This is a genomic window from Streptomyces sp. NPDC002698, assembly GCF_042888945.1.
GTDB lineage: Bacteria > Actinomycetota > Actinomycetes > Streptomycetales > Streptomycetaceae > Streptomyces.
In genome coordinates this window covers 1-115,343 of record NZ_JBIAQM010000009.1, presented here as the reverse complement: position 1 = coordinate 115,343, position 115,343 = coordinate 1, and the positions used below count along the sequence as shown (strand labels likewise).

General features: G+C 71.1%; 90 protein-coding genes, 1 tRNA gene, 1 rRNA gene and 1 pseudogene (1 of these 93 running past the window's edge). 31 read left to right on the top strand and 62 right to left on the bottom strand.

Annotated elements, in window-relative coordinates; genetic code table 11:
* On the top strand, positions 1–4 hold the final stretch of the coding sequence (locus tag ACFYW9_RS15750) for a hypothetical protein (protein WP_351868247.1). The gene continues 236 nt to the left of window position 1, outside the view; the window shows 4 of its 240 coding nt (coding positions 237–240); the start codon falls outside the window, past its left edge; its stop codon occupies positions 2–4.
* 162 nt (positions 5–166) lie between these two features.
* Complete coding sequence (locus ACFYW9_RS15745; protein WP_351868245.1) at positions 167–406, top strand: hypothetical protein; 240 nt, start codon at positions 167–169, stop codon at positions 404–406.
* A gap of 88 nt (positions 407–494) precedes the next feature.
* On the opposite strand, the gene ACFYW9_RS15740 is transcribed toward ACFYW9_RS15745, so the two are convergent.
* Complete coding sequence (locus ACFYW9_RS15740) at positions 495–1,673, bottom strand: citrate synthase (RefSeq protein WP_389149860.1); 1,179 nt, start codon at positions 1,671–1,673, stop codon at positions 495–497.
* A 97-nt stretch (positions 1,674–1,770) separates the two neighbouring features.
* Here ACFYW9_RS15740 and ACFYW9_RS15735 point away from each other — a divergent pair, with 97 nt between their 5' ends.
* The 4 genes from ACFYW9_RS15735 to ACFYW9_RS15720 all read left to right on the top strand — a co-directional run bounded on the left by ACFYW9_RS15735 (position 1,771) and on the right by ACFYW9_RS15720 (position 6,739).
* On the top strand, positions 1,771–3,036 hold the full coding sequence (locus ACFYW9_RS15735; RefSeq protein ID WP_389149857.1) for a citrate synthase: 1,266 nt from the start codon (positions 1,771–1,773) through the stop codon (positions 3,034–3,036).
* A 163-nt stretch (positions 3,037–3,199) separates the two neighbouring features.
* Positions 3,200–4,144 carry a sucrase ferredoxin gene (locus tag ACFYW9_RS15730; protein ID WP_389149854.1) on the top strand — a complete coding sequence of 315 codons (945 nt, stop codon included), beginning with the start codon at positions 3,200–3,202 and terminating at the stop codon, positions 4,142–4,144.
* Positions 4,145–4,328: 184 nt separating this feature from the next.
* Positions 4,329–6,059 carry an ATP-binding protein gene (locus tag ACFYW9_RS15725; RefSeq protein WP_389149851.1) on the top strand — a complete coding sequence of 577 codons (1,731 nt, stop codon included), beginning with the start codon at positions 4,329–4,331 and terminating at the stop codon, positions 6,057–6,059.
* The gene (locus ACFYW9_RS15720; RefSeq protein ID WP_389149848.1) at positions 6,059–6,739 is read left to right on the top strand and encodes a response regulator; all 681 of its coding nucleotides are present in this window, start codon (positions 6,059–6,061) and stop codon (positions 6,737–6,739) included. Before ACFYW9_RS15725 ends, ACFYW9_RS15720 begins: the two co-directional genes overlap by 1 nt.
* 111 nt (positions 6,740–6,850) lie before the next feature.
* On the opposite strand, the gene ACFYW9_RS15715 is transcribed toward ACFYW9_RS15720, so the two are convergent.
* The 3 genes from ACFYW9_RS15715 to ACFYW9_RS15705 all read right to left on the bottom strand — a co-directional run bounded on the left by ACFYW9_RS15715 (position 6,851) and on the right by ACFYW9_RS15705 (position 9,704).
* Positions 6,851–7,912 carry an ABC transporter substrate-binding protein gene (locus ACFYW9_RS15715; RefSeq protein ID WP_389149845.1) on the bottom strand — a complete coding sequence of 354 codons (1,062 nt, stop codon included), beginning with the start codon at positions 7,910–7,912 and terminating at the stop codon, positions 6,851–6,853.
* A gap of 123 nt (positions 7,913–8,035) precedes the next feature.
* Positions 8,036–8,899, bottom strand: a complete 864-nt coding sequence (locus ACFYW9_RS15710; protein ID WP_389149842.1) for an ABC transporter permease — start codon at positions 8,897–8,899, stop codon at positions 8,036–8,038.
* The gene (locus ACFYW9_RS15705; protein WP_389149839.1) at positions 8,889–9,704 is read right to left on the bottom strand and encodes an ABC transporter ATP-binding protein; all 816 of its coding nucleotides are present in this window, start codon (positions 9,702–9,704) and stop codon (positions 8,889–8,891) included. The genes ACFYW9_RS15710 and ACFYW9_RS15705 overlap by 11 nt, the downstream gene beginning before the upstream one ends.
* Before the next feature lie 162 nt (positions 9,705–9,866).
* Here ACFYW9_RS15705 and ACFYW9_RS15700 point away from each other — a divergent pair, with 162 nt between their 5' ends.
* The gene (locus tag ACFYW9_RS15700) at positions 9,867–10,559 is read left to right on the top strand and encodes a response regulator (protein ID WP_389149835.1); all 693 of its coding nucleotides are present in this window, start codon (positions 9,867–9,869) and stop codon (positions 10,557–10,559) included.
* Between the two features lie 67 nt (positions 10,560–10,626).
* Here the strand turns inward: ACFYW9_RS15700 and ACFYW9_RS15695 are convergent, their stop codons facing one another.
* The 6 genes from ACFYW9_RS15695 to ACFYW9_RS15670 form a co-directional block, all read right to left on the bottom strand.
* Positions 10,627–12,219 carry a cation acetate symporter gene (locus ACFYW9_RS15695; protein ID WP_389149832.1) on the bottom strand — a complete coding sequence of 531 codons (1,593 nt, stop codon included), beginning with the start codon at positions 12,217–12,219 and terminating at the stop codon, positions 10,627–10,629.
* The gene (locus ACFYW9_RS15690) at positions 12,216–12,704 is read right to left on the bottom strand and encodes a DUF485 domain-containing protein (protein ID WP_351868218.1); all 489 of its coding nucleotides are present in this window, start codon (positions 12,702–12,704) and stop codon (positions 12,216–12,218) included. Before ACFYW9_RS15690 ends, ACFYW9_RS15695 begins: the two co-directional genes overlap by 4 nt.
* Before the next feature lie 105 nt (positions 12,705–12,809).
* The gene (locus ACFYW9_RS15685) at positions 12,810–13,496 is read right to left on the bottom strand and encodes a response regulator (RefSeq protein WP_389149828.1); all 687 of its coding nucleotides are present in this window, start codon (positions 13,494–13,496) and stop codon (positions 12,810–12,812) included.
* On the bottom strand, positions 13,493–14,644 hold the full coding sequence (locus ACFYW9_RS15680; RefSeq protein WP_389149824.1) for a sensor histidine kinase: 1,152 nt from the start codon (positions 14,642–14,644) through the stop codon (positions 13,493–13,495). Before ACFYW9_RS15680 ends, ACFYW9_RS15685 begins: the two co-directional genes overlap by 4 nt.
* Positions 14,641–15,168: a DUF1453 domain-containing protein gene (locus ACFYW9_RS15675; RefSeq protein WP_389149821.1), complete on the bottom strand. Its 528-nt coding sequence runs from the start codon at positions 15,166–15,168 to the stop codon at positions 14,641–14,643. Before ACFYW9_RS15675 ends, ACFYW9_RS15680 begins: the two co-directional genes overlap by 4 nt.
* 514 nt (positions 15,169–15,682) lie before the next feature.
* Positions 15,683–17,806: a type IIA DNA topoisomerase subunit B gene (locus ACFYW9_RS15670; RefSeq protein ID WP_389149818.1), complete on the bottom strand. Its 2,124-nt coding sequence runs from the start codon at positions 17,804–17,806 to the stop codon at positions 15,683–15,685.
* 441 nt (positions 17,807–18,247) lie between these two features.
* Here ACFYW9_RS15670 and ACFYW9_RS15665 point away from each other — a divergent pair, with 441 nt between their 5' ends.
* Entirely contained in the window at positions 18,248–18,478 is a 231-nt protein-coding gene (locus tag ACFYW9_RS15665; RefSeq protein WP_103549626.1) for a hypothetical protein, read from the top strand.
* Between the two features lie 109 nt (positions 18,479–18,587).
* Here ACFYW9_RS15665 and ACFYW9_RS15660 read toward each other — a convergent pair whose 3' ends face one another.
* The 7 genes from ACFYW9_RS15660 to ACFYW9_RS15630 all read right to left on the bottom strand — a co-directional run bounded on the left by ACFYW9_RS15660 (position 18,588) and on the right by ACFYW9_RS15630 (position 29,469).
* Positions 18,588–19,406, bottom strand: a complete 819-nt coding sequence (locus ACFYW9_RS15660) for a S1 family serine peptidase (RefSeq protein WP_389149815.1) — start codon at positions 19,404–19,406, stop codon at positions 18,588–18,590.
* 132 nt (positions 19,407–19,538) lie between these two features.
* Entirely contained in the window at positions 19,539–21,074 is a 1,536-nt protein-coding gene (locus tag ACFYW9_RS15655) for an RNA polymerase sigma factor (RefSeq protein ID WP_351868201.1), read from the bottom strand.
* A 408-nt stretch (positions 21,075–21,482) separates the two neighbouring features.
* On the bottom strand, positions 21,483–22,370 hold the full coding sequence (locus tag ACFYW9_RS15650) for a FadR/GntR family transcriptional regulator (RefSeq protein WP_389149810.1): 888 nt from the start codon (positions 22,368–22,370) through the stop codon (positions 21,483–21,485).
* 162 nt (positions 22,371–22,532) lie between these two features.
* Positions 22,533–24,332, bottom strand: coding sequence for an ATP-binding cassette domain-containing protein (locus ACFYW9_RS15645; protein ID WP_389149806.1), 1,800 nt, complete (start codon positions 24,330–24,332; stop codon positions 22,533–22,535).
* Between the two features lie 122 nt (positions 24,333–24,454).
* Positions 24,455–25,213, bottom strand: coding sequence for an NUDIX hydrolase (locus tag ACFYW9_RS15640; RefSeq protein WP_261707644.1), 759 nt, complete (start codon positions 25,211–25,213; stop codon positions 24,455–24,457).
* A gap of 129 nt (positions 25,214–25,342) precedes the next feature.
* A complete protein-coding gene (locus ACFYW9_RS15635) occupies positions 25,343–27,472 on the bottom strand; it encodes a glycogen debranching N-terminal domain-containing protein (protein ID WP_389150117.1) in 2,130 nt (709 codons plus the stop codon).
* Positions 27,473–27,861: 389 nt separating this feature from the next.
* Complete coding sequence (locus ACFYW9_RS15630) at positions 27,862–29,469, bottom strand: DUF4192 domain-containing protein (protein ID WP_389149803.1); 1,608 nt, start codon at positions 29,467–29,469, stop codon at positions 27,862–27,864.
* A gap of 132 nt (positions 29,470–29,601) precedes the next feature.
* On the opposite strand from ACFYW9_RS15630, the gene ACFYW9_RS15625 reads away from it, so the two are divergent.
* The gene (locus ACFYW9_RS15625) at positions 29,602–31,809 is read left to right on the top strand and encodes a RecQ family ATP-dependent DNA helicase (RefSeq protein ID WP_389149800.1); all 2,208 of its coding nucleotides are present in this window, start codon (positions 29,602–29,604) and stop codon (positions 31,807–31,809) included.
* Positions 31,810–32,032: 223 nt separating this feature from the next.
* A complete protein-coding gene (locus ACFYW9_RS15620) occupies positions 32,033–32,665 on the top strand; it encodes a hypothetical protein (RefSeq protein WP_326785087.1) in 633 nt (210 codons plus the stop codon).
* Between the two features lie 565 nt (positions 32,666–33,230).
* On the opposite strand, the gene ACFYW9_RS15615 is transcribed toward ACFYW9_RS15620, so the two are convergent.
* The 3 genes from ACFYW9_RS15615 to ACFYW9_RS15605 all read right to left on the bottom strand — a co-directional run bounded on the left by ACFYW9_RS15615 (position 33,231) and on the right by ACFYW9_RS15605 (position 35,534).
* Positions 33,231–33,857: a hypothetical protein gene (locus ACFYW9_RS15615; RefSeq protein ID WP_389149796.1), complete on the bottom strand. Its 627-nt coding sequence runs from the start codon at positions 33,855–33,857 to the stop codon at positions 33,231–33,233.
* 68 nt (positions 33,858–33,925) lie between these two features.
* Complete coding sequence (locus tag ACFYW9_RS15610) at positions 33,926–34,627, bottom strand: ribonuclease HII (RefSeq protein ID WP_351868182.1); 702 nt, start codon at positions 34,625–34,627, stop codon at positions 33,926–33,928.
* A gap of 283 nt (positions 34,628–34,910) precedes the next feature.
* A complete protein-coding gene (locus tag ACFYW9_RS15605) occupies positions 34,911–35,534 on the bottom strand; it encodes a TetR/AcrR family transcriptional regulator (RefSeq protein WP_351868179.1) in 624 nt (207 codons plus the stop codon).
* Between the two features lie 185 nt (positions 35,535–35,719).
* Between ACFYW9_RS15605 and ACFYW9_RS15600 the strand changes: the two genes are divergently transcribed.
* Positions 35,720–37,267 carry an MFS transporter gene (locus ACFYW9_RS15600; protein ID WP_389149791.1) on the top strand — a complete coding sequence of 516 codons (1,548 nt, stop codon included), beginning with the start codon at positions 35,720–35,722 and terminating at the stop codon, positions 37,265–37,267.
* Between the two features lie 252 nt (positions 37,268–37,519).
* On the opposite strand, the gene ACFYW9_RS15595 is transcribed toward ACFYW9_RS15600, so the two are convergent.
* From ACFYW9_RS15595 to ACFYW9_RS15580, 4 genes and pseudogenes are all read right to left on the bottom strand, one after another.
* On the bottom strand, positions 37,520–38,959 hold the full coding sequence (locus ACFYW9_RS15595) for a DUF4153 domain-containing protein (RefSeq protein WP_389149788.1): 1,440 nt from the start codon (positions 38,957–38,959) through the stop codon (positions 37,520–37,522).
* An 867-nt stretch (positions 38,960–39,826) separates the two neighbouring features.
* Positions 39,827–40,756 carry an ADP-ribosylglycohydrolase family protein gene (locus tag ACFYW9_RS15590; RefSeq protein WP_351868173.1) on the bottom strand — a complete coding sequence of 310 codons (930 nt, stop codon included), beginning with the start codon at positions 40,754–40,756 and terminating at the stop codon, positions 39,827–39,829.
* Positions 40,757–40,768: 12 nt separating this feature from the next.
* A pseudogene (locus tag ACFYW9_RS15585) lies at positions 40,769–41,429 on the bottom strand (histidine phosphatase family protein).
* 106 nt (positions 41,430–41,535) lie between these two features.
* Positions 41,536–42,141 carry a YdbC family protein gene (locus ACFYW9_RS15580; RefSeq protein WP_326785093.1) on the bottom strand — a complete coding sequence of 202 codons (606 nt, stop codon included), beginning with the start codon at positions 42,139–42,141 and terminating at the stop codon, positions 41,536–41,538.
* Between the two features lie 154 nt (positions 42,142–42,295).
* Here ACFYW9_RS15580 and ACFYW9_RS15575 point away from each other — a divergent pair, with 154 nt between their 5' ends.
* Positions 42,296–42,829, top strand: a complete 534-nt coding sequence (locus ACFYW9_RS15575; protein ID WP_351868171.1) for a TerD family protein — start codon at positions 42,296–42,298, stop codon at positions 42,827–42,829.
* Positions 42,830–42,911: 82 nt separating this feature from the next.
* On the opposite strand, the gene ACFYW9_RS15570 is transcribed toward ACFYW9_RS15575, so the two are convergent.
* From ACFYW9_RS15570 to nrdR, 3 genes are all read right to left on the bottom strand, one after another.
* Positions 42,912–43,592, bottom strand: a complete 681-nt coding sequence (locus ACFYW9_RS15570; protein WP_389149782.1) for a DUF6215 domain-containing protein — start codon at positions 43,590–43,592, stop codon at positions 42,912–42,914.
* A gap of 319 nt (positions 43,593–43,911) precedes the next feature.
* Positions 43,912–46,809, bottom strand: a complete 2,898-nt coding sequence (locus ACFYW9_RS15565) for a vitamin B12-dependent ribonucleotide reductase (protein WP_389149779.1) — start codon at positions 46,807–46,809, stop codon at positions 43,912–43,914.
* 162 nt (positions 46,810–46,971) lie between these two features.
* Positions 46,972–47,523, bottom strand: coding sequence for a transcriptional regulator NrdR (nrdR, locus tag ACFYW9_RS15560; protein WP_389149776.1), 552 nt, complete (start codon positions 47,521–47,523; stop codon positions 46,972–46,974).
* A 520-nt stretch (positions 47,524–48,043) separates the two neighbouring features.
* Here nrdR and lexA point away from each other — a divergent pair.
* Positions 48,044–48,820 (top strand): transcriptional repressor LexA, encoded by a 777-nt coding sequence (gene lexA, locus ACFYW9_RS15555; RefSeq protein WP_103549644.1) that lies wholly within the window; start codon positions 48,044–48,046, stop codon positions 48,818–48,820.
* Between the two features lie 133 nt (positions 48,821–48,953).
* On the opposite strand, the gene ACFYW9_RS15550 is transcribed toward lexA, so the two are convergent.
* The 4 genes from ACFYW9_RS15550 to ACFYW9_RS15535 form a co-directional block, all read right to left on the bottom strand.
* The gene (locus tag ACFYW9_RS15550; protein ID WP_389149771.1) at positions 48,954–50,996 is read right to left on the bottom strand and encodes an ATP-dependent DNA helicase; all 2,043 of its coding nucleotides are present in this window, start codon (positions 50,994–50,996) and stop codon (positions 48,954–48,956) included.
* 265 nt (positions 50,997–51,261) lie between these two features.
* Positions 51,262–52,032, bottom strand: coding sequence for a GNAT family N-acetyltransferase (locus ACFYW9_RS15545; RefSeq protein ID WP_389149768.1), 771 nt, complete (start codon positions 52,030–52,032; stop codon positions 51,262–51,264).
* A gap of 39 nt (positions 52,033–52,071) precedes the next feature.
* The gene (locus ACFYW9_RS15540) at positions 52,072–54,018 is read right to left on the bottom strand and encodes an IucA/IucC family protein (RefSeq protein ID WP_389150114.1); all 1,947 of its coding nucleotides are present in this window, start codon (positions 54,016–54,018) and stop codon (positions 52,072–52,074) included.
* A gap of 320 nt (positions 54,019–54,338) precedes the next feature.
* Positions 54,339–55,796 carry a diaminobutyrate--2-oxoglutarate transaminase family protein gene (locus ACFYW9_RS15535; protein ID WP_389150111.1) on the bottom strand — a complete coding sequence of 486 codons (1,458 nt, stop codon included), beginning with the start codon at positions 55,794–55,796 and terminating at the stop codon, positions 54,339–54,341.
* Positions 55,797–56,182: 386 nt separating this feature from the next.
* Here ACFYW9_RS15535 and ACFYW9_RS15530 point away from each other — a divergent pair, with 386 nt between their 5' ends.
* On the top strand, positions 56,183–57,412 hold the full coding sequence (locus ACFYW9_RS15530) for a hypothetical protein (RefSeq protein ID WP_351868155.1): 1,230 nt from the start codon (positions 56,183–56,185) through the stop codon (positions 57,410–57,412).
* Between the two features lie 105 nt (positions 57,413–57,517).
* On the opposite strand, the gene hflX is transcribed toward ACFYW9_RS15530, so the two are convergent.
* The 6 genes from hflX to miaA form a co-directional block, all read right to left on the bottom strand.
* A complete protein-coding gene (gene hflX, locus ACFYW9_RS15525) occupies positions 57,518–59,014 on the bottom strand; it encodes a GTPase HflX (RefSeq protein WP_326785101.1) in 1,497 nt (498 codons plus the stop codon).
* 285 nt (positions 59,015–59,299) lie between these two features.
* Positions 59,300–60,796 carry a M1 family metallopeptidase gene (locus ACFYW9_RS15520; protein WP_389149763.1) on the bottom strand — a complete coding sequence of 499 codons (1,497 nt, stop codon included), beginning with the start codon at positions 60,794–60,796 and terminating at the stop codon, positions 59,300–59,302.
* Between the two features lie 178 nt (positions 60,797–60,974).
* Complete coding sequence (locus tag ACFYW9_RS15515; RefSeq protein ID WP_351868148.1) at positions 60,975–63,170, bottom strand: HD domain-containing protein; 2,196 nt, start codon at positions 63,168–63,170, stop codon at positions 60,975–60,977.
* 236 nt (positions 63,171–63,406) lie between these two features.
* Positions 63,407–64,276 (bottom strand): diaminopimelate epimerase, encoded by an 870-nt coding sequence (gene dapF, locus ACFYW9_RS15510; protein ID WP_389149759.1) that lies wholly within the window; start codon positions 64,274–64,276, stop codon positions 63,407–63,409.
* A 111-nt stretch (positions 64,277–64,387) separates the two neighbouring features.
* Positions 64,388–64,927: a hypothetical protein gene (locus ACFYW9_RS15505; protein WP_389150108.1), complete on the bottom strand. Its 540-nt coding sequence runs from the start codon at positions 64,925–64,927 to the stop codon at positions 64,388–64,390.
* Between the two features lie 107 nt (positions 64,928–65,034).
* Positions 65,035–65,973, bottom strand: coding sequence for a tRNA (adenosine(37)-N6)-dimethylallyltransferase MiaA (miaA, locus tag ACFYW9_RS15500; protein ID WP_351868143.1), 939 nt, complete (start codon positions 65,971–65,973; stop codon positions 65,035–65,037).
* A gap of 182 nt (positions 65,974–66,155) precedes the next feature.
* Here miaA and ACFYW9_RS15495 point away from each other — a divergent pair, with 182 nt between their 5' ends.
* Together ACFYW9_RS15495 and ACFYW9_RS15490 are read left to right on the top strand one after the other, a co-directional pair.
* Positions 66,156–66,407, top strand: coding sequence for a hypothetical protein (locus tag ACFYW9_RS15495; protein WP_389149755.1), 252 nt, complete (start codon positions 66,156–66,158; stop codon positions 66,405–66,407).
* A 24-nt stretch (positions 66,408–66,431) separates the two neighbouring features.
* A complete protein-coding gene (locus tag ACFYW9_RS15490) occupies positions 66,432–66,695 on the top strand; it encodes an antitoxin (protein WP_389149752.1) in 264 nt (87 codons plus the stop codon).
* 162 nt (positions 66,696–66,857) lie between these two features.
* On the opposite strand, the gene ACFYW9_RS15485 is transcribed toward ACFYW9_RS15490, so the two are convergent.
* The 4 genes from ACFYW9_RS15485 to ACFYW9_RS15470 form a co-directional block, all read right to left on the bottom strand.
* Positions 66,858–67,607: a class III extradiol dioxygenase subunit B-like domain-containing protein gene (locus tag ACFYW9_RS15485; protein ID WP_389149749.1), complete on the bottom strand. Its 750-nt coding sequence runs from the start codon at positions 67,605–67,607 to the stop codon at positions 66,858–66,860.
* Between the two features lie 50 nt (positions 67,608–67,657).
* The gene (miaB, locus tag ACFYW9_RS15480) at positions 67,658–69,184 is read right to left on the bottom strand and encodes a tRNA (N6-isopentenyl adenosine(37)-C2)-methylthiotransferase MiaB (protein ID WP_389149746.1); all 1,527 of its coding nucleotides are present in this window, start codon (positions 69,182–69,184) and stop codon (positions 67,658–67,660) included.
* Positions 69,185–69,360: 176 nt separating this feature from the next.
* The gene (locus tag ACFYW9_RS15475; RefSeq protein ID WP_389149743.1) at positions 69,361–70,239 is read right to left on the bottom strand and encodes an alpha/beta hydrolase; all 879 of its coding nucleotides are present in this window, start codon (positions 70,237–70,239) and stop codon (positions 69,361–69,363) included.
* A 100-nt stretch (positions 70,240–70,339) separates the two neighbouring features.
* Positions 70,340–70,759: a MazG nucleotide pyrophosphohydrolase domain-containing protein gene (locus ACFYW9_RS15470; protein WP_389149740.1), complete on the bottom strand. Its 420-nt coding sequence runs from the start codon at positions 70,757–70,759 to the stop codon at positions 70,340–70,342.
* Between the two features lie 183 nt (positions 70,760–70,942).
* On the opposite strand from ACFYW9_RS15470, the gene ACFYW9_RS15465 reads away from it, so the two are divergent.
* Positions 70,943–71,938, top strand: a complete 996-nt coding sequence (locus ACFYW9_RS15465) for a TAXI family TRAP transporter solute-binding subunit (RefSeq protein ID WP_389149737.1) — start codon at positions 70,943–70,945, stop codon at positions 71,936–71,938.
* 37 nt (positions 71,939–71,975) lie between these two features.
* Here ACFYW9_RS15465 and ACFYW9_RS15460 read toward each other — a convergent pair whose 3' ends face one another.
* Together ACFYW9_RS15460 and ACFYW9_RS15455 are read right to left on the bottom strand one after the other, a co-directional pair.
* The gene (locus ACFYW9_RS15460) at positions 71,976–73,382 is read right to left on the bottom strand and encodes a sensor histidine kinase (protein ID WP_389149734.1); all 1,407 of its coding nucleotides are present in this window, start codon (positions 73,380–73,382) and stop codon (positions 71,976–71,978) included.
* Positions 73,383–73,390: 8 nt separating this feature from the next.
* Entirely contained in the window at positions 73,391–74,077 is a 687-nt protein-coding gene (locus ACFYW9_RS15455; RefSeq protein WP_326785114.1) for a response regulator transcription factor, read from the bottom strand.
* Between the two features lie 323 nt (positions 74,078–74,400).
* On the opposite strand from ACFYW9_RS15455, the gene ACFYW9_RS15450 reads away from it, so the two are divergent.
* The 8 genes from ACFYW9_RS15450 to ACFYW9_RS15415 all read left to right on the top strand — a co-directional run bounded on the left by ACFYW9_RS15450 (position 74,401) and on the right by ACFYW9_RS15415 (position 81,096).
* Positions 74,401–75,177 carry an amino acid ABC transporter ATP-binding protein gene (locus tag ACFYW9_RS15450; RefSeq protein ID WP_351868119.1) on the top strand — a complete coding sequence of 259 codons (777 nt, stop codon included), beginning with the start codon at positions 74,401–74,403 and terminating at the stop codon, positions 75,175–75,177.
* A 110-nt stretch (positions 75,178–75,287) separates the two neighbouring features.
* On the top strand, positions 75,288–76,130 hold the full coding sequence (locus tag ACFYW9_RS15445; RefSeq protein WP_389149729.1) for a glutamate ABC transporter substrate-binding protein: 843 nt from the start codon (positions 75,288–75,290) through the stop codon (positions 76,128–76,130).
* 178 nt (positions 76,131–76,308) lie between these two features.
* Positions 76,309–76,977 (top strand): amino acid ABC transporter permease, encoded by a 669-nt coding sequence (locus tag ACFYW9_RS15440; protein ID WP_389149726.1) that lies wholly within the window; start codon positions 76,309–76,311, stop codon positions 76,975–76,977.
* Complete coding sequence (locus ACFYW9_RS15435; protein WP_389149723.1) at positions 76,974–77,861, top strand: amino acid ABC transporter permease; 888 nt, start codon at positions 76,974–76,976, stop codon at positions 77,859–77,861. The genes ACFYW9_RS15440 and ACFYW9_RS15435 overlap by 4 nt, the downstream gene beginning before the upstream one ends.
* 233 nt (positions 77,862–78,094) lie before the next feature.
* Positions 78,095–79,846: an FAD-dependent monooxygenase gene (locus tag ACFYW9_RS15430; RefSeq protein ID WP_389149720.1), complete on the top strand. Its 1,752-nt coding sequence runs from the start codon at positions 78,095–78,097 to the stop codon at positions 79,844–79,846.
* A gap of 107 nt (positions 79,847–79,953) precedes the next feature.
* On the top strand, positions 79,954–80,040 hold the full coding sequence (locus ACFYW9_RS15425; RefSeq protein ID WP_318722129.1) for a putative leader peptide: 87 nt from the start codon (positions 79,954–79,956) through the stop codon (positions 80,038–80,040).
* Between the two features lie 124 nt (positions 80,041–80,164).
* Entirely contained in the window at positions 80,165–80,686 is a 522-nt protein-coding gene (locus ACFYW9_RS15420) for a cysteine dioxygenase (protein WP_389150103.1), read from the top strand.
* Positions 80,683–81,096 (top strand): rhodanese-like domain-containing protein, encoded by a 414-nt coding sequence (locus ACFYW9_RS15415; RefSeq protein ID WP_389149717.1) that lies wholly within the window; start codon positions 80,683–80,685, stop codon positions 81,094–81,096. The genes ACFYW9_RS15420 and ACFYW9_RS15415 overlap by 4 nt, the downstream gene beginning before the upstream one ends.
* A 43-nt stretch (positions 81,097–81,139) precedes the next feature.
* On the opposite strand, the gene recX is transcribed toward ACFYW9_RS15415, so the two are convergent.
* Together recX and recA are read right to left on the bottom strand one after the other, a co-directional pair.
* Positions 81,140–82,066, bottom strand: coding sequence for a recombination regulator RecX (recX, locus tag ACFYW9_RS15410; protein WP_389149714.1), 927 nt, complete (start codon positions 82,064–82,066; stop codon positions 81,140–81,142).
* A 3-nt stretch (positions 82,067–82,069) separates the two neighbouring features.
* Positions 82,070–83,191, bottom strand: a complete 1,122-nt coding sequence (gene recA, locus ACFYW9_RS15405; RefSeq protein WP_389149710.1) for a recombinase RecA — start codon at positions 83,189–83,191, stop codon at positions 82,070–82,072.
* Positions 83,192–83,581: 390 nt separating this feature from the next.
* Between recA and ACFYW9_RS15400 the strand changes: the two genes are divergently transcribed.
* Entirely contained in the window at positions 83,582–84,358 is a 777-nt protein-coding gene (locus ACFYW9_RS15400) for a hypothetical protein (protein WP_389149707.1), read from the top strand.
* A gap of 30 nt (positions 84,359–84,388) precedes the next feature.
* On the opposite strand, the gene ACFYW9_RS15395 is transcribed toward ACFYW9_RS15400, so the two are convergent.
* Positions 84,389–85,600, bottom strand: a complete 1,212-nt coding sequence (locus tag ACFYW9_RS15395) for an AI-2E family transporter (RefSeq protein ID WP_389149704.1) — start codon at positions 85,598–85,600, stop codon at positions 84,389–84,391.
* 71 nt (positions 85,601–85,671) lie between these two features.
* Positions 85,672–85,866 (bottom strand): DUF3046 domain-containing protein, encoded by a 195-nt coding sequence (locus tag ACFYW9_RS15390; RefSeq protein WP_389149701.1) that lies wholly within the window; start codon positions 85,864–85,866, stop codon positions 85,672–85,674.
* Between the two features lie 80 nt (positions 85,867–85,946).
* Here ACFYW9_RS15390 and ACFYW9_RS15385 point away from each other — a divergent pair, with 80 nt between their 5' ends.
* The gene (locus ACFYW9_RS15385; RefSeq protein ID WP_389149698.1) at positions 85,947–86,891 is read left to right on the top strand and encodes a hypothetical protein; all 945 of its coding nucleotides are present in this window, start codon (positions 85,947–85,949) and stop codon (positions 86,889–86,891) included.
* Between the two features lie 128 nt (positions 86,892–87,019).
* Here ACFYW9_RS15385 and ACFYW9_RS15380 read toward each other — a convergent pair whose 3' ends face one another.
* The 3 genes from ACFYW9_RS15380 to ACFYW9_RS15370 are packed head-to-tail and all read right to left on the bottom strand — an operon-like array spanning position 87,020 to position 89,066.
* Positions 87,020–87,328: an AzlD domain-containing protein gene (locus tag ACFYW9_RS15380; protein WP_351868090.1), complete on the bottom strand. Its 309-nt coding sequence runs from the start codon at positions 87,326–87,328 to the stop codon at positions 87,020–87,022.
* Positions 87,325–88,173: an AzlC family ABC transporter permease gene (locus ACFYW9_RS15375; RefSeq protein WP_389150100.1), complete on the bottom strand. Its 849-nt coding sequence runs from the start codon at positions 88,171–88,173 to the stop codon at positions 87,325–87,327. Before ACFYW9_RS15375 ends, ACFYW9_RS15380 begins: the two co-directional genes overlap by 4 nt.
* The gene (locus ACFYW9_RS15370) at positions 88,074–89,066 is read right to left on the bottom strand and encodes an AraC family transcriptional regulator (protein WP_389149694.1); all 993 of its coding nucleotides are present in this window, start codon (positions 89,064–89,066) and stop codon (positions 88,074–88,076) included. Before ACFYW9_RS15370 ends, ACFYW9_RS15375 begins: the two co-directional genes overlap by 100 nt.
* A 159-nt stretch (positions 89,067–89,225) precedes the next feature.
* On the opposite strand from ACFYW9_RS15370, the gene ACFYW9_RS15365 reads away from it, so the two are divergent.
* The 3 genes from ACFYW9_RS15365 to ACFYW9_RS15355 are packed head-to-tail and all read left to right on the top strand — an operon-like array spanning position 89,226 to position 95,946.
* Positions 89,226–94,286, top strand: coding sequence for an ATP-dependent helicase (locus ACFYW9_RS15365; RefSeq protein WP_389149691.1), 5,061 nt, complete (start codon positions 89,226–89,228; stop codon positions 94,284–94,286).
* Between the two features lie 32 nt (positions 94,287–94,318).
* Positions 94,319–95,152 (top strand): Fpg/Nei family DNA glycosylase, encoded by an 834-nt coding sequence (locus ACFYW9_RS15360; RefSeq protein ID WP_389149688.1) that lies wholly within the window; start codon positions 94,319–94,321, stop codon positions 95,150–95,152.
* A gap of 32 nt (positions 95,153–95,184) precedes the next feature.
* Positions 95,185–95,946 (top strand): SDR family NAD(P)-dependent oxidoreductase, encoded by a 762-nt coding sequence (locus ACFYW9_RS15355; RefSeq protein WP_389149685.1) that lies wholly within the window; start codon positions 95,185–95,187, stop codon positions 95,944–95,946.
* Positions 95,947–96,299: 353 nt separating this feature from the next.
* On the opposite strand, the gene ACFYW9_RS15350 is transcribed toward ACFYW9_RS15355, so the two are convergent.
* The 9 genes from ACFYW9_RS15350 to ACFYW9_RS15310 form a co-directional block, all read right to left on the bottom strand.
* Positions 96,300–96,770, bottom strand: coding sequence for a Dps family protein (locus tag ACFYW9_RS15350; protein ID WP_389149682.1), 471 nt, complete (start codon positions 96,768–96,770; stop codon positions 96,300–96,302).
* A gap of 246 nt (positions 96,771–97,016) precedes the next feature.
* Complete coding sequence (locus tag ACFYW9_RS15345) at positions 97,017–97,394, bottom strand: helix-turn-helix transcriptional regulator (protein ID WP_326785134.1); 378 nt, start codon at positions 97,392–97,394, stop codon at positions 97,017–97,019.
* Between the two features lie 109 nt (positions 97,395–97,503).
* A complete protein-coding gene (locus ACFYW9_RS15340; RefSeq protein ID WP_389149678.1) occupies positions 97,504–98,049 on the bottom strand; it encodes a CinA family protein in 546 nt (181 codons plus the stop codon).
* On the bottom strand, positions 98,046–98,840 hold the full coding sequence (gene pgsA / locus ACFYW9_RS15335; protein ID WP_389149675.1) for a CDP-diacylglycerol--glycerol-3-phosphate 3-phosphatidyltransferase: 795 nt from the start codon (positions 98,838–98,840) through the stop codon (positions 98,046–98,048). The genes ACFYW9_RS15340 and pgsA overlap by 4 nt, the downstream gene beginning before the upstream one ends.
* The gene (gene rimO / locus ACFYW9_RS15330; protein ID WP_389149672.1) at positions 98,837–100,315 is read right to left on the bottom strand and encodes a 30S ribosomal protein S12 methylthiotransferase RimO; all 1,479 of its coding nucleotides are present in this window, start codon (positions 100,313–100,315) and stop codon (positions 98,837–98,839) included. The genes pgsA and rimO overlap by 4 nt, the downstream gene beginning before the upstream one ends.
* Before the next feature lie 92 nt (positions 100,316–100,407).
* Positions 100,408–101,265 carry a RodZ domain-containing protein gene (locus tag ACFYW9_RS15325; protein WP_328671875.1) on the bottom strand — a complete coding sequence of 286 codons (858 nt, stop codon included), beginning with the start codon at positions 101,263–101,265 and terminating at the stop codon, positions 100,408–100,410.
* Between the two features lie 371 nt (positions 101,266–101,636).
* The gene (locus tag ACFYW9_RS15320; RefSeq protein WP_389149667.1) at positions 101,637–104,390 is read right to left on the bottom strand and encodes a DNA translocase FtsK; all 2,754 of its coding nucleotides are present in this window, start codon (positions 104,388–104,390) and stop codon (positions 101,637–101,639) included.
* Positions 104,391–104,563: 173 nt separating this feature from the next.
* Positions 104,564–105,247, bottom strand: a complete 684-nt coding sequence (locus tag ACFYW9_RS15315; RefSeq protein ID WP_151468805.1) for a two-component system response regulator — start codon at positions 105,245–105,247, stop codon at positions 104,564–104,566.
* Between the two features lie 332 nt (positions 105,248–105,579).
* Positions 105,580–111,060 carry a HAMP domain-containing protein gene (locus ACFYW9_RS15310; protein ID WP_389149663.1) on the bottom strand — a complete coding sequence of 1,827 codons (5,481 nt, stop codon included), beginning with the start codon at positions 111,058–111,060 and terminating at the stop codon, positions 105,580–105,582.
* A gap of 400 nt (positions 111,061–111,460) precedes the next feature.
* Here ACFYW9_RS15310 and ACFYW9_RS15305 point away from each other — a divergent pair, with 400 nt between their 5' ends.
* Positions 111,461–114,208, top strand: a complete 2,748-nt coding sequence (locus ACFYW9_RS15305; RefSeq protein WP_389149660.1) for a SpoIIE family protein phosphatase — start codon at positions 111,461–111,463, stop codon at positions 114,206–114,208.
* A gap of 115 nt (positions 114,209–114,323) precedes the next feature.
* Here the strand turns inward: ACFYW9_RS15305 and ACFYW9_RS15300 are convergent.
* From ACFYW9_RS15300 to rrf, 3 genes are all read right to left on the bottom strand, one after another.
* A tRNA-Thr gene (locus ACFYW9_RS15300) sits at positions 114,324–114,396 on the bottom strand.
* A gap of 83 nt (positions 114,397–114,479) precedes the next feature.
* On the bottom strand, positions 114,480–115,142 hold the full coding sequence (locus tag ACFYW9_RS15295) for a DegT/DnrJ/EryC1/StrS family aminotransferase (RefSeq protein WP_389150097.1): 663 nt from the start codon (positions 115,140–115,142) through the stop codon (positions 114,480–114,482).
* 113 nt (positions 115,143–115,255) lie between these two features.
* Positions 115,256–115,343: ribosomal RNA gene (gene rrf / locus ACFYW9_RS15290) — 5S ribosomal RNA — on the bottom strand; the annotation flags it as partial.

Genomic DNA, 115,343 nt, shown 5'->3' with positions numbered 1-115,343 from the left:
ATAGGCCGAACGACGCATTCATCACGCGGTACCGGTGCGCGGCCCCCTCGCCATGCGTTTCGCTTTGCCCTCGGTAGCCCCGTTCCGTGAACCGCCCCGACCCTGACGGGCGGCCACGGGACGATCCACATCTGACCTCAGGGTCACCGCACGAAAGGCCGAGACAATGACGACCGTCCTCCGTCGCATCGGTGCCTCACCCCGTGCACGAGGCAGCGCAACTGGCCAGTCCTGTCCCGACATCTTCGAGCTCAGCGACGGCAGCTTCGCCGTCATCGGGCGCGAGGCCACCAGCGAGCTCGAGCGAGAGCTCCCGCCCGACGCCGCCCGAGCCGACGACGAGCGGATCGTGGTCATCACACGCGAGACTCTCGTCCGGGCCAAGGACGACATTCCTCCCGTGTAGCGGCCGCGGTTCCGCTGCGGAAGCCGCCCCGGCCCGGCACCGACCCGGTGCCGGGCCCGGTTCGTCCAAGGCGGCCGAACCGGGCGGGTCAGCGGCGAGCGGGGACCTTCACCGGCGGAACCGGACCCACATAGCGAGCCGCCGGGCGGATGATCTTCGAGTCTTCCGACTGCTCCATGATGTTCGCGCTCCAGCCGACCACGCGGGCGGCGGCGAAGGTGGGTGTGAACATCTCTCGGGGCAGCCCGCAGAGTTCCATGACCACACCGGCGTAGAACTCCACGTTGGTGTGCAGCTCGCGGCCCGGCTTGAGTTCGGCCAGGATCGCCTCCACCTGTCGCTCCACCTCGACCGCGAACTCCACGAGCGGGCCACCGAACTCCTGAGCCATCCCTCGGAGCATCTGCGAGCGCGGGTCCTCCGTACGGTAGACGGGGTGCCCGAAGCCCATGATGCGCTCGCCGGCGAGGACGCGTTCGCGGATCCAGGGGTCGATGCGGTCGGGCGTCCCGATCGCGTCGAGGGTGTCCAGCGCACGGCTGGGAGCGCCTCCGTGGAGAGGACCGGAGAGAGCCCCGACCGCGCCCACGAGGCAGGCCGCCACATCCGCGCCGGTGGAAGCGATCACCCGTGCCGTGAACGTTGATGCATTGAATCCATGGTCAATGGTTGAGATGAGGTATTGCTCGACCGCTCGAGCGCGGGCGGCGTCCGGCTCCGAACCCGTCAACATGTACAGGTAGTTGGCGGCGTACCCCAGGTCCTCGCGCGGCTCCACCGGGTCCAGCCCCCGCCCGATCCGGTACAGCGCGGTGAGCAGTGTGGGCACGGCCGCCGTCGCCGCGAGGCCGTCGTCGCGGCGTCGCCCGGCGTCGATGTCGTACACCGGCCGGAACCCCAGGGAGGCCCCGAGCAGCGACAACGCGGTACGCAGCCCGGCGAGGGGGCCCGACGGTCCGGTCGCCGCCGCGATCGCGGGCAGCGCGTCGCGCACGTCGTCCGGCAGCCTGCGCAGCCGCGCGGTCCGCGCGGTGAAGGCGGCACGGCGGGCCTCGTCGGGCAGCTCGCCGTGGGCCAACAGGTGCCAGACCTCCTCGAAGCCGCACGCCTGCGCGAGGTCGACGGCCGAGTACTGGCGGTAGTGGTAGAAGCCCTCCAACCCCCTCACGTCACCCAGTTCGGTGTCGGTGACGACGACGCCGGCGAGACCTCGCGGAACGTCGGCAGGTACGACGGCAGAGGTGGACGCGGCTTGGTTGATCGGCATGTTTCCTCCCTGGACTTGATTCGACTGTCCATGCTTGACTCTATAACTGTCAATATTGATCCAATCAATATACCGATCCACAGATACGGTGGCGCTCATGAGGGATCGAGAAGCGGCAGCACCTGCGCACGAAGGCCGGCGGCTCAGCACCAAGGAGACCGCCGAGCTGCTCGGCGTGAAGCCGGAGACCGTGTACGCGTATGTGAGCCGGGGTCAGCTCAGCAGCAGGCGGGAGCCGGGAGGGCGCGGGAGCACGTTCGACGCCAAGGAGGTCGAGGCCCTCGCGCGGCGCAACAGACGGGAGGGCGGCGGCATTTCGAGCGGTGGCGGCGAGCTCTCCGTCCGCACCCGCATCACGTTGATCGACAAGGACCGGTACTACTTCCGGGGTGTCGACGCGACGGAACTGGCCGCACGGTACTCCTACGAGGAGATCGCCGAATGGCTGTGGACCGGTGAGCTGCGCCCCGGCGTCACGTTCACGGCTCCGGAGGCAGCCGTGACCGCCGCCCGGCGCGGCGTCGAAGCGCTGCCCGAGCACAGCGGCCCGACCGACTGGCTGCGCGTCGCGGCGATCGCCGCGGCGGCCGCCGACCCGCTGCGCTTCGACCTCTCCGAGAACGCCGTGCTCGGCACCGGACGCACCCTCATTCCCACCCTCGTCGCCGCGCTTCCGACCGTGCGGCACGACCACCGCGACGAAGGTCCGCTGGCCCGTCGGCTGTGGGCACGGCTCAGCGGGCGCGAACCCGACGACGCGTCAGTGCGGGTGCTGGACACGGCACTCGGGCTGCTCGTCGACCACGACCTGGCGGCCTCGACGCTGGCGGTCCGGGTCGCGGCATCGGCCCGCGCCCACGCGTACGCGGCCGTGTCGGCGGGCCTCGGCGTCCTCGAAGGGCCCCTCCACGGGGCGGCCAGCGGGCTCGCGCACCGACTGCTGCTGGACGTCCTGGACCAGGGCACCGCGGCTCCCGTGGTCGCCGACGAACTGCGCGCAGGGCGCCGTGTCCCCGGGCTCGGCCATCGGCTCTACCCCGGCGAAGACCCACGCGCGCGTGCCCTGTTCGCCCTCCTGGAAGAGATGCCCGGCGCGGCACCCGCACTCGAGGCGGCCCATGACGTGGTGACCACCACGGCCCGGCACGCCCCTCTGCACGCCAATGTCGATCTGGCGCTGGCCGTCCTCACCGTCTCGTCCGGGATGCCGGCCTCCGCGGGAGAGACGATCTTCGCTGTCGCCCGGACGGCCGGCTGGATCGCCCACACCCTGGAGGAGTACGCGGAGCGCCCGTTGCGCATGCGGCCGAGCGGCCACTACGTGGGCGAGCGGCCGCCTCAGCCACTCCCCCGCCGGAGCTAGACGGCGCGCGCCCGGCGCGCGGAGAGGACCTGTGCGCGCTCTCCAAGCGCTGCATCCCGCCCCGCGCTTCCGTACGCCCCACCATGCGCCCGGACCACCCCTGGCGCGCCCCCTGTGGACGGCGGGAAGTCACCCCGGGCGAAGTCAGGTTAGGCTCACCTCTGTGAGTACGTGCACGACCGCGTCGCGGCAGTTCGACGAGCCCATTTCCGGGACCGCGGCCACTGCGAGGACATGGCTGCTCATCGAGCAGCCCGGCCCCTGGGGTGCCAAGGCGCTCACTTCGAGCCACCTGGATCCCGCGGTCGGCCGCGCCCTCGAAGCGGCCGCACAGGGCACGGGGGTACGGATCGCCCTGATCCGGCGTCCCGGGCGCCATGCCGACTGCGGCTCTCCCGCCGAACGGCATGTGTACGTGGCCCACACCACCCCGGGAAACGCGTGGCTGCACAGCGCCACGACGCACGACCCCGGACACTTGCTCGGCCTCGACTTCGCCGCGCTCGGCGCGGGCGATCCGCGCTCCTTCGAAGAGGTTCTCCAAGGACGGCCCCACACCGGCGATCCGCTGGCCCTCGTCTGCACCAACGGCAAGCGCGACCGCTGCTGCGCCCTGCTCGGACGCCCGCTGGCGGCGGAACTGGCCGCTTCCGGCGTCGGCGGCACCTGGGAGGTGACTCATCTGGGAGGTCATCGCTTCTCCCCCACCGTGCTGATCCTGCCGTACGGGTACGCGTACGGCCGTGTTGAGGCCCATGCCGTCAAGGAGATCCTCCAGGGCGTCCGGGAGGGCCGGGTCGTCACCGAGGGGTGTCGCGGGAACTCCGCCTGGGAACGCCCCGGCCAGGCGGCCGAGCTGGCCGTACGGACGGCGTCGGGGGAGCACGCCGCCGATGTCCTGACGGTGATCCGCACGGACGGCACCGCGCCGCGCTGGGAGGTGACCGTCGCCCACTCCGACGGCCGCCTGTGGCGGGTCGTGGTCGCGCGGGGCGCCTCTCTGCCGCCGCGCCCGGAGAGCTGCGGCTCGGCACTCGGTTCACCGGCGCGGATGGACGTGGTGGCTGTGCGGCAGCTGGAGGAGACGGCTGTCGCCGTGGCCTGCTGACGGCCCGGGCCCGCGAGATCGACGGGGCCGGGGTACGACGCACGGACCGACCAGAGGTCGTATCAGGCCCCCACCGCCCGACCCGCTGCGCTGCGCCGGACCGACAGCCGCATCATCCATTGATCAAGAGATCCACACCACACCCCCTTCGGAGGGGTGCGCACTCCCCCGTACCGTCGTGGCCATGAGCCCCACTCCCCTCGCACGACGACTGCGCCTCGGTCTGCCGCGGCGGGTGTTCGCCCAGGTGCTGCTGATGCAGATCGCGATCGCGGTGGGGGTCGCGGTACTCGCCACCGGGCTGTTCCTGGCCCCGCTGAGCGCACAGCTGGACGACGAGGCCATGCGGCGCGCTCTCGCGATCGCGCAGACCACGGCCGCCCAGCCGCAGATCGCCGTGGACCTCCAGCGGACGGCCCCCTCCAGGACCGGCCCCGTGCAGGCCGAGGCCGAGCGGATACGGAAGGCGAGCGGTGCCGAGTACGTCGTCGTGATGGACATGCGAGGCATCCGCTGGTCGCACAGGTCCCCCGCCCAGATCGGCAGACCGGTCTCGACGAGCCCGCAGCAGGCCCTGGCCGGCAGGGATGTCATGGAGATCGACACCGGAACCCTGGGGCGGTCCGCACGGGGCAAGGTGCCGCTGCGCGACGCCGGCGACCGGATCGTCGGCGCGGTGTCGGTGGGTATCAAGTACGACAGTGTGCGGGCCCGGCTGATCGACGCGATCCCGGGACTGTTCGCGTACGCGGGCGGAGCCATGGCCGTCGGCGCGCTGGCCGCGTATCTGATCTCCCGCAGGGTCCAGAGACAGACCCGTGACCTGGCCTTCTCCGACATCGCGGCGCTGCTGGCGGAACGCGAGGCGATGCTGCACGGCATCCGGGAGGGCGTGGTCGCCCTGGACCGCGGCAGTCGTGTACGCCTTCTGAACGACGAGGCGCAGCGGCTCCTCGGGGTCGGCGCCGAGGCCATCGGCCGGCCGCTCGACGACGCGCTCGGTCCGGGCCGTACGACGGATGTGCTGGCGGGACGCGTCACCGGCACGGACCTGCTCACCGTCCGCGGCCAGCGCGTCCTGGTCGCCAACAGGATGCCCACCGAGGACGGCGGAGCTGTCGCCACCTTGCGCGACCGGACCGAACTGGAGCAACTCGGCCGTGAGCTCGACTCCACGCACGGCCTGATCGACGCTTTGCGCGCACAGGACCATGAGCACGCCAACCGAATGCACACGCTCCTGGGGCTGCTCGAACTGGAGATGTACGACGACGCCGTGGAGTTCATCGGGGAGGTGGTCGGCGACCACAGGGTCACCTCGGAACAGGTCACCGAGAAGATCCACGATCCGCTGCTCGCCGCCCTTCTGGTCGGCAAGGCGACCGTGGCGACCGAGCGCGGAGTGGCACTGTGGGTCTCGGACCGGACGCTGCTGCCGGACCGGCTGGTCGACCCGCGCGGGCTCGTCACCGTCGTCGGCAACCTGGTCGACAACGCGCTCGACGCCGTCGCGGGCACGCCGCACGCGCGCGTGGAGGTCGAATTGCGCGCCGAGGGACGGACCGCCGTGCTGCGGATACGGGACACCGGGCCCGGCATCCCTGAGGAGCGGCGGGAGCTGATCTTCACGGACGGCTGGAGCACCAAGCAGCCGCCCGCACACGGCAAGCGTGGAATCGGCCTCTCGCTGGTGCGGCGCCTCGCCGAGCGGCAGGGCGGCAGCGCGGAGGTGACCGACGCGGACGGCGGCGGCGCCGAGTTCATCGTCGTCCTGCCGGAGGCGCTGACCGACCCGTCGCTCACACAGAAGGACGCCACCGAAAACACCGGGAACACCGGGAACACCGGGAACACCTGGAGTGCCGGGAACACCGGGACCGACCGGAGCACCGGGTACCCCTACGGGGAGTCGTGATGATCCAGGTCCTGGTCGTGGACGACGACACGCGGGTCGCCCGCGTCAACGCCGCCTACGTGGAGAGGGTGCCGGGATTCCGTGTCGCGGGGCAGGCGTACAACGCGGCCGAGGCGCTGCGCCGCGTGGAGGAGCTTCCGCGCCCGGACCTGGTCCTCATGGACCATCACCTGCCGGACGAGACAGGTCTCGCGGTCGTCCAGGAGATGCGCCGACGCGGGCATCAGATCGATGTGATCATGGTGACCGCCGCGCGTGACCTCGTGACCGTCCGGGCGGCGTTGCGGCAGGGCGTACTCCAGTACCTGGTCAAGCCGTTCTCGTTCGCCGGGCTGCGCGCCAAACTGGAGACGTACGCGGATCTGCGACGCACGCTCGACCGCGGCGGTACGGCCGAGCAGTCCGATGTGGACCTGATCTTCGGGCCCCTCTCGGCAGGCTTCGTGCCCGACCTGCCCAAGGGTCACTCCCCGCCGACGGCCGAACTCGTACGGCGGGCCCTGTTGAACGCGGAGGGCTCGCTGTCGGCCCAGGAGGTCGCGGAGGAGACCGGACTGAGCCGGCAGACCGCACAGCGCTATCTGAAGCTCCTGGAGCGTACGGGGAAGGCTCGTCTGACCCTCCGATACGGCGACGCGGGCCGCCCGGAGCACCGCTACGCCTGGGCCACCCGCACCTGAGGACACCCCCGACGAAGCGGTCGTACGGCCGCCCCGCCGCCCGTACGACCGGCGGGGGAGCACGGTCGTACGGGCGACGGGGCGGCTCGGCGTGTCATCGACGGCGGGCGGTCAGCCGGTGGCCTTCTTCACGAACTCCGTGGTGTACGTCTTGCCCAGGTCCACGTCGGCGTTCCTGATGTTCGGGTTGAACGCCTTGAGGACCTTCTCGACGGTCTCGGGACCGTTCTCGGGCATCACCCCGTCCTCGGTGAACATCGGCAGCGTGCTCTCGATCGCCCCGGCGTACAGCGTCTGGTCGCCCTGCGAGTAGTCGGCGGGCATCTTGGCGGCGATCTCGGAGGCGCTGTGCCCGGCCATCCACCGGAGGGTCTTCACGAAGGCGTTCGCGAGCTTCTGGACCGTCTCCTTGTGACCGTTGACCCAGTCCGTCTGCATGTACAGACTTGACGACGGGTACGGCCCGCCGAGCGCCTTCTGGGAGCCCTCGGGCGTGCGCATGTCGATGAGTACCTTGCCGAGCTTCTTCTCCATGACCGTGGCGACGGTGGGATCCGTCGTCATGCCGCCGTCGATGGCGCCCTGCTGGAGAGCGGAGACGAACGTCGGGCCGGCACCGACGGCGACCGGCGTGAACTCGCTGACCGGCACACCGTTCTTGACCGCGAGGTACTTCGTGAGGAAGTCGGTCGAGGAACCGAGTCCGGTGACACCGAGCTTCCTGCCCTTGAAGTCCTTGGGTGAAGTGATGTCGCCCGCACGCTTGGCGGAGACGATCTCGACCTCACCGGGAGCGTGCGAGAACTGCACGACGGACTCCACCGCCTTGCCCTTGGTCTGCAGGTCGAGCGTGTGGTCGTAGAAGCCGACGGCTCCCTGCACCTGTCCTGACACGAGGGCGGTCTCGGCCTGGACACCGGCCGGCTCGCTGAGGAGCTCGACGTTCAGACCGGCGTCCTCGAAGTAGCCGAGCCTCTGAGTGAGCATCGCCGGCAGGTAGATGACCTTGTCCAGCCCACCGACCATGATCTTGACGTGCTCCCCCTTGCCACCACCCCCGCCGCTGCCGGAGTCGGCCGTCGTGCTCGCCGCGTCATTGGCGCAGGCGGTGAGCGAGGAGAGAGCGAGGAGACCGGCGGCTGCCAGCGCGGAGTATCTGGCGGTCTTGCGCATGGTGGTTCACGTCCTTGTGAGTGGAGGGCAGGCCGTGCGTGCGTACGGGTGAGGGCGGATCGTGCGTACGGGCGGCCTCGTACGTGTGCGAGGAATTGGTCGTACGCGCTTGCCGGGGTGAGGTCAGCGGTCGGATTCCGACGGCTTCCAGCGGAAGATGCGGCGTTCACCGAACGTCAGCAGTCCTTCGGCGAGCAGAGCGACGACGGCGAGGATGACCATCGCCGCGTACACCCCCGCCGCGTTGAAGGTGCCCTGCGACTGGGCGACGAGCAGGCCGATGCCCTTGGTGGCGCCGATGTACTCGCCGACGATCGCGCCGATGAGCGCGAAGCCGAAGCTGACATGGAGGCTGGTGAAGATCCACGAGGTGGCGGACGGTATGACGACCTGCAGCGTCACCCTGCGGTCGCTCGCTCCCAGGATCCGGGCGTTGGCCACCAGGTTCCGGTCGACCTCCCGGGCGCCCTGGAAGGCGTTGAAGAACACCGGGAAGAACACGAGCACCACGGCCGAGGCGACCTTGGAGGCGGGTCCGAGCCCGAACCAGATCACGAAGATGGGCGCGAGGACGATCCGAGGTATGGAGTTGAGCACCTTGATGTACGGACCAAGGATGTCTGCGAGCAAGGTGATACGCCCCAGGGCGATACCGAGGAGCACACCGGCGACCACACCGATGACCCAGCCGAGCAGCGCCTCGTGAAGCGTGTACCAGATCTGCTCGCCGAGAGAACCGAGCGCGGTCCCGTGCATCACCCAGGTCTGGATCTGTTCCCAGATCTTCGAGGGCATCGAGAAGTTGAACGGGTCGATGACCTCGGCCCGTGAGAGGACCTCCCACAGGCCGAGCACGGCCACCAGGAGCAGCACCCGGGCGGCGCCCACCACGATCCTGCGCCTGCGGGCGGCGCGGGCGCGGGTGTGCGCGCGGCCCGGAGTCCTGGCCGTTTCGACGGCCGGAGCGCTGAGAACGTCAGGCGACATCAGCGGCGCCCCTTTCACGGGTGATGCGGACCTCTTCGCCGAGGGACTCCCAGATCTCGCGGTAGATCTCGATGAACCGCGGCTCCAGGCGCACCGATTCGACCTTGCGCGGCCGCGGCAGATCGATGTCGAAGACCTGCTTCACGGTGGCCGGACCCGCGGTCATCACGACGACCTTGTCGGCGAGCGCGATGGACTCCTCCAGGTCGTGGGTGACGAAGACGACCGAGGCGCCCGTGCCTGCCCACAGCTCGAGCAGTTCGTCGGACATCAGCGCCCTGGTCTGCACGTCGAGCGCGGAGAACGGCTCGTCCATCAGCAGGATCTCGGGGTCGTTGACGAAGGTGGCGGCGAGGGCGACGCGCTTGCGCTGACCACCGGAGAGCTGGTGCGGATAGCGGTCCTCGAAGGCCGCGAGCCCGACCCTGGCGAGCCACTCCCTGGCGCGTTCCCTCGCCTCGACCTTGGGCACGCCACGGAACCGGGGCCCGGCCATCACGTTGGACAGGACCGTGCGCCAGGGAAAGGTCGCGTCCTGCTGGAAGACGAAACCGACCTTGTCCCCGACGCCTGCGACCGGCTCCCCGGCGACCAGGACCTCGCCCTCGGTGGGCTCCTCAAGACCGCTGACCAGGGTCAGCGTCGTGGACTTCCCGCAGCCGGTCGGTCCGACCACCGCGACGAACTCGCCACGGCCGACGGTCAGGTCAAGGTCCCTGACGGCTGTGTGCAAACCCCCCGACGGGGTCTTGAAGATCTTGCTCGCGCCCCGCAGCTCGATGGCGGGGCTGGTGTCTGTGCTCATGGCCCGGGACGGTAGATGTGGTGCGGGCCACAGCATCAGTCTTGTGGGCGCAAGGCGTTCTTCTGCTCGCAAGGGTCTGTTGTGCTCATTTTGCTCGCGCTACAACAGCGGAGCCGAAACACGGGCGCACCATACGCCCAGGCCTTGAGAGAAAGAGGCCCGATGATTGACGTCCTGGTCGTGGACGACGACTTCCGCGTCGCCGAGATCAACGCGAAGTACGTGAGCAAGGTTCCCGGGTTCCGGGTGGCCGCCCGCGCGCACAGTGCCGCCCAGGCTCTGGCCGCGATCGAGCGCGCTCCCGTCGATCTGGTGCTGCTCGACCACTATCTGCCGGACAGGACGGGACTCGAACTCGTCCACCGGATGCGGGAGAACGGTCACGGCACCGACGTCATCATGATCACCGCGGCCGGCGATGTGGCCACCGTACGGGCGGCGATGCGCCTGGGTGCCCTGCACTACCTGATCAAACCGTTCACGTTCACCGCCCTGCGCACACGCCTCGACTCCTACGCCGCCCTGCGCCGTACCGTCGACCGGGTGGGCGGCCGCGGTGTGACGGGTCAGGAGCAGGTCGACCGGATCTTCGGGGCCCTGCGCACCGCACCCGCGCCGTCCTCCCCCGGACTCCCCAGCGGCCACTCGGAGCCGACCACGGACCTGATCTGCGATGTGCTGCACCAGGCGAGCCAGCCGCTGTCGGCCCACGAGGTGGCCGCCGAGACCGGCCTGAGCCGATCCACCGCCCAGCGCTATCTGCGGCACCTGGAACAGGCGGGGCGGCTGCGGCTCTCCCTCAAATACGGCGACACAGGGCGCCCGGAACACCGCTACGCATGGGTGACGCCCTGAGCCGGCACTCCCCCGACAGCTGGATGCCGTCTGGATCATGCCGTCCCGGGGCGGTCGCTCTCGGCCCTCAGACGGCCCCGGCGCCCGTGAGCGCGCGGACCTCGATCTCGGCGTGCTTGGCCTCGTCCGGCGGCTCCGCCGAGGTGACGGTGCCGAGCCAGCCGGCGACGAAGCCCAGGGGGATCGAGACGAGGCCCGGATTCTGAAGCGGGAAGTACTGGAAGTCCACGCCCGGGAAGAGCGATTCGGGACTGCCCGACACCACCGGCGACAGCAGCACGAGCACCACCGCGGGCACCAGGCCGCCGTAGACGGCCCACACGGCGCCACGCGTCGTGAAGGACCGCCAGAACAAGGAGAACAGCAGCACCGGTAGGTTCGCGGACGCGGCGACGGCGAAGGCGAGCCCGACCAGGAAGGCCACGTTGAGGTCACGGGCGAGGAGGCTCAGGCCGATGGCGATCACGCCGATGCCGACCGACGCGGCACGCGCCACCGCGACCTCGCCGTGCGGCTTGGCGCGGCGGCGGCGCGACGAGGCGTACAAGTCGTGGGCCACGGCCGCCGAGGACGCGAGGGTGACTCCTGCGACGACCGCGAGAATGGTGGCGAAGGCGATGGCGGCGACGACCGCGAACAGGACTGTTCCTCCTGTGGAGTTGGCCCCACCGCCCAGATCCAGGGCCAGCAGCGGAACGGCGGTGTTCCCCGCGGCGTTCGATCCGCGCACCGCCTCGGGACCGACGACGGCAGCGGCAGCGAAGCCCAGCACGATCGACATCAGGTAGAAGCCGCCGATGAGCCCGATCGACCACAGCACCGAGCGCCGGGCGGCTCGCGCGGTGGGCACGGTGTAGAAGCGCGACAGGATGTGCGGCAACCCGGCGGTGCCGAGCACGAGTGCGAGCCCGAGGCTCATGAAGTCGAAGCGTGCCGTCCAGTCACCGCCGTATTTCAGCCCGGGTGCGAGAAAGGCCTGGCCATGGCCGCTGCGCCCCGCGGCCGTGCGCAGCAGTTCGTTGATGTTCCCGTGGAACCGCATCAGGACCAGCACGGTGAGAACGATGGCCCCGCCGATGAGCAGAACCGCCTTGACGATCTGGATCCAGGTCGTCGCCCGCATCCCTCCCATCGACACATAGATCACCATGAGCGCGCCGACACCGATCACCGTCCAGTTGCGCGCCGCGTCACTCGTGCCTCCCAGCAGCAGCGAGACCAGGCTGCCCGCGCCCACCATCTGCGCCACCAGATACAGAACGGACACCACCACCGAGGACGTTCCGGCCGCGACCCGCACCGGCCGTTCGTCCATCCGGGCCGCGACGACGTCGGCGAGCGTGAACCGGCCGCAGTTGCGCACCAGTTCGGCGACGAGGAAGAGAACGACCAGCCAGGCCACCAGGAATCCCACGGCGTACAGCAGACCGTCGTAGCCGTACAGGGAGATGAGTCCCGTGACACCGAGGAAGGAAGCAGCCGACATGTAGTCCCCGGAGAGGGCAAATCCATTTTCCATCGGCGAGAACAGCCGCCCGCCCGCGTAGAACTCTTCGGCCGAACCGTGCCGGTGGCGGCTCACCCATGTCGTGATCCCCAGTGTCACCGCGACGAACGCGCTGAACAGGAGCAGGGCCAGGGTCTGATGGTGGCCGCTCACCGCTCACCACTCCTGGCGTTCCGCGTCATCTCCTGGGTGTTCCAGCGCAGTTCCAGCGCGGCCCGGTCACGGCGCAGCCGCGCGTGCCGCGCGTACGCCCAGGCGAGCAGGAATGTCGTGAGGAACTGTCCGAGTCCCGCGAGCAGTGCCACGTTCACGACACCGACGACGGGCCGCGCCATGAACCCCGGCGCGGTGGTCGCGGTCACCACATAACCCACGTACCAGGGGAAGAAGACGGCGACGGCCGGAATCACGAACCTGCGGTACCGGCCGCGTACTTCCTGGAAGGCGGCACTGCGCTGCACCTCCAGGTAGACGAGGGCGGTCCCGCCCGGTCGTCCTTGGTGCTCCGAACGAGCGGCCGGCACGGCGGGAGCGAGCGCGCCCGTACCGTCCAACTCGCCCCAGCCGGAAGCGAGCGCGTCGTACCAGGGGTCGTCGAACCGGACCTCCCCCGTGTCGCCGCCGTCGTGCTTGTCCACCGAACTCTCCTTGTCCGCGACCTGTTGCTGCCGCGTACCCAAGGATGTGCAGATCGGAGGGCTCCCTGACTCCTGTCTCCGCGCTCTTCACCCCATCAGGTGACTTCATCCCGCGGGCGGCCGTACGAGACCTTTGCCATAGGCGTAACGGACTGCTTGAGCACGGTCTTTGAGACCTGCCTTGGCGAAGAGATTGTTGATGTGGGTCTTCACGGTGGCCGTGGACACATGGAGCCTGCGGGCGATCTCGTGGTTGCTGAGGCCCTCGGCGATGAGCAGGAGCACCTCCGTCTCGCGCGAGGTGAGCCCGTCCGGGGCCTCCGGAGGCGGGCCGGGCTCCGGTTCCGGGTCCGACAGCCGCTCCAGCAGCCGTCGTTGGATGCTCGGCGAAAGCCCCGCGTCCCCGGAGAGCACACTCTCCACGGCCCGCACGATCTCGTCGCCTCCCGCGTCCTTGGTCAGATAGCCGCGGGCTCCGGCGCGCAGCGCGGGGAACAGCGACTCGTCGTCCGCGAACGTCGTGAGCACGACGACCTGGGTCCCGGGATGCTCGGCACGGATGCGCCGGGTCGCCTCGACCCCGTCGCAGCGAGGCATGCGTAGATCCATCAGCACGACGTCCGGGGCGAGTTCGGCCACCAGATCCACCGCCTCGGCCCCGTCACGGGCCGCTCCGACGACCTCGATCCCGGGCAGCAGTCCCAGCAGCATCACGATGCCCTCGCGCACGACCGTCTGATCGTCCGCGACCACGACCCGCGCCGGTGCCCTGCCCTCCGCCCGCTCCGTCATACCGGCACCTTCAACGTCACCACGAACCCCTCCTCGCCCGGTCCCGCGTCCAGCGAGCCGCCGAGCAGCTCCGCGCGCTCCCGCATGCCCAGCAGACCGTACCCGGCCCCCGAACCGCTGAGTTCGCCCGGTTTTCCACCCGAATCCCTTACATCCAGCGTCACTTCGTGCTCGCCGTAGTCCAGCCGGATGTGGATTTCGGCTCCCGGAGCGTGTTTGCGTACGTTCGTCAGAGCCTCCTGGGCGACTCGGCGCACCGCCTGGGAGGCTTCCGCCGGCAGCGGCTGACGCTCCCCGGTCACCGTGACACCGGCGCGGTCGGCGGTCGCCACGAGTTCGCCGAGGAAGTCCTCCAGCGGAGACGTCTCACCCCGGAGTGCGGAGAGTGCCTGCCGGGTCTCCGAAAGCCCCTCACGGGCCATTCCCCGCGCCGCCACGACCCGTTCGAGGATGATCTCCCGGTCCGCTCCTCTCTCGATGAGCAGCCTCGCCGCCTCCAGATGCACGAGCTGCGCGGACAGGCTGTGGGCCAGGACGTCGTGGATCTCCCTGGCTATCCGCGCTCGCTCCGCGAGGGCCGCGGTCTCCGCCCCGGCCGCGCGCGCCACGCGTTCCTGGGCCAGCAGCCGCTGGGCACTCGCCCGTGCTTCCGCGTCGAGGCGCAGGACGTATCCCGCGAGCGCCAGGCCCACGGTGGTGGCCGCGGTGGTCAGCCAGGCGTCGTTGTCGAACGCCGCGTAAGCGCTCAGCGCCACCGCCATGGCCGGGAGGGCCGCCGCGAGGGGCAGCCGTTCGATGGCGGCGACAGCAATCCCGCACAGCAGGACGAGCGCCGGAGTCCGGAAGCCCGCGCTGTGTCCCGCGGCCGCGACCGCCAGGAGCAGAGCGAGCAGTACCAGGGACGGCAGCAGACGGTGTTCCAGTGTGGTCCGCCAGAAGCCCCAGGCGAGGAACCCGCACACCGCGATCCCCGTGATGCCTCCGGCGAGCGCCCAGCCGCCGAGCTCCGGGTTCGTGAGTGTCGTGGCGACGAGCATGCCGAGGACGATGGCGCGCGTGACCCGGGAGAACACACGGCGGGCCTTGTGCACGCCCACGCGGGACAGTGCCTCACGAGAGGGCCAGTGCGTCCAGGCGTTGTCCGTCACAGGCGCTCCTTCCTCAGGACGCGGCCGACCCCGTCACCGTACGCCGGGCCCTGCCCGGTCACCGTCGGCCGCAGGGACTGCGCCCGCCGGATCAGGAGCCCGGAGCGGACCAGCAGGGTGGCCGCCAGGCCGAGCATCAGGGCGGAGGAGTTCTGGTGCACACCGAGCCGGGCACCTATGCCGAACAGACCCAGCCGCAGACAGACGCCCACGCCCCAGACGGCTCCGGCGGCCCTGGTGCTCCTGCTCCACACGACGCCGTCCGGCTCGGTCCATATCCGCGTCGTCCACGCCCATCCTGCTCCGACGGCCAGCGCCGTCACCAGTTCCGTGCCGAGCAGGAGGGACGCCTCGATCTGGTGATGCGGGTCGATCACGCCGGGCTCGCACATCGCCATGACGGCGAGAACGGCGGGCACGACCCACCAGCGCCGGTCCGAGCTGATCCGGCGCGCGCTGAACTGGCGCGCGATCACCACCGCGGTGACAGCGAAGATCACCACGGCATTCATGAGCCCGGACATGCGCGGCCTCCGTGAGCGAGAAGCGGGTGTCCGCAGCGAGCGCTGCCGACCCCATCGACGCTACGGAGATCGAGCCCCCGGGAGATCGGCGCCCGGGTGGATCGTGGGTGGATCCCCCGCTCCCGCGTCTCTCCACCCACGGGTGGATCCCACCCGTACAGTGCCCCGACCGGCGGCCCGAGCCCGGACCCAGGGGACCTAAAAGCTTGGTTCGCCCCTCCGCCCCTACCCGTCCCGCACCTGGGGCTCAGCCCCGGATCCCGCTCCTCAAACGCCGGAGGGGCTGAAATCTTCCCCCGCGGCCGAAAGAGCGGCCGGGGTGCCTCGGAACCCACGATGCACCCGCGGCGGCGACGCGCGGGAGGGCCGTGCCGATACATCACATGCCCGTCGCCCACGTCCGGACCGAGCTGTGGCTCCCTGCGAAGCCCGCATCCGATCCGACGGCGACGGGCGGATGTACCGGCACGGCCCCCATCCACCCAGCGGACCCGCCCGGAATACGCCCGGAGGGCTACGCGTCGATACGCGACCGGTCCAGCGTCGCGGCAGAGCTGGAGATGAACTCCTTGCGCGGTGCCACGTCGTTCCCCATCAGCAGGTCGAACACCTGCTCGGACGCCTCCAGGTCGGAGATGTTGATCCGACGCAGCGTCCGGAACCGCGGGTCCATCGTCGTCTCGGCCAGCTGATCGGCGTCCATCTCACCGAGACCCTTGTACCGCTGGATCGAGTCCTTGTAGCGCACACCCTTGCGCTGTAGCTCCAGCACGGTCTCCCGCAGCTCACGGTCCGAGTACGTGTAGATGTACTTGTCCTGCCCCTTCTTGGGCTGGCTGAGCTCGATCCGGTGCAGCGGCGGAACCGCCGCGAACACCCGCCCCGCCTCGACCATGGGCCGCATGTAGCGCTGGAACAGCGTCAACAGCAGAATCCGGATGTGCGCGCCGTCGACATCGGCGTCGACGAGGAGAATGATCTTCCCGTAGCGCGCGGCGTCGATGTCGAAGGTCCGCCCGGAGCCGGCCCCTATGACCTGGATGATCGCACCGCACTCGGCGTTCTTCAGCATGTCCGTCACGGACGCCTTCTGAACGTTGAGGATCTTGCCCCGGATCGGCAGCAGTGCCTGGAACTCGGAGTTCCGGGCCAGCTTCGCCGTACCGAGCGCGGAGTCGCCCTCGACGATGAACAGCTCGCTGCGCTCGACGTCGTCACTGCGGCAGTCGGCGAGCTTGGCGGGCAGCGAGGAGGACTCCAGGGCCGTCTTGCGGCGCTGCGCGTCCTTGTGCTGCCGGGCCGCGATCCTCGTGCGGGCGGCGGCGACGGCCTTCTCCATGACGACCCGCGCCTGCGCGGCCTCGTCCCGCTTGGCGGAGGTCAGGAACGCCTTGAGTTCCTTGGTGACCACGTTCGTCACGATGCGGCGGGCGGCCGAGGTGCCGAGGACCTCCTTCGTCTGCCCCTCGAACTGGGGCTCGGCGAGACGCACGGTGACAACGGCCGTGAGGCCCTCCAGCGCGTCGTCCTTGACGATGTCGTCCTCGGCGACCCGCAGCATCTTCTTGGTCCGCAGGACCTCGTTCATCGTCTTGGCGACGGCCTGCTCGAAGCCGGCGACATGGGTGCCGCCCTTGGGCGTGGCGATGATGTTCACGAACGACTTCAGAGTCGTGTCGTATCCGGTGCCCCAGCGCATCGCGACATCGACGCCCAGCTCACGCGTGACCTCGGTGGGGGTCATCTGCCCGTGCTCGTCGAGGACCGGGACGGTCTCCTTGAAGGTCCCCTGCCCAGAGAAGCGGAGGACGTCGCAGACCGGCTTGTCGGCGGCCAGGAACTCGCAGAACTCGCTGATGCCTCCGTCGAAGCGGAACGACTCCTCGCCCTTGCTGCCGCCCTCGCCCAGCCCGAATTCGTCACGGACGACGATGGTCAGGCCCGGCACCAGGAAAGCCGTCTGGCGGGCGCGCTGATGGAGGTGCTCCAGGGAGAGCTTGGCGTCCTTGAGGAAGATCTGGCGGTCGGCCCAGTAGCGCACGCGCGTGCCGGTGCGGGTCTTCGGGATCCGCTTGAGCTTGCGCAGCCCGCTCGACGCGTCGAAGGCGGCGTCGGGACCGTCGGCCTTGAAGGCTCCCGGGGTGCCCCGGCGGAAGCTCACGGCGTGGGTGTTCCCGCTGCGGTCCACCTCGACGTCCAGACGGGCGGAGAGCGCGTTCACCACGGAGGCGCCCACGCCGTGCAGACCGCCGGAGGCCGCGTACGAGCCGCCGCCGAACTTTCCGCCGGCGTGCAGCTTGGTCATGACGACCTCGACGCCGGAGAGACCGGTCTTGGGCTCCACGTCGACGGGGATGCCGCGGCCGTTGTCCCGCACCTCGACGGAGCCGTCGTCGTGCAGGGTCACATCGATGTGGTCGCAGTAGCCTCCGAGGGCCTCGTCCACGGAGTTGTCGATGATCTCCCAGAGGCAGTGCATCAGGCCACGGCTGTCGGTCGACCCGATGTACATGCCCGGGCGCTTCCGCACTGCCTCGAGCCCCTCAAGGACGAGCAGGTGCCGCGCGGTGTAGTTGGAACCGTCACGCTCTGCTCCGGTCAGCAGCGCTGTGGACGGCACGGACGTATCGGCGGTCACGCGGTTCGCTCCTCGCTGAATTTCATGGGAGACCCTTTTGGGTAAGGGCCCGGCTTCGGTCGCCGTTCAGAGGGTACCGAGGCCTGGTAGAGCCGTTGTAGCACCACCCTCGCATGAACTCACCCTAGTCCAGGATCGCATGGGTGTTCGATCCCTCGATGGAGTGAAGTACATATCACGTTCCCTTCGAGGCATGAACCATTTAGGCTCCGGGCACGTCCTCATGAACAACCGGCAATCCAGCCGGGAGGACCGACCCCCGACAGACAGCGCGAACCCGTACAGACACAAAGACACGCAATACGGCTCATTCGCCGCCAACCGGCAGCAGACAGCTGGCTCGAAAGAAAATTTCGAGGAAAAGCCGCGAGCGGGAACGTTTTCGGCCTGGTTGGATGTTGACCCTGGTACGACAGCTCGTCGAGCTAGAGAAGAGGCGACGTGACTACTGTTCTGACCCCCGCGAGCCCGCTGACGGCCGCTGACCGCTGCGACCGTTGCGGCGCCCAGGCATATCTGCGCGTCGTCCTCCTGAGCGGCGGAGAACTGCTCTTCTGCGCCCACCACGGTCGCAAGTTCGAGCCGGAACTCAAGAAGATCGCCGCTGAGATACAGGACGAGACGGAGCGGCTCACGTCCGTTCCCGAGAGCGTCAACGACGAAGATCGCTGACCCTTCGCATCAACGACGAGCGGGTACCGGCGACAGGCCGGTGAGCGGGCGGTCACACCCTGGACACAGGGCGTGACCGCCCGCACTCGTATCGCATCGCCGAGAGCTCTCAGCGGCCCGCGTTCAACGCCTGGACAGCCTCTGACACCCGCGTGTAGACACCAGGGCTCTCCGCGCGCCCACAGCCGCTCCCCCAGGACACCAGACCGATGAGACGGCCCCGGGCGACCAGCGGCCCGCCACTGTCCCCCTGGCAGGCGTCACGGCCGCCCGCCGGCTCTCCCGCGCAGACCATGGACGCCGCGTCGTAGGTCCCGGACTCGTCGCCGGGGTAGGCCCGCTCGCACGCGGCGTCGGGAAGCACGTGCACGTCGGCGGCGCGCAGGCTGCTCGCGTAGTCGCCGCCGCCCGTCAGGTCGCCCCAGCCGTAGACGACGGCGGCGGTCCCCGGCTCGTACGCCCGGTCCCCCGAGGCGGCCATACGGATCACGGAGGAGGCCGGCAGCGGCTCGGCGAGCGTCAGTACGCCGAAGTCCCCGGCGTTCGTATCACTGTCGTAGTGCGGGTTGATCCAGACGTCTCGCACGGGGATCTCCCTGCCGTCCTCGGACATCAGGTCCCCGCGTCCGGCGATGACCTTCAGATCGCCCGCGTCGCGCGGTGGCGCCCCCAGCACATCCTCGCCGAGGCAGTGGGCCGCGGTCAGGACCGTGGTCGGGCCGATGACCACTCCCCCGCAGAACTGTCCCGCGCGCGTACCCCCGAACCGGTCACGGCTGGACAGTGCGACCGTCCAAGGGCTCTCGGAGATCTGGACCGGACGGCTTCCTATGACAACGCTGTCAGAGGACGCCAGGGCGGGGGTCGTCAGTGATATCACCGCTGTGGCGGCCCCAAGGGCCAGGGTCGGGGCGTAGGGACGGCGCATGCGCGCTCCTCACACTGGGAGGGTCTTGGAACACCCAGAGTGATCCAGCGGGCGAAGGCACGCACTCCGCGCATACGGCGAGGGCCCGACCCCCCAGAGGAGGTCGGGCCCTCGCCGACGTGCGGCCGAGGCCTAGTCGAGGTAGTCGCGCAGCACCTGGGAACGCGACGGGTGACGCAGCTTCGACATGGTCTTCGACTCGATCTGGCGGATCCGCTCACGGGTCACGCCGTACACCTTGCCGATCTCGTCGAGCGTCTTCGGCTGACCGTCGGTGAGACCGAAGCGCATCGAGACGACACCCGCCTCACGCTCGGACAGGGTGTCGAGTACGGAGTGCAGCTGCTCCTGGAGGAGCGTGAAGCTGACCGCGTCGGCCGGCACGACGGCCTCGGAGTCCTCGATGAGGTCACCGAACTCGCTGTCGCCGTCCTCGCCCAGCGGCGTGTGCAGCGAGATGGGCTCACGGCCGTACTTCTGGACCTCGATGACCTTCTCGGGGGTCATGTCGAGTTCCTTGGCCAGCTCCTCCGGGGTGGGCTCACGGCCCAGGTCCTGGAGCATCTGGCGCTGGACGCGCGCGAGCTTGTTGATGACCTCGACCATGTGCACCGGGATACGGATGGTGCGGGCCTGGTCGGCCATGGCGCGGGTGATCGCCTGACGGATCCACCAGGTGGCGTACGTGGAGAACTTGTAGCCCTTGGTGTAGTCGAACTTCTCGACCGCGCGGATCAGACCGAGGTTGCCCTCCTGGATGAGGTCCAGGAAGAGCATGCCGCGACCGGTGTAGCGCTTGGCCAGGGAGACCACCAGACGGAGGTTGGCCTCCAGAAGGTGGTTCTTGGCGCGGCGCCCGTCCTCGGCGATGATCTCGAGCTCACGCTTGAGCTTGGGAGCGAGCTTGTCGGCGTTGGCCAGCTTGTCCTCGGCGAACAGACCGGCCTCGATGCGCTTGGCGAGCTCGACCTCCTGCTCGGCGTTGAGCAGCGGAACCTTGCCGATCTGCTTGAGGTAGTCCTTGACCGGGTCGGCGGTGGCACCGGCGGCGGCGACCTGCTGCGCGGGCGCGTCGTCCTCGTCCTCGTCGGACAGGACGAAGCCCTGGGCGCCGTCCTCGGCGGGCTCCTCCGCACCGGGCTTGCCCGGAGTCTCCTCGGCCGTCTCGTCGTCGACGAGCTCGGCGTCGTCCTTCTTGGCGCTCGTCTTCTTGGCCGCCGTCTTCTTGGCGACCGTCTTCTTGGCGACGGCCTTCTTCGCCGTCGTCTTCTTGGCTGCGGCGGGCTTGCCTGCGGAGGCGTCCTCGGCCGAATCGTCGGCGAGGGCAGCCGGAGCCGCCGTGGCGGTGGCCTTCTTGGCAGTCACCGTCTTGGCCGCCACGGTCTTGGTGGCGGTGCGCTTGGCCGGACTCTTCGCTGCGACGCTCTTTCGGGTGCGCTTGGGCTCCGCGGCACTGACCATCAGCGTCACACCCTCTTCCTCGAGGATCTGGTTGAGGCTGCGCAGTACGTTCTTCCACTGAGTGGCCGGAATCTGGTCAGCTTCGAAGGCCCGACGCACGTCATCGCCGGCGATCTGCCCCTCAGCCTTTCCCCGCTCGATGAGCGCCATGACAGAGACGGACTCGGCGATCTCCGGCGGGAGCGTACGGGATGTGCTGGCCGACACGAACAACCTCTCGGAACGTTGGAAAACGGCTTCCGGCCCCGTCCACTGCGGACAGGAACCGACGACCGCCGACTGGGGATGGGCCGACGGCGCGGGCGGGGGCCGGGAAGATGCACAGCGCCACACACGGCGTCTGTATTCCTTCCTCGGCTATCACCTCTTAGGTCATCGCGCTGCTCCGAAGAGCGTTACGCCCAATCTGCGTGGCCCGAGTCACACCCCGTAAGTGCCCAAAAGATGACAGATCCTATCAAGCCAGGTTAGTTCATGATCCGCCGACCGGTCGCACCGTCGGGACCTCACCTCATCCACGAAGGATTTGGCGAGATCCCGACGGGTGATGACTCACGGGTCCGACGCCGCCACGGACGCACACGCGCCCCGGACCGCGTCACCCGCGCCGCGCGATCAGTGCTCGCGCGGCGCGGGCACGACACGCTCCACCTCGGGGTGGACGGTGAGGAGCTGCCGCATGGCCGTCTCGGACGCCGCGCCGTCGGCCGCCGCGAGGGCGTCGACGATGCGCGCGTGGTGACCCAGCGAGGCCTCGTTCGGCCGGTCGCAGCCGGTGACCGGGCCACCGGAGACCTGGAGCGCCGCCGACACGATCCCCGAGAGGTGTTCCAGCATCCGGTTGCCCGCGAGCTGGATGAGCAGGGAGTGGAACTCGGTGTCGGCACGGGCGAAGGTGAGGGAGTCACCCTGCGCCATGGCGTGGCCCATGATCTCGACCATGTCGCCGAGCCGCTGCTGGACCTCCTCACGTCCGTGTCCGGCCGCGAGGCGCGCGGCGAGCGGCTCGATGGTCCAGCGGAGCTCGCTCAGCTCGCGCCGCTGGTCGTCCCGCTGCGGCCCGAAAGCCCGCCATTCGATGATGTCCGGGTCGAGGAGGTTCCAATCGCTGACGGGACGCACGCGCGTGCCGACGTTCGGGCGGGCACTGACCAGCCCCTTGGCCTCCAGTACGCGGAGGGACTCACGGACGACGGTCCGGGAGACCTCGAACCGCTGGCCGATCTCCTCGGGCACGAGCGGACGGTCCGCGCCGAGGTCTCCGGAGACGATCATCTGGCCGAGCTGCTGGACGAGCTGGCCGTGCAGTCCGCGTCCGCGGCTGCCGGTGGCGCGTCGGCCGACACGGCCGAGCTCCGGTTCGGCGCTCTCCCACGCAGGAGGGCCGACGCGGTCGGCACCGGACGCGTCGGTATAGGGGTAACGGTCGAGTTCGCCCGGTCCGGCGAGGCCGGAGTCTGAGGAACGGGCGGCGGTCATCATGGTCTGCGCAAGGGTACTCACGGGTCTTTTGTCGGCGCCTACTCCAACTGCCTTGAGGTCTTTGGTGAAAAGCACACGAAAGGGTGATCGCTCACACCGTCGCAATTGACGCCTTATCGGAAAGAAATGGGCGTTCTTCGGGGAGTTGTGCGCACAGGGAGAACGGAAGGGTGCGGACGGTCGTCATCGGGCTCGACTCCGCAGGGTCGTGAGCAGATACGCGCAGAGCAGTGCGGTCAGCGACAACAGCAGTGCTCCGCCCACGGGTTGGGCCAGCACCCGCACACCGGCCGCCAGGTAGCGCTCCCCGCCGAACGGCCACTGCACGAGAACCAGTTCCCGAAGCCGCTCCGGGAATCCGGCCGCCGACCGCACAGACGGCCCCCGCAGGACCTTTTGTACGAGGGGTACGACGACGACCGGCACGGCGAGGACCGCCGCGAGCCCGGCGGCGGTGGACCGGAAGATGCCGGCCGCCAGCACGCCCGCCCACGCGCAGCCCATCACGAGGCCGAACCAACTCGCGCTCAGCGAGAGCCAGTCCGACGGAACTCCGGCGAGCTCCCGTCCGTAGACGAGGTAGAGCATTTCGAGGTCGCATCCCACCGTGAGGAACGCCAGCGTCAACGCGGTGGCCGAGGCGACGAGGAGCTTGGCGGTCAGCAGTCCCAGTCGGCGCGGGACGGTGCCGCGGTCCGCGGCCAGGGCGGGATGGCGGAACTCCTCACCGAAGGCGACGGCGCCCAGCAGCCCGGCGCCGAGCGCGGCGGGCGGAAGCGGCAGTTCGCGCGGCCACGCGGCCAGCAGGCGCGGCTGAGGCGTGTGACCGATCCTGGCCAGGAGGACGGACAGGAGGACCGAGGTGACGAGAACGGCGGCGGCGGTGAGGTAGCCGGTGCTGACACCGGCGGCCCTGCGCAGTTCGTAGCGCAGGGGGCGCAGCGGGCTCCGGGCCTGGCGTACGGCGATGGGGGGCGGAAGGGGGGACACGCCGTCCGTGGCCGGCGCATCGGCGGGGCCCGGCTCGTCGGCGGGGCCCAGCTCACCGGCGGGGCCCAGCTCACCGGCGGGGTGCTCGCCCTCGTCCGAGGACGCCGCGGCCGGAGCGGGACCCATGTCCCCTGTCTCATCGGCGAGTTGGTGTACGAGGATGCCGTGCCGGAAGGCCGTCTCACCGATGTCGGCGCAGGTACTGCCGTACACCGAGAGCCGGTTGCCCTCCTCGTGCACGACCTCCACGGAGCGCCGCGCCGTGCGGGCTTCCTTGGTCAGGAGGGAGCCGAGCCGGGCGGCGTGCGGACTGCGGACGGCCACGCGCGGCCGGAGCCGGGTACGGGCGAACTCCGCGGCCTCCTGATCGGCGACCAGGCGCCCCTGTTCCAGCGTGACGACCCGGTCGGCGGTTCGCGCGGCCTCCTTGGGGTCGTCCGTGGTGAAGAGCACCGTGCCGCCCCGGGTCGCGTGGGCGCGCAGAATCCCGTGCAGCCATCGGCCTTCCCTGGCGGACAGGCCGTCCGCGGGGCCGTCGAGCACGAGGGCGTGCGGGTCGGACAGGAGCGCGCAGGCCAGTCCGAGCCGACGGTCCATGCCGCGGGACAGCGTGCCCAGACTCTCGTCCCGCAGACCGACGAGCCCGACCACTTCGAGGACTTCGTCCGCGCGGCGCACGGGTACCCCGGCGGCGGCGCACAACATGCGGAGCTGGCCGCGGACCGTACGTGCCGGATGGCCCGGCACCTCGCCCAGGAGTACGCCGACCTCGCGCGAGGGGTGGGCGATCCGATGCAGCGGCCTGCCTCGGAAGTAGGTGATTCCGCGGCCCTGCTGGAGTTCGAGCATGAGCCTCAGCGCCGTCGTCTTGCCCGCGCCCGGGGCTCCGACGAGCGCTGTGACGTGGCCCGCGCGCACCTCGAAGGACACGTCGTCGACGGCGGGCGGACGCGCCTTGCGCATGTTGCTGGTCAGTCCGATGGCCTGGATCACTCACAGCAAGATAGCGCGACATTTCGGATTTTCCGGGCGCCATGCGGCTCGCTTCCGGCGGGCCTCACAGGTCGGCGCGCACCCCGAGACCCGTGGGCCCCGAACCGTGTCCGCCGCTTCCCTCAGACCTCGGGACGCAGCATCGGCGGATTGAGCAGCGTGGCGCCGCCCGCGCGGAACAACTGGGCGGGGCGGCCGCCCTGGCGTGTGGTCGTGCCCCCGGTGGGCACGAGGAAGCCCGGCGTACCGGTCACCTTGCGGTGGAAGTTGCGCGGGTCGAGCACCACACCCCACACGGCCTCGTAGACGCGGCGCAGCTCGCCGACGGTGAACTCGGTCGGGCAGAAGGCGGTCGCCAGCGACGAGTACTCGATCTTGGACCGGGCTCGCTCCACACCGTCCGAGAGGATCTGCGCGTGATCGAAGGCGAGTGGCGCCGCCTGTTCCCCGTCCCGCCCGTACCCGCCCTGCTGCAGCAGTTCCTCGACCGGTGCCCAGCGCGCGCTGTTCGCGTCACCGCCCGCGCGGGGAGCGGGGAGGTCGGGGGCGAGGGCGAGGTGCGCGACGCTGACCACACGCATCCGGGGGTCGCGCTTGGGGTCGCCGTAGGTCGCGAGCTGCTCGAGGTGTGCGCCGTTGTCCTGTGCGGGCACGGAGGGGTCATGGGCGCACAGGCCCGTCTCCTCGGCCAGCTCGCGTGCCGCGGCCTGGGCCAGGTCCTCGTCGGTGCGTACGAAGCCCCCGGGCAGTGCCCATCGCCCCTGGAACGGCTGCTCGCCCCGCCGTACCGCCAACGCGCACAGGGCATGGCGGCGCACGGTCAGCACGACCAGGTCCACGGTCACGGCGAAGGGCGGAAAGGCTGACGGGTCGTAGGGCATGCCGCGATCATAGTCGTCTTCCTGACGATAAACACCTCCTTCGGGAGCCCGGTCCATGGTCGATCGACTTCCGTCCCTGACCCGCAGCACCGCCGGCTGCGCTGCCGGTCGGGGACGCGTACCGCCACGTCACACCCCCAACTGCAGTCCGTCGCCCGCTTCCTCGACCATGGCGAACCCGAGTCCGCTGACGCGCACGGAGAAGGGAGCGCCCGAGATCCTCAGGCCCGTCAGCATGATCTCTCCCAGGGGCGCGGCCCGGAACGGGCGCAGGGTCACCGTGCCCGCGGGCGCATCGGGGCGGATGCCGGCCAGGGAGCAGAGCAGCATCACCCCGGCGGCGGCCGAGGTGGCCGCGGGCCGGGAGGCGGCCGGATGGGGAAGCGGTGCGCTCCCCCGTGTGCGCTGTTCCCCCGCGTATATCTCGGGCAGTCTGCCGCCGAAGGACCCGGCCGCCGCCAGGATGCCGCGCAGCAGCGAGCCGGCCTCCTTCTCGTGGCCCGCGGCGGCGAGCCCCGTGACGGCGACGGCCGTCTCGTGGACGCGCACCGCCCCGCTGCGATGACCGAACGGGTTGTACGCCGTCTCCTTCGCCCCGAGGCTGCGCAGCCCCCAGCCCGAGTCCATGGCCGGGCCGCCGAGGAGCCGCGCGAGCTGTTCGGTCATCGCCTTGTCGAGCAGGCCGGGAGCGGTCTCTCCCGAACCCGACAAGCCGGTGTCGAGGAGATGGGCGGTGCCCGAACCGAGCCGGGGCACGAGGCCCCCGTCCCGGGTACGGGCGGCGGCAGGCCGGCCACCGGCCAGGTCCTCGACCCAGAAGTCGTCACGGAACGCCGCCCGCATCGCCTGGGCCCACTGCCGCAGCCCCGTGCCACCGGTCCGACCGTGCGCGTCGAGCAGACCGGCGCCGAGCAGGGCCGCGCGATGCGCGTGTGCCTGCGTCTCGCAGCGGAACGGTCCGCCCGGCTGCGGGTCGGGCAGATACGTGCCGTCGCCGACCGTGGTCCGCAGCCATTCCAGACACCGCTCGGCAGCGGGCAGCAGTTCCTCCACCTCCCGCTCGGCCAGCCCCCAGCGCCAGGCCTCCGCGAGCAGGACCGGGAACAACAGGGTCGCCTCGGTCGCCGTGCAGCCCGGCGGCAGGTGCGGCCCGCTGTCCCGGAGCGGTCCCGGAATCAGTCCGGAGTGCGGTCCCGGACCGGCGACCTGGGTGCGGGCGAGGGTGCGCAGCGTGCCCGCGGCGAGACGTGTGCCGAGCGGCAGGGTCATCCGGGCCGCGGCCAGCGCCTCGGCCGGCGCCAGTCCGCAGCGCCAGGGCGCTCCCGCCGCGAGGTGTGCGTCGGCCGGATACCGGGGATCGCGCAGCAGCAGGGCCCGCAGGTCATCGACACAGGTACTCAGAAGCGCCTCTGCTCCGGGCTCGTCGCTCAGCACCCGGGCCTCGGCGAACGGGCTCGCCGCGCCGCGGTCCACCGCCCTGACCGACCCCTGACCGTCCGGTCTGACGCGCAGTTCCACCGTGAGGGTGCCGCCCGGAGGCAGTTCGAGTTCCCAGCGCAGCATCCCCGCCGAGGCCAGGGCGTCGGCGGGCGGCGGGTCGGCGGAGACGGTCACGTGGCCGGCGGGGCAGGACCAGCGCAGGCCGGCGGCGTGAACGGTGGCGGGCAGTTCGGGCCCTCCCCGTCCCGAGGCGACGTCGCCCAGTTCCGCGAGGTCCGTCCCGAGGGCGACCTCGACGGGCAGGCGCAGGGTCCGAAGGGCCGAGCTGCGCAGGGTGATCCGTTCGACGCCCTCCGCATGGCGGGTTCTCTCGACGACCACGTCCGGATCCGGGCCGGTGTCAGGGGCGGCGCGCAGCGTGCCCACGAAGCGGGCCCGGTCGGCCGCGAGCATCCGGGCCTGCATCGCGAGCGGTTCCCGGCCCGCGACCCGGAGCAGGCAGCGGGACAGGGTCCGTCGGCCCGCCATGTAGAAGCCCTCGAGGCCGCGGCCGGTCAGTTGTCCTTCCTCCGTCGAGATCACCAGTCCGGGAAGGGCGGCACAGATCAGGGTGGTGTGGGCCGGCGGCAGGTCCGCCGGCCTGCCCGGCACGGGAAGGGATGTCCGAGGAGTGCCGGGTCCGCGCCCTGCCGGGACGAAGGGCGCACCCGCTTCGCGGCCCGGTCGTGGGGCCGCCGGAGCGTCCCCGCGTCCGGCGGGCCGTGCGGGCTCGCGCCCGGTCGGACGGTCGCCGTCGGGCGCCGAGGACGGATGAGGCATGGGCATGGGGTGGCTTCCTCCGCGCTCGGTGCGCCTGGAGCGCGCTCCGCTCCGGGTGGGGGCTCCGCGGGGTCGCGGGCGTTGCGGCGGCGCAATCCGGCCAGGGATTCCGCCACTCAGGTGAACGGGACAGCCCTGTCCGGGGTCACGCATGTGCCCAGGAAGCCGACCGAATGGCGGTGGGGCGGCCCACCGGTCGCACGAGCACCGGTCGAGCGGTCGCCAACCGCGCGGAAGGTGACCGGGCCCGGCGGAGAACGCGCCGTCCGGCAGCGGTGGGACGAGGACGCGACCCGCCCTCGGGGCGTCGGGAACCCCACCCCGCCTCGGCCGAGCATGTCGGCCTGACTTCGTCCCGGACCTGCCCCGGCGTGCTGTTCCCCAGCCGCTCACGTGTCCTCCCCGGCACCGTGCCGCTCACCGTCGCCCCGCCCGTGCGGCCGGCCGTCCGCCCGGTCCTTCGCTCGCCATGGCCGGTCCCCGGCCGGTGAGGCAACGGCCGCCGGGCGACACCCTTGGGTGTTCGAGGTCCAGGGGCCGCGACGGCCCGTTCGGCTGTCGCCGGTCGCGGCCGGTCGGGGCCTGCGGCGGCGCCGAGCGCCACGCGCCGAGGGCGGGGTGTCCGGCACGTGGGAACCGGGCGGAACCGGGCCGGTCGGTTCCCGGGCGGAACCGGGCGCCGTCAGGCCGTCCTCCGGCAGTAGCCTGCCGGAGTCGATCGGCCGCTCCGTGGCGGTCGGGTGGTCCGTGCGCTCGGCGCGCAGACAGCGCCGGACGGATTCCGGATCCAGCCCTTCATTGCATGCCTGGTGGAGAAGGCGGGCGAACAGGTAGTCGGGATCGGCACCGAGCGCCATGGCGAGCGCTTCCCGTGCCTCCAGTTCGTCGCCCATGGACCAGGCGACCCATCCCGCGAGGGTGAGGGGTGCCGCCGCGTGCTCGCGGTAGGGGCCGACGCAGCGACGGGCCAGTGCCCGCCACAGGCGCAGCGCCGGGGCGGCCTCGTCGCCCTCCATCCACTGCGCGGCACGGTCACGGGTGGTGCGGTCCTGCAGGCCGAGAATCAGCGTGGCGGCCTCGTCGTTCTCGAGGAGTCCGTCGTCGCGCAGGTCCGACGGACGCGTGCCCGACACGGGGAAGGCCGCCGCGAACCGGTCCTTGATCCGCCGGGCCAGCGCGAGGGCCTCCTCGGCCACCTCGGCTCGGCTGTCGTCCTCCAGGATCCTCGGTACGAGAGCCATGCTGGCCGTGTCCAGCGCCACCTCCTGGCCCAGCGCGGCGGTGGACTCCCAGGGAAGAAACCTGGCTGTCAGTTCCTTCAGGGATCCGCGCACCTGAAGGCCCGCGTACGTCGCGGCGGCGGCGAGGACGGACGTGCCCGGCAGCCCCATCGATGTGCCTTCCGCCGGGCAGCATCCCCGGCCTGGGCAGGTGTAGGTCCAGAAACGGCCGTCGGAGATGCACAGAGCCTCGATCACCGGAACGTCGAGACGTCCGCAGGCCGTGCGCAGCAGTTGTGCGAGCGGGCGCAGACGTTCCATCACGTCCTGTCCCGATTCACCGTTCCCGGGTTCCTGGCACAGGTACGCCACCATGCTCTCGGGGCGGGCACCTCGGCGCTCGCTCCCTTTCACCAGTCCCTGGGCGAGCTGGTCGGAGGCGGACGGCCAGTCCTCGGCGTGGGCCGGGATACCGAGTCGGGCCCGGCCGCCGAACCGGCCCCGCCGCTCCCGGTCGTGCAGGGCGACCAGAACGATGCTGTCGTCGGGGCGGTACCCGAGGAGATAGGGCAGCGCGTCGGCCAGCTCTGCCGGGGTACGGAGAGTCACCTGATGCTCCCCGCCCGGGAGACTCACCCCACCCGCGTGTCGGTTGTCGCGGGCACGGCCCCCGCCGCCCCCGTGGTGCAGCCCGCCGGGAACGGCCGTACCGCCGTGGACTTCCGGGCTGATGTTCTTGTCGCCGGACGTACCGGCCGATTCGTCGTGATTCGTCATGCGGCGACCATCTCGCGGATCGCAAGATTCCGGTTGAGCCTGTGGATAACGGCCGCCGTGATCACGACAAAAGTTGTCCACAGCTCGACGGCTCGTTCGCGCTTTGTCGGACCCATCCGGTTGCATGGGGCCATGACCAACGAAGACCCGCGACCCACACCAGTCCCCGACAACGCGCACGACGCCTCCCGCGAAAGCCTCCGCGCCACAGCCGACGCCGTCCTCGCCCGCCTGGTCGGCGCGCGGGCGGGGGAGGCGCGGCTGCGCGAGGACCAGTGGCGCGCGATCGAGGCGCTGGTGGCCGACAAGCGCAGAGCGCTGGTCGTACAGCGCACCGGCTGGGGCAAGTCCGCGGTGTACTTCGTCGCGACCGCGCTGCTGCGCGAGACGGGTGCCGGGCCGACGGTGATCGTCTCGCCGCTTCTCGCGCTGATGCGCAACCAGGTGGAGGCGGCGGCCCGCGCCGGAATCCGCGCACGGACGATCAACTCCTCCAACACGGAGGAGTGGGAGACCATCCAGGCCGAGGTGGCGGCGAGCGAGGTCGACGTCCTCCTGGTGAGCCCGGAAAGGCTGAACAACCCCGACTTCCGCGACCAGGTGCTGCCCAAACTGGCCGCGGCCACCGGTCTGCTGGTGGTCGACGAGGCGCACTGCATCTCCGACTGGGGCCACGATTTCCGGCCGGACTACCGTCGCCTGCGCACCATGCTCGCCGACCTCCCGCCCGACACCCCGGTGCTGGCCACGACCGCGACGGCCAACGCGCGCGTGACGGCCGATGTCGCGGAGCAGCTGGGCACCGGCGTGAGCACCGACGCGCTGGTTCTGCGCGGCCCCCTGGACCGGGAGAGCCTGAGTCTCGCCGTGCTGCGGCTGCCGGACGCCGCGCACCGGATGGCCTGGCTCGCCGAGCACCTGAACGACCTGCCGGGCTCGGGAATCATCTACACGCTGACCGTGGCCGCGGCCGAGGAGGTCACCGCGTTCCTGCGCCAGAGCGGGTACACCGTGGCGTCGTACACCGGGAAGACCGAGAACGCCGACCGCCAGCAGGCCGAGGAGGACCTGCTCGCCAATCGCGTCAAGGCGCTGGTCGCCACGTCGGCGCTGGGCATGGGCTTCGACAAACCCGACCTGGGCTTCGTGGTGCACCTGGGCTCCCCCTCCTCCCCGATCGCCTACTACCAGCAGGTGGGACGCGCGGGACGTGGTGTGGAGCACGCGGAGGTGCTGCTTCTGCCGGGCAAGGAGGACCAGGCGATCTGGGAGTACTTCGCCTCGATCGCCTTCCCCCCGGAGGAGCAGGTGCGACGCACTCTGGACGTACTGGCCCGGGCCGAGCGCCCACTCTCCCTGCCCGCGCTGGAACCGCTGGTCGAACTGCGCAGGTCCCGCCTGGAGACCATGCTCAAGGTGCTCGACGTGGACGGGGCCGTGCACCGGGTCAAGGGCGGCTGGATCTCCACGGGCATGCCCTGGACGTACGACACGGAGCGCTACGCCTGGGTGGCCAAACAGCGGGCGGCGGAACAGCAGGCGATGCGGGACTACGTGTCGACGGCCGGCTGCCGCATGGAGTTCCTCCGGCGGCAGCTGGACGACGAGGGCGCCGCGCCGTGCGGGCGCTGCGACAACTGTGCCGGCGGGCGGTTCCAGGCATCCGTGTCCGCCGCCGCGCTGGACGCGGCGAACGGTGAGCTGGACCGCGCGGGCGTCGAGGTCGAGCCACGGAAGATGTGGCCGACCGGGCTGGCAGCGGTCGGCGTCGAGCTGAAGGGCCGCATCCCGGCGGGCGAACAGGCCGCTCCGGGGCGTGCCCTGGGACGGCTCTCGGACATCGGCTGGGGCAACCGGCTGCGGCCGATGCTCACCCCGCAGGCCCCGGACGGACCCGTTCCGGACGATGTCGCCCAAGCCGTGGTCGGTGTCCTGGCCGACTGGGCGAAGGGCCCCGGCGGCTGGGCCTCGGGGCAGCCCGACGCACTGCCGCGCCCGGTCGGCGTGGTGACCATCGCCTCGCGCTCGCGGCCGCAGCTGATCCACTCGCTCGGCGCGCGGATCGCGGAGATCGGCCGACTGCCTCTGCTGGGATCCGTGGAGTACGTCGGCGAGGCGGCCCAGATCTCCCGGAGCAACAGCGCACAGCGGCTGAAGGCGCTGGACGGGGCCCTGACCGTGCCACCGCGGCTGGCCGACGCCCTGAGAGAAGCGCAGGGTCCGGTCCTGCTGGTGGACGATGCCACGGACACGGGCTGGACGCTGGCGGTGGCATCGCGGATGCTACGCAGAGCGGGTGCCCAGGCAGTATTGCCGCTGGTCCTCGCCGTACAGGCGTGACCCGCGTGTCGCGATTCGAAACAGCGGGCAGGTATATAAGCCACTAATCGCCTGGAAACGGTCCGCGGCCCCAATTGCTCGTTGCCGCATTCCAGTTCGACAGGAAGAATTGAGCTCCGCTCCCCGCACGGTTTGCCCGTGGTCCGGTAGGGCTCTGCTGCGGCGTGCCATCCCCCAAGTCCGACCCCGCCCGCTGTATGGGCACGTAGCCGAAGGGAGGACCGTGACCTTCGGATTCGCTCCGTCCTCGGCGGCAACCATGTCGACGTCTCCCGACCTGTCCGCCGCTTCCACCAACCCACTGACCCGCATGCTGGAACCCGCCGAATGGGCCTCGGCCGGAATTCCGCTTCTGCGCGATCCCCGTGAGGTCGTGAGCGGCCTTCACGCCCGGCACCGGCCCAGACCGTCGACCGCGGTCGTCGCAGTGCTCGACCACGACGAGCGGCTGATGGCGAGCGCGTCCTTCACCCGGCGTTCGGCACCCGCCGACGGCTGGATGTTCCGCAACGCGCTGCTCGCACAGTTGCGCCGGGTCATCCCGCACGACCTGCGGCGCCGCACTCCCGCGCGCACGGCCGTACTGCTGTACTGCCGGGACGGGGACGCGCGCTGGACGGAGGAGGACGGGGCCTGGATGTGGGGACTGCGCGACGCCTGCACGCTCCACGGACTGCGGTGCGGCGCGTACATCACACTGACACGTGACGGCTGGCAGGTTCTGGGCGAGGGCCGCGGCGGGCGCCGCCCCAACTCCGACTCGGCGCCGGAGTTCTACGTGGGAGAGGTGATGCCGCCGCTGCCCCGCACCGGAGGCGTCGCCTCCGAGGTGATGCGCCGGGCGGCCGCCCGCTGAGAGGCCGGCGAGTCGTGGGCGGCGGCCCGCCCCGGGGGAGGGCGGACCGCACACGCTCGGCCGGGCGGGCACCAGGGTGGGGCGGTACGGGTGGTACCACTCACGCGCCGGTGCGGCACGAACGTGTGGCTCGGATCCGGGGCGCACCCATGCTCGGCGGCGGCCAGGAGGTCACACAGCGAGCAGCGGGCACGCAGGACGACTGTGCGCCTGCGGGGCGAAACACGAAGCACCCATGCGCGCACAGGCGAGCGATCGGGGAAACGCACGCGGGGAACGGTCCGCCTCCCGTCCGGTGACACACGCCGGGAGCCCCGGTGACACACAGCGGAAAGCCCTGCCACACCCACCACAAGCCCGGGTGACACCTGCCGGGAGCCGGAAGGTCCTCAAGCCAGGGCAGACCGGTGCCATGCCGCCTCGACATCACACGAACGAGCGGCAGGCGAGCGGCCTGTGGGTGCGAACGCATACGGGTACGCCGAGGCGACCGCCGTGCAGGTGCCGCCGTGGCGGCACCCTCAGCGTCCCGCCGGGCGCGTTCCGGACCGGGTCCGGAACGCGCTCAGACGCCTGCGGCCAGGACCGGGTTGATCTGCTGCGGGTCGCCGCAGACGATCAGCAGGGCACCGGCCCGGCCGAGGGCCAGGGGCAGGGCTGTCGCGGCGACCTCGCCGGAACCACCGTTGACCGCGACCACGACCACGGGACGGGAAGCGGCGCGGCGGGCGGCAGCGGCGTCGGTGTAGAAGACGTCGTCGCCGGCGTCGTGCTGCGCCCAGTAGGCGGCCTCGCCGAAGGAGAGTTCGTGCGCGGCCCACGGGTGCGGATCGCCGGTGGTGATCACCAGCACCTCACCGGGGGCGCGGCCCGACTCCAGCAGCAGGTCGACGGCTTCTTCCGCGGCGTCCAGCGCACCGCCGGCCGAGGCCGGGACGAGCTGGATCTGCGGGGTGACGGCCGCGGGTGCGGCCGACTTGACGGACGGCCCCGGTGCGGCCACGACCGGCTCGCGCGGGGTGCGTTGGGCCGGCATGGGCCGGACAGGACCCGGACGGCCGGGACGCGGCGGAGCCGCGGGACGGGGACCGGGTACAGGGCGGGGGGTCGGCGCGGTGCGGCCACTGGCCGGAGTGACGCGGGGACCCTGGGCACTCTCGTGAATCTGAGGCTCCTCGGGAATGAGAGGCATGAGCTGATATCTATCAAACGCCGGTGCGACTCGCCCCGGCGGGTGGCACATGAGTGCGAACGGAATCGTCAGAAATCGAAGCCGAGCTGGCCCTCGATCTCCGGAACGCTTCCGTCCGCCAAGCTGCGGGCCTTCTTGAGGTGCCGCCACTGGGGCAGCGCATCAAGATACGCCCACGACAACCGGTGGTACGGGGTGGGGCCCCGCTCCTCCAGCGCGGCTTTGTGGACCGGCGCCGGGTACCCGGCGTTGGCCGCAAAGCCGAAGTCTGCATGGTCGACACCCAGTTCGGCCATCATTTTGTCGCGCCGCACCTTGGCGATCACCGAGGCCGCCGCGACGGCGATGCAGGACTGGTCGCCCTTGATCACCGTACGGACCTTCCAGGGAGCGCCGAGATAGTCGTGCTTCCCGTCGAGGATGACCGCGTCGGGGCGGACCGGCAAGGCATCCAGGGCGCGTACGGCCGCGAGGCGCAGGGCGGCCGTCATGCCCAGTCGGTCGATCTCCTCCGGGGAGGCGTGCCCGAGGGCGTACGCTGTCACCCATTTCTCCAACTCCACGGCGAGCGCGGTCCTGCGCCTGACGGTCAGGAGCTTGGAGTCGGTGAGCCCTTCGGGCGGGCGGCGCAGTCCGGTGACGGCGGCGCAGACGGTGACAGGGCCCGCCCAGGCACCGCGCCCCACCTCGTCGACACCGGCAATGACCTTCGCTCCGGTCGTGGCGCGGAGGGAGCGCTCGACGGTATGAGTGGGGGGTTCGTACGGCATGGCGCCCTCAGACTACGCCGCCCGGAGCGCCCCGCGACACCCAGGCCCCCGGGCCGCCGGAAAGCCTCCCCGGCGTCGTCGGAGCAGACCCGCGCAGACCGGCCGACCCACTCCCGCCCACACCGGCCGACCCACTCCCGTACAACCGGCCGACCAGCCCGCGCACGCCGACCGACCCGCTCCCGCACACCGGCCGACAGGCCCGCGCAGGGCCGGTCAGGCCGGTCAGGCCGGTCAGGCCGGTCAGGCCGGTCAGGCCGGTCAGCCAATCCACGCAGGCCGGTCAGCCGGCGCGTACACACAGCAGCGGGACCATCATCTGGTCGATCATCTCCTGGAGATCCAGCTCGCTCCATTCGCTCGCGCACACCTTGGAGCGGTACATCATCATGGCCGGGACGGCGTCGAAGACGTACGAGTTCGCCGCGTCGGGACGCACCTCTCCCCGTTCGATCCCGCGCTGAACGACCTCGCGGAGCAGGTGCAGGGTGGGCTCGACGACCCCGCCGCGGATGACCCGGTTGAAGCGCTCCGCCTGCCTCACATCGCATTCGTGAAGCACCGAGCGAAGCGCGATTCCCGGCGGTGAGAACATCGCCTCACGTACCCGCCGGCACACCTCCAGCAGGTCCTCCCGGACACTGCCGAGGTCCGGGACCCGAGTCAGATCCGGCAGTCCGGCCTGGAGCGCGTCCGCGACCAGGTCCACCTTCGAGGGCCAGCGGCGGTAGACCGCGGCCTTGCCGGTCTGCGCACCGGCGGCCACCCCCTCCATGGTGAGGCCGTTCCAGCCGACCGCGCCGAGCTGTTCCAGCGCGGCTTCCAGGATCGCGCGCTCGAGCACGGCGCCGCGCCGGCGCGAGGGTGGCGCCTGAGCGGGGGCGGCCGTCCAACGCGAAGTAGCCATCAGAGTGTCTCCGTCGTACAGGGGAGCGGCATTCGGGGAGCCGGACTTCCGTGCGGGACGGACGACCGGCTCGTCGCCAGCGGGCAGCGACTTCAGTGAACGCTTGCGTTCACTGACGGGGAGTCACTACCGTTGACGCGCAAGTGAACGCGAGCGTTCACTAACTCACTTGTGGGGGAAGCATAGTGACAACCTCTCAGTTGACTAAGGACAGCAAGCCCGGTGCGGCCCGCCGGGAGGGGCATCCCGGCATCGCGCTCACCGTCATCGCGGCCTGCCAACTCATGGTGGTACTCGACGCGACGATTGTGAACATCGCACTCCCGCACATTCAAGACGCCCTCAATTTCAGCACCACCGACCTGACATGGGTGATCAGCTCCTACACCCTCACCTTCGGTGGCCTGCTGCTTCTCGGAGCACGGGCCGGCGACATCCTCGGCCGGCGCCGGGTCTTCATGACCGGCATCCTGCTGTTCACCTTGGCCTCGCTGCTCGGCGGACTCGCCCAGGAACCCTGGCAGTTGCTGGCGGCGCGGGCCCTTCAGGGCATGGGTGGCGCGATCGCCTCGCCGACATCGCTGGCCCTGATCACGACCACCTTCCCCGAGGGACCGGAGCGGAACCGGGCGTTCGCCGTCTTCGCGACGGTCTCGGCCGGTGGCGGCGCCATCGGCCTGCTCGCCGGAGGCATGCTCACGGAGTGGCTCGACTGGCGATGGGTCCTGTTCGTCAACGTGCCCATCGGCATCCTGATCGCCGTTCTCGCGCCGATGTACATCAACGAGTCCCAGCGCCACCCGGGACGCTTCGACATCGCGGGCGCGGTCACCTCGACGGCCGGCATGGCCTCCCTGGTCTACGGCTTCATCCGCGCGGCGGAGAACGGCTGGCGGGACAGTCTCACGATCGGGTCGTTCGGCGCGGCCGCGGCCCTCCTGGTGGCCTTCGGGATCATCGAGACGCGCGCGAGGGAACCCATCACCCCGCTGAGGATGTTCGCCGACCGCAACCGTTCGGGCACGTATCTGATCATGCTGAGCCTCGCCGCCGCGATGTTCGGCATGTTCTTCTACATCGTGCTCTTCGTGCAGAACGTGCTGGGGTACACCCCGATCTCGGCCGGTGTGGCCTTCCTTCCGGTGACGGTCGCGATCGCGGTCGGCGCGGGTCTGTCGCAGCGCTTCCTGCCGGTGCTCGGCCCCAAACCGTTCATGGTCACCGGCTCGTCACTCGTCGCCCTCGGGCTCGGCTGGCTGACCTTCATCGACCCCGACGACTCGTACGCGAGCGGAGTGCTCGGCCCGATGCTGCTGTTCGGCTTCGGCATGGGCCTGAACTTCGTGACGCTGACGGTCACCGCGGTCTCCGGTGTCGCCCAGCACGAGGCGGGGGCGGCCTCCGGCCTGCTCAACGTCACGCAGCAGGTGGGCGGTTCGCTCGGCCTCTCCATCCTCACCACGGTCTTCGGCACGGCCAGCCGCGACGAGGCGCAGAAGCAGGTGCCGAAGTTCCTGGCGGACGGCTCGGCCGAGCAGAAGGCGGCGTTCGCCAAGACCCAGCAGCTGCCCGCCCCTTGGGGTCATGACGTGCTCGCCCACGGCATTTCGACCGCCTTCGTACCGGCGGTGGGCATGGCTCTGCTGGCCCTGACCACCGCGACACTGGTGATCAAGGTCAGGAAGAGCGACCTGGACGCTCTCGCCGGTACGGCGGGACCGGCCGCGGGCTGAAAGGGGCTCCGGGCTGAAAGGGGCTCCGGTCCGAGAGCGGCCGAGGGCTGGAAGCGGCTCCGGGCGGCCCCGAGGAGGGCCGGGCCGTGGTCCGGGTCAGGAAGACCCGGGGTGACCACGATCCGGCCGTCCGCGAAACGGAGCCGGTGGCCGGGCCCGTCCAGGTCCGCGTCCAGGTCGACGTCGACCTGGACGCGGACGTGACGTGGACGTGGACGTGGACTTGGACTTGGACGCATCGGAGGAACGCGTTCAGCGGTACTCGGGGAACTCCGTCAACGAGTCGCACTCGCTCCTGCTGATGGACTCGGCGGGCGGACGGTCCCGGAGGATGTCCCGGGCCCGGGCCTCACCCCAACTGGTCGCGTACCAGGGCGCGTCGTCCTGGTCGAGTTCGTCGGCGATCGGTCTCAGCACGCAGGAACGCATCGGCTCCTTGAGCCTGTCGAGGGCGGGTACGGCGTCGGCCGACAGATCGCGGGCGTACAGGACGTCGAACTTGCCCGTGTCCTCGTACCGCTGGACGTTCCTCTCGGCGATCAGGCTGTCGGGCGACATCAGCCCGAACGCGAGGACGCCGGCCGCCGCGCCGGCCGCGACGGCGCGGGGCAGCCAGCGGGCGCCCCACACCCCGGCCGCCATGATGAGCACGATGACCAGGCCCAGCCACAGCTCTCCGGCCAGCACCGAGATCCTCAGCCGCGTCAGCCCATAAGCCTCCACATACATGTCCATACGGCGCACAGCGGATGCCACGACAACGAGCGTCAGCGCGCAGAGAGTTCCCAGCACACCCCGTACCAGCTTCCGGTCGCCGGCGCCGTCCCGCGGTGCCCAGCGCAGCGCGAACACCACGACGAGCAGGGTCAGCAGCGTGACGAACAGCAGCTGCCAGAAGCCCTGGCGCGCGTACTCGGCGTACGACAGGTCGGTCTTCTTCAGCACGGCGTCGTAACCGCCGAAGAGGACGACGAGCTGGACAGCGTTGAAGGCCGCGAAGAGCACCGTGAGCACGATCAGCGGGAGGGCCCACTCGACGCGGTTGCGCGGGCGCCCGGGGCGCACCACGACCCGGTCCAGTCGCACCGGTGCGGCCGCCGTGTGGGCCACGGACAGTGCCACGACCAGGCCCGACACCAGAAGCACCACGCGCCAGGGTCCACCGGTGACCGAGGTGTCCGGCACCAGGTCGCCGAGCAGATCGGCGAAGGCGGCGTCGGCTCCGGCGAACAACGCCCCGAAGACGAGCAGCAGGACGGCGCTCACCACGAAGGCGCGCAGCCCGACACCCACTCCTCGACGGGCTCCGCCGAATCGTTCCCGCAGCCCGCGCCAGCCCCAGGCGACACCGGTGACCACCGAGTTGACCACGCCGACGGGTCCGAACAGAACCGCGTGCCAGGTGCGGCCGCCGTTCAGCGCGAGCGAGCCGAGCCCGATCGCCGTCACGACGGCCAGGAACGACGGCCAGTCCGCGTCCCGCAGAGCGGGCACGGCCAGCAGACCGATGCCGCCGACGCCCCAGACCACGCTCCACGCGCGCGGGCGGCGCCCCGCGTCCCGGCCCGCGAAGTACGCGGCGAGCGCTGTGGGGATCGCGACCAGCAGAAGGTTGACCGCCAGACCGCCGTCGAGGAGCAGCATGCTCAGCACACCGGTCGCGAGCACGGCCCACAGCGTGGGCGTACGCACCGGGGCGGGCGACGTGGCCCACAACTCCGGTGACCACAGTTCGGGGGCAGCCGACGGGGCCGTCCTGCCGGTCCCCGGCTGCGGCGATCGGGAGGCCTGGGACCGCGGTCGGCCGTCACCCCTGGCCACCCGCTCGGACGAGGACCGCGCGCCGGGCTCTTGCCCGCCGCCGGTCCGCTGGTCGTCCCGGGAGACGTCCGACCCCCCGGGCCCGTCCCCACCGCCGGACACATCCCCGCCCTCGGATCCGTCCGTGCCCACCGGCTCGGCCGCACTCCCCGGTTCGGCCAAGCCCTCAGGCCGGTCGGCACCACCCGGTTCGGCCACACCCTCAAGCCCGTCCGCGCCCCCGGACGCAGCCTTGCCCCCAGGCCCGTCCGCATCCCCCGGTTCGGCCGACTTCGCCATCGCGCCGGTACCGGTCTCCGGTCGCCGCACCGAGGATCCCGGTTCGGCCGGGCCCGTGGAGTCCGCGGGCCCCGGTGTCCGCGTGGGCCGGGACTCGGCTCCCGGAATCTCCTCGCTCGCTTCTGGACTCTTCCGCTGCGCCGATGACCCCTCTACGGGCTCGGGCGTGGACGGTATGTCGGACAAGGGATCCCCTCCCAGCCGGTCACCGGGCAGCCCGGAGCGCGCCACTGGGGCGGGGAGGCTGTCGGCCGGTGTTTCGTCGGCACACGCCCGCCATGATCAACGGGCGGCGTGGCGCACACGGTATCCGGGGGCAAAGCGGCTCACGAGAGCGCTGCGGGGCTGTAGCAAGCCTGTGACACAGCCCGGCGCCCCCTCCGCGCCCGCCGCCCGCGCCCCCACACGCCGCCCGCACACTCGGTGGCCCAGGAACCCGGGAACGCCCTGCCGTACGCCCTACGCGGCGCCTGCGCCACTTCCGGACGGGAGCCCGGGCAGCCATTCCGGCAGCGCCTCCGTGGCGTCCAGCCATGCCCCGGGGGGTGCTCCCGCCTTCCCGGAGGCGACCACGCCGCCCACGATGGAGCACGTCGTGTCCACGTCGCCACCGACCTGGGCGGTGGTCCAGAAGCCCTCTTCGTAGTCACCCAGGGCACGGGCCGCCGACCACAGGGCGAAGGGCACGGTGTCGTGGGCCGACGTACGCCGTCCGCAGCCCAGTACGGCGGCCACGGTCGCGGCGTCGCCGTAGTCGAGCATGTCGCGGGCGCGCCTCAGCCCGGCCCCCACGGCGCTGCGCGGTACGAGTGCGATGACGCCGTCCAGCAGGGCCTCGGCGCTCGGCGGTCCCGCCGGGTCGGCGGCCAGCGCTGCGGCCGCGGCGACGGCCATGGCGCCGACCACGGCCTCGCGGTGCTGGTGCGTCGGATAGGCGGAGATCTCCGCCTGGTGGGTCGCCTGCTCCGGATCGTCGGCGTACCAGGCGCCCAGCGGGGCGATCCGCATCGCGGCGCCGTTGCCCCAGGAGCCCTGCCCCTTGAAGAGGGCCGACGCGAGCTCGCGCCAGTCCCCGCCCTCCCGGATCAGCCGCAGCAGCCGGTTGACCGCCGGGCCGTAGCCCCGGTCGAAGTCGTGGCGGTGGGCGAAGGAGTGCGCCAGCGCGTCCTGGTCGATGCGGTGGTGCGTGGCCAGGACGGCGACCACGGAGCAGGCCATCTCGGTGTCGTCGGTCCACTGCCAGGGCTGGGGCGGCAGCTCCCGGCGCTTGAGCAGCGGGTAGTTCGCGGGCACGAAGAACTGCGAGCCCAGCGCGTCTCCCACCGCGATTCCGCGCAGGCTGGCGAGGGCGCGCTCGAAGCGCCCGTCGGGAGAGGTGTCAGCGATCATCGCCCTGCCACTCTATCCGGTGGCTCCGTACGATTTCCGGATCACGCCACTGCTCGAAGGGACGGTCGAGGGTGTATCGGCCGTCCTCCCCCAGAACGAGCATCCTCACCTCCGCGTTCCCCGGGTTGGAGAGCGATTCGAACTCGGCGACCGACCAGTGGAACCAGCGCATGCAGAACAGCCGCATGGCCAGGCCATGGGTCACCAGGAGCACGTTCGGCGGGTGGTCGGGGGCCTCGAAGCTCCGGTACAGGCTCTCCAGGAAGCCGCCGACCCGGTCGTACACGTCGGCGCCCGACTCGCCCTGCGCGAACCGGTAGAAGAAGTGCCCGTACGCGTCGCGATACGCCTTCTGAAGACGTACGTCGTCACGGTCCTGCCAGTTGCCCCAGTCCTGCTCACGCAGTCGCGGTTCCTCGCGCACCCGGACGAGCCCCGGGTCGAGGTGGAAGGCCCGGAACGTCTCGTGGGTACGCCGGTAAGGCGAGACGTAAACGCTTACGCGCTCCCTTCCGAAGAGTTCGCGCAACTGCTTGCCGGTGTTCTCCGCCTGCTGCCACCCCGTCTCCGTGAGCGCCAGAGCGTGGTCGGGCTCGCGTTCGTACACGGTGTCGTCGGCATTGCCCACCGACTCGCCGTGCCGGACAAGGACGATGCGCCGTGGTCGTGCCATGCCAAAACCCTAGATCGTGCCGGCACCGTTCGAGCAGTCGTACGGGTCACATAAGGCGCAGGTCACACCGTTCCCGCACATCAGTTCGCCCGAAGGGGAGGCCCCGTCAGACGATCCAGCCGGGTTCCAGCTGTACGACGTCCCCCGCGAGAGCGGCTATGTCGGCGTCCAGCTGGGCGCGCAGCGCGAGCCTCTCCAGCCGCTCGGCGCGGTATTTGCCGTGCTCGGCGGCCGACCGCCACATGGACAGGACCAGGAACTCGCTGCCGGGCGCCTCGCCGAACATGCCCCGGATCATGCCGGGTGAACCGGCCATCGCGGGGTTCCAGACCTTCTCCTGCATGAGTGCGAAGTGCTCCGCGCGCTCCTCGTGGACACGGCAGTGCGCGACCCGGACCACGTCGGAGTCCGTGAAGCGCGGCTCGAAGCCCGTCTTCACGTCGAAGCGGTAGTCGAACAGCTTGACCTGGGAGTCCTTGAAAGTGCCCGACTGCGACGCGGCGAGCCGGTCATGGGACCGGGCCATGAAGGAGTCGTAGAAGGCGCGGCTCTCCCAGAAGGAGAAGATGTGAGCGACGCCGGACCGCCCCGCGCTCCACCCTCCCCCCTGTCCCCGGAATCCCGGCTCTCCCAGAAGCCCCGCCCACTTTCGCTGCCCCCGTTCGAAACCGCGGCGGTCGACCACGGTGCAGCGAATCCACTTGACCAGCACCGCGCCATCGTAAGGCCCCGGAACGTGGCGCCGGTCACGCTCGGGCGGAGTGGATCCGGGCGCACGTCCCGGTGTGCGTGGCACGATGGACAACCGGCCCTACTCTCAGGGGAGTTGGTTTGGCCATTGTTGAGGAACGGGGAGGGGACATCCGGTGAACGGTCTCAACAAGGGAATCCGCAAAGCCGAGTTGGCGGTCAAATGGGATCCCAGTCCCACGGGTGAGCCCGCGACCGATCTCGACATCGTCGCGGCGACGTATCTGGCGTCCGCGCCACGCGGAAACCCGGACTACGTAGTGTATTTCGGCAACCGTTCTCCGGACGGCACCATCTATCTGAACCGCGACAGCAAGGACGGCAAGGGCTTCGGCTGGGACGAGGTCATGACCCTGGAACTCGAGCGCCTGGACAGCCGTTACGGGCGCGTGGTCGTCGGTGTCCTCATCCAGCAGCGCACCGAGGCCCGGACCTTCGTCGGTGTCCTCAACCCCGCTTTCCGCCTGCGTGAGGGCTACACCGTCCTGACGCAGGGCGACTTCGGCGACGTCCTGGGCTCGACGGCGGCGACCATCGGGGAGTTCGTCCGCGACCACTCCGGGGAATGGACGTTCCACCCGGGCATCCACGGCTACGACACCGATCCGGCGACCTTCGCGCGGGTCATGGGCAGCCCGCAGGAGGCGTGAGGCACGGCCCGGTGTCCTCCTGTCCGCGCCGTGCCGGCCGTCGGTCCCGGACCCGCCCGGGGGCCTGTCCGGCAGCGGGTGTTCAGCCGCTCTTCCAGCCCGGGACCGTCGGCAGCACCAGCTCGGCGACGCGGAACAGCGCCGCGTCGTCGGGCGCCACATCGTCCTGACGCCAGACGGAGATCTCGAACGACCCGCCGCCCCCCTCGGCGTCCCTGGCGACCAGCAGACTGCGGGCGACGCCGCCGGGGCCGCTCTCGGCCTTGCCCCCGCCGAAGCCGAGGGCGATCGTCCGGTCCGAGTAGAGGACCGCCGGGTGACCCAGGATCTGCCTCGGCTCCGCTTTCGGCAGCAGATCCAGGCCCTGGGCGACGGAGAGCCGGTCGTCCGAGGCCGACAGCTTCACGGAGTACGTCTTCAGCGTGACGTTCGCTTCAGGGCTGGCGATCTTGGTGCCGCCGTCGAGGGTGATCCAGCTGTCGTCGCCGTCGGCCGTCCGCGCGTGCTCGTCGGGCGTCCCGAGGAGGGCCGGCAGGTCCGCGCGGTTGAGCGCCTGGCACAGCTGCTCACCGGAGACGCGCTTCGGCGGTGGGGTGCCGAGCCGGTCGGAGCACCTGGCCGGGTCGTCGGTGCCGTTGTTGTTCGGAAGGACCCGCGAAACCCCCCATATGCCCCCCGTGACGCCCGCGACCAGCACCACCGCCGCGACGGCCTGGACCCCCGTGTTCAGGCCTCTTCTCGATCCGGCAGCCTTGTCAGCCATGTCCCCCGCCTCCCCGTCGCGCTCCATGCGCGCGGAGGGAGACTAACCGTTGATCGTTTCGTATGAAAGGCGAATTCGGCCGGGTCATGGGCCATCACCGCGCGGCACCCGGGACACCGGGAGGCGGCGCGCACGACGGGCCCGCCGCCGGACGGGTGGGCGCGCACACGGCGGGCCCGCCGCCGGGCGCGGTGGCACCCCCCGACGGCAACGCCGAGGGCGGTGGAGCCGACTGCCCGCTCCACCGCCCTGATCAGCTGTTCACGCCCGAAGGACGCCCGGTGTCAGCCGCGACCGTTCGCCGGACCGGCGCCCGGTGTCAGCTGCAGCCGCTCGTCGAACCGCAGCCCTCGCAGATGTAGCAGGACCCGGCCCGCTGCATCTTCGTGCCGCAGGAGAAGCAGAGCGGGGCGTCGGCCTGGATGCCCAGCTGCATCTCCACCAGTTCGGCGCTGGTGCGGACCTGCTTCGGGGCGGGCTCCGCCACGACGGCCTCGGCCTTGGGGACGGCGACGGCCTTCAGCTCCTGCGCCAGGGGCGCGGACTGGGCCAGGCCCTCGACGTCGAGCTCGTCCTCGGAGGGCTCGTAGGAACCCGTCTCCAGGTGACGCTGACGCTCCTCGGCGGAGTGGATGCCGAGCGCGGAGCGCGTCTCGAAGGGCAGGAAGTCCAGCGCCAGGCGGCGGAAGATGTAGTCGACGATCGACTGCGCCATCCGCACGTCCGGGTCGTCCGTCATGCCGGCCGGCTCGAAGCGCATGTTCGTGAACTTCGAGACGTACGTCTCCAGCGGCACGCCGTACTGCAGACCCACCGAGACGGCGATCGAGAAGGCGTCCATCATGCCCGCGAGGGTGGAGCCCTGCTTCGACATCTTGAGGAAGACCTCGCCGAGACCGTCGTCGGGGTAGGAGTTGGCGGTCATGTAGCCCTCGGCGCCGCCGACCGTGAAGGACGTGGTGATGCCGGGACGGCCCTTGGGCAGACGCTTGCGGACCGGGCGGTACTCGACGACCTTCTCGACCGCGGTACGGATGGTGTCCTCGGCCTTGGCCGTGACCTCGGCCTTCTCCTTCTCCTTGGTCTTGGCGGAGAGGGGCTGGCCGACCTTGCAGTTGTCGCGGTAGATCGCGAGCGCCTTGACGCCCATCTTCCACGCCTCGAAGTAGACCTCTTCGACGTCCTCGACGGTCGCCGTCTCCGGCAGGTTGACCGTCTTGGAGAGCGCGCCGGAGATCCACGGCTGGATCGCGGCCATCATGCGGACGTGGCCCATCGCGGAGATGGAACGCTCGCCCATGGCGCAGTCGAAGACCTCGTAGTGCTCGTGCTTGAGGCCGGGGGCGTCGACGACATTGCCGTGCTCGGCGATGTGGGCGACGACCGCCTCGATCTGCTCCTCCTGGTAACCCAGGCGGCGCAGGGCCTGCGGCACGGTGCCGTTGACGATCTGCATCGAGCCGCCGCCGACCAGCTTCTTGAACTTGACCAGCGCGAGGTCGGGCTCGAGGCCGGTGGTGTCGCAGGACATCGCGAGACCGATGGTGCCGGTCGGCGCGATGACGGAGGCCTGCGCGTTGCGGAAGCCGTTCTTCTCGCCGAGGCGGATCACGTCCTGCCAGGCCTCCGTGGCGGCGGCCCAGATCGGGGTGTCCAGGTCGTCCACGCGGACGGCCGCGGTGTTGGCGTCGGCGTGCTGCTTCATGACGCGCTGGTGGGACTGCGCGTTGCGGGCGTAGCCGTCGTACGGACCGACGACCGCGGCGAGCTCGGCGGAGCGCTTGTACGACCTGCCGGTCATCAGGGAGGTGATGGCGCCGGCGAGCGCGCGGCCGCCGTCGGAGTCGTACGCGTGGCCGGTCGCCATCAGGAGGGCGCCGAGGTTGGCGTAGCCGATGCCGAGCTGACGGAAGGCGCGGGTGTTCTCGCCGATCTTCTCGGTCGGGAAGTCGGCGAAGCAGATGGAGATGTCCATCGCGGTGATGACCAGCTCGACGACCTGGGCGAAGCGCTCGACGTCGAAGGACTGGTGGCCCTTGCCGTCGTCCTTCAGGAACTTCATCAGGTTCAGCGAGGCGAGGTTGCAGGACGTGTTGTCCAGGTGCATGTACTCGCTGCACGGGTTCGAGCCGTTGATACGACCGGACTCCGGGCACGTGTGCCAGTGGTTGATCGTGTCGTCGTACTGGATGCCCGGGTCGGCGCAGGCCCAGGCGGCCTCGGCCATCTTGCGGAAGAGCGACTTGGCGTCGATCTCCTCGATGACCTCGCCGGTCATGCGCGAGGTGAGGCCGAACGTGCCGCCCTCCTCGACCGCCTTCATGAACGTGTCGTTCACGCGGACCGAGTTGTTGGCGTTCTGGTACTGGACGGACGTGATGTCGTCGCCGCCCAGGTCCATGTCGAAGCCCGCGTCACGCAGGGCGCGGATCTTCTCCTCTTCCTTGACCTTGGTCTGGATGAAGTCCTCGATGTCGGGGTGGTCGACGTCGAGGATGACCATCTTGGCCGCGCGGCGGGTGGCGCCGCCCGACTTGATCGTTCCTGCGGAGGCGTCGGCACCGCGCATGAAGGAGACGGGACCCGAGGCGTTGCCGCCCGAGGAGAGGAGCTCCTTGGAGGAGCGGATGCGGGAGAGGTTCAGGCCGGCGCCGGAGCCGCCCTTGAAGATCATGCCCTCTTCCTTGTACCAGTCGAGGATCGACTCCATGGAGTCGTCGACGGCCAGGATGAAGCAGGCGGAGACCTGCTGGGGCTGGGGAGTCCCGACGTTGAACCAGACAGGGCTGTTGAAGCTGAAGATCTGGTGCAGGAGGGCGTACGCCAGCTCGTGCTCGAAGATCTCGGCGTCGGCGGGCGAGGCGAAGTACCTGAAGTCCTCGCCGGCCTTCCGGTACGTCTTCACGATGCGGTCGATGAGCTGCTTGAGGCTCACCTCGCGCTGCGGGGTGCCGACGGCACCGCGGAAGTACTTGCTGGTGACGATGTTGACCGCGTTCACCGACCAGAAGCCGGGGAACTCGACGCCACGCTGCTCGAAGTTGACCGAGCCGTCGCGCCAGTTGGTCATGACGACGTCACGGCGCTCCCACTCCACCTCGTCGTACGGGTGCACGCCGGGGGTGGTGTGAATGCGCTCGATGCGCAGTCCCTTGCTGGCCTTGGCTCCGCTCTTCGCGCGGGAACCTCGTGCCGGACCGCTCGCCGTCTCTGTCATGCCGCCTCCCTGTAACAGGCTAAAACGCGCTGAAGTGCCGCGAACTTCCCGTGGCACGGTCTGTGTCTGATGCCGCGCACACCGCTGGTACGGCCGTGCGCTGCAAGTCTGTGGTCGCCGCCCGCGGGCGGGCCCGGACGCCCCGAAGGGTCCGGTCCGCGGTCAGTCGGCGGCGGTGGCGGGCACGGGAACCTCAGCGGTTCCGCCCTGCCCGTGATCGGTCTCCTGGCACACCGCGTCCGGGACGTCGTCGTCCGCGGCGGGGCGCTGATTCACCTGCCTGAGTTCCGCGATGGCGGCTTCGAAGTCGTCGAGCGAGTCGAAGGCCCGGTACACGGACGCGAACCTCATGTAGGCCACGAGGTCGAGTTCCTGCAAGGGTCCGAGTATGGCCAGCCCCACGTCGTGGGTGGTCAGCTCGGCGCTTCCGGTGGCTCGCACGGCCTCTTCGACCCGCTGGCCGAGCTGGGCGAGCGCGTCCTCGGTGACGGGCCGCCCCTGGCAGGCCTTGCGCACACCGTTGATGACCTTGATGCGGCTGAAGGGCTCGGTCACGCCGGAGCGCTTCACCACCATCAGCGAGCACGTCTCCACGGTCGTGAAACGACGGGAGCAGTCGGGGCACTGGCGGCGCCTGCGGATCGACGTGCCGTCGTCGGTCGTACGACTGTCGACGACGCGGCTGTCCGGGTGCCTGCAGAAGGGGCAGTGCATGGCTCCAACCCTCCTTCACAGCACGACTCAGGAACCTCGCGGGGCCTCACCGGCCCCTCGAAGCAGCCTCAAGCATAGGCGATGCCCGGGGGTCCGGAGACCCGGGGGACCACAACTTCTGGGATGCCTCCGCAATCCAACCACTAGATGTGGGGATCGACTCGCGAAATCGCCCACGACCCGCGTGTCGTACACGTAAGGGCACGTGCCGCACAGGCATACCCATCCCGGACACACGGGGATAGCGTGGTCGGCACACGGAAAGAGGTCCGGTTCCCGGCCTGCCGGCCATCGGGTGGCAGACTGGACGGCGGCCCGGGCCGGTCGGCGCGGCCGCCGCCCACGGCGGTGAAGGGTACAGCAATGGACCCTTTTGCCCGTCAGTCGCATCGCCCAGCCATACACCCAGACACATACCTACGTCAGGCAATTCGCTTTTTTTCACTCGAACGTGTGTTTGGCGCAACCTTTCGAAAGCAACTACCGTTGTCCAGCAGGGAGACCATCGAGAGGGGCCGACGTGACCACCACCGCAGACAGCGCCACCATCACCGCCCAGGACCGCTCCCAGGGCCGACTCGAGCCGGTGCATGTGATGAACGAAGCCGCGAATCATGAGGGGCCAAAGCGCTCCCTGCCTGGCCGACCTCCAGGCATCCGGGCCGACAGCTCGGGACTCACGGACCGGCAGCGCCGGGTGATCGAGGTGATCCGGGACTCCGTGCAGCGGCGCGGCTACCCGCCGTCGATGCGGGAGATCGGGCAGGCCGTCGGCCTCTCCAGCACCTCCTCCGTCGCACACCAGCTGATGGCATTGGAGCGCAAGGGCTTCCTGCGGCGAGACCCGCACCGCCCGCGCGCGTACGAGGTACGGGGGTCCGACCAGTCGTCGGTGCAGCCGACGGACACGGCGGGCAAGCCGGCCGCGTCCTACGTTCCGCTCGTCGGCCGTATCGCCGCCGGTGGCCCGATCCTCGCCGAGGAGTCGGTGGAGGACGTCTTCCCCCTCCCCCGCCAGCTCGTCGGCGACGGGGAGCTGTTCGTCCTGAAGGTCGTCGGTGACTCGATGATCGAGGCCGCCATCTGCGACGGGGACTGGGTGACGGTCCGCCGCCAGCCGGTCGCCGAGAACGGCGACATCGTCGCCGCGATGCTGGACGGCGAAGCCACGGTGAAGCGGTTCAAGCGCGAGGACGGACACGTGTGGCTGCTGCCGCACAACTCGGCGTACCAGCCGATCCCCGGTGACGAGGCGACCATCCTCGGAAAGGTCGTCGCCGTGCTGCGCCGGGTGTGACACCGCGACGGGCGGTCCGCCGCCCCCGCCCCTGACCGGACCCCGGAACCAACTGCGCCGGTTCCGGGGTCCTGTTCGTTCGCTCGCCGGTCCGTCCGGTCGCCCGGCGGCCGGACGGACTCGTGGAGGTGCGCTACGCGTCCTCCGCCTCGACCGCCTCGGTCTCGTCCGCCTGGCCTGCCGCGTCGTCGGCCTTCCCCGCGGACTCCTCGGCCATCCGGGCTTTCTCGTCGATCGCCGCGAGGGATCTACGGACCTGGTTCGGGTCGGTGGTGTACCAGAAGTCGGGGAGCGAGGCCTTCAGGTAGCTGCCGTAGCGGGCCGTGGCCAGACGCTGGTCCAGCACCGCGACCACCCCCCGGTCTCCGGAGGCCCGGACGAGACGCCCGGCGCCCTGGGCCATGAGGAGCGCGGCGTGGGTGGCGGCGACGGCCATGAAACCGTTCCCCCCGTTCTCCTCTACCGCTTTCTGGCGTGCGCTCATCAGCGGGTCGTCGGGGCGGGGGAAGGGGATCTTGTCCATGACGACCAGCTGACAGCTGGAGCCCGGCACGTCCACGCCCTGCCAGAGCGAGAGCGTGCCGAACAGACAGGTCTTCGGATCGGCCGCGAAGTTCTTGATCAGCTCGCCGAGCGTCTCCTCGCCCTGGAGCAGGATCGGGTACTCGGGGATGCGGGTGCGCAGTTCCTCCGCCGCGAGCTGGGCCGCGCGCATCGAGGAGAACAGACCGAGCGTGCGACCGCCGGCGGCCTGGATCAGCTCGGTGAGCTCGTCGAGCATGTCCCCGCGATCGGCGTCCCGCGCGGGGCGGGAGAGATGCCGGGCGACGTACAGGATGCCCTGCCGGGGGTAGTCGAAGGGCGAGCCGACGTCGACGCCCTTCCACTGAGGGACGTCCTCGCCCTCGGTGCCTTCGGGGGCGAGCCCCATCGACGCTCCCACGCCGTTGAAGTCGCCGCCGAGCTTGAGGGTCGCGGACGTCAGGACGACCGAGCGGTCGGCGAACAGCTTTTCCCTGAGGAGCCCGGACACGTTCATCGGAGCGACCCGGAGCGAGGCTCCGAAGCGGTCATGCCGCTCGTACCAGACGACGTCCCATTCGGAGCCGTTGGCGATGCGCTCCGCCACGGCGTGCACGGATTCCACGGACGCCAGTGCCTGCTTGCGTACGGCGTCCTCGTCCTGGACGGACTTGTCGCGGGTGGACCCGAGGGCGGTGATCACCGTGCGTGCGGCGTCGCGCAGCGCCATCAGCGCGTACCCGAGGTCCTCGGGGATCTCCTCCAGGCGGCCCGGCAGGGCCAGCTCCATCAGGCGCTCGAAGCCCTCGGCGGCGGACTGGAGCTGGTCGGCCGCCTTTTCGTTGACGAGCTTCGCGGAGCGGCGGACGGCACGGTTGACCTGCCCCGGTGTGAGCTCGCCGGTGGCGACGCCGGTGACCCGGGAGACCAGTTCGTGGGCCTCGTCGACGATCAGCACCTCGTGCTGCGGCAGGACCGGAGCGCCCTCGATGGCGTCGATCGCGAGCAGGGCGTGGTTGGTGACGACGACCTCGGCGAGCTTGGCCCGCTCGCGGGCCATCTCGGCGAAGCACTCCGCTCCGTAGGCGCACTTCGTGGCGCCGAGGCACTCCCGGGAGGACACCGACACCTGGCCCCAGGCACGGTCGGAGACACCGGGTGTGAGGTCGTCCCGGTCACCGGTCTCGGTCTCGTCCGACCAGTCGCGCAGCCGCAGCAGGTCCTGTCCCAGCTTGCTGGTGGGCGCGGCCGCCTCGAACGGGTCGAAGAGGCCCTCTTCCTCGTCCTGCGGCACGCCCTCGTGCAGGCGGTGCAGGCACAGGTAGTTCGACCGGCCCTTCAGCATCGCGAACTCTGGGCGGCGCCGCAGCAGCGGGTGCAGCGCGTCGACGGTGCGCGGCAGGTCCCGCTCCACGAGCTGGCGCTGGAGCGCCAGGGTGGCGGTCGCCACGACCACCCGCTCACCGTGCGCGAGCGCGGGCACCAGGTAGCCGAGCGACTTTCCGGTGCCGGTGCCCGCCTGGATCAGCAGGTGGGAGCTGTCGTCGATGGCGGCGGCGACGGATTCGGCCATCGTCACCTGGCCGGGGCGCTCCGTGCCGCCGACAGCGGTGACGGCAGCATGCAGGAGTTCGGGGAGTGAGGGCTTTGTCATAGCGCTGCCAGCCTACGGGGCGCCACTGACAACCGAGCGATCAAGGCGGGAACCGACGCCGTGATCAAGGCGGGCGTCTCCCGGGCGTCCGGGGCGACGGATGGGTGGGGCACAAAGACTCCTCGACGGGGACCGGATCGGGACGAGCGGTCGATGGGCGGCCGGTGGCCCGCGAACCACGGCTCCACGGCTCCACAGGGACGGACCGGCGAACCGAGAGCGACGGTTCTGCTCCAGGTCGCCCGGCGGGCCGAGAGCGACGGCTCTACAGCAGATCGCGCAAGGACCGGTCCCGGATCATGAGAGCCCCCCTTTTGCCGGGCAGATCGACCTCGGCCGAGAACCGGAAGCCCGCGCTCAGAAACGCGGACACGGAGGGGGTGTTGCGGAGGTCGGGTTCCGCGACGACCCGGGCGCACGAGGGGCGCCTGTCGAGCACGTGGTCGGCGACGGCTCTGAGCAGGGTGGAGCCGAGACCTCGCCCTCGGTCGGCGACACCGCCGATGAGGAGGTGGATCCCGGTGTCGTGGGGCCGGGCGGGGTAGTGGCGTGCCAGGGGGTCGAGATCCGCGCGGTAGATCTCCCAGTAGCTCATCGGGAGGCCGTTGAGCACCCCGATGCACGGGACGCTGCGTCCGTCGCCGTCGAGCTGGCGGAGCACGTGTTCCTCGACCACGGCCTCGGGCCCCGCCAGCTCCCAGAACTCGGCGACGGCGGGGTCGTTCATCCAGCGGTGGACGAGAGCCAGATCGCGGCCGGCGCGCACCGGGACGAGGTGGAGGGCGCCCGCGATCGTCCTGACCGGCCCCCAGCCGCCGACCCGGTCGAGCAGATCGTCCGCGTCCGGGGCCTCCTCCCGAGAGCCGGTGTCCCCGGCGAACAGTGCGATCAGCTCGTCCGAAAGGCGCAGGTCGAGCGTGTCCTCGCAGTCCGTGTCGGCGCCGGGGTCGAAGCCCGTGCCCGCGCGGGATCCCGGCGCGGATCCTCGGGCGGCGCGGGCGGTGCCGGCGTCGGTGCTCTCGTCGGTGGGAGGCACGACGACGCTCCTCTCGGGAGACGGGATGGGCCAAGCCCCTCAGGAATGAAGGGGGTTGGTGATGGTGACGTAGACGGACTGGGTGTCGACGGGACCGACGAGCTCGTCGAGGCCGTGCAGCCGGGTGAGCAGGTTGGCCTTGCAGCGCAGGACGGGTGAGTCGAGCAGCAGGGCGGGCAGCGGCGTGCGCAGCCGGGCCGGGCCGGTGGCCACGCCGCCGAGGAAGCGCCGGAACGCGGCGAGCAACAGGCTTTCGTCGGCGAGCCGTTGGGAGCCGAAGGCTCCGATGAGGCCGCACACGTTGTTGATCGCCAGATAGTAGGCGAAGCGTTCGTCGGTGACCTCGTCGGAGACGAAGGTGTCGCTGTGCGCCCCGATGCCGGGCAGCCGGTGGTCGAGTTCCGCTCGCCGGGACGCGCGGAAGTAGTAGCCCTGGTTGTCGCGGTAGCGGCCGCCGGTGGGCCATCCGTCCGCGTCCAGCAGGAGCAGGGTGTTCTGCTGGTGCGCCTCCAGCGCGATGCCCGCCTCGCTGTCCAGCCAGAGCACGGGCCGTACGACCTGTTCGAGGTAGCGCAGGAACCATTCGGTGGCGACGGCGCCGCGCGGGCGGCCGGTCCGGCCCGCGAGCCCGGTGACGATCTCGGTGAGCCGGGAGCGCATGAAGGGGCCGCGCTCGGCCGGGTTGTGCGTGCCCAGTCGCGCGTAGGGCCGGGGTGAGACCAGCCCCGCGACACAGCCGACGTCGTCCGTGGGCCGGAACGGGTTGTGGCGGATCATCACGTCGAGCCCGGGAAGCGGGTTGCCGTCCCGGTCGTCGACGGCGAGCCAGGACGGGTCGCGGACGATGTCGAAGCCGGGGTGGACGGAGTGCCACTGCTCGAACAGGCCGCCGCGCAACAGCCGGTGGACCTCCGCCCCGCGGTGGAGTTCCTTGCGGAGGTTCTCCCGACGGGAGTTGGTGATGCGCAGGCCCAGCGACAGTTTCAGCATCGCGGGGGCACCGGAGCGGTAGACCGTGCGGACGGAGGAGGTGGGGTGCCATGGGGTGCCCTGCGGACCTAGGTCGCGGAGCAGTCCGGCATCCAGCAGGGCCGCGGTCCCGGGGCGGTGCCGGACCTCGCGCATCTGCCAGGGGTGCAGGGGCAGGACGGCGGCGTAGCCCTCGGGGAGCTCCAGACCGGCACCGGCCAGCCGCATGGTCAGCTGCTCCGCCGGCACGGGGCGGCCGCGTTCCGTCCAGGCCGAGTCGGAGGCCAGTACCGAGGGGGCGACCGCCATCCAGTGCAGGGGGAAGGAGCCGCGCAGCTCGGGTGAGTAGAGCCTGCCCTCCGCGTCGGAGAGGCCGTCGCGGCCCTTCGGTGTCGGGTGCAGGGGGTGGCCGAGGAGGAGTGCCTGTTCCGCGGCGAGGAAGAGGTCGGGCGGGTCGGCCGGGTGCTCCCTGCGGTCCCTGATGAACACGGCGGTGCGCCGGACCGAGTCGGCGACGCGGCCGACGAGGTCGGCGCCTTCACCGGCCGGGCTGTCCGCGTCCCGGGCGTCCGCTTCGCCCGGCACGGCTGCCGCCGGTTCGCCGCGGGGTGCCGGGGGTGCCGGGAGACGCGTTTCCGCGGCCGGTGCTCCGGGGGCCGTCTGCCGTGCGAAGAGGGCCGCCACGGTCACCGCGTCGACGGCCGGTGCCTGTGCGGGAGCTCCTGCGAGGAGGGGGAGCCCGAAGCGGTGCCAGCCGGAGGGGGACCAGTGGTGGACGGGAACGAGCAGGGTCGCCCCGCTGGCCGGCAGGGGGATGCGCAGGGTGCCGTCGTGAGGGGCGGCCAGGTTGTTCTCCCGTACCCAGCAGCGCAGCAGGTTCTCGACCGCCGCCGCCTGCGCCGCCGTCCGGATGTCGGGGTGGTCGAGGAGGTCCAGCAGGTCGACGGTGGCCCCGCCCGGCCGTACGGGTGCCCGGGACGCCTCCGTCTGCCGGGGGACGGACTCCGGTCCGGGCACGTACGGGGCCGGTGTGCCGACGGCCGTTCGCTCGTACGGGACGGGAGGGCTGTCGTACGGGGAGGGAGGGCTGTCGGATGCGGGAGTGGTGTCCACGAGAAGTTCCTTGCGGGTCGTTCGGGCTCGTGCGGCGACGGGACCGGGGCGGAACCGGCGCGCGTCGCGCGCTCGGCGTTCCTGGTCGGTCGGTGGGGCGGGGAGGGCGGTGGGCCGGGCCGGTTCCTCACCGACCTGGTCCGCCGGGTCCGCGGTGTCCTCGGGCGGGTGTTCCGGCGGGCCGCACCGGAACGCGTACGCCCGGTGCGGAGGAGGCCGGGCCGTCACTCAGGACAGGCGGCACCCCGTGTCCCGTCCCTCCCGGGTCTCCGGTCACGCAGGGCCGTGGCGCTCACCGCGCTCACCGCGTCCGCGAGCCGGTCGAGCACGGCCGACGCCTGTTCGTCGCTGATCGTCAGGGGAGGCAGGAGCCGTACGACGCTGGACCGGCGGCCGCCGAGTTCCACGATCAGGCCCCGGCTCAGGCACTCCCGCTGGACGGCGGCGGCGAGTTCGGGGGCGGCGGGGCGGGGGCCGTCGGGTGTGGGGCCGTCGGGCGTGGGCCGCCGCGGCCCTTCGGGGTCGACGAGTTCGACGCCGATCATCAGACCGCGGCCGCGAACGTCGCCGACGCAGGGGAACTCCGTGGCGAGCGCGCGCAGCCGGTCCAGCATGCGGGCCCCGACGGTCGCCGCGCGTTCGGCGAGGCCGTGCTCGCGGACGTACGCCAGGGTGGCCGTGCCGGCGGCCATGGCCAGTTGGTTGCCGCGGAAGGTGCCGGCGTGGGCGCCGGGCTCCCAGACGTCGAGGTCGTCGCGGTAGACGATGACGGCCAGTGGCAGGCTGCCGCCGATGGCCTTGGACAGCACCATCACATCCGGGGTGATCCCGCTGTGTTCCACCGCCCAGAAGGCGCCGGTCCGGCCCACACCCGTCTGGACCTCGTCCACGATCAGCGGGATGTTCCGGGTCTGTGTGATCTCGCGCATCCGCCGTGTCCAGGCGTCCGGCGCGGGAATGACCCCGCCCTCGCCCTGGACGGGCTCGAGGATCATCCCGGCGGGGAGCGGGACGCCCGACTTGGTGTCGTCGAGGAGGGACTCCGTCCAGCGCGCGGCGAGTTCGGCGCCTCGGTCGCCGCCGATGCCGAACGGGCAGCGGTAGTCCTGCGGATAGGGCAGGCGCGCGACGCGTACGTCGGTCGCGCCGCCCGACGCTTCCAGCGCTCCCGCGGTCATCCCGTGGTAGGCGCCGGTGAACGCGAGCATGCCGGTGCGGCCGGTGGCCGCGCGCACCAGTTTGAACGCGGCCTCCACGGCGTCCGTCCCGGCCGGTCCGCAGAACTGGACCCGCGCGCGCTCGGCGAACCGCGGCGGGAGGGTGCGGAACAGCTCGGTGGTGAAGGCGTCCTTGACCGGTGTCGCGAGGTCCAGGACGTGCAAGGGCGCGCCCGAGTCGAGGACCTTTCTGATCGCTTCCAGGACGACGGGGTGGTTGTGTCCGAGGGCCAGGGTCCCGGCTCCGGAGAGGCAGTCGAGATAGCGGCGCCCGTCGGCACCCTCGATCGTCAGCCCGCGGGCCCGTACGGGAACGATCGGAAGGGCGCGCGCGTAGGTGCGGGCCGCCGATTCGCGCGCCGACTGGCGCCGCAGGATGCCTTCGTGCGCGGCGCGCGCCCGCTCGGGCGCCTCGGCGCCGGTGTCCCGCGCCCCCTCGGACGCCCCTGGCGCCTCTACCGGCACCACCACTGACTCGGTCACGGCCACGACTTCAGGTCCTCCCGCTGTTCAGAGGCGAGTTGGCAGGAGGGTCCGGACGCAGGCGGCAGGCCCCCCGTACGTACCAACGACGCCGGTCGCGTTGGGAAGCGGGTGAATTCGAGGTTCCTCACCCGCTTCTTCGCCGGTTCCTCGCCGGGGTGGATCGGCGGCGCGCGCGGTGGCTCTCCGTCGGAGACCGCCGGGTACCGCGGGAGCGCCCCCGTAGCTGAACCGTTGCCGTTCCGTCGGGTGTCCCTCATGGCGACCGCATAGTCTGTGATGCCGTTCGGCCCCGCCGGACGAGCCGCTCATGCACCCGCAGACGCACCACACCGCACCGTTCCCATGATTCCAGGGGGAGTTACACCATGCGATCCATACGCCCGCCCTTCGCCACCCGTCGAGGCAGGAGCGCGCGCCGCAGAACGTCCCCCGTCCTGGCCGCCGTCGGCCTCGCCGCGGCGCTGACGCTGACGGCCACCGCCTGCGACTCGGGCAGCGACACGGCGAGCGGTGAGCCGACCGCCTCCGCGTCCCAGGGCGGTGACGGAAAGATCCAGATCCCGGACGACATCAAGGACAAGCTCAAAGAGCACGGCATCGATGTCGACAAGTGGAAGGACGGCGCCTGGCAGAACTGGGACAAGGACGAATGGCTGCGCCAGGCCGACGACTTCATCAACCCGATCATCAAGGACCTCTGGGACCCGGCCCGCATGCGCGGCGCGGACGACCCGGACAAGGACAAGGGCGTCGACGACGCCGACCTCACCGGTGACCAGGGCGTCACCGACCCGGAACCGGCCCCGGTGACGGCTCGGGCCGTGAAGGCGTCGTACCACGCCGCCGTGCCCGAGGCGGGCAAGGTGTTCTTCGACGCCCCCGAGGGCACGATGGTCTGCTCGGCGACGGTGGTCGAGGACCCGGCGCACCCGGGCAAGTCCAACCTCGTGTGGACCGCGGGCCACTGTGTGCACGCCGGCAAGAAGGGCGGCTGGTACCGCAACATCGCCTTCGTGCCCTCGTACAACGACGCCGGCAGGACGGAGGCGCAGCTGGAGAGCGCCCCGCGCCAGGAGGTCACTCCGTACGGTGTCTGGTGGAGCGACTGGGCGCAGACCTCGGACCAGTGGATCGAGCAGGGCGGTTCCACGGGCGGCCAGGGAGCCTCGTACGACTACGCGGTGCTGCACGTGACGCCGGAGAAGGGCGGCAACGGCAAGTCACTGGAGGAGACGGTGGGTTCGGCGCTGCCGGTGAACTTCAACGCTCCGGCCGTGCCCCAGGTGTCGAGCATCACGGCCACCGGATACCCGGCCGCGGCGCCGTTCGACGGCCAGAAGCTGTACCAGTGCGCGGACAAGCCGGGACGGCTGTCGGTCGCGCAGTCCGACCCGACCATGTACCGCATCGGCTGCACCATGACCGGCGGTTCCTCGGGCGGCGGCTGGGTGGCCACGGGTTCGGACGGCAAGCCGGCTCTGGTGTCCAACACCTCGATCGGCCCGGTCAAGTTCGGCTGGCTGGCGGGTCCGCGGCTGGGCGATGTGGCCAAGGGCGTGTACGACTCGGTGAGCGCGAAGTTCGCCGGGCGGTGACCCGCGCGGCCTGACGGGCCGGCACGGCGAAGGCCCGCCCCCTCGAAAGGGGGCGGGCCTTCGCGCATGCCGGGCGGTCGCCCGCCGGGGTGTCGATCCGGTCGCCTACCGGAGGGCCGGCGCCGCGACGTACGGTGCGAGGTCCGCCGCCAGTTCCTCGTGCACCCGCGCCTTGAGCAGGGTGCCCTCCTCGGTGTGCTCCTCGGAGATCACCTCGCCCTCGGTGTGGGCGCGGGCCACGAGCTTGCCGTGCGTGTACGGAACGAGCGCCTCGACCTCGACCGAGGGGCGCGGCAGCTCGTTGTCGATCAGCGCGAGCAGTTCGTCCATGCCCTGGCCCGTACGCGCGGAGACCGCGATGGAACGCTTCTCGATCCGCAGCAGGCGCTGGAGCACCAGCGGGTCCGCCGCGTCCGCCTTGTTGATCACGACGATCTCGGGCACCTTGGTCGCGCCGACGTCACCGATGACCTCGCGGACCGCGGCCAGTTGCTCCTCCGGTGCCGGGTGCGAACCGTCCACGACGTGCAGGATCAGGTCGGAGTCGCCGACCTCCTCCATGGTGGAGCGGAACGCCTCGACCAGGTGGTGCGGCAGATGGCGTACGAATCCGACCGTGTCGACCAGCGTGTACAGCCGCCCGCTCGGGGTCTCGGCCCGGCGCACGGTCGGGTCGAGGGTCGCGAACAGCGCGTTCTCGACGAGGACGCCCGCGCCCGTGAGACGGTTGAGCAGGGACGACTTGCCGGCGTTCGTGTAACCGGCGATGGCGACCGAGGGCACCTTGTTGCGGCGGCGCTCCTGGCGCTTGATCTCGCGGCCGGTCTTCATCTCCGCGATCTCCCGGCGCATCTTCGCCATCTTCTCGCGGATACGGCGCCGGTCCGTCTCGATCTTGGTCTCACCGGGACCACGGGTGGCGAGGCCGCCGCCCTTGCCGCCGCCCATCTGACGGGACAGCGACTGACCCCAGCCTCGCAGCCTCGGCAGCATGTACTGCATCTGCGCGAGCGCCACCTGCGCCTTGCCCTCGCGGGACTTGGCGTGCTGGGCGAAGATGTCGAGGATCAGGGCCGTACGGTCGATGACCTTGACCTTGACGACGTCCTCGAGGTGGATCAGCTGGCCGGGGCTCAGCTCACCGTCACAGATCACGGTGTCGGCGCCGGTCTCGATCACGATGTCCCGGAGCTCGTTGGCCTTGCCGGAACCGATGTACGTGGCCGCGTCGGGCTTGTCACGGCGCTGGACGACGCCGTCGAGCACGAGCGCTCCCGCGGTCTCCGCGAGCGCGGCCAGCTCGGCCAGCGAGTTGTCCGCGTCCTGGATGGTCCCCGAGGTCCAGACACCGACGAGGACGACGCGCTCCAGACGGAGCTGTCGGTACTCGACCTCGGTGACGTCCTCGAGCTCGGTGGAGAGGCCCGCCACACGGCGCAGGGCCGCGCGCTCGGAGCGTTCGAACTGCTCGCCGTCCCGGTCTCCGTCGATCTCGTGGCTCCAGGCGACGTCCTCTTCCATCAGGGCATCGGCCCGAAGACCTTCGGGGTAGTTCTGCGCGGAAGTCTGCGCGTCCTGGGAAGGGGAAGAAGAGGAGGTCATTGGATCCTTACGTAGATGGGGTGAGCCGCGGGCCGACGGATGCCGCCCCGCAGAGGGAACAACGCGCGTGGCCACCGGGAGATTCCCGGTTCCGGCCGGACCAACCCTTCATGGGGGGCCGCGCCGCCGGCTCGAAGATGGTCGCACGGCACGCCCTGGCCCGTCACGCGACTTATCGTGACCCGCCGGACACCCGCGGGCATCGCTGCCCGCGGGGTGCCGCGGCGGGCCCGGTCCCGGCGCTCCGGGGGCGCTCCCCTCGCTCCGGGGCCCCCTGCGCGGGCCTCACGCGCTCTTGCGTCCCTTCGGCGCGTCGCTCTTCCAGTCCGGGTGGCCCGGCATCGGCGGTGTCTTCGCGGCGTACAGCCACGCCTTGAAGAAGCCGCTCAGGTCCCGTGCGGCGACGGCGGAGGCGAGGTCCACGAAGTCGGCCGTCGAGGCCACGCCGTCGCGGTTGAGGCTCACCCACGTGCGCTCCAGGCGCTCGAAGTCGGCGCGCCCGATCTCCTGGCGCAGCGCGTACAGGGCCAGGGCCGCGCCGTCGTAGACGTTCGGCCGGAAGATGCTGATCTTCTGGCCGGGCTTGGGTCCCTTGGGCCTGGCGGGCGGGCCGCCGGTGGCGCGCCAGGAGTCGGACAGCCGGTAGGCGGCCTTCATCCGCTTCTCCATGGGCTTGTGCGCCTTCTCCTCGGCGTACAGCGCTTCGTACCAGGTGGCGTGGCCTTCGTTGAGCCATACGTCGGACCAGGTGCGGGGGGTGACGCTGTCGCCGAACCACTGGTGCGACAGCTCGTGCACCATGATCGAGTCGACGTACCACTTCGGGTAGGCGGGCTGGGTGAAGAGCTCCTTCTCGAAGAGCGAGAGCGTCTGCGTCTCCAGCTCGAAGCCGGTCTGCGCCTGGGCCATCAGCAGCCCGTAGGTCTCGAAGGGGTACCGTCCGACCTTGCTCTCCATCCAGGCGATCTGGCCGGGGGTCTTGCGCAGCCACGGTTCGAGCGCCGCGCGGTCGGCGCTCGGGACGACATCCCGGACGGGCAGGCCGTGCGGCCCCCGCCGGTGCAGCACGGCCGAGCGGCCGATGGACACCTGGGTCAGCTCGGTGGCCATGGGGTGCTCGGTCCGGTACGTCCAGGTCGTGGCGCCGTGGGCCCGGCGGGTGCCTCGGGGCAGTCCGTTGGCGACGACCGTGTACCCGTCGGGGGCCGTGACGCGGACGGTGAACACGGCCTTGTCGGAGGGGTGGTCGTTGCACGGGTAGACCAGGTGCGCGGCGTCGGCCTGACCGGCCATCGCGAGCCCGTCCTTGGTCCGTACCCAGCCGCCGTCCTGTCCCTTCGCGCTCACCGGGTCGCTGGTGTGCCGCACGGTGATGCGCACCGGGCTCCCGGCGGGCAGCCGTTCGGCCGGCGTCACCACCAGATCCTCGCCGGCCTCGGTGAAGCGGGCGGGAGCTCCGTCGACCTCGACCGACCGGACGCTTCCGTGCGCGAAGTCGAGGTTGACGCGGTCGAGCGACTCGGTGGTCACGGCGTCGATCGTGGTCACGGCGGTGAGCGGCTTGTCGTTGCGGCCGGGATAGACGAAGTCGAGGTCGTACGACTCGACGTCGTACCCGGGGTTGCCGAGAGTCGGAAAGAGGCGGTCTCCGACCCCCAGGGGCCCGGCCGGGTCCGGGGCGCTCGCGGCGATCAGGCAGACGGAGACGGCCGAGGCGAGCAGGGCCGCCGTGACGCGGCGGCTTCTCGGGCGTGCGGGCGTGGGGGTGGGGTTGTGCGGCATGGACCACGGCTACCAGCGCGCACCTCCTCCGCGCGGCCGACTCGCACCCGGCCCACCCGAACGAGTAGGTCCCGGGACTCTTTGGGGGCAGCGCGCGGCCGCCGGACCCGGCACCCGTGCCCGGCCGCCCGGGCCGCCGCTTCCGCCCGCGCCGCCGGACGACCGCGTGAAGCCCGGTCTACTGTGCCGCGGTCGCCGGATGCTGGGCGCGGCTCACGTCGTACACGCCCGGCACGTTGCGCATCGCGCGCATCAGGCCCGGGAGGTGGGCCGCGTCCGGGAGTTGGAGCGTGTAGGTGTGGCGTACCCGCTGCTGGCTCGGGGGTTCGACGGTCGCGGAGACGATGGCGACCCCCTCTCCCGCGATGGCCTCGGTGAGGTCGGCGAGCAGATGCGGGCGTCCGAACGACTCGGCGACCAGGGTGACGCGGCACTCGGTGGTGTCGCCCCAGCGCACTCCCACCTCCGGGCGCCCCGCGCTCTTCATGCGCGCCGCTCCGGCGCACTCCACGCGGTGCACGGTGACCACTCCCCCGCGGACAGCGAAGCCGGTCACCTCGTCGGGAGGTACGGGCGTACAGCAGCCGGCCATGCGTACGGACGCGCCGGGCGGGTCGGCGACGGCGCTCGCCGGGCGGGCGGTCTGCGTCTCGGCGGGGCGGGGCGGGGCCGCGACGGGAGGCCGGGGGCCGGCGGCGGAGGCCCGGGCCGCCTCCTCGTCGCCGGGTGCGGGGTGTGTGGCCATCCAGCGCTGGATGGCGATCCGCGCGGCGGCCGTGTGCGCGTGCTCCAGCCACTCCCTGGAGGGCTCGGAGGCGGGGTCCTGGCCCATGAGCAGTTGAACGGTGTCGCCGTCCTTCAGGACCGTACTCAGTGTCGCCAGGCGGCCGTTGACGCGGGCGCCGATGCAGGCGTGCGCGTCCTCGCCGTACTGCGCGTACGCCGCGTCGACGCAACTGGCGCCCTCCGGCAGGCCGAGCGAGCCTCCGTCGGCGCGGAAGACGGTGATCTCACGGTCCTGGGCGAGGTCTTCGCGCAGCGTCGACCAGAAGGTGTCCGGGTCCGGGGCGCCCTGCTGCCAGTCGAGCAGCCGGGAGAGCCAGCCCGGGCGGGTGGGGTCGGCGCGCTCGCCGTCGAAGGGGCGCTCGCCTCCGCCGTCCGGCTGTTCCTCCGACGGCGGAACGTAGGGATTGCCGAGCGCGATGACTCCGGCCTCGGCGGCCTTGTGCATCTGGTGGGTTCGGATGAGGACTTCGGCGACCTGGCCGTCGCCGCGGGTGACGGCCGTGTGCAGCGACTGGTACAGGTTGAACTTGGGGACGGCGATGAAGTCCTTGAACTCCGAGACCACCGGGGTGAGACAGGTGTGCAGTTCGCCGAGGACGCCGTAGCAGTCGGCGTCCTCGTTCACGAGCACCAGGAGGCGTCCGAAGTCGGCGCCGCGCATCGGGCCGCGCTTGCGCGACACACGGTGCACGGAGACGAAGTGCCTCGGCCTTATGAGGACTTCGGCCTGGATGCCGGCGTCGCGCAGGACGACGCGCACCTCCTCGGCGATCTCCGCCAGCGGGTCGTCCGACCGGCTCGCGTTCTCGACGATCAGCTCCCGGGTGTGCTCGTACTCCTCGGGGTGCAGGATCGCGAAGACGAGGTCTTCCAGTTCGGTCTTGAGCGCCTGCACGCCGAGGCGCTCGGCGAGCGGGATGAGCACGTCCCGGGTCACCTTGGCGATGCGCGCCTGTTTCTCGGGGCGCATGACGCCGAGGGTCCGCATGTTGTGCAGCCGGTCGGCGAGTTTGATCGACATGACCCGGACGTCGTTGCCCGTGGCGACGAGCATCTTGCGGAAGGTCTCCGGTTCGGCGGCGGCGCCGTAGTCGACCTTCTCCAGCTTGGTGACGCCGTCGACCAGGTAGCAGACCTCGTCGCCGAACTCCTCACGGACCTGATCGAGCGTCACTTCCGTGTCCTCGACGGTGTCGTGGAGCAGGGAGGCGGTCAGCGTCGTCGTCTCCGCGCCGAGTTCGGCGAGGATCAGGGTCACGGCGAGCGGGTGGGTGATGTACGGCTCGCCGCTCTTGCGCATCTGGCCGCGGTGCGAGGACTCCGCGAGCACGTACGCCCGGCGCAGGGGCTCCAGCTTGGCGTCGGGATGGTGGGCACGGTGGGCCTCGGCCACATGCCCGATCGCGTCCGGCAGCCGGTCGCGGGCCGCGGGCCCGAGCAGCGCGGCCCGCCCGAGCCGGCGCAGGTCGATCCGGGCCCGTGCCTTCTTGCGGTGCGCCGGGGGCACCCCGGGCTCCAGCGACGCCGGGCGCCGGTCGGCGGGCGTGGCAGGGCCTGGCTTCGCGGGATTCGTCGCCTCCGCACTCATGGGCACCTCCGGCTGCGTCAGACCGGCGGACGGGTGCCCCATGGCGTACTCGGCTCAGGGGATGGTGTCGATCCCCCGTCCGGGCCGGTGCTTGATGCTACCGACCCCACCACGCCCGGCTGACCGCCTCTCGCCGAGCGTGAAACGGATCACCCGATCGAGCGAAGGTTTTGGGGTTTACCGTTTCGGTTTTCTGGAAGGGACGGCAAGGACGTACGACGTCCGTCCCCCGCGGCTCAGCGCAGCGCGCCGTCCAGCCACTCCGCGTCGATCTCGCCCTCGGCGACGATCACGGCGGGGCCCGTCATCTCGATCTCGCCGTCCGCGTGCTCGGTGATGACCAGGCGTCCGCCGGGCACGTCGACGGTGTACGTCGCCGGGGTGCCGGTCACGGCGGGGTCGGCGTTGTCGCGGCGGGCGGTGGCGACGGCCACGGCGCAGGCGCCCGTGCCGCAGGAGCGGGTCTCGCCCGAGCCGCGTTCGTGGACCCGCAGGGAGACATGGCCCGGCCCGCGGTCGACGACGAACTCGACGTTGACCCCGTCCGGGTAGGCGGAGGCCGGGGTGAACGGCGGCGGTGCGAGGAGATCGCCGGCGTGCGCGAGATCGTCCACGAAGGCGACCGCGTGCGGGTTGCCCATGTTCACGTTGCGCGCGGGCCAGCTGCGCTCGCCGACGCTCACCGTGACCTCGCCCTCGGGGAGGCGCGCCTTGCCCATGCCGACGGTGACGTCTCCGTCCTTGGCGATGTGGACGGGCTTCACGCCGCCGCGCGTGGCGATCGTGGTGTCCCCTTCGGCCACATGTCCGGCCCGGTGGAGATAGTGGGCGAACACGCGGACTCCGTTGCCGCACATCTCGGCGACCGAACCGTCGCCGTTGCGGTAGTCCATGAACCACTCCGCCTCGGCCGCCATCTCCCCGGCCTCGGGGTGCGCGGCGGACCGCACGACGTGCAGCAGACCGTCTCCGCCGATGCCCGCGCGGCGGTCGCACAGGGCGGCGACGGCGGCGGGAGGCAGGTCGAGGAGATTCTCCGGGTCCGGGATGATCACGAAGTCGTTCTCGGTCCCGTGGCCCTTGAGGAAGGCGATCCGCGTGCTCATTCCTCGATCGTACGGGGTCGCCACGACAGCCCTGCCCGCGCGGTGCGGGTGCCGGGACGGCGCTCGCACCGGCACCGGCGCGCGGTGGTCCGCCGTGGAGCGGGCCGGGGGTCAGCGCAGTCGGGCCACACGTCCCACGGCGAGCACGGCCACCGCGGCGACGATCACGACGTAGGCGAGCACCACCCGCCAGTCGGCGCGTCGGCCGGAGCCGCGCGGCGGGAAACCGGGCAGCGCGTAGCCGACCCGGCGGGCGGCCATCAGGCCCCAGCCGGCGGCGCACAGGCAGATCAGCAGGCCGAGCATCGCGACCACGGCACCGCCGTCGCCGAACTCGAAGGCGAGCGGGAAGGCGAACATCAGGGAGCCCGTCGCGGCCAGCGCCACGATGGGCGCGAGCTGCCAGATGCGCAGCAGGCGCTGCGGGCGCAGCTCGACCTCGACCTCCGGCTCGGGGGACATCTCACCGGGGCCGGGGCCGTCGGCGATCACCCCGCCGGGGGCGTCCTCGGGGCCGTCGGAGCTCAGTCGCTCTCCGCCCAGCTCCGCCTCGACGCCGAGGTCGGCGTCCGGATCGATACTCAGACGAACTCCGTCCCGATCAGCACCGTACTCAGTGCCTCGTGCAGTGTCGCGAGGGCCGGCCTCCATCGCCACGCGCCCTCCCAACTCGGACTTCACTGGTCGATCGAAGCTTGATGATGGCACGGCGCCGGAGGCCCGGATGACGGCCGGAGCGTCCCGATGCCATGACGTGATCAGGCTGTGACCGGTCGTTCGAGCAACGTCAGTGCGAGTTCCGGGAGTTCTGTGAGATCCGCCGCAGCCCCACTGAGCCAATGCACCCTGGGGTCGCGCCGGAACCATGAATCCTGACGGCGCGCGAAGCGCTTGGTGGCGCGAACGGTCTCGGCGCGGGCCTCGTCCTCGGTGCACTCCCCGGCGAGCGCCGCGAGGACCTGCTGGTATCCGAGCGCGCGGGAGGCCGTGCGCCCGGCGCGCAGGCCTTGCGCCTCCAGCGTGCGTACTTCGTCCACGAGCCCGGCCTCCCACATCCGGTCCACCCGCCGCGCGATGCGCTCGTCGAGCTCGGGGCGGGCCACGTCCACACCGATCTGGAGGGTGTCGTAGACGGAGTCGTGGCCGGGCAGGTTGGCGGTGAAGGGCTTGCCGGTGATCTCGATGACCTCGAGGGCGCGGACGATCCGCCGGCCGTTGCTGGGCAGGATCGCCCGGGCGGCCCCGGGGTCGGCCATGGCGAGCCGCGCGTGCAGGGCTCCGGAGCCGCGCAGGGCGAGCTCCTCCTCCAGGCGGGCGCGCACGGCGGGGTCGGTGCCGGGGAACTCCATCTTGTCGACGGCTCCGCGGACGTACAGTCCGGAGCCGCCCACCAGCACCGGCCAGCGGCCCTCGGCGAGCAGCGCGTCGATCCGGGCCCGGGCGAGCCGCTGGTACTCGGCGACGCTGGCGGCGACCGTCACGTCCCAGATGTCCAGGAGGTGGTGCGGGACGCCGCCGCGCTCGGCGGGCGTCAGCTTGGCGGTGCCGATGTCCATCCCGCGGTACAGCTGCATCGAGTCGGCGTTGATGACCTCGCCGCCGAGACGCCTGGCGAGGAAGACGCCCAGATCGGACTTTCCTGCGGCGGTCGGTCCGACGACGGCGATGACCCGGGGTGCGGGGGGTGCGCTGCTCACGGTCCCAGTCTCGCAAACCCCGGGACCTCTCCGGCAACGAGCAGCGTGACGCCAGGCTTCCGGGTTCGTTCCCTCAAGCGAGGTTCCGGCCGCCGGTTCCGAGGACCGGTGACCCGGTCGACGCAATGGGCCGCACCGGGCGACGCGGAATTTCGCCCTCACGAGTAACGTATGGAGCTGATATGGGCGTTTTTGAACGGCTTCTCCGGAGGTCGAAGGCCACCGAGGAGGCGCCGGCCGTCGAGGCACCGGCCGTCGAGGCACCGGCCGTCGAGGCGCGGGGAGCGGTGGAGGCCGGGGGTTCGTCCGGGAACGAGGGCGGGGAGACGGCTCGGACCGCCGGGGCCACCGCCCCGGAGGACGCCGGCATCCCCCGGCAGCAGACCCCCGAAGAGGCCGCCGACAACGAGGCCGACAAGGGCTCCCGCACCTGACTGTCCCGCGAGGGAAGGCGAACCATGGGTCTGATGGACAATCTGAAAGCCAAGCTGGGGCCCGCCAAGGACAAGGTCTCCGGGCTCGCGCAGCAGCACGGGCACAAGGTCGCTCACGGTCTCGACAAGGCCGCGAAGGTGGTCGACGACAAGACCAAGCACAAGTACAGCGGCACGATCCATACAGGCACGGGCAAGGCGAAGGACGCCGTGGACCGCCTCGCGCACAAGGGCGACGGCGGGGACGCGAGTCCGTCGGACATGCCGCCCCGGCCCCCGGCTTCCTGAACGACCCGCACATCGGCGGACGGCCGCGAAGGGCTCAGGCTGCTTCCGGCCGTCCGCCGCGTCCGGTGACGGCGTGTCGGCGGGTGCGTCCGAGGAGGCGGCGGGGAGTCCGGGGAGCACGCCCGGGCCGTCCGCCGCGTAGGCCGGGCATCCGGCTCCGGCCTACGACCAGGCCGCCACCAGGTATCCCACCCCGTAGGGAGCGTCGTCGTACAGCAGGGCGCCGCCGAGTCCCGCGCCCTCGGCCGCGCCCGCGAGGACCTGCCAGGGCGCGCGCCCCGCGGCCTTCAGCTCGTACGCCAGATCGATGTCCAGCGCCTTGAGGGCGGCGACGTCGGCCGCCCCGAGCGCCCGCGCGACCTCCGCGTCGAAGGCCTCCGCGCGCTCGTCGAGATAGCCCGGAGCCTTGAGGGTCCTGCACGCGCTGGCGTCCCCCATCACGAGCAGGGCCACCCGCCCGGCCCGCCCGCCGATCCGCGCGCCGGTCTCGACGCACCGCTCGGCCTCCAGGGGTTCTCCGACCCCGAGCCCCTCCACCGGGGCGTCGGACCAGCCGGTGCGCTCCAGCAGCCATGCGGCGACGGCGAGCGAGGGCGGCAGCCCACGTTCCGGTGAACCGGAACCCGCGCCGTCCGTGTCGCGGTTCGCGTCGCCGGCGGCCGGACGGCCGAGGCACACGTCGAGGTCGACCCCGAAGCCGCTGAAGGAGCCGCGGGTGCCCTCCGGATGGGGTCCGCGACCGCTCTTCCCGGCCGGGCCGACGACCACCAGCAGGTCGGGACGGGACGCGGCGAGCACGCCCAGCGCGTCCGTGACCGCGGCGCGCGCGGCGTCCAGCTCGGGGGCCGCTCCCGCGGCGACATCGGGGACGAGCAGCGGAGGGCAGGGGCAGACTGCGGCGGCTACAAGCATGAGCCGCAGCGTATCGCCGCACACCGCCCGGTCCGCCCCGGCGGTCGCGGTCAGTCGCAGCCGCAGCCGCCGCCCGTGGCGACCGGAAGCGGCTCCGGGGCCCCGATCTTCGGCAGGCCCAGCATGACGCCGGCCGGCTTGGCGGTCTCGGCGGCGTTGCGCTTCTCCCAGGCGTCACCCGCGCGCGTGCGGCGCACGTCCAGGACGGCGCCCTCGGCGAGCAGGTGGTGCGGGGCGGCGTACGTGATCTCGACGGTGACCACGTCACCGGGGCGGACCTCTTCGCCGGGCTTGGTGAAGTGGACCAGCCGGTTGTCGGGGGCGCGGCCCGACAGGCGGTGGGTGGCGCCGTCCTTGCGGCCCTCGCCCTCGGCGACCATCAGCTCCAGGACGCGGCCGACCTGCTTCTTGTTCTCGTCCCAGGAGATCTCCTCCTGGAGGGCGACGAGACGCTCGTAGCGCGCCTGGACGACCTCCTTGGGGATCTGCCCCTCCATGGTGGCCGCCGGGGTGCCGGGGCGCTTGGAGTACTGGAACGTGAAGGCCGCCGAGAAGCGGGCCTCGCGGACCGCGTGCAGGGTCTGCTCGAAGTCCTCCTCCGTCTCACCGGGGAAGCCCACGATGATGTCGGTGGTGATCGCCGCGTCCGGGATGGCGGCCCGGACCTTCTCGATGATCCCCAGGAAGCGGTCCTGGCGGTACGAGCGGCGCATCGCCTTCAGGACCGTGTCCGAGCCGGACTGCATCGGCATGTGCAGCTGCGGCATCACGTTCGGGGTCTCGGCCATGGCGGCGATCACGTCGTCGGTGAAGTCGCGCGGGTGCGGCGAGGTGAAGCGCACGCGCTCCAGGCCCTCGATCTTCCCGCAGGCGCGCAGCAGCTTGCCGAAGGCCTCGCGGTCACCGATGTCGCTGCCGTACGCGTTGACGTTCTGGCCGAGAAGGGTGATCTCGGAGACGCCCTCGCCGACCAGTGCCTCGATCTCGGCCAGGATGTCGCCGGTCCTGCGGTCCTTCTCCTTGCCGCGCAGCGCGGGGACGATGCAGAACGTGCAGGTGTTGTTGCAGCCGACGGAGATCGACACCCAGGCCGCGTACGCGCTCTCGCGGCGGGTCGGCAGCGTGGAGGGGAAGGCCTCCAGGGACTCGGCGATCTCGATCTGCGCCTCTTCCTGGACGCGGGCGCGCTCCAGGAGGACGGGCAGCTTGCCGATGTTGTGCGTGCCGAAGACGACGTCCACCCAGGGCGCCCGCTTCACGATGGTGTCGCGGTCCTTCTGGGCGAGGCAGCCGCCGACGGCGATCTGCATGCCGGGGCGCTTCGTCTTCATCGGGGCGAGGCGGCCGAGGTTGCCGTAGAGCTTGTTGTCGGCGTTCTCGCGTACGGCGCAGGTGTTGAAGACGACGACGTCCGCGTCCCCGTCCGCGCCCTCGGGCGCCCGCACGTAACCGGCGCCTTCGAGGAGCCCGGAGAGCCGTTCGGAGTCATGGACGTTCATCTGACACCCGTAGGTGCGCACTTCGTACGTCTTGGATTCCTGAACGTCCACTGCCTGACTCCGGTCGCCGCTGCTCATGGGACAAGGGTAGGCGGTGCCGGGAGTACGTCCGGACGCCGGAGCCGGGGCCGCCCGCAGCCCGTCACACGACGTGCGGTTTCCGGCACCCGGCGTGCGGCCGAAGGCACCCGGGGTACGGCCGGAGGCACCCGGCATCCCTCGCCCCCGCACCCCTCTCCCTCCGCGCCCCTCCGTCACCCGCCCAGCGCGACGAACCGCTCGGCGACGGTCCTCGCGGCGGTTCCGAGCAGGATCGTGTAGTGGTTGGAACCCTCGACCAGCTCGGCGGGGAGGTTCACCGGCCCGCCGGTCCAGCGTGCGACGACGGACGCCTCCAGCATCGGCGGCTCCTGGCCTAGCAGTCCGAGGGGCGCGCGCAGCAGCAGGGCCGGGACGCCCAGCCCCGTGAGGTCGGCGGCGAACAGGCCGGCGGACGTCAGCAGATCGCGCCCGTCGTGCCGCACGGCCTCCTCCCGCACCTTCGAGCGCCTGGCACCCCGGGGGCCCGTGACGTCGTAGCGCACGTACGTCTCGATGTCCGCGTTCCAGTGCGGTCCGAGCGCCGGATGCGCGCGGAAGAAGTCGACGTAGGCCGCGTCGGTGTCGTACGTCCGGCCGAGGCGGGCCAGCGCGGGTCCGAGCGTGGTGTCGAGGACGGCGTCGAGGTCCGTGCCGGGCGGGACGGGCAGCGGCAGACCGCCGTCGACGAGCAGCAGCCGGTCGAACAGCGCGGGCCGGAGCGCGGCCGCCCTCAGCGCGGTGTACGCGCCCATCGAGTGCCCGGTCAGAGCGACCGGCCGGCCGCCGCCCAGGTCCCGGGCCAGACGGCACAGGTCCGTGGCGTGCCGGTCGAGGCCGTACGGGCCGGGGGTGTCCGCGCTTCCGCCGCGTCCGCGCAGGTCGGGCGCGAACAGGCTCCACTCGTCGGGGAGGTGACGGGCCATGGCGCGAAAGGACATCCCGGATCCGGTGATGCCGTGTGCCGCCAGAGCGATCCGCGGCCCCCTGCCGAACCTCAGGACACGGAGGGTTCCGCCCTCGACGGGCAGGTCGAGCCCGGCCGGCTCGTTCATGCGCTCTCCTGGTCGTCGCTGTGCACGTGCGGCCTCCCCCTCGGGGCGGCCGTCTGGTGGCGGCGGCCCGTACGGCCTGCCCCGTGGGGACGCCATGGTCTTACGCGTCCGGCGCGCTCCACCCCTGCCGCCGCAGCACCTCCGACACGTCCGGTGCCCGGTAGTGCTCGCCCTTGAGGACCTTGCCGTCGGCTCTGCGGGCGACGTGCCCGTCGGGGCCGAGCTTCGTCATGTTGGCCCGGTGGATCTCGGCGATCACCGCGTCGAGGTCGATCCCGTGGACGAGGGCCGTGCCGTACGCCACGTACACGACATCGGCGAGCTCGTGCGCCAGCCGGTCGAGCGGGCCGCCGACCGAGACCTCGGCGACCTCGGCGGCCTCCTCCGCCAGCAGCTCGCCCCGGTGTGCGGCGAGCTTCGGGGAGACCTCGGTCGGGGTACCGCGGACATCGAGGCCGAAGGCGAGATGGAACTCGCGGACCAGCGGGGCCGGGGAGGGCGACGGCGCGACCGCGGACACGGAAGAACCGGACGACGGGAGCGAAGACACGGGAGGACGGGACGGCGGGACCGTGGACACGGGAGAGTCGGACGGCGGGACCTGCGACGGCGGCGACTGCATTCGGCGAGCCTACCGATCCGCCGCGCCCCCTCGCGGGCCCGGCCTGGCCAGGACCGGGCCCGGACTGGCAGGATCGCGCGCATGTTCCAGGCACTGACCCGTATCGGCCGACGTGGCGCGCTGTCCGGCTCGGCGGCCGTCCTCGCGGTCGTCGGGCTGCTGTGGTGGCTGCTGCCGCTGGGCGAGGAGTCCCCGAGCGGGAGGATCACCTTCAGCACGGGCACCGCGACCGGGGTCTACCAGATGTACGGCAAGCTCCTGCAGGGCGCTATCGCCAAGGACATGCCCGACCTGGACGTGGAATTGCAGGACAGCGACGGATCGCAGCAGAACATCAGCCGGGTGGCCACGGGCGAGGCGGACTTCACCATCGCGGCGGCCGACGCCGTGGAGACGTACATCCTCCAGAACAAGCCGGGCGCGAGCCGGTTGCGCGGCTGCTCGCGGCTCTACGACGACTATGTGCACCTGGTGGTCCCGCGCTCCTCGCCCGTGCAGACCGTGGCGGACCTGAAGGGCATGAAGGTCGCCGTGGGACCGAGCGGATCCGGGGTGCGGCTGATCGCGAACCATGTGCTCGAAGCGGCGGGTCTTGACCCCGACAGGGACGTCAAGCCGCTCGACGACGGCATCGCGACCATGCCCGGCCTGCTCGAAGAGCACAAGATCGATGCCTTCTTCTGGTCGGGCGGCCTGCCGACGAACCCCGTCCGGAAGCTCTCCAAGGCCGATGACATCAGGCTGGTGCCGATCGGCAGCGACCTCGTCGAGAAGCTGCACGAGCAGGGCGGCGCCTCCCGCTACTACCGGTCGGCCGTGATGCCCGCGGACGCCTACCCCGAGGCGCAGCGCGGCTCGGCCGTGCAGACGCTGGCCGTGACCAACTTCCTGATCACCCGGGAGGACGCCGACGCGGACCTCACCGAGGCGCTCACCCGCACGGTGATCGCCAGCCGCGACCGCATCGGCGCCGTGGTGCACGCGGCCCAGCTCGTGGACCTGCGCACGGCGATCTACACGGACCCGCTGCCGCTGCACGAGGGCGCGCGCCGCTACTACCGGTCGATCAAGCCGTAGCGGCGCCCCGGCCCGTGGGAACGCGGCAGGGGATCTCTCAGGCCGCCGGCTCCGACCTGGGCACCGTCACCGTCACCCGCAGGCCGTGCGGTTCGTGGCGGCCGTACGCGATGGAGCCGCCGCCCGCGGCGAGCAGGGCCCGGGAGATGGAGAGGCCGAGGCCCGAGCCCTTGATGTTCTGATGGGCCGCGCTGCGCCAGAAGCGGTCGCCTATGCGCGCCAGGTCCTCGTCGCCGAGGCCGGGGCCGCCGTCGGTGACCACGACGGTCGAGGAGGTGCCGTTCGAGGCGACCGTCACCTCGACGCACTCCCCCTCGGGCGTGAACTTGACGGCGTTGTCGATCACCGCGTCCAGGGCGCTGGACAGCGTGATGGGGTCGGCCCACGCGGTCGTGGGCGGGCAGTTCCCCGCCAGCCGTACGCCCCTGCTGTCGGCGACCGGCTGCCAGGACGCCACGCGCTCGGCGGCCAGCGCGCCGATGTCGGTGAGGCGCGTATCGGCCTCGGCGTGCTCGGCGAGCGCCAGGTCGAGCAGGTCGTCGAGCACCTGGGTGAGGCGCTTGCCCTCGGTGCGGACCGACGCGATCTCCTCGTTGCCCTCGGGGAGTTCGAGGGCGAGCAGCTCGATCCGAAGGAGCAACGCCGAGAGCGGGTTGCGCAGTTGGTGCGAGGCGTCGGCGACGAAGGCACGCTGCTGTTCCAGCACGCTCTCGACGTTGTCGGCCATCTCGTTGAACGACCGTGCCAGACGCTGGAGTTCGGGCGGTCCACCGGCGGGCGCGACCCGGGACTTCAGACGGCCGGTCGCGATGTCGTGGGTGGTGGCGTCGAGAACGCGTACGGGTCTGAGCACCCAGCCGGTCAGGCGCAGCGCGGCGCCGAGGGCGAGGAGCATCGCGGCGATCTCGCCCGCGCCGATGATCAGCCAGCCGTTCAGGGTCTTGGAACGCATCTGCCCGGTGGGCGAGTCCGTGACGACGACGGCGACGACGTCGCCGTCCCTGATGACCGGGGAGGCGACGACGAGACGGTGGTGCTGCCAGGGCCAGACCTGTTCGGGGTCGTGGCTGCGGCGGCTGACGAGCGCCTCCCTGAAGGCGTCGCGGGCCGCGCCGGCCTTGGGCGGGAGCCAGCTCTCCGGCGCGTTGGCCATCGGCTCGTCGTCGCGGTAGAAGACGCCGGCCCGGATGCCGTACACCTCGTAGTAGCGGGTGAGTTCGGTGCGCAGGGTCTCGCCGCGCTCGTCCGGGAAGCCGGCCCGGGAACGGCTGGGGTAGTCGGTGACGTACTGGGCGAGGGCCGCGAAGCGCGCGGTGTCGTCGATGCGGTCGACGACCACGCGCTGCTGCTGCGCCGCGGCGACGCTCACCGCGAGCGGCACGCCGAGCGCGAGCAGCACGGCCGCCATCAGGACGATGAGCAGCGGCAGAAGGCGGGTACGCACCGTGCCCGCTACGCGGCCGGGGCGACGAGCCGGTACCCGACGCCTCGTACGGTCTCGATCAGCGCCGGCATGCGCAGCTTGGAGCGCAGCGACGCCACGTGCACCTCCAGCGTGCGGCCGGTTCCTTCCCAGCTCGTGCGCCACACCTCGCTGATGATCTGCTCCCGGCGGAACACCACCCCGGGGCGCTGGGCCAGCAGCGCGAGCAGGTCGAACTCCTTGCGGGTCAGCTGGACCGTCGAACCGTCCACGGTGACCTGGCGGTTGGGGAGTTCGATGCGTACGGGGCCGAGCAGCACCATGGTCTCGCCGGAAGCCGACACGTCGTCGTGGGCGCTGCGCCGGCTGACGGCGTGGATCCGGGCGAGCAGTTCCCCGGTGTCGTAGGGCTTCACGACGTAGTCGTCGGCGCCGAGGTTGAGGCCGTGGATGCGGGACCGTACGTCCGCGCGCGCGGTGACCATGATCACCGGCGTGGCGGTCCGCTTGCGGATCTTGCCGCAGACCTCGTAGCCGTCCTGGTCGGGCAGCCCCAGGTCGAGCAGGACGACGCCGAAGCCGTCGCTCTCCGGGACGAGGGCCTGAAGGGCCTCCTCGCCGCTTCGGGCATGCGTGACCTCGAAGCCGTGCCGTGCCAGCACCGCGGACAGGGCGGCGGCGACATGGTTGTCGTCCTCGACGAGGAGCAGTCTCATTCCGGCCCCCTCCGCTTCATCGGTCGTACCCGTTTCGTCGGTCGTGCGGTCTCGGGTCTCATCGGTCGAACGGTCCTTTTCAAGAACGTCGGTGCACGCGCGCGTGCACCTAGGAAGTCACGCCGATGGACAAGGACGGCGTCAAGGGGCTTCGGGTTGCCCGGGGCTTCCGTTACCCAGCCGGTACGCGCATTCGTACGGCTGCTACGACACGTGTCCGATTGCTACCGGATCGTGATGCTCAAGTTCCCCTCAGATGTAATGACGCTGGTCGTGAGGGGTCACTACTGTCCTCCGAAACGAGGAGGACGGAGCCCAAGGCGATGACCGAAGCATCGGCGGCCAAGGACGCCATGGCCGGGACCGACGAACTGGTCGTCCTGAAGAGCGTCAACAAGCACTTCGGCGCGTTGCACGTGCTCCAGGACATCGACCTGACGATCACGCGCGGCGAGGTCGTCGTGGTCATCGGACCCTCCGGGTCCGGGAAGTCCACCCTGTGCCGCACCATCAACCGTCTGGAGACGATCGATTCGGGTGACATCTCGATCGACGGCAGGCCGCTGCCCCAGGAGGGAAAGGCGCTCGCCCGGCTCCGCGCCGATGTGGGCATGGTCTTCCAGTCCTTCAACCTCTTCGCGCACAAGACCGTGCTCGAGAACGTGATGCTGGGGCAGACCAAGGTCCGCAGGACCGGCAAGCAGGCGGCGGAGGAGAAGGCGCGCGCCCTGCTCGACCGCGTCGGCGTCAGCACGCAGGCGGACAAGTACCCGGCGCAGCTGTCGGGCGGCCAGCAGCAACGCGTCGCCATCGCGAGGGCGTTGGCGATGGACCCGAAGGTCATGCTGTTCGACGAGCCGACCTCGGCGCTGGACCCCGAGATGATCAACGAGGTCCTCGAGGTCATGCAGCAGCTCGCCCGGGACGGTATGACCATGATCGTCGTCACCCATGAGATGGGCTTCGCCCGTTCGGCTGCCAACCGGGTCGTCTTCATGGCCGACGGCCGCATCGTCGAAGAGGCTGTGCCGGACCAGTTCTTCAGCAATCCGCGCAGCGACCGTGCCAAGGACTTCCTCTCGAAGATCCTCCACCACTGATGTCTCCGCGCCGGGAGACCGCCTCCCCCCGCGGGGAGACCACGTCCCGGTCCACGGGGACCCCGTCCGTCGACGGCCCGTACTTCGCCCTGACTCAAAGGATGTTCACCATGAAGCTCCGCAAGGCAGCCGCGGCCTCGGCCGCCGTACTCGCACTCGCCGTGACCGCCACCGCGTGCGGTTCGAGCGACAAGGACGACAGTGGGTCCTCGTCCTCGGGCGGCGGCAAGATCAAGGTCGGCATCAAGTACGACCAGCCCGGTCTCGGCCTGAAGCAGCCGGACGGCTCCTTCGCCGGTTTCGACGTGGACGTCGCGACCTACGTGGCCAAGGAACTCGGCTACAAGCCCAGCCAGATCGAGTTCATCGAGACCAAGAGCGCCGACCGCGAGAACGCGCTCGCCCGCGGCGACGTCAAGTTCATCGCGGCCACCTACTCGATCACCGACGAGCGCAAGCAGAAGGTCGACTTCGCGGGCCCGTACCTGCTGGCCCACCAGGACCTGCTGGTCAAGAAGGACGCGAACATCTCGAAGGCCACGGACCTCAACGGCAAGAAGCTCTGCTCCGTGACCGGTTCGACCTCGGCGCAGAACATCCACGACACCATCGCCCCGAAGGCCAACCTGCGTAAGTACAGCGGCTACTCGGAGTGCATCGCGGGCCTGCAGAGCGGCGCCGTGGACGCGGTGACCACCGACGACTCGATCCTCGCGGGCTTCGCCGCGCAGGACAAGTACAAGGGCCAGTTCAAACTCGCCGGCCTCAAGCTGAGCAACGAGAACTACGGCATCGGCGTCAAGAAGGGCGACGCCGAGCTGGAGAAGAAGATCAACACCGCGCTGGAGAAGATGGTCAGCGACGGCGCCTGGAAGCAGGCGGTCGACAAGAACTTCGGCCCCGCGAACTACCAGTACGAGCAGGCCCCGAAGATCGGCGTCATCGTCAAGTAGCGCGGACACCGCCCGGTGACACGGGCACCGCGAGAAACACAGGGACCTCGGACGACGCGGGAATCCGCGGTTCACACGGGGTTGCGCAGGTGTGCCGCCGTCCGTCGCGATCACGGCGGCGGCATGCCGCGCCCGCCCAGTCCGCCACGTACGCCACCACCCGGAAGCGCGGGAGATCGTGTTCGACTTTCTTCAAGGTTATGACGTCCTGGGGGCGTTCTGGACGACGGTGAAACTCACCGTCTTCTCCGCCATCGGGTCCCTGGTCCTGGGCACCCTGCTGGCCGCGATGCGGGTCAGCCCGGTCCCGCTCATGCGCGGATTCGGCACGACCTACGTGAACATCGTCCGGAACATCCCCCTGACGGTCATCATCGTGTTCAGTTCGCTCGGCCTCGCGGACATCTTCGGTGTGACCATGGGCGCCTCCGACAACTTCGAGGTCCAGGGTTTCCGGCTCGCGGTGCTCAGTCTCGTCGGCTACCACGCGGCCTTCGTCTGCGAGGCGCTGCGCTCCGGCATCAACACCGTGCCGGTCGGACAGGCCGAGGCGGCCCGCGCGATCGGGCTCGGCTTCAGCCAGACCCTGAGGCTCGTCGTGCTGCCGCAGGCGTTCCGTTCCGTCATCATCCCGCTGGCCAACGTGCTGATCGCGCTGACCAAGAACACGACCGTGGCCGCCGCCATCGGCGTGGCCGAGGCCGCGAGCCTGATGAAGACGATGATCGAGAACGAGGCACAGACGGTCCTCATCGCCGCGGTCTTCGCCTTCGGCTTCGTGGTCCTGACCCTCCCCACCGGCCTCTTCCTCGGCTGGCTGGGCAAGCGACTGGCGGTAAAGCGATGACCTCCGTCCTCTACGACGCCCCCGGCCCCCGCGCCAAGCGCCGCAATGTGGTCCTCTCGGTGCTCTTCGTCGTCCTGCTCGCCCTGCTCCTGTGGTGGGTCTGGCTGGTGATGGACGACAAGGGCCAGCTCAAGTGGGACCTGTGGGAGCCGTTCATCACGGCCGACGCCTGGAACACGTATCTGCTGCCGGGCCTCTGGAACACGCTGAAGGCCGCCGCGCTCAGCATGGTGATCGCCCTTCCCCTGGGCGCCGCCCTCGGTATCGCACGTCTGTCCGACCACAGCTGGGTGCGGGTTCCCGTGGGCGCCGTGGTCGAGTTCTTCCGGTCCATCCCGGTCCTGCTGCTCATGCTGTTCGCGAACGAGCTCTACGCCAAGTCCGCGAACGTCGCGAGCGAGGACCGTCTGTTCTACGCGGTCGTCACCGGTCTGGTGCTCTACAACTCCGCGGTCCTCGCCGAGGTCGTACGGGCGGGCATCCTCGCGCTCCCCAGGGGACAGACGGAGGCCGCGTACGCGATCGGGCTGCGCAAGGGCCAGACGATGACCAGCATCCTGCTGCCGCAGTCGGTCACCGTGATGCTCCCGGCGATCGTCAGCCAGCTCGTCGTCATCGTGAAGGACACCGCGCTGGGCGGTGTGATGATCGGCTACGCGGAACTCCTCGTAGCACGCAGCACACTCGCGGCCAACTACGCCAACGTCGTCCCGAGCTTCATCGTGGTCGCCGTCATCTTCATCGTGGTGAACTTCGCGATCACCAGCTTCGCCTCCTGGCTGGAGGGGCGACTGCGCCGCAGCAAGAAGTCGACCGGCGCGGTGCTCTCACCGACGGACGCGGCCGTCGCCGGTACGGCCGCGACGGGTGTCGGCGGAGCCTGAGGACTGTCCGTCGGCGGGATCCGGGACCACGGCACCCCCTCCTTCTGACGTATCGTCCGAACATCAGTCGATCAGGGTGACCGAAGGGGTCAGTGACGTGACCGCCACTGACCCCGTCACTTGACGCAAGCAGCGGCAATGGGTTGCATACGTTCTGTGATCGTGCACCCTGCTCCACCTGCCTGTTCCCGTACGTCCCTCAGGACACAGCTCCGTGCAGGGGGCACCGCGCCGTGGACCCGGTGATCATCGTCGGAGCGGGGCCCGTGGGGCTCACGCTGGCCCTTGCGCTGGCTCGCCAGGAAGTCCCCTCCGTGGTCCTCGACGAGGGACCGGGCAAGGACGAACAGCGGCTCGCGCGGACCGTGGTGCTGCGCGAGGACACGGTCGCGCTGGTCGAACGGCTGACAGGACTGCCTCTCGACGACGCCGGCTTCCATTGGGCCGGATGGCGGTCGATGCGGCGCAGGCAGGTGATGCGCGAGATCTCCTTCGACGGGAAGGCTCCCGGGAGCACGAAGGGCGTCGCCGATCCTCTCGGCGCCGAGACCGCGTGGGGCGACGATCCTCGGGGGATCGTCGCCGCGCGCGGCACCGGCCCTTCCCGGGGTGCGGAAAGCGCCGCGGACGGTGAGGAGTTCAGCGCCCCCCTGCACATCGCCCAGCACGCGCTGACCGGCGCCCTGCGCGAGGCCATCATCCACGAGCGACTCATCAAGGTCGCCGTGCACAGCCGCCTCGACTCCGTCGAACAGGACGCCTCCGGCGTCACGGCGCACACCCGGGGACCCAAGGGCACCTGGTGGCGCGGCAGTTACCTGGTCGGCTGCGACGGACCGCGCTCGACCGTGCGCAAGCTCCAGGACATCCGCTTCCCCGGGCGCACGGCCGTCGAACGCCACGCCGTGGCGGCCCTGCGCACGGAACTCCCCTGGCCCGGAGAAGCGTTGCTGCACCGGATGACGCCGTGGCGCAGCTCCGGCCCCTCGGCCGGCGAGGTGAGCGCCCGTCCGCTCGCCGAGGACGTCTGGCGTCTTGACTGGCTGCTGCCACCGGGCAAGGACCTCGTCACGCCCGACCTGCTGGTGGCCCGCATCCGGGAGACCCTCGGGGGCTGGAGCGGCGGCGCCACACCCGCGTACGAACTGCTCGACACCGGAGTCCACACCGTCCACCACCGACTGGCCCGCCGCTGGCGCGTCGGCCGGGTCTTCCTCGCCGGGGACGCGGCCCACCTGCTCGGCACCCTCGGTACCCAGGGCCTGGACGAGGGGCTGCGGGACGCCGACAACCTCGCCTGGAAGCTGGCGCTCACCTGGCACCACGGCCCGCACCCCGCGCTCCTCGACAGCTACCAGACGGAACGGCGCGCGGTCGTCGCCGCCCGGCTGCGCGCCGCCGACCAGGCACTGCCCCTGCTGCGCGGCGGCGGCGGTCTGCGCGCCTACGTCCCCGGGTCCGCCCGCGGCCACGACGCCCTGCTCACGGACAGCCACCTGGGTCGCGGCCCGCTGGGCGCGCCGGGGGCGTACGCCCACTCCCCTCTCATGCCTCCGCCCGCCGAGTCGCACGCCCCTGTCGACACCGAGCCCGGTGCTCCGGTCGTCGATGTCCGGGTGACCGCGGAGGACGGTTCGTTCGTACCGCTGCGGGAACGGCTCGGGCGCGGGGTCCTGCTCGTCGTGCTGATCGCTCCGGGTACGGGGGTGTGGGCGCGCAAGCACTGGGTGACGGCCGGCGTCATGCCCCGGCTCGCCGCCGCCGTGACCGCGCTGCCGCACCCCGCCGAACTGCTCGTCGCGGAGAGCTACCCGGGCGCGGCGGCGCACACCGTGCTGCTGGTCCGCCCCGACGGACACCTGGTCACCGCGCTCAGCGGGGTCCGGCCGGCCGATCTGTACGAGGCGGCCGAGGCGACCCTCGGGGGACCTGCGGCGCGAGTGGAAGCGGAGAGCGCAGCGGAGGCGACCGCGGGCAGGAGATGAACGCCCCGTGACCTTCCGGCCCGGGGTCTCCCCGTCCTTCGGGCCTCCATGGTCCACATGGTGACGGTGAGTTGACCGGTCCTCGCCGCCATGGTCTACTCCGGATCGTGACCGACACCTGTGTGCGCCTGTGGCGGAGGGTCCATATGGACCTCGTCCGCTATGCGGGCTGCGTGTGTCGTCCGTCCTTCTGACTTCGCATCCTCATCTCCCGCGCGCCGCCGCCGTGCCGCCGCGCGCTTCTCGCGAACTCCCAGGACGGTCCGAGTGTCTGTACCACCCCCTGCCTCCACGTCTGCCTCGGCAGCCGCCGCCTCCGTGCCCTCCGCGGTCTCCGGCGCACCCCGTACCCCCACGCAGGCCGACCTGCTGGCCTTCGTACGCCGTGCGGCAGCCGACGCCGAGCTGATCGCCTCGCTCCCCCTCGACCCCGAGGGCCGTACCTGGGTGCGGCTCGAAGGCCCCGGCGGCAGTGAGGCCTGGCTCATCGGCTGGCCGCCCGGAACCGGAACCGGCTGGCACGACCACGCCGAATCGGTGGGCGCCTTCCTCACCGCGCGGGGCGAACTCAAGGAGAACTCCCTCGCCGCCCGGCTGCCCGCCGACGGCTGGAAGACCCTGGAACTCGCCGAGGACATCGACCGGCAGCGGAAACTGCCGGCGGGCACCGGCCGCGGCTTCGGGCGCCATCACGTGCACGAGGTACTGAACGAGTCCGCCGAGGAGCACGCGATCTCGGTCCACGCCTACTACCCGCCGCTCCCGCAGATCCGCCGCTACAGCCGTACGGGCCCGATCCTGCGCCTGGAGCATGTCGAACGTCCGGAGGACTGGCAGTGAGTGACACCCGGCAGCCCATCGGCATCGACACCTTGCTGGAGCAGGTCCGCGCGGGCCTGGACCGGGTGGAGGCCGAGGAGGCCTACGAGGCCGTGCGGAGTGGCGAAGCACTTCTGGTCGACACCCGGTACGCCGCCCTGCGGGAACGGGACGGCCTGATCCCCGGCGCCCTCGTCGTCGAGCGCAACGAACTGGAGTGGCGGCTCGACCCCACGGGCAGTCACCGTGCCCCGGAAGCCACGAGCCATGACCTGCGGGTCGTGCTGTTCTGCGACGAGGGGTACGCCTCCAGCCTGGCTGCCGAGTCCCTGCGTCGGCTCGGACTGCACAGGGCCACCGATCTGATCGGCGGCTTCCAGGCGTGGAAGAGCGCCGGCCTTCCGGTGACGGCCACCGGCACGGGGAGCTGACCGCGCTCCTCGCGGACGGGCGCCCGGAGGATCAGAAGGGGGATCAGAATCCCTCGTCCTCGAGCCCTTCCGTGTCCTCGCCCTCTTCCTCCAGCGCCTGGCGGACCACGCGCAGGGCCATGCCCTGGGGGTAGCCCTTGCGGGCGAGCATGCCGGCGAGGCGTCTCAGCCGCTTGTCGCGGTCCAGTCCGCGGGTGGAGCGCAGCTTGCGCGCGACCAGCTCGCGCGCGGTCGCCTCCTCCTGCTCGGAGTCGAGCTGGCCGACGGCTTCGTCGATCAGCGTCGATTCCACGCCCTTGGTCCGCAGTTCCTGGACGAGTGCCCGCCGGGCCAGCCCGCGGCCATGGTGCCGGGACTCGACCCAGGCGTCCGCGAAGGCGCTGTCGTTGATCAGCCCGACCTCCTCGAACCGTGACAGCACCTCGTCCGCCACCTCGTCCGGGATCTCGCGCTTGCGCAACGCGTCCGCCAGTTGCTTGCGCGTGCGCGGGGTCCCGGTGAGCAGGCGCAGACAGATCGCTCGCGCCCGCTCAGCCGGGTCCCCCGGGGACTCCCCCTTCTCGGCCCTCGACGAGGTGGGGGTGTCTCCGTCCCGCGGGTCGCCGGACGGCTCACCGAAACCGCCGCGCCGTCGACGACCCCTTCCACCACGCGGTCCGCCGTCGGCGCGTCCACCGCGCCGGGCGACCGCGTCCGGCGAGCCGTGACCGCGCGGCAGGCCGTCACCGTGCCGTGCGTCACCGCTCGTCGAACCTCCGCCGTCCGGATCCCGTTCGTCCGGAGCGACGCCGTGGAAACCGTCGGCTTCGTGGAAACCGCCGTCGGTGCCGTACGGATGGCCTCCGTACCCCCCAGCACCGCCGTACGGCCTGTCACCGTCTCCGGCCGGACCGCCGTCACCCCCGCCGTATCCCTGCCCCTCGGGCGTGAGGGGGTAGGCGTACTCGGCCCAGTCGGTTCGTCGTGTCATGGACTAGCTCTTGGCCGCCGCGGCCCTGGACTTGGTGGTCTTGGCAGCCGGAGCGGGCACCTTCGCGGCGTCCTCCGGAGCGGCCGAGACCGCGGCGTCCACGCCGGGCTCGCCTGCGGGCTGCTCGGGCTTCACACCGACGCCCAGCTTCTCCTTGATCTTCTTCTCGATCTCGTTGGCGAGGTCGGGGTTGTCCTTCAGGAAGTTGCGCGCGTTCTCCTTGCCCTGGCCGAGCTGGTCGCCCTCGTACGTGTACCAGGCGCCGGCCTTGCGGACGAAGCCGTTCTCCACGCCCATGTCGATCAGACCGCCCTCGCGGCTGATGCCCTGCCCGTAGAGGATGTCGAACTCGGCCTGCTTGAAGGGCGGCGCGACCTTGTTCTTGACGACCTTGACGCGCGTGCGGTTGCCGACCGCGTCCGTGCCGTCCTTCAGCGTCTCGATGCGGCGGATGTCGAGGCGCACCGAAGCGTAGAACTTCAGCGCCCGGCCACCGGTCGTGGTCTCCGGGGAGCCGAACATCACGCCGATCTTCTCGCGGAGCTGGTTGATGAAGATCGCCGTCGTCTTCGACTGGTTCAGGGCGCTGGTGATCTTGCGCAGGGCCTGGCTCATCAGACGGGCCTGCAGACCCACGTGCGAGTCGCCCATCTCGCCCTCGATCTCGGCCCGCGGCACCAGGGCGGCGACGGAGTCGATGACGATGAGGTCCAGCGCACCGGAGCGGACCAGCATGTCCACGATCTCCAGGGCCTGCTCGCCGTTGTCCGGCTGCGACAGGATCAGGTTGTCGATGTCGACGCCGAGCTTCTTGGCGTACTCGGGGTCGAGGGCGTGCTCGGCGTCGATGAACGCCACCTGGCCGCCGGCCTTCTGCGCGTTCGCCACCGCGTGCAGGGTGAGGGTCGTCTTGCCGGAGGACTCCGGGCCGTACACCTCCACCACTCGGCCGCGCGGCAGGCCGCCGACGCCGAGGGCGACGTCGAGCGCGGTCGACCCGGTGGGGATGACCTCGATGGGCTCATTCGGCCGCTCGCCCAGGCGCATCACTGCGCCCTTGCCGAACTGTCGTTCAATCTGCGCGAGCGCGGCGTCGAGCGCCTTCTCGCGGTCGGTTCCTGCCATGGGTTCCACCCGGTTTGCTTGAGTCGATCGCTTCACGTCAAAGACGCTAACGCCTGCCACTGACAATGCGCCCCGACGCCCGTCCAGCCTGTGGATAACTCGGGCACATATCTGCCGAAACCATGCCGAATCACCCGTCGAAAGCTTCGCCGGAACCTCCATAAGAATGGATGTTCGATTTTCGTGTCAAGCGCATCACACGACTCTTCCGAGACTACGTTCGCGCTCCGACCACGACCGGGGATCCCCCGGTTCCGGGCCCCGGCACCCGCCCCGGCGCATCTCCGGAACCCGCTGCCCGCCCCGGACCGGGGCTACTCCCCGGGGCGTAGGGCCGGCGCCTTCGGCCGTACGACGACACCGCAGGCCCCGCCCGGCAGGCTGTGGGCCATGCCGACGACGACCCTTGCACCGACACCTCCGAAGCCCTCGCTCCGACCGGCGGAGCGGCTCTGCCGGGCGACGGGCGTCCTGCTCGTCCTCTCCGGCTCGCTGCATCTGCTGGTCTTCGCCGTCGACGGCGGTCCGTGGGACGGCCCCGTCTCCTGGCGCAAGCCCGTCACCTTCGGGCTCTCCTTCGGCCTGACCCTGATCGCGGTCACCTGGGTCACGTCGTACGTACGGATGGGGGCGGGGCGGCGCACCGCGCTGCTCGTCGTGTTCGCCGCGGACTGCGTGCTGGAGGTCGGCGGGATCACCCTTCAGGCGTGGCGCCGGGTTCCCTCGCATCTCGACATGGAGACCGGCTTCGACACGGCGGTGTCCATGATGCTCGCGGTGGGCGGCGGGATTCTGGTCGTGGTGCTGACCGCGTTCGCGGTCGCCTCGTTCCGCGACCGGCCCACGGGGCCCGCGGGCATGCCGCTCGCCGTGCGCTCGGGGTTCGCGGTCCTGCTCGTCGCGCTGGCCTCGGGCGCCGTGATGATCGCGCGTGGGGTCGTCCTCACCAGGACCGGCCACCAGGAGGCCGCGTACCACTCGACGGCTCCGCTCAAGCCTCTGCACGGAGTGAGCCTGCACGCCGTCCTGGTGCTGCCCGCGCTGGCCTGGCTGCTCTCCCGCACCGGCCGGAGCGACGAGGTCCGGCGGCGGATCGTGCGGGGAGCGGTCGGCCTCTACACGGCGGCCGTCGTGGCCGCCGGTGTCCAGGCCGTCCTCACCTGGTGAACGTCACCACCGGCCGGGCCACCGCGAACGTCACCGGCCGAGCCGCCGCCGCAGGCTCGCGAGGAGACCTGCCGAGCCGCGGGGGCGGTGCCCGTGCACCCGCGGGTCGTCCATGACGTCGTAGCGCTTCACGTACGCCCCCAGGAACGCCTGCAGGGTGGCGATGGCGGGGATGGCGATCAGCGCGCCCACGGCCCCGAGGAGCGCGGTGCCCGCGATCACGGACCCGAAGGCGACCGCCGGGTGGATGTCCACCGTCCTGGAGGTCAGCTTGGGCTGGAGCACGTAGTTCTCGAACTGCTGGTAGACCACGACGAAGACGAGCACCCACAGCGCGTACCAGGGGTCGATCGTGAAGGCGATCAGCATCGGCAGGGCGCCCGCGAGATAGGTGCCGATGGTCGGGATGAACTGCGAGACCAGACCGACCCACACACCGAGCACGGGCGCGTAGGGCACGCCCAGCGACTCCAGCAGGATGTAGTGGGCGACGCCCGAGATCAGCGCCATCAGGCCGCGTGAGTACAGGTAGCCGCCTGTCTTGTCGACGGCGATCTCCCACGCGCGCAGCACCTCGGCCTGCCGGGCCGGCGGCAGCACCGAGCACAGCGCGCGCCGCAGCCGGGGTCCGTCGGCGGCGAAGTAGAACGAGAACAGGGCGACCGTCAGCAGCTGGAAGAGGCCGCCGAGCACCTGTCCGGACACGTCCAGGACGCCGGTGGCGCTGTTCTGCACGTACTTGCGCAGCCAGTCGGAGTGGAGCAGGCCCTCCTGGATGTCGACCCGTCTGAGGTCGGTGTGGAAGTGCGTGTTGATCCAGTTGATGACCGAGTCGAGGTAGTCGGGGAAGCCCTCGATCATCTTGATGATCTGGCCCGCGAGCATCGAGCCGAGCAGGGTGACGAACCCGGCGACCATGATCAACGATCCCAGGAAGACGAGGAAGGTGGCCAGCCCCCTGCGCATGCCCCGTGAGGCCATCCAGCTGACCGCGGGTTCTATCGCGAGCGCGAGGAAGAACGAGATCAGGATGTTGATCAGCAGGTTGGTGAGCTGGTGGAACGCCCAACTGCCGAGCTGGAACACGGCGATGAGCGTGAGGGCGAGCACCATGGCGCGGGGCAGCCAGCGCGGCATGCGCGCGCCCTGCCCGGCGGCGTCGGCGCCCGGCGGACCGGGCGGCGCCGTGCCGAGCGGTGATGACTGCTGATCGACCTGCGCGTTCTCGTCTGTCGGGGCCACCCGCCAAGTCTGGCCCACGCCACCGACACCGGATCCACGTCCCCCCGGTCTTTCCCGGTCCTGGACTCCGTTCAGTGGTTCTCGTGCGGAACATTCATGTTCGCGCACACCACGCGCCACACCTCCTTGGCCTCCCAGCCCGCGTCCAGCGCCTCGTGGACGGTGCGCCCGCCGAGTTCCGTCATCACATGATCGCGCGCGAACGTCTCGGCGGTGCCCGCGCCGAAGTGATCAGCCATTCGCTGCCAGAAGACCGTCAACCGCATGACTCCAGTATCCCGCCCCTGAGGGTGGGCCCGAGCCGGGACCGCGTGCCGATACCGCTTTCCGCCCTACGGTCTGACGCATGGCCGAAACCGGAGCATCTCGACTCCCCCAGAAGCCCCCCGCGCACTCCCCCCTGGCCCGCGCCGAGCACTTCGTCTGGCTCACCGCGCGCGTGCTGGAGCAGCGCCGCTTCGCCTATCACTTCCTCGGAGGCGGTGCCGACGCGGTGGAGACGGCGCTGGCCGCCTACCGCAGCGACGACGACGGATACGGCCACGCGCTCGAACCCGATCTGCGCGGCCCGGTCAGCCAGCCGCTGCACACCGCTCACGCGCTGCGCGTCCTCGACTCGATCGGGCGCTGCGGCGGTCAGCGGGTGGAGCGGGTGTGCCGCTATCTGACCTCCGTGTCGACGGCGGACGGCGCGCTGCCCGCCGTCCGTCCCAGCCAGCGCGGCTATCCGGCGGCCCCTTTCGTGCCCGTCGTCGACGATCCGCCGAGCGAACTCCTCGCCACCGGCCCCGTCGTGGGCCTGCTGCACCGCAACGAGGTGTGGAACGCCTGGCTGTTCCGGGCCACGGACTTCTGCTGGCAGGCGGTGGAGTCCCTGGAGAAGTCCCATCCGTACGAGATCGAGGCGGCGGTCGCCTTCCTGGACTCCGCGACCGACCGCCCGCGCGCGCAGGCGAACGCCGACCGGCTGGGCCGGCTCGTGCGTGAGCAGCGGCTCGCCGCGCTGGACCCCGGGCGGCTGGAGGCCTACCCCGTCGCACCCGGGTACGCGCCGGGTGAGCACCACTTCCCGCACGACTACGCGCGGACTCCGGACTCGCTCGCGCGCGCGTGGTTCACCGACGAGGAGATGGCCCGCTCGCTGGACCACCTCGCGGACGATCAGCAGGAGGACGGCGGGTGGCCGATCCGCTGGCGGCAGTGGGCACCGGGCACGGCCCTTGAGTGCCGCCCCATGGTGACCGTCGAGGCCCTGCGCACGCTCCGGGCGTACGGCAGGGCCATCGGCTGAGGCCTGCGGGGGGCCGGTGTCCGGGTGGTGTCCGGGCACACCGGAGTGCCCCCGTGCCCGGCCCCTCGCCGGGGACAGGGGGCACACCGGCCTTGTCCCCTGTCCGAGCCCGCGCCCGCGCCCGGGTGTCAGCCGGTCAGGGCGCGGACCCCTGCCGTCACCGCCACGGCCGCGGCGACGACCACCAGGAACGGGGCGCGCAGGATCAGCGCGACGGCCGCCGCGGCGAGCCCGGCGGCCTTCGCGTCGAGGACGAGGACCCGCCCGTCGGCGAAGGCCTGCTGGGCCGTGAGAGCGGCCAGGAGCGCGACGGGCAGCAGGGCGGCGAGGCGCTGGACGAGCGGCCGCTCCAGGACGCCCGCGGGGATCAGCAGACCGATGAGCTTGACGGCGTAGCAGCCGACGGCGGTGACGCCGATGGCGATCCAGATGTTCAACGTACGTCTCCTGACGCGTCCGGCCCGTTGTCGTGCGTACCGGCCGGTGAACCGTGCTCCGCGCGGGCCTGTGAACGGTTCCGCACGTCGGACGGGGACCCGTTCTCCGCACCGGCCGGTGCCCCGTCCGCCCCGTCCGCGGAGGCGGCGCGGGCTGTGTCCGCGCGGCGGCGCCCCGTCGCCCAGAGCACGGCGGGGGCGGCCAGGGCGGCCACCAGCACCGGGACTCCGGCGGGCAGCACGGGCAGCAGCCCGAGCCCGAGAAGCACCGCGATTCCCGCGACGGCGCGTTCCGTGGCGGTCTTCAGCATCGGCGCGAGCAGCGCGAGGAACACCGCGGGCCCGGCCGCGTCCAGGCCCCACGCGTCGGTGTCCCCGATGGCCTCGGCCCCGGCCGCGCCGAGGAAGGTGGTGAGGTTCCACAGCAGGTAGAGGGACAGGCCGGTGACGGTGAAGCCGATCCGGACGCTGCGGCGGGTGGGCTGCGCGAGCGCCACGGCCGTGGTCTCGTCGATCACCCACTGCGCGGCGAACGGGCGTACCGCGCGCGGGAGGGCCAGGAGCTGGGACAGCCGCAGCCCGTAGAACGCGTTCCGGACCCCGAGGAAGAACGCGCCGGCGGCCGCGGTGAGCGGGTTGCCCCCGGCCGCGAGCGCGCCCACGAGCGCGAACTGCGACGCCCCGGTGAACACCAGGAGGCTGAGGGCGCAGGTCTGGAGCAGGCTGAGCCCGCTGCCGGCCGAGGTCACCCCGAAGGCGAAACCGGACAGTCCGACGGCGACCCCGACTCCAAGGGCGTCGCGGACGACGGCCGTGTCGGGTTTTCCGCCTTCTTCACTGCGTATGTCTGGGAGAGCTGTCTGTTGTGCCACGCGTCGGACGGTATGAGGAGTCGCCCCTCGGTGTCTTGTACGTTCTTGCGCTCCCGCTGGTAGGCGCCCGGAGGCACGCCCACGATCCGGCCGAAGTGGCGGTTGAGGTGCGGCTGATCCGTGAAGCCGACGGCGACGGCCGCTTCGGCGGGGGTGGACCCGGCGTCCAGGAGGTGCCGTGCGCGGCGCACCCGCGCGTCGGTCAGCCAGGTGTGGGGCGGCATGCCGTAGGCGTCCCGGAACGCGCGCAGCAACGCGAACGGGCTGGTGCCGAGATCCGCCGCGAGCCGCTCCAGGGTCGGCGGCTCGGCCATCCGCTCGTCCAGCACTCCACGCGCGCGTGCCGCGAGCCGGGCACCCGCGGTGCGCACGGCCCGCTGCGGCAGCGGCCCTCCGTTCAGGCGCAGCAGCCGGGTCACGGCGACCCTCAGCAAGGTGTCGGCGGCCAGCGCGTTGCCCTCCTCCGCGGCCCTGAGCACCTGGTGGACCAGGCCCGCCGCATACGGGTCGTCGAGGACCGGGCGGCTGAATCCGGGAGTGCCGCGAAGGGTGGTCGTCTCGGCGGCGATCTCGGCCACCATGTCCGGCGAGGGGTACACAGCCCCGTATCTCCAGCCCTCGGGAACGCCCGCGCGCCCGGTGTGCGGGGTGTCGGGATTGACCAGTGCCAGCGAACCCGGTCCCGCGTACCGGTCGGCGCCGCCGTGCTGGAAGACCTCGACGCCCTCGGTGACGGCGGCGATGACGAAGTTCTCGTGGGTGTGGCGTACGAAGATCTTCTCGACGTAGCGGGCCCGCAGCAGATCGACACCGGGCAGCTCCGCGTACTGCCAGTGCCGTGCCCGCTCCTGCCCCGAACCTGCCACCTCCTCATTGTCCGCCACCGAGCCGGGACCGACCGCCGACGCCTGCCCGCTGTGCCCGCTTCTGCCCGGATCCGGCGGCGCACCGCGCCCCCGCTCCGCTCAGCCGCGACGTTCTCGCAGGTCGGCGCGGTTGTCAGTGGGCGGGTGCAGGATGGACGCATGGTCAGCTCCGCACACCGAGCGCTCGACGGCTTCTCCCCCGCGACCCGAGGCTGGTTCACGGGGGCCTTCTCCGCGCCCACCGCGGCCCAGGCCGGGGCATGGGCGGCCATCGGCGCGGGCTCGGACGTGCTGGTCGTGGCCCCCACCGGTTCGGGCAAGACGCTGGCCGCGTTCCTCGCCGCGCTCGACCAGCTGGCCTCGACCCCGCCTCCCGCGGACCCGCGGAAGCGCTGCCGGGTTCTCTACGTGTCGCCGCTCAAGGCGCTCGCCGTCGACGTGGAGCGCAATCTGCGCAGCCCGCTGACCGGCATCCGGCAGGAGTCCGTGCGGCTCGGGCTGCCGGAGCCGGAGGTGAGGGTGGGCATCCGTTCCGGCGACACCCCGCCCGCCGAGCGCCGGGCGCTGGCCACCCGTCCGCCGGACATCCTGATCACGACCCCCGAGTCGCTGTTCCTGATGCTGACCTCGGCCACGCGCGACGCGCTGACCGGCATCGAGACGGTGATCCTGGACGAGGTGCACGCGGTCGCGGGCACCAAGCGCGGCGCCCATCTCGCGCTCACGCTGGAGCGCCTCGACGAGCTGCTGCCGAAGCCGGCCCGGCGCATCGGCCTCTCGGCGACGGTGCGTCCCGTGGACGAGGTGGCACGCTATCTCTCGCCCCGCCGCAAGGTGGAGATCGTCCAGCCGCCGTCCGGCAAGGAGTTCGACCTGTCCGTGGTCGTCCCGGTGGAGGACCTGGGCGAGCTGGGCGGGTCCCCGGCCGCCGACGGCAAGGAGGGCGCGGAGAAGCCGTCCATCTGGCCGCACGTCGAGGAGCGGATCGCCGACCTCGTCCAGTCCCACCGCTCGACGATCGTGTTCGCCAACTCGCGCCGCCTGGCCGAGCGTCTGTGCAACCGGCTCAACGAGATCGCGTACGAGAGGGCGACGGGCCGGCCTCTGGAGGAGGCGCACGCGCCGGCCGAGCTGATGGGCGTCTCGGGCGCGGCGCAGGGGGCTCCGCCGGTCATCGCCCGTGCTCACCACGGTTCGGTCTCCAAGGAGCAGCGGGCGCAGGTCGAGGAGGACCTGAAGGCCGGCCGTCTGCCCGCCGTGGTCGCCACCTCCAGTCTCGAACTGGGCATCGACATGGGCGCGGTCGACCTCGTCGTCCAGGTGGAGTCGCCGCCGTCCGTGGCCTCGGGGCTCCAGCGGGTGGGCCGTGCGGGTCACCAGGTCGGCGCGGTGTCCACCGGTGTCGTCTTCCCGAAGTACCGGGGCGACCTGGTACAGGCGGCGGTGGTCACCGAGCGGATGCGTACCGGCTCCATCGAATCCCTCCGGGTCCCCGCCAATCCTCTGGACGTGCTGGCCCAGCAACTCGTCGCCATGACGGCGCTCGACACCTGGCAGGTCGACGATCTGCTCACCACGGTCCGCCGGGCGGCCCCTTTCGCCTCGCTCCCCGAGTCGGCGTTCACCGCCGTGCTCGACATGCTCGCGGGCCGTTATCCGTCGGACGCCTTCGCCGAGCTGAGGCCGCGGGTGGTGTGGGACCGCGTCGCGGGCACGGTGACCGGCCGCCCCGGCGCCCAGCGCCTCGCCGTCACCTCCGGGGGCACCATCCCCGACCGCGGACTCTTCGGGGTGTTCCTCGCGGGGTCCGACCCCAAGAAGGGCGGCGGCCGGGTCGGCGAACTCGACGAGGAGATGGTCTACGAGTCCCGGGTGGGCGATGTCTTCACCCTCGGCACCAGCTCCTGGCGCATCGAGGACATCACCCGGGACCGGGTCCTGGTCTCCCCGGCGCCCGGCGTCCCCGGCAGACTGCCCTTCTGGAAGGGCGACCAGCTCGGACGCCCGCTCGAACTGGGCCGCGCGGTGGGCGCGTTCCTCCGCGAGGTCGGCTCGCTCCCCGAGGCCGACGCCCGCCTGCGTCTGCTCGCCGCCGGCTTGGACGCCTGGGCCGCCGACAACGTCATCGCGTACCTCACCGAGCAGCGCGAGGCGTGCGGGCACGTCCCGGACGACCGCACGATCGTCGTCGAGCGCTTCCGCGACGAGCTGGGCGACTGGCGTGTGGTCGTGCACTCCCCCTTCGGCGCCCAGGTCCACGCTCCCTGGGCCCTCGCCCTGGGCGCCAAACTCTCCGAGCGCTACGGCATGGACGCCCAGGTCATGCACGCGGACGACGGCATCGTGCTGCGGCTGCCCGACGCCGATCTGATGGGCCTGGACCTGCTCGACCAGGCCCCCCTGAAGGCGGGCACGGAGTACGACGCCGAGCAGGCACCGGTCGGCGCGGCGGACGTCGCCTTCGACAAGGGCGAGGTCAACCAGATCGTCACGGACCAGGTCGGCGGTTCGGCCCTCTTCTCCGCCCGCTTCCGCGAATGCGCCGCCCGCGCCCTGCTCCTGCCGCGCCGCAACCCCGGCAAGCGCACCCCGCTGTGGCAGCAGCGCCAGCGCGCCGCCCAACTGCTCCAGGTGGCCAGTGAGTTCGGCTCGTTCCCGATCGTCCTGGAAGCGGTGCGCGAATGTCTCCAGGACGTCTTCGACGTCCCGGGTCTCACGGAGCTGATGGGCGACATCGAGTCCCGCAAGGTCCGCCTCGTCGAGGTCACCACCCCCGAGCCCTCCCCCTTCGCCCGCTCCCTGCTCTTCGGGTACGTCGCCCAGTTCCTGTACGAGGGCGACTCACCGCTCGCCGAGCGGCGGGCCGCCGCCCTGTCGCTGGACTCGCGCCTGCTGGCCGAGCTGCTGGGCCAGGCCGAACTGCGCGAGCTCCTGGACGCCGACGTCCTGACCGAGCTGGAGCGCGAGCTCCAGTGGCTCACCGAGGACCGCCGCATCAAGGACGTGGAGGGTGTCGCCGACCTGCTGCGGCTGCTCGGGCCGCTCACGGAGGCCGAGCTGGCCGAGCGGGGCGCGGAGCCGCCGTGGGCGACGGAGCTGGCGGCCGCCCGCCGCGCCATCCGGGTCCGGATCGCCGGAGCCGACCACTGGGCGGCGATCGAGGACGCGGGCCGGCTGCGCGACGCGCTCGGCACGGCGTTGCCCGTCGGCGTCCCGGAAGCCTTCACCGAGCCGGTCAAAGATCCGCTGGGCGATCTCCTCGCCCGGTACGCGCGCACCCACGGCCCGTTCACCTCGGCGACGGCCGCCGCCCGCTTCGGTCTCGGCACGGCCGTCACCGACGGCGCGCTGCATCGCCTCGCGGCGAACGGCCGGGTCGTCCAGGGAGAGTTCCATCCGGCGGGCATCGGCCAGGAGTGGTGCGACGCGGCGGTGCTGCGCAGGCTGCGCCGCCGTTCGCTCGCGGCGCTGCGCCATGAACTCGAGCCGGTCCCGCCCGCCGCGCTCGCCCAGTTCCTGCCGCAGTGGCAGCACGTGGGCAGTGGCCACGGGCTGCGCGGCATCGACGGACTGGTGCGTGCCGTCGAACAGTTGCAGGGTGCGTCGGTGCCGGCGTCCGCGCTGGAGAAGCTCGTGCTGCCGTCCCGGGTCGCCGGTTACACGCCCGCGCTGCTCGACGAGCTCACGGCCGCCGGTGAGGTGGTCTGGGCCGGGGCGGGTTCACTGCCGGGCAAGGACGGCTGGGTGTCGTTGTATCTCGCGGACGCCGCCCCCCTGCTCCTTCCGGCCGCGCACCCCCTGGAGCCGACCGCGCTGCACCAGTCGGTCCTCGACGCCCTCTCGGGGGGCTACGGCCTGTTCTTCCGTCAGATCGCCGACCAGGTCCGCGCCACCACGCACCCCGACGCGACCGATCCGCAGCTCGCCGACGCGATCTGGGAACTGGCCTGGTCCGGGCGCCTGACGAACGACACGCTCGCGCCGATGCGCTCCCTGCTGGGTTCGGGCCGCACCGCGGGATCGACCGCCCACCGCGCCAAGCGTCCGGTCCCCCGCGGGCGCTACGGCTCCCTGACGGGAGGGGCGCGCCCCCAGTCGCGTACGGGTCCCCCCACCGTGGCGGGCCGCTGGTCGCTGCTGCCCGAGCGTGAGCCCGACGCCACCGTCCGCGCCCACGCCCTGGCCCGCACGCTGCTCGACCGGCACGGGGTGGTGACCCGGGGAGCCGTCGCGGCGGAGGGTGTCGAGGGAGGCTTCTCGGCGGTGTACCGCATCCTGTCGGCCTTCGAGGACAGCGGCCAGGCACGACGGGGCTATGTGGTCGAGGGGCTCGGCGCGGCCCAGTTCGCCATGGACGGCGCGGTGGACCGGCTCCGGGCCGCGGCCAACGCGCGCGACCGGGGCGCCGCTCTCTTCGACCCCGGCGTCCCGGACGACTCCCCGGCCGCCCACGGCTTCCCGGACACCGCCGCCTTCCCGCCTTCCGGCCCGGGCTTCGACGGCAAGGGCCACGGCGAGGCGTACGCCGACCGGGGCGGCATCGAGGACGGTCCGGATTCCCTGAACGACCTCACCCGTGACTTCCCCCTCGGCCCCGACTCCCCGCTCGGCCCCGGATCCGCCCTCGACTTCGACTTCGGCGACGACCACACCTTCTCCGGCGACTCCGCGCTCACGGCCGGCTCCCCGCACCCCGATGTGTCCCACCCCGGCGCGCCCCACAGCCGGAACACCCGGCCCGACCGCGGCGGCTCGCCGTACCCGGCGAACGGTTCCGGCCACCCCGGCGGTGCGGGTTTCCCGGGCGCCCGCCCCCGTTCCCGTACCGCCTCCCCCGCTGTCGTGCTGGCCGCCGCCGACCCCGCGAACGCCTACGGCGCGGCCCTCCCGTGGCCCGAGTCCCCGACCGAAGCGGGCCACAAGCCGGGCCGCAAGGCGGGTTCCCTGGTCGTCCTGGCCGACGGCGAACTGGCTCTGTACATGGAACGCGGCGGCAAGACACTGCTGGCCTGGCCGGCCGACCCGGACAGCCCCCTCGCGCAGGACACCCGCCTGGGCGCCGCGGCGGAGGCCCTCGCCGCCGCCGCCCGCGCGGGCTCGCTCGGCACGGTCACCGTCGAGCGGATCAACGGCGCCCCGGCCCTCACCTCACCCCTCGGCACTCTCCTGGAAGGAGCGGGCTTCATCGCCACCCCGCGCGGACTCCGGCTTCGCGCCTGACCGGCCGCCCCCACCCGTGCCACCCTGGAGTCATGCCCGAAGGAGACACGGTCTGGCAGGCCGCGAGGCGCCTGCACGTCGCCCTCGCGGGCAAGGTCCTGACCCGTTCCGACCTACGGGTGCCCCGGTACGCCACGGCCGACCTCACCGGTCGCGCCGTCCTGGACGTCACCCCGCGCGGCAAGCACCTCCTCACCCGGATCGAGGGCGGTCTGACCCTGCACTCGCATCTGCGGATGGACGGCTCGTGGAAGGTGTACGACACCGGCCGACGCTGGAGCGGAGGCCCCGCACACCAGATCCGGGCCGTCCTCGGCACGGCGGACCGTACGGCGGTCGGCTACCGCCTGCCCGTGCTGGAACTGCTCCGCACCACCGACGAGACCCGCGCGGTCGGTCACCTCGGCCCCGACCTCCTGGGTCCCGGCTGGGACCCGGACAGAGCCCTGGAGAACCTTCTTCGCGACCCCGACCGCGCCCTCGGAGAGGCCCTCCTGGACCAGCGCAATCTCGCCGGCATCGGGAACGTGTACAAGAGCGAGCTGTGTTTCCTGCTCGGTGTCACCCCCTGGCTGTCCGTCGGCGCGCTGCCCGCCGACCGTGCCGCCCAGCTGCCGGCCCTCGCCAAGAAGCTGCTGGAGTTCAACCGCGACCGTCCGGTCCGTGTCACCACCGGGCGCCGCGAACAGAACCTGTTCGTGTACGGGCGCACCCCGCGCCCGTGTCTGCGCTGCGGGACACCGGTCCGCTCGGGGAACCAGGGCGACGGATCCCGTGAGCGCCCCACGTACTGGTGCCCCCGCTGCCAGACGGGCCCCACCCCGCCGCCCGCCCGTCCGCCCAGCAACTTGCGCACGACCAATTGACGACCCGTCAGATTCCTTCGTACGGTCCCTTCATGGGCCTCCCCGCGTACGACCTCACCGGACGCACCGCATTCGTCACCGGCGCGGCCGGCGGCATCGGCCGCGCGGCGGCGGTCCTGCTCGCGGAGGCGGGCGCCACCGTGCACTGCGCGGACGTCGACGAGCCGGGCCTGCACGAGACGGCGACGCTGATCAAGGGCCAGGGCGGCACCGCGCTCGGTCACCCGCTCGACGTCACCGACCGGGCCCGGGTGCACGAGGCCGTCGCGTCGTGCGGCCGTGTCGACGTCATGGCGGCGGTGGCCGGGATCATGCACAGCAGCCCGGTCCTGGAGACTCTGGACGAGGATCTGGACCGGGTGCTGAACGTCAACTTCAAGGGGGTCCTGTACGCCTGCCAGGAGGCCGCACGCTCCATGATCGAGAACGGTGTCCACGGCAGCGTCATCACCATGGCATCGGGCGCCATCGACTCCGGCGGTCCGGGCCTGTTGTGCTACAGCGCGGCCAAGGCGGCCGTCGTCCAGCTGACGAAGACGCTGGCGACCGAGGTCGGTCCGCACGGCATACGCGTCAACGCCGTGGCACCCGGCTGGATCCGCACGCCCATGACCGACCGTCACGGCGAGCGCCAGGCGCATACCGAGGCCTTCATGGCACGCCTGTCACCGCTGGGCCGCGTCGGGGAGCCCGAGGACATCGCCCACGCCGTCCTGTACCTGGCCTCGGACGCCTCGGCATTCACCACCGGCCAGATCCTGCGCCCCAACGGCGGCGTCGCCATGCCCTGGTAGCCCACCCGCCACCACGCCCGTACCCGCGCCGGCCACCCCGCCGGCGATCCCACCACCGGTCCGATCCCACGGCACCGGCGGCCCGGGACTTCGGGACGCAGTGCACCGGCAGCAGGCTGAGCCCCCACCCGCCCGCGGCGACCGCTCCCTCGAGGACCCCGGCATCGGGCGCGAGAGCGAGCCGGAGCACGCTGAACCACCACAGCGCGCCGAGCGCCAGGCAAGCCCCCCGGCGCACTGTCCGCCCTGCCATGGCACCTCCTCCGGCGCGGCACCGGGCCGCCGATCTCACGCGCGAGCAGGGCACACCGTCGGCACGCGGCACCGGCCGGGGCGAAGCGGCTCCCGGGCGCTCACCCGTTCTCCGCCTGGAACATCCAGTGATGCTTCTCCAGGTCGGCGGTGATCCCGATGAGGATGTCCTGGCTCACCGGATCCGGGTCCGCGGTGACGGCGACCCGTTCCCGCATCCGTGCGATCACCGCACCGAGCGCCTCCACGAGGGTCCGTACGGCGTCGGCGTCCTTGATCCAGCCCGCGGGCGTGTCTCCGACGCCGCTGCTCGACGCCACCGTGGCGGCCCGCCCGTCCGGCGGGACACCCAGGGTCGAGGCGCGTTCCGCCACGGTGTCGGAGTGCAGTCGCGCGATGTCCACGACCTCGTCGAGCTGGAGGTGGACGGAACGGAAGCGGGGCCCCACCACGTTCCAGTGGACCTGCTTGGCCACGAGGGAGAGGTCCACCAGATCGACCAGGGCGCCCTGGAGCGCCTCGGCGACGGTCTTCAGGTCCGCGTCGGACAGGGAGCTCTTCACGACGTACATCCGCATCCTCCGATTCACGACGCCTTTGCCGGCCGGCCTCGCGGGCCGCGGCGGTCACGACGGCCGGCGCCGGCTTCGCCGGGTCCCTCCACCATGGGGGCCGCGCCGGATACCGGCAAATGGGCCCATGAGGGACCGCGGGGAACACGGAAGCCCCGGCCCGGCTCCCCCGGGTCTCCCCGGAAAAGCCCCGGCCGGGGCTTCGGTGATACGTCTCTCAGCTCAGGAAACGCGAGCTGGTGAGCGTCAGGCGGCGACGACGTCGACCGCTTCGGCAGGCGCCTTGATCGTGACCCGTTCCGGTGGCACACCGGTCACCGATACGGAATTGAGCATCGGGCGACGCACCGGTGCGGACACCGGTGCGGTGGCCGCAGCCGACTGTGCCAGCTCGGCGAGGGCGAGCTCGTCGCTCACTTCCCGCATGAGCTCGGACATCCGTACGTCCAGCGCGTCGCAGATCGCGGAGAGCAGTTCGGAGGATGCCTCCTTCTGCCCCCGCTCCACCTCGGAGAGATAGCCGAGTGAGACTCGGGCGGACGAGGAGACTTCGCGCAGAGTACGGCCCTGGCGCTGGCGCTGCCGACGCAGCACGTCACCCAGCAGGCGACGGAGCAGAATCATCGGTGGCTCCCTCCTCGGACCGCGTAGCCGCATCCTTCACGCCCCACCGTACCGCCTTGCGCCGCGGCCGTGCGGGGAGCGATGTCGTGTTCACTCAGGGCTGCAAACATCAAAACCCCCCGTTCTGTTCCGTATCCTGTGCCCGCTCATTCCCGGTCTGTTCGCCCACGAGCTCCCGAAGAAGCGCCGCGAGTACGCTGCGTACACTCTCCATACGGATTTCCGCCCGGTCGCCGTTCAACCGCAACGGCACCACTTTCCCGCCGCGAACGGTGCCGGAGGGGCCTTCGAAGGGCCCGTCGACGGCCACGTAGACCGTACCGACCGGCTGCCCGTCCTGCGGATCGGGACCGGCGACGCCCGTGGTCGCGATCCCCCAGTCGGCTCCGAGCGCCTTGCGCACCCCGGCCGCCATCTGTGCCGCGACCTGGGCATCCACCGCACCGCGTTCGGCCAGAAGAGTGACATCGACGCCGAGCAGTTCGTGCTTCAGTTCGGTGGCGTACGCGGTCACGGAGCCCCGGAACGCCTTCGAGGCACCCGGCACCGCGGTGATCTCCGCGGCCACCAGGCCACCGGTGAGCGACTCGGCGACGGCGAGCGTCTCGCCCCTCACCGTGAGTAGTCGCACCACTTCGGCGGCCGTGGGACTCACCGCTCGGCCTCCGCGGCGGCCGCCCGCCGCTCGGCGATTCCGCGGCGGCGCAGCACGACGGCCTGCCGCACATAGTCGAGCCCGGTGACCACGGTCAGCACGATCGCGACGCCCATCACCCAGAACCTCAGACTGGCCAGCGCCCCGGTCAGCGGCAGGATGTACATGCCGACCGCCGTGCCCTGGGCCAGCGTCTTCAGCTTGCCGCCGCGGCTCGCCGGGATGACCCCGTAGCGGATCACGACGAAGCGCAGCAGGGTGACGCCGAGCTCACGGCCCAGGATCACGAAGGTGACCCACCAGGGCAGGTCGTCGAGGGCGGACAGGCAGACCAGCGCCGCGCCCATGATCGCCTTGTCGGCGATGGGGTCGGCGATCTTCCCGAAGTCGGTGACCAGGTTGTACGTGCGCGCCAGATGACCGTCGAAGATGTCGGTGATCATGGCCACGGCGAAGGCGGCCCAGGCCCAGGCCCGCATGGCGGGGTCGTATCCGCCGTCGGCCAGCATCAGCGCCACGAAACCCGGCACGAGGACGAGCCGGATCATGGTCAGGATGTTGGCGATGTTCCACAGGCTGGCCTGGTTGACGGCCGCGGCGCCCAGCTTCCCGCCACGAGGCGTCTTCGGGCCTTCCGGGGCGCCGGACGCAGCCGAGGCACCGGAGGTGCCGGGAGCGCTCGACGCACCCGACGCACCGGGGGCGCCCGTCGCGCCGGATGCGCCGGGGGCGCCCGTCGCGCCTTTGGCGCTCGGGGAGCCGCCTGCCGCGGATGCCGGGGCTCCGGTCATCTGGCCGCCTCCTCAGTACACACGAGCGAGCCGAGGAGAAGCGGCTCGGCCACCAGGTCGACACCTTCCGTGCCGACCACCTTGGCCTCGACGATACGGCCGACGACCAGACCTTCGGCGCTCGTGAACAGGACCTGGCCGTCCGTCTCCGGCGCCTGGTGCGCGGCGCGGCCGTACGCGCCGTCCTCGTCGTCGACGCTCTCGACCAGCACGCGCACGGTTTCGCCCACGCGCTCCTCCGCGCGCTGGGCGACCAGTTCCTCGGCGAGCCGGGACACGCGCGCGAGGCGCTCGGCGACGACGTCCTCGTCCAGCTTGTTCTCGTACGTCGCCGCTTCGGTGCCCTCCTCGTCGGAGTACCCGAAGACGCCGATCGCGTCGAGGCGGGCTCCGGTGAGGAAGCGCTCCAGCTCCGCGAGGTCGGCCTCGCTCTCGCCGGGGAAGCCCACGATGAAGTTGGAGCGCACGCCGGCCCCCGGGGCCTTGGCGCGGATGGTGTCGAGCAGCTCCAGGAAGCGGTCGGTGTCACCGAAGCGGCGCATCGAGCGCAGCACGTCGGGCGCGGAGTGCTGGAAGGACAGGTCGAAGTACGGGGCGACGTTAGGCGTCGAGGTCAGGACGTCGATGAGCCCGGGGCGCATCTCGGCGGGCTGGAGGTAGCTGACCCGCACCCGCTCGATGCCGTCGATCTCGGCCAGCTCGGGGAGCATCGTCTCCAGGAGACGGATGTCACCCAGGTCCTTGCCGTACGAGGTGTTGTTCTCGGAGACGAGCATCACTTCCTTGACGCCCTGCTCGGCCAGCCAGCGCGCCTCGTTCAGGACGTCGCTGGGACGGCGCGAGATGAACGAACCGCGGAAGGAGGGGATGGCGCAGAACGTGCAGCGGCGGTCGCAGCCGGAGGCCAGCTTCACCGAGGCGACCGGGGATCCGTCCAGGCGGCGGCGCAGGGGCGCACGGGGGCCGGAGACCGGGGCTACGCCCTCGGGGAGGTCGGAGGGGGTGCCGTGGCCGGGAAGGGCCACTTCCTCGCCGGCGCTCTGCCGCTCGGCCGGGCTGATCGGCAGCAGCTTGCGCCGGTCGCGCGGGGTGTGGGAGGCGTGGATGCCGCCGTTCAGGATGGTCTGGAGGCGGTCGGAGATGTCGGCGTAGTCGTCGAAGCCGAGCACGCCGTCGGCCTCGGGGAGCGCGTCGGCGAGTTCCTTGCCGTAGCGCTCGGCCATGCAGCCGACCGCGACCACGGCCTGGGTTCTGCCGTGCCCCTTGAGGTCATTGGCTTCGAGGAGGGCGTCGACGGAGTCCTTCTTGGCGGCTTCGACGAACCCACAGGTGTTGACGACGGCGACGTCCGCTTGCTCGGCGTCCTCCACGAGTTGCCAGCCGTCCGCCTCCAAGCGGCCTGCGAGCTCCTCCGAGTCCACCTCGTTACGGGCGCAGCCAAGGGTGACGAGTGCGACGGTACGGCGTTCAGGCATGGGCTCAAGACTACTTTGTCTGGCCGACACCCCACGTCGACGGGGTTGGCCGATCTTGGCCAACCCCGTCGACGGTGTGCTGCTGGGGACCCCTATCCGACCTGCGGGTCGCCCTTCGTGTACGTCAGACGCTCCACCGCGCCCGGCTGGAACTGATCCTCGATCTTCTTGCCGTTGACGAAGAGCTGGATGGCTCCGGCGTCGCCGAGGATGAGGTTGATCTTGGAACTGTCCTGGAAGGTCTTGGACTCGCCCTGCTTCAGCAGCCCGTCGAAGAGCATCCGCCCGTTGTGGTCCTTGGCGGAGATCCAGCTGCGTCCGTCCGCGGCGCTGACCTGGACGGTCACCTTGTCCTGCGGGGCGGCCGCGATGGCGCTGTCGGACGGTTCGGGCTTCGGGTCGGCCGGCTTGGTGGCGGTCGCGGACGGAGCGGCGGACTTCTTGGTGGTCGGCGTGGACCCCTCGGCGACCTGGGTCTTCGAGTCGTCGCCGTCGCCGCCGCCCTTGACCATGGTGAACCCGACGAAGCCGATCACCGCGACGATCGCGGCGACCATGGCGGCCGTCCAGTTCGGCCCGCGGCGCTCGGGGCGGATGCGTTCCGCCTCGAACAGCGGGGCGGCGGGCGTCGGCGCGGGACGTCCGCCGTGTTCGGCGTCGTACTGCGCGAGCAGCGGAGCCGGGTCGAGCCGGACGGCGCGGGCCAGGGTCCGGATGTGCCCGCGCGCGTAGACGTCGCCGCCACAGGGAGCGAAGTCGTTCTGTTCGATGGCGTGGATGATCGTGATGCGGACGCGGGTGGCGTTGCTGACGTCGTCGACGGTCAGATGGGCCTCGATGCGTGCCTTCTGGAGGGCACGTCCGATCGAGAGCCGTTCGGCCGTAGGGTCGTCTTCGAACGGACGCTCGTCTTCGGGGGAGTTGCCGTCAGGTGAGTTGACGATGGACACGGGGGCGCCTTTCGAGCGTGTAGCCACCTGTGCTGGAGGTTCAGTCTAGGGGGGGTACGAAAGGGTGGGGCAACCGGGCGGTGGGACTTTGTACGCCATCAGAATGGCCGGTCATCCTGATATAGGGACATGGTGACGCCCCTTCGCACAACTTGACGTGCGACAAGGCGAAACGGTTGCTCACCGACTCCTTACGGGTGAGTCACATTCACATATCAGCCGGGTTCGGAACATGACGTTCCGCCATCCGCCCGACAGCGCGGCCGCTCCCTGAGCGACGGCCACGCGCTCACCGCGCCGTTGCCGGTTGTCCCGTCCCCCTCGCCGAGGGCTCCAGGCGGTGTCGTTCGGACCGGTCCGAACGACGCCGCCTAGGCTTCTGCTTCCCCGCGCATCACGGCCAACACCCCGTCCAGCTCGTCGGCCTTCACCAGGACGTCACGCGCCTTGGAACCCTCGCTGGGCCCGACGATCCCGCGCGACTCCATGAGGTCCATGAGACGGCCCGCCTTGGCGAAGCCGACGCGCAGCTTGCGCTGGAGCATCGAGGTGGACCCGAACTGCGTGGAGACGACCAGCTCGGCGGCCGCGCACAGCAGGTCGAGGTCGTCGCCGATGTCCTCGTCGATCTCCTTCTTCTGCTTGGTGCCCACGGTGACGTCGTCCCGGAAGACGGGCGCCATCTGATCCTTGCAGTGCTGCACGATCGCCGCGACCTCGTCCTCGGTGACGAAGGCGCCCTGCATACGCGTGGGCTTGTTGGCCCCCATCGGCAGGAAGAGTCCGTCGCCCTTGCCGATCAGCTTCTCGGCGCCGGGCTGGTCGAGGATGACCCGCGAGTCCGCGAGCGACGAGGTCGCGAAGGCCAGCCGGGAGGGCACGTTCGCCTTGATCAGACCGGTGACGACGTCGACGGAGGGCCGCTGCGTGGCGAGCACCAGATGGATGCCGGCCGCGCGCGCGAGCTGGGTGATGCGCACGATCGAGTCCTCGACGTCGCGCGGCGCGACCATCATCAGGTCGGCGAGCTCGTCGACGATCACCAGGAGATACGGGTACGGGGTCAGCTCCCGCTCACTGCCCTCGGGCAGCTTGACCTTGCCGTTCCTGATGGCCTCGTTGAAGTCGTCGATGTGCCGGAACCCGAACGCCGCGAGGTCGTCGTAGCGCAGGTCCATCTCCCGCACGACCCACTGCAGCGCCTCGGCGGCCCGTTTCGGGTTGGTGATGATCGGCGTGATCAGGTGCGGGATGCCCTCGTACGCGGTCAGCTCGACGCGCTTGGGGTCCACGAGGACCATCCGCACGTCCTCGGGGGTCGCCCGGACCATGACCGAGGTGATCAGGCAGTTGATGCAGGACGACTTGCCGGAACCGGTGGCTCCGGCGACGAGGACGTGCGGCATCTTCGCCAGGTTGGCCATCACGTAGCCGCCCTCGACGTCCTTGCCGAGCGCGACCAGCATCGGATGGTCGTCCTCCGCCGCGTCCGCGAGGCGCAGCACGTCACCGAGGTTGACCATCTCGCGGTCGGTGTTGGGGATCTCGATGCCGACCGCGGACTTGCCGGGGATCGGACTGATGATCCGCACGTCGGGGCTGGCGACCGCGTACGCGATGTTCTTGGTCAGCGCGGTGATCCGCTCGACCTTCACGGCGGGGCCGAGCGTGACCTCGTAGCGCGTGACCGTCGGTCCGCGGGTGAAGCCCGTGACGTCGGCGTCCACCTTGAACTCGGCGAAGACCTGACGCAGGGAGTCGACGACCGCGTCGTTGGCGGCGCTGCGGGTCTTGCCGGGGCCGCCGCGCTCCAGGAGGTCCAGGGAGGGCAGCGCGTAGGTGATGTCCCCGGAGAGCTGGAGCTGTTCCGCGCGCGGGGGCAGCTCGCGCGGGGCGTCGGGCGCGGCCTTGGTGAGGTCGGGCACGACGGACTCGACCGGCAGGGCCTCCTGCCTGGGCCGCTTGGCGCCCGGGACGGCCTTGGCGCGGGCGGCGGGCACCGGTGTCGTCTCCTCGTACCCGTCGCGCTCCACGCTGACGCCCTGCGTCAGATCGGCGACCAGGGGCGAGGGCGGCATCCCGTGCAGCACGGCACCGTCCAGCGCCGCGGCGGCGGCCGCCGCGACGTCCACGGCGTCCATCGGCCGGTTCATGTCGGGCTGCTGCGCGCCGGGCCGCCGGGGGCGGCTCCGGCGCCTGGTGAGCGCCCCCTGCTCGGCACTGTCGGGGTCGTACGGCTCGGGGGCGCGCGAGCGCCCGCCGGAGCGCCCCGCGATCCCCTCACGCCACTGCTCGTCGTAGCGCTCCTCGTCCTCGCGGAACGCGTCCTCGTCGAAGTCGGCCTGGACGATGCCGAGCTTCTGGCCGAGCAGCCGCAGCCGCTGCGGAATCGCGTTGACCGGGGTCGCCGTGACGACCAGCAGCCCGAAGATCGTGAGCAGCGCCAGGAGCGGTACGGCCAGGACGTCACCCATCGTGTACGTCAGCGGGGTGGCCGACCCCCAGCCGATGAGCCCGCCGGCGTCCCTTATCGCCTGCATCCCGTCGCTGCGCGCCGGCGAACCGCACGCGATGTGCACCTGTCCGAGCACACCGATCGCGAGCGCCGACAGACCGATCACGATCCGGCCGTTCGCGTCGGGCTGCTCGGGGTGCCGGATGAGCCGCGCCGCGATCACGGCGAGAAGTATCGGGACGAGGAGGTCGAGACGGCCGAAGGCCCCGGTGACGAGCACCTCGACGAGATCGCCGACGGGACCGCGCAGATTGGACCACGTACCCGCCGCGACGATCAGCGCGAGACCGATCAGCAGGAGCGCGAGCCCGTCCTTGCGGTGCGCCGGGTCGAGCCCCTTGGCACCGCGCCCTATCCCGCGGAAGCCGGCTCCGACGGCATGGGCGGTACCCAGCCACAGGGCGCGTACGAGTCGGTACACGCCCGCGGTCGGGTTGGGCGCCGGCGGGGGGACGGGCTTCTTCGCGGCGGCCCTCTTGGCGGGCGCCTTACCGGCGGCCGCCTTCTTCACGGGAGCTTTTTTCGCCGGGGCCTTCTTCGCCGGAGCCTTCGTCGGAGCGGCCGCCTTCTTCGCGGGCGGCTTCTTGGCTGCGGACTGACGTGAGGCCATGTGTGTGAGGTTACCGGTGGAGATGACGGCGACACGTGTGCCTCCCCCAAGTTCTCGACTTCGCTCGAACAGGGGGGACGCTGAGCTTCACCCGATCGTGTCACCCTCGCCAGAAACGGAACTGACGCTTCCTCAAGGTCTGGCGGGATCGTCCGGACATGCCCGTACGGGCTTCAGCCCTGCGACGGCACCGAGGGTGCCCCGCTCCCCGTGCCCGGCTCCAGAGCGTCCAGCGCCCTGCGCAGCCCGGTGAGTTTGCGTTCGAGATGAGCCGCGGTCGCCACCGCCGCCGCGTCCGCGGAGTCGTCGTCGAGCTGCTTGGACAGCGCCTCGGCCTGCTCCTCGACGGCCGCGAGGCGCGCGGAGAGTTCGGCGAGGAGTCCGGCGGGCTCCTTGGCCTCACCGAGCGCCGCCTTGCCGCCGCCCTCGAGCTGGAGCCGCAACAGGGCCGCCTGCTCGCGGAGTTGGCAGTTCTTCATGTAGAGCTCGACGAACACCGAGACCTTCGCGCGCAGCACCCACGGGTCGAAGGGCTTGGAGATGTAGTCCACCGCGCCCGCCGCGTACCCCCGGAAGGTGTGGTGGGGGCCGTGGTTGATGGCGGTGAGGAAGATGATCGGGATGTCCCGGGTCCGCTCCCGCCGCTTGATGTGCGCGGCGGTCTCGAACCCGTCCATGCCGGGCATCTGAACGTCCAGCAGAATGACCGCGAAGTCGTCCGTGAGCAGCGCTTTGAGCGCTTCCTCCCCGGACGATGCCCGTACCAGTGTCTGATCGAGCGCGGAGAGGATCGCCTCCAGCGCCAACAGATTCTCCGGCCGGTCATCGACCAGGAGGATCTTGGCCTTCTGCACCATGGCCCGTCCTCCTCGCCCCGGCATGGGGCCTCCCCTGTCCGCAGGACTTGGGGAAGCGCCGGGCGCCGCCCCTGGGGACGACTCCCTTGCGCCGCCCGTCCTTGTGCCGGTCATGCTAGCCGCACCCCGCCCGTCGCCACACCCTGTCACCGTGATGTCACTGTGCACGTAGCAGAAACGCGGCAGGGGACCAGAAGGTTCCCCGTATCCCGTGCTTCTACACGGCTTCCGCCACAGTCAGTCATCCGACGCCGGGCCGTCCGAACGGCCGTACCGCACGGTGTACCGATACCGGTCACACCGTGACGACCCGGGTCGCTCCCCCGAGTGTGTCACCCCTGGCGCATCCACTGGGCCATCACCGACAGCAGGTGATCGGGATCGACCGGCTTGGTCACGTAGTCGGAGGCGCCCGACTCGATCGCCTTCTCCCGGTCGCCCTTCATGGCCTTCGCCGTCAGCGCGATGATCGGCAGCCCCGCGAACTGCGGCATCCGCCGGACCGCCGTGGTCGTGGCGTAGCCGTCCATCTCGGGCATCATGATGTCCATCAGAACGACCGTCACATCGTCGTGCTGCTCCAGGACCTCGATGCCCTCACGGCCGTTCTCCGCGTACAGCACCGAAAGTCCGTGCTGCTCGAGGACGCTGGTCAGCGCGAAGACATTGCGGATGTCGTCGTCGACGATCAGCACCTTCTCGCCCTCGAAGCGAATGCCCCGGCCCTGCTGCTGCCCCGCGGCCCCCCACGGCTCCTGAGCCGCGCCCGCGGCACCGTCCGGCTGCCCCGGCATGTCCGCGCGCTGCTCGGCCGTGGGCAGCGCCCTGCGACGCCTCCTGAACAGCGCGGCGGGCCCGTTCTGCGCGTCCTGGTACGACTTCACCTCGGCCGGCATCCCGATGCTGTGCAGTTCGCCCTCCGAGGCCAGCAGCTCCCCCGCCTCCAGCGCCGGCGCGAGCTGCCCGTAACCCTGCGGCGGCAGTTCGCTCGGGTGCAGCGGCAGGTACAGCGTGAAGGTGGAACCGCGCCCCGGCTCGCTCTGGGCGTGGATCTCGCCGCCCAGCAGCCGCGCGATCTCCCGCGAGATGGACAGCCCCAGCCCCGTACCCCCGTACTTGCGGCTCGTCGTGCCGTCCGCCTGCTTGAAGGCCTCGAAGATCACCCGCATCTTGCTCGCCGCGATCCCGATACCGGTGTCGGTCACGGAGAACGCGATGAGGTCGGCGTCCGCGTCCCGCAGCGACCCCGACTCCAGCAGCTGTTCCCTGATGGCCACCGGCACGTCCGCCCCGGCGGGCCGGATCACCAGCTCGACCGCTCCGGAATCGGTGAACTTCACCGCGTTGGAGAGCAGGTTGCGCAGCACCTGGAGAAGACGCTGTTCGTCGGTGTGCAGGGTGGCGGGCAGCTCCGGCGAGACCCGTACGGAGAAGTCGAGCCCCTTCTCCGCGGTCAGCGGACGGAACGTCGCCTCCACGTAGTCGACGAGCTGGACGAGCGCGATACGGGTCGGCGACACGTCCATCTTGCCCGCCTCGACCTTCGACAGGTCGAGGATGTCGTTGATGAGCTGGAGCAGGTCGGAGCCCGCGCCGTGGATCGTCTCGGCGAACTCGACCTGCTTCGGCGTGAGGTTCGTGTCCGCGTTGTCGGCGAGCAGCTTGGCCAGGATCAGCAGCGAGTTGAGCGGTGTCCGCAGCTCGTGCGACATGTTCGCCAGGAACTCGCTCTTGTAGCGCATGGAGACCGCGAGTTGCTCGGCGCGCTCCTCCAGGACCTGGCGCGCCTCCTCGATCTCGGTGTTCTTGACCTCGATGTCGCGGTTCTGCTGGGCCAGCAGCTCGGCCTTGTCCTCCAGTTCCGCGTTCGAGTCCTGGAGCGCCTTCTGCCGGTTCTCCAACTCCGCCGACCGCTCCCGCAGCTGCTCGGTGAGCTCCTGCGACTGCCGCAGCAGCACCTCCGTCTTGGTGTTGACCGAGATCGTGTTGACGCTCGTCGCGATCATCTCCGCGATCTGGTTCAGGAAGTCCTTCTGGATCTGCGTGAACGGCGTGAACGACGCCAGCTCGATCACACCGAGCACGGTCCCCTCGAAGAGCACCGGAAGCACGATGACCTGGGCCGGAGGCGCCTCGCCGAGCCCGGAGGAGATCTTCAGATAGCCGCTCGGCGCGTTCTCCACCAGGATCGTGCGCTTCTCCTGCGCGGCCGTCCCGATCAGCGCCTCACCGGGCCGGAACGACGTCGGCATGGAGCCCATCGAGTAGCCGTACGACCCGAGCATGCGCAGCTCGTACGCCTCCTCGTCCTCGGTGCCCGCGTCCTTGCCGTCGACCAGCGGCATCGACAGGAAGAACGCGCCGTGCTGGGCCGAGACGACCGGCGTCAGCTCGCTCATGATCAGCGAGGCCACGTCGTCGAGATCGCGGCGGCCCTGCATCAGGGCGGAGATACGGGCGAGGTTGCCCTTCAGCCAGTCCTGCTCCTTGTTGGCGATGGTGGTGTCGCGCAGGTTGGCGATCATCTTGTTGATGTAGTCCTGGAGTTCCTGGATCTCGCCGGAGGCGTCCACGTCGATCTTCAGGTTCAGGTCGCCGCGGGTCACCGCGGTCGCCACGCGCGCGATGGCACGCACCTGCCGGGTCAGGTTCCCGGCCATCTCGTTCACCGACTCGGTGAGGTCGCGCCAGGTGCCGTCGACGTCACGGACGCGCGCCTGACCGCCCAACTGCCCCTCGGTGCCCACCTCCCGGGCGACTCGGGTGACCTCCTCCGCGAAGGACGACAGCTGGTCGACCATCGTGTTGATGGTGGTCTTGAGCTCCAGGATCTCGCCGCGCGCGTCGATGTCGATCTTCTTGGTGAGATCGCCCTTGGCGATGGCCGTGGTGACCATCGCGATGTTGCGCACCTGGCCGGTCAGGTTGGACGCCATCCCGTTCACCGACTCGGTGAGGTCCTTCCACGTCCCCGCGACTCCCGGGACGTGCGCCTGACCGCCGAGGATGCCGTCCGTACCCACTTCGCGGGCCACCTTGGTGACCTGTTCGGCGAACGAACTCAGCGTCTTCACCATGGTGTTGAAGGTGTCGGCGAGCTGCGCGACCTCGCCGCGCGCCTCGATCGTCACCGTCCGGGTCAGGTCGCCGTTGGCGACGGCCGCCGCCACCTGCGAGATGTTCCGCACCTGCATGGTCAGGTTGTAGGCCATCAGGTTGACGTTGTCGCTCAGGTCCTTCCAGATGCCCGTCACCCCGGGCACCCGCGCCTGACCGCCCAACTGGCCCTCCGTGCCCACCTCGCGGGCCACCCGGGTCACCTGCTCGGCGAACGACGACAGCTGGTCCACCATCGTGTTGACGGTGGTGACCAGTTCGAGGATCTCGCCCTTGGCGTCGACGGTGATCTTCTTGGACAGGTCTCCCATGGCGACCGCGGTCGTGACCTCGGCGATGTTGCGCACCTGGATGGTCAGGTTGTTCGCCATGAAGTTCACGGACTGGGTGAGGTCCTTCCAGGTGCCCGAGACACCCTGCACCTCGGCCTGCCCGCCGAGGATGCCCTCCGTACCCACCTCGCGGGCCACCCGCGTCACCTGCTCGGCGAAGTTCGAGAGCTGGTCCACCATCGTGTTGAGGGTGTTCTTCAGCTCCAGGATCTCGCCGCGCGCGTCCACGTCGATCTTCTGCGACAGGTCACCCCGGGCCACCGCGGTCGCGACCTGCGCGATGTTGCGCACCTGCGCGGTGAGGTTGCCGGCCATGCCGTTCACCGAGTCGGTCAGGTCACGCCACACACCGGCGACGCCGGGCACCTGCGCCTGACCGCCCAGCCGGCCCTCGGTACCCACGTCCCGGGCCACCCGCGTCACCTGGTCGGCGAACGCGGAGAGCTGGTCGACCATCGTGTTGATGGTGTTCTTCAGCTCCAGGATCTCGCCGCGCGCGTCCACGTCGATCTTCTGCGACAGGTCACCCCGGGCCACCGCCGTGGTCACCTGCGCGATCTGCCGTACCTGCGAAGTCAGGTTCCCCGCCATGAAGTTGACGGAGTCGGTGAGTTCCTTCCAGGTGCCGGACACGCCGTCCACCCGGGCCTGGCCGCCGAGCCGGCCCTCCGTACCCACGTCACGGGCCATCCGGGTCACCTGGTCGGCGAAGCTCGACAGCTGGTCCACCATGGTGTTCACGGTGACCTTCAGCTCCAGCATCTCGCCGGCGACCTCGACGGTCACCTTCTGCGACAGGTCACCGTTCGCGACCGCCGTCGTCACCTGCGCGATGTTGCGCACCTGGCCGGTCAGGTTCTGGAACGCCGTGTTGACGGAGTCCGTGAGGTCCTTCCAGGTGCCGGCCACTCCCGGAACCTGTGCCTGGCCGCCCAGTTCACCCTCGACACCGACCTCGCGGGCCACGCGCGTGACCTCGACACCGAACGACGACAGCTGGTCGACCATCGTGTTGACGGTGTTCTTCAGCTCCAGCATCTCGCCGGCGACCTGGACACTGACCTTCTGCGACAGATCGCCGTTGGCCACGGCGGTCGTCACGGCGGCGATGTCGCGCACCTGGGTCGTGAGGTTGCGGAAGACCGTGTTGACCGAGTCCGTGAGGTCCTTCCACGTTCCCGCCGCCCCCGGCACGTTCGCCTGACCGCCGAGCCGTCCCTCGCCACCGACCTCGTTGGCCACACGGGTGACCTCGTCGGCGAACGTCCGCAGCGTCTCGGTCATCTGGTTGATCGTCTCGGCGAGCTGCGCGACCTCACCCCGCGCGGAGACGGTCACCTTCTGCGACAGGTCACCGCTCGCGACCGCCGTGGTCACCTGGGCGATCCCGCGCACCTGGGCCGTCAGGTTGCCGGCCATGAGGTTCACCGAATCGGTGAGGTCCTTCCACACACCGGCCACACCGGGCACCTGCGCCTGGCCGCCCAGCTCACCCTCCGTACCCACCTCGCGCGCGACGCGGGTCACCTCGGAGGAGAAGGAGGACAGCTGGTCCACCATCGTGTTGACGGTGTTCTTCAGTTCCAGCATCTCGCCGGCCACGTGAACCGTGACCTTCCGCGACAGGTCACCCTTGGCGACCGCCGTCGTCACGAGAGCGATGTCACGCACCTGCGCGGTGAGCCGGTGCGCCATCGTGTTGACCGAGTCCGTGAGGTCCTTCCACGAACCGGACATACCGCGGACCCGGGCCTGCCCCCCGAGCTTGCCCTCGGTGCCCACCTCACTGGCCACCCGGGTGACCTCGTCGGTGAACGTCGAGAGCTGGTCCACCAGGTTGTTGACGGTCCGGCCGACCTTCAGGAACTCACCGCGCAGCGGATGCCCGTTCCCGTCCGCCGCCTGCGCCCGCAGGTCCATGCGCGGCGACAGATCGCCCTCCGCGACGGCGGACAGCACCCGGCCGACCTCGGAGACAGGCCGTACGAGATCGTCCACCAGCGCGTTCGAGGCGTCGATCGCGGCCGCCCAGGCCCCCTCGCCGGCGCCGGCCTCCAGCCGCTCCGTGAGCTTGCCCTCACGGCCCACCACACGGCGTACCCGCGACAGCTCGCCCGTCAGGTGCAGATTCCGGTCGGCGACCTCGTTGAAGACCGCCGAGATCTCGGACATCACGCCGTCACCGGAAACAGTGAGCCGCTTACGGAAGTTGCCGTCCCTCATCGCCACCAGGGCCGCCAGCAACCGGTTCAGGGCCGCCGTGTCCACCTCGGTGGTGCCGGTGCGCGGTGTGCGCCCGCTGTCCAGGGACTGTCCGCCTTTCGCGCGCGTCCTACCGCCCCGCGTCGCTGCGCCAGACTCCACTGTGTCCCTCCCGCAAGGGTCGACCAATACTGCTCGGCGTACTCGGGTACTTCTGTCGGGTACTTCTGTTCGTGGTCCGCGGGAGGCACGCGACCTGCCCGGACCTGTTCCTGGAGCCTGCCCAGTGTTTCACCCCGGCCGAACCAGGCCATAACAGTTCGGCAGCTTCGCACATCGTCCGCACACCCACGGGACAGTCCTCCGGCCCCGGCCGCAGGCAATCACACGCACCTGTCCGAACGGAAACAGCGCACTCTTCAAGACGGAAACACCCGCGACCGGCATCCGCGGGGCCCGCGAAGGTAAGTAACCTTGCAAGCGGCTGTCCAGCCGTGCCGGTCCCGTCCGGCCTGGGCGGTGGCACGAGTACGAGCGGGCAGGCATCGGAGGGCACCGCACCATGACCACCGGACTGCATCCTGGAGGGACACCCCAGGATCCCCGGCCGACAGGGAACCACGCTCTGCCCACGCAGGAGCGGGCCGGCCACGGAACCCCGCATGCCGACGACCGGACGAGGAGTTCTGTGATCACCGCGCGCGCGGCCGCCAGCTTCGAACCCGTGGGACGGTCCGTCGCGACCGCCCGCTCGTTCGTCCGGGACACCCTCCAGGGCTGGGGCTTCGCCGACATCGTCGACGACGCCGTCGTTCTGACCAGCGAGCTGGTCACCAATGCCGTTGTGCACGCGGGTACCTCCGCCGACGTCCTGTGCCTGCGCAGCGACGACGGCGTACGCATCGAGGTGGCGGACCGCTACCCGGAACGCGAGATCCCACTCCAGGCCACGGCCGTCAACATGGGCAGCCCCGACCGCGAGGGCGGCCGCGGCCTCCAGCTCTGCGCGGCCCTCGCCCGCCGCTGGGGCGTCGACTACACGCCCACCCACAAACAGGTCTGGTTCCAGCTCGACCTGCCCGAGCGCGCGGTCGGCACCCGGACCGCCGGCCCCCCGCTCCCCGCCGACCTCCTCCCCCTGGCCGACGGCCGCGTACGCGTGGCGGTCGTCCAGATCGACCGCACCGGCGCCATCAACGCCTGGAACGAGGACGCCGAGGAGCTCTTCGGGTACGCGGCCGACCAGGTCACCGGCAAACCGCTCACCGACCTCGCGGCCTGGCCGCACACCCCCGGCACCGGCACCGGCATCGTCGAAGCCCTCCAACTCTCGCGCTGGGAAGGCAGTTACGGCGTCCGCTGCGCCGACGGCCGCGTCACCCCGGTGTACGCCTCGCACCTGCGGGTCCGCGACACGACCGGCGAGCCCTCCACCGTCTGCCTCCTCGTACGCGACCACGAACGCGCCGTCCTGCAGACCCCGTTGCGCGGACCCGCCTCCGACTCGGGCGCCCACGCGGAGGGCCAGGCCACGGACCCGTTCGAGGTCTTCATCGGATCACCGGCCCCGGACGACCTCGACGGCCTCCTCCAGCGCACGGTGGAACGGGCCCGCGACATGCTGGACGGCGACTCCGCCTTCCTGCTCCTCGCGACCGACGACGAGACGGAGTTGGAGGTACGCGCCTCCACCGGCCTGCCCTCCGCGCGCCAGCGCTTCGCCCGCGTCCCCGTCGAGGCGGGCCCCGGCCGCTACGGCTCGGCCCGGATGCCCGCCGTCCACGAGGACCTCACCCTCGTCCCCGGCGCCGTACCGCTCCTCGGCGGCACCGGCATGCGCTCGGTCGTCACCGTTCCGCTGAAGGTCGAGGGCCGCCTCACCGGCTCCCTCGGCGTCGCGGCCGAATCACCCGGCCGCTACTCCAACGAGGAGGCCCTGCGCCTCCAGTTCGCCGCCGACCGCATCGCCCTGGCGGTGGAATCGGCCCGCCTCGGCGAGCTGGAACGTCTGCGCCGCGGCTCGCTGTCCTTCCTCGTCGAGGCCTCCGACCTGCTCGCCGGCACCCTGGACCGCGACCAGACGCTCGCGCTCATGGCGCAGATGACGGTCCCGACCCTGGCCACCTGGTGCGCCGTGTACACGATCGCCGACCAGGCTTCCGAGCCCTACCTCTCGTACGTCCTGCACGAGGACGAGGAACTCATCGACGGCCTCAAGGCGTTGCTCTCGAAGATCGCCCCGCCGGACCCGGTGCCCACCCCGGGTGCCCGTGTCTGGTCGGCTCCCGCCGCGGCCGCTCACGACGCCGCCCTGCGGACCTCGATGCGCAGCCTGGGACTCGGCGGGCAGACGTCGATGAGCTCCAGCATCGGCCCGACCCTGGCGACGGCCGCCGCTGTCGGCGGGGAGACCGTCGTCCTTCCCCTGGTCGCCCGCAACCGTGTCATCGGCATGCTGACCCTCGGCAAGCCGTCGGACGAGCATTTCCGCCAGGAGATCCTGGAGTTGGCCGAGGACCTCTCCCGGCGAGCGGCTCTCGCACTGGACAACGCCCGCCTGTACTCGGAGCGCACGGCGATCAGCCAGTCCCTCCAGCGCAGCCTGCTGCCCCCGGAACTCCCCCAGATCGACGGCGTCGAGGTCGAGGTCATCTACCGTGCGGCCGGAGAGGGCAACGAAGTCGGCGGCGACTTCTACGACCTCTTCCCGATCCGTGACGGCGCGTACGGCTTCGCCATCGGCGACGTCTGCGGTACGGGCCCGGAGGCGGCGGCGGTCACGGGCCTGGCCCGGCACGCACTGCGCCTGCTGGCCCGCGAGGGCTACGGCGGCCCCGCGGTCCTGGAGCGGCTGAACTCCGCCATCCTCGACGAGGGCGCCCGCAGCCGCTTCCTGACGCTCCTCTACGGCGAGTTGTGGCCCCAGGAGGACGGCAGCGCCGTCCTGAAGGTCGTCTGCGCCGGCCATCCGCTCCCGTTGCGTCTGCGCCAGGACGGAACGGTCGAGCCGGCCGCCGAACCGCAGCCGCTCCTCGGTGTCATGGAGGACCTGGAACTGTACGAGCAGACGGTCACGCTCGATCCGGGCGATGTCCTGCTGTGCGTGACGGACGGGGTCACGGAGCGGCGCGAGGGCACTCGTATGCTCGGCGACGACGGTCTCGCGGATGTCCTCACCACGTGCACGGGGCTGACGGCCGGCGCTGTCGCCGCGCGCATCATGCGCGCGGTCGAACGCTTCGCCTCCGACGCCCCGTCGGACGACATGGCGATTCTGGCGATGCGCGTCCCTGGCCTCCACACGGACTGAGAACCGCGGGACCGACGCTCCCGGGACTCGGGTCCCGGGAGCCGGCGTCCGTCGGATCGGAACACGGGAAATACGAAAGGCCCCCGCCCACAAGGGCGGAGGCCTTTTCTGCTTGAGCCCCCCAACGGAATCGAACCGTTGACCTTCTCCTTACCATGGAGACGCTCTGCCGACTGAGCTAGGGGGGCCTGTCGCTTTTGAGGTTTCCCTCGCGGCAACAAGAGAGATCATACCCTGAATTGGACCGTGTTCCCAACCAGTCCGGCCCTGATCAGAAGGCCGGTTGCAGCAGTCCGCCGAGCGCGTTGCACGCGGAGACGATCCGCTGCATCTCCCGCTTCGTCAACGTCCCGTCCACAGGAAGCGAGAGGGTCTCGTCGGCGGCCCGCTCGGTCTCGGGAAGATGTACGTCCCGGCGGAACGCGGGCAGGCGGTGCACCGGAGTCTTCACCGGCACCCTGCACTCGACTCCCCTGGCCCGTACGGCCGCTGCGAAGGCATCACGGTCCGGACGCCCGTTGCCGGGTACCCGCACCACGTACTGCTGGTAGGTGTGTCCGTCGCCGCTGACCGGCGTACGGACGCCCCTCAGCCGGCCGTCGAGGTAGGCGGCCCGCTCCCTGCGTTGCGCGATCTCGTCGTACGGCGCCTCGGACTCGCCCTGTTCCAGCACCAGCACCTCGTGCCGCTGCCCCAGCTCCCGCAGCCGCGCCAGGTCGGCGGTCCGCCCGAAGCGGTGCACGACGACGAGCGCCGCCGTCTGCGGGGTTATGACGGCTTCCACCGCGTCGGGGTCGAGGCAGTACGTCACGGGGTCTATGTCGGCGAAGACGACGGTGGCGCCGGCCTCGGTGACGGCGTCGGCGACCTCGACGTTCCCGAAGGCCGGAACGACGACCTCGTCACCGGCTCCGACGCCCGCGGCTGTGAGCATTGCAGCAGTACTCATGATGGGGATATTGGTCGCGCAACGTGAACTTCAAGTGACGCAAAACAAAAAAGAGCTGGTCCCCGAACCGAAGTTCGGGAACCAGCTCTCTAAAATTTGTTCGGCGGCGTCCTACTCTCCCACAGGGTCCCCCCTGCAGTACCATCGGCGCTGTGAGGCTTAGCTTCCGGGTTCGGAATGTAACCG

Coding starts and splice junctions, on each gene's coding strand:
- ACFYW9_RS15490 (WP_389149752.1), top strand. CDS start 66,432: ATGGGTCTGATGGACAATCTGAAAGCCAAGCTGGGGCCCGCCAAGGAC.
- ACFYW9_RS15465 (WP_389149737.1), top strand. CDS start 70,943: ATGTTCCAGGCACTGACCCGTATCGGCCGACGTGGCGCGCTGTCCGGC.
- ACFYW9_RS15455 (WP_326785114.1), bottom strand. CDS start 74,077: ATGAGACTGCTCCTCGTCGAGGACGACAACCATGTCGCCGCCGCCCTG.
- ACFYW9_RS15740 (WP_389149860.1), bottom strand. CDS start 1,673: ATGCCGATCAACCAAGCCGCGTCCACCTCTGCCGTCGTACCTGCCGAC.
- ACFYW9_RS15570 (WP_389149782.1), bottom strand. CDS start 43,592: ATGGCTGACAAGGCTGCCGGATCGAGAAGAGGCCTGAACACGGGGGTC.
- ACFYW9_RS15685 (WP_389149828.1), bottom strand. CDS start 13,496: ATGACGGAGCGGGCGGAGGGCAGGGCACCGGCGCGGGTCGTGGTCGCG.
- ACFYW9_RS15705 (WP_389149839.1), bottom strand. CDS start 9,704: ATGAGCACAGACACCAGCCCCGCCATCGAGCTGCGGGGCGCGAGCAAG.
- ACFYW9_RS15635 (WP_389150117.1), bottom strand. CDS start 27,472: ATGCCTCATCCGTCCTCGGCGCCCGACGGCGACCGTCCGACCGGGCGC.
- ACFYW9_RS15715 (WP_389149845.1), bottom strand. CDS start 7,912: ATGCGCAAGACCGCCAGATACTCCGCGCTGGCAGCCGCCGGTCTCCTC.
- ACFYW9_RS15625 (WP_389149800.1), top strand. CDS start 29,602: ATGACCAACGAAGACCCGCGACCCACACCAGTCCCCGACAACGCGCAC.
- recA (WP_389149710.1), bottom strand. CDS start 83,191: ATGGCAGGAACCGACCGCGAGAAGGCGCTCGACGCCGCGCTCGCGCAG.
- ACFYW9_RS15365 (WP_389149691.1), top strand. CDS start 89,226: ATGGTCAGCTCCGCACACCGAGCGCTCGACGGCTTCTCCCCCGCGACC.
- ACFYW9_RS15355 (WP_389149685.1), top strand. CDS start 95,185: ATGGGCCTCCCCGCGTACGACCTCACCGGACGCACCGCATTCGTCACC.
- ACFYW9_RS15700 (WP_389149835.1), top strand. CDS start 9,867: ATGATTGACGTCCTGGTCGTGGACGACGACTTCCGCGTCGCCGAGATC.
- ACFYW9_RS15295 (WP_389150097.1), bottom strand. CDS start 115,142: ATGCTCACAGCCGCGGGCGTCGGAGCCGGTGACGAGGTCGTCGTTCCG.
- rimO (WP_389149672.1), bottom strand. CDS start 100,315: ATGCCTGAACGCCGTACCGTCGCACTCGTCACCCTTGGCTGCGCCCGT.
- miaB (WP_389149746.1), bottom strand. CDS start 69,184: ATGAGCAGCGGCGACCGGAGTCAGGCAGTGGACGTTCAGGAATCCAAG.
- ACFYW9_RS15485 (WP_389149749.1), bottom strand. CDS start 67,607: ATGCTTGTAGCCGCCGCAGTCTGCCCCTGCCCTCCGCTGCTCGTCCCC.
- ACFYW9_RS15520 (WP_389149763.1), bottom strand. CDS start 60,796: ATGCCGCACAACCCCACCCCCACGCCCGCACGCCCGAGAAGCCGCCGC.
- ACFYW9_RS15735 (WP_389149857.1), top strand. CDS start 1,771: ATGAGGGATCGAGAAGCGGCAGCACCTGCGCACGAAGGCCGGCGGCTC.
- ACFYW9_RS15530 (WP_351868155.1), top strand. CDS start 56,183: ATGCGATCCATACGCCCGCCCTTCGCCACCCGTCGAGGCAGGAGCGCG.
- ACFYW9_RS15435 (WP_389149723.1), top strand. CDS start 76,974: ATGACCTCCGTCCTCTACGACGCCCCCGGCCCCCGCGCCAAGCGCCGC.
- ACFYW9_RS15720 (WP_389149848.1), top strand. CDS start 6,059: ATGATCCAGGTCCTGGTCGTGGACGACGACACGCGGGTCGCCCGCGTC.
- ACFYW9_RS15400 (WP_389149707.1), top strand. CDS start 83,582: ATGCCGACGACGACCCTTGCACCGACACCTCCGAAGCCCTCGCTCCGA.
- ACFYW9_RS15445 (WP_389149729.1), top strand. CDS start 75,288: ATGAAGCTCCGCAAGGCAGCCGCGGCCTCGGCCGCCGTACTCGCACTC.
- ACFYW9_RS15605 (WP_351868179.1), bottom strand. CDS start 35,534: ATGGCTACTTCGCGTTGGACGGCCGCCCCCGCTCAGGCGCCACCCTCG.
- ACFYW9_RS15550 (WP_389149771.1), bottom strand. CDS start 50,996: ATGACAAAGCCCTCACTCCCCGAACTCCTGCATGCTGCCGTCACCGCT.
- ACFYW9_RS15505 (WP_389150108.1), bottom strand. CDS start 64,927: ATGGAGGCCGGCCCTCGCGACACTGCACGAGGCACTGAGTACGGTGCT.
- ACFYW9_RS15350 (WP_389149682.1), bottom strand. CDS start 96,770: ATGTACGTCGTGAAGAGCTCCCTGTCCGACGCGGACCTGAAGACCGTC.
- ACFYW9_RS15315 (WP_151468805.1), bottom strand. CDS start 105,247: ATGGTGCAGAAGGCCAAGATCCTCCTGGTCGATGACCGGCCGGAGAAT.
- ACFYW9_RS15495 (WP_389149755.1), top strand. CDS start 66,156: ATGGGCGTTTTTGAACGGCTTCTCCGGAGGTCGAAGGCCACCGAGGAG.
- ACFYW9_RS15385 (WP_389149698.1), top strand. CDS start 85,947: ATGGCCGAAACCGGAGCATCTCGACTCCCCCAGAAGCCCCCCGCGCAC.
- ACFYW9_RS15345 (WP_326785134.1), bottom strand. CDS start 97,394: ATGATTCTGCTCCGTCGCCTGCTGGGTGACGTGCTGCGTCGGCAGCGC.
- ACFYW9_RS15305 (WP_389149660.1), top strand. CDS start 111,461: ATGACCACCGGACTGCATCCTGGAGGGACACCCCAGGATCCCCGGCCG.
- ACFYW9_RS15320 (WP_389149667.1), bottom strand. CDS start 104,390: ATGGCCTCACGTCAGTCCGCAGCCAAGAAGCCGCCCGCGAAGAAGGCG.
- ACFYW9_RS15615 (WP_389149796.1), bottom strand. CDS start 33,857: ATGCCTCTCATTCCCGAGGAGCCTCAGATTCACGAGAGTGCCCAGGGT.
- pgsA (WP_389149675.1), bottom strand. CDS start 98,840: ATGACCGGAGCCCCGGCATCCGCGGCAGGCGGCTCCCCGAGCGCCAAA.
- ACFYW9_RS15630 (WP_389149803.1), bottom strand. CDS start 29,469: ATGACGAATCACGACGAATCGGCCGGTACGTCCGGCGACAAGAACATC.
- recX (WP_389149714.1), bottom strand. CDS start 82,066: ATGACACGACGAACCGACTGGGCCGAGTACGCCTACCCCCTCACGCCC.
- ACFYW9_RS15725 (WP_389149851.1), top strand. CDS start 4,329: ATGAGCCCCACTCCCCTCGCACGACGACTGCGCCTCGGTCTGCCGCGG.
- dapF (WP_389149759.1), bottom strand. CDS start 64,276: ATGAGCACGCGGATCGCCTTCCTCAAGGGCCACGGGACCGAGAACGAC.
- ACFYW9_RS15675 (WP_389149821.1), bottom strand. CDS start 15,168: ATGTCCGGGCTCATGAATGCCGTGGTGATCTTCGCTGTCACCGCGGTG.
- ACFYW9_RS15610 (WP_351868182.1), bottom strand. CDS start 34,627: ATGCCGTACGAACCCCCCACTCATACCGTCGAGCGCTCCCTCCGCGCC.
- ACFYW9_RS15360 (WP_389149688.1), top strand. CDS start 94,319: ATGCCCGAAGGAGACACGGTCTGGCAGGCCGCGAGGCGCCTGCACGTC.
- ACFYW9_RS15660 (WP_389149815.1), bottom strand. CDS start 19,406: ATGCGCCGTCCCTACGCCCCGACCCTGGCCCTTGGGGCCGCCACAGCG.
- ACFYW9_RS15390 (WP_389149701.1), bottom strand. CDS start 85,866: ATGCGGTTGACGGTCTTCTGGCAGCGAATGGCTGATCACTTCGGCGCG.
- ACFYW9_RS15565 (WP_389149779.1), bottom strand. CDS start 46,809: ATGACAGAGACGGCGAGCGGTCCGGCACGAGGTTCCCGCGCGAAGAGC.
- ACFYW9_RS15475 (WP_389149743.1), bottom strand. CDS start 70,239: ATGAACGAGCCGGCCGGGCTCGACCTGCCCGTCGAGGGCGGAACCCTC.
- hflX (WP_326785101.1), bottom strand. CDS start 59,014: ATGACCTCCTCTTCTTCCCCTTCCCAGGACGCGCAGACTTCCGCGCAG.
- ACFYW9_RS15640 (WP_261707644.1), bottom strand. CDS start 25,213: ATGCCCTACGACCCGTCAGCCTTTCCGCCCTTCGCCGTGACCGTGGAC.
- nrdR (WP_389149776.1), bottom strand. CDS start 47,523: ATGCACTGCCCCTTCTGCAGGCACCCGGACAGCCGCGTCGTCGACAGT.
- ACFYW9_RS15450 (WP_351868119.1), top strand. CDS start 74,401: ATGACCGAAGCATCGGCGGCCAAGGACGCCATGGCCGGGACCGACGAA.
- ACFYW9_RS15515 (WP_351868148.1), bottom strand. CDS start 63,170: ATGAGTGCGGAGGCGACGAATCCCGCGAAGCCAGGCCCTGCCACGCCC.
- ACFYW9_RS15745 (WP_351868245.1), top strand. CDS start 167: ATGACGACCGTCCTCCGTCGCATCGGTGCCTCACCCCGTGCACGAGGC.
- ACFYW9_RS15590 (WP_351868173.1), bottom strand. CDS start 40,756: ATGATCGCTGACACCTCTCCCGACGGGCGCTTCGAGCGCGCCCTCGCC.
- ACFYW9_RS15710 (WP_389149842.1), bottom strand. CDS start 8,899: ATGTCGCCTGACGTTCTCAGCGCTCCGGCCGTCGAAACGGCCAGGACT.